Origin of the sequence: Mesorhizobium ventifaucium, assembly GCF_935822925.1 — a bacterium.
GTDB classification, from domain to species: domain Bacteria; phylum Pseudomonadota; class Alphaproteobacteria; order Rhizobiales; family Rhizobiaceae; genus Mesorhizobium; species Mesorhizobium ventifaucium.
The window spans coordinates 56,728-167,827 of the sequence record NZ_CAKXZS010000008.1 but is presented as its reverse complement, the minus strand read 5'-3'; the positions used below and the strand labels follow the sequence as shown (position 1 = coordinate 167,827).

Here is a 111,100-nt window from a genome sequence, read left to right as displayed (position 1 = left end):
CAATGTTGCGATCATCTACGCCACTGCGCCCTTCATCACCGCGCTGCTTGCCTTCATTCTGGTTCGTGAGCGCTTCCGGCTGCAGACGCTTGCCGCCGCCGCCGTGTCGCTTAGCGGCGTGGCGATCATGGTCTGGTCCGGCTTCGGCACCGGCCATCTGTTCGGCGACGGGCTGGCGCTGCTGATGACAATCGGCAGCGCTCTCTACATGATCATGGTGCGCGCTTTCCGCGACACGCCTGTGGTGTGGGCCGGAGCGGTGTCGGCATTCCTTTTGTTCGTGCTCGGTTGGTTCGTCACCGATCCATTGGCGGTCTCGGCCAGAGACGCAATGCTGCTCGTCGCCTTCGGCATGTCGTTCGCGCTGGCCTCTATTCTGTGGACTGAGGGCGCGCGGCTCATTCCGGCTGCCGAATCCGGACTGCTGGGCTCGGCTGAAGTACCGTTCGCGATCCTGTTCGCCTTCCTGTTCCTGGCCGAGGTCCCGCCAGCCGCCAGCATGATCGGCGGCGCCATCGTGCTGTGCGCGGTGTTCGCGCATGCCGGGCGCGACTGGCAAGCGGCCAGGCAGCACTCTGCCTGAGAAAAAATCTGCCCCCGAAAAAAATTTTGCAAGGTCATGGAACCATCAACAGGTTCAGGCATTGTTGGCTTGACGGGTCATCCAAGTCCCCCAAACCCCTCGGCCCGTCTAACCTATAGCCGATCGCAAGGTCGGCTTTTTCTTTTGCGAAATCAGCTTGGTGCGCCTGCCAAGGCAAGGTTGCCGCTGAACAGCGCAGCCAGATCCTGTGCCGGGGGCTCGGCATCCTGGCGCAGCCGGATGGCGAACTCGGCGATGGGAACCTGCGGCAGGCCAAGGTCACGCGGTGCCTCGACGATGCCGGAATGGGCAAAGCGCGCCGTCCGCAGCGTCAGAGCAATGCCGGCGTTCACCGCCGTGCGGAGACCGGCCAGGCTGGCGCTGCCGGCGGCGATGCGGTAGCGGCGGCCTACCCTGTCGAGTGCCGCGATCGCCGCTTCGCGAAAGCCGCAATGCGGATCGAGCAACGCCAGCGGCAGTTCGTCCTGGCGTGTGGCCAAGCCTCTTTGCGAACAGAGCCACATCATCGGCTCGCGGAGCACACTGATCTCGTCCGGCGCCGGAGCCTGTCGCATAGCGACCATCAGATCGAGGATGCCGGTTTGCAGTGCCTCGGCCAATTCGGCGGAGCGGCCGACGCGCAGTTCGATCCTGACGCGCGGATAGCTCGCGGCAAAGGCCCTGAGCAGCTCCGGGAGGCCGCTGTCGGCGAAATCTTGTGTCGTGCCTATGGCCACGCGCCCATCGGCTCGCACGCCCTTGAGGGCCAGCCACGCTTCGCGATGCACAGCAAGGATGCGCCGCGCATGACCGGCCAGATCTTCGCCCGCCGGCGTCAGGACGCGCCCTCTTCCCTGCGGCACCAGAAGTGGTTCGCCGACAATATCCTCAAGCCGCTGCATCTGCGTGGTCACCGCCGACGCCGAGCGCCCGACAAATGACGCCGCCTGCGCCAGCGAGCCGCCATCGACGAAGGCGAGAAAGGTTTTGAGGAGGTCGGGGTCGAGCATTGACATAATTCGACAGTATCAAAGTTTTCCCTGAAAACAATTCGATTTTTATAAGGCAAGAGCGATGGCAAGATTTCTGACGGCGAAGAGATGCCGCGTTACCCGAGGAGAGAAATTATGCCGATCATCAATGTCAGCGTCACAGGCAAGCCCGATGCCGCTTTGTCCGCCGCCATCGCCAAACAGGTGACCGAACTGACCGTTACGCATCTGCGCAAGGATGCGACGATCACAGCGGTGGCCATTTCCTATCATGACCCCGAGCACTGGTTCGCCGGCGGCAAGTCGCTGGCCGAGCATGGCGCCAACAGTTTCTGGCTCGACATCAAGGTGGTCGACGGCACCAACACCAAGCTTGAACTGGAGGCCTATCTTAAGGCGATCTTCCTTGGCTTTGGCAGCCTGCTGGGCAAGGTGCATGAGGAGAGCTATGCCTTCGTGCATGAAGTCCCGGCAGCCGCCTATGGCTATGGGGGCAAGACACAGGAATTCCGCTTCATCAGCGGGAGATCGAAGGCGGCGTGAGCCGCCCCCATCGATCCAGGCTCATGCCGCAGGCGCTTTCTCTGCCACAAGGAAACATAGGCACCGCACTTTTTCATTGCCGGCTAGCCAGGCAAGGCGAAGATACCGCACCTCATTGACGTTGAGCGCACTTCGTCTAGGTTCTCATCGAAGCGGTCAGGAAGAGCCGCGAGGTGAAAATCTGTTGGGAGAGACGCGGCATGATCCTGACACTGGCGCTGCTTGCGGGGCTCGTCGCGGCCTGGCTGCTGATCGGCGTGGTGGAAAAGTTCCGCCTCGGCCTGGGTTTCACGCAGGCGCTGCTCTATGTGCCGTTCAAGCTCGCCTACCGGATTGCCGACGGCCGCATCAAGATCGCCCGCAACGCAGCCGCCCCGGTTATCTACGTCGTTTCGCACCAGTCGCGGCTCGAACCGGCGCTGATGCTGTCGTTGCTGCCGGAAGACACGCTGCACATTCTCGACCAGGCCTCTGCCAGGTCGCCTTGGCTCGAACCATGGCGCGAGCTTGGCCGCACCATCGCCTTCAACGCCGAGCATATCTTCGTCAGCCGCCGGCTGGTGCGGGTGCTGAAGGGCAAGGGCCGCCTTGCCGTCTATCTGCCGGATGCGGTCGAGCCTGATATCAAGACATTTCGCCTGTTTCGCGCCGTCACCCGCATCGCCATGCAGGCCGATGCCCGCATCGTGCCGATCTTCGTTGCCGGCGCGCGCGCACTGCCGGTATCGCTGACGCCGGCGGACATGGCGCCGCGGCGCGGGTTTCCGCGCCTGTCGATCAGCGTGCTGGAGCCGATGACCATCGCCGAGCTGGTAGCGCGAAACCCGGATCAGGCCTCAAACACCAATGCGCTGTTCGACCGTTTCGCCGAAGCCCGGCTTTTCGGCAGCGATCTTAATCGCGGCCTGTTCCTCGCCATGCGCGACGCCGCCGACCGAGTCGGCGCCTCGCATCCAATCCTCGAAGACGTGGTCAGCGGCACGTTGAATTATAGAAAGCTGTTCATCGGCGCGCGGGTGCTGGGCCGCCGCTTCGAGGCGGTGACGGCGCCGGATGAAGCGGTTGGAGTGCTGCTGCCCAACGCTAACGGTGTCGTGCTGTCGCTCGTTGGCCTGTTGTCAGCGAGCCGGGTGGCGGCGATGATCAACTACACCGCTGGCCCGGCCAGCGTCACCGCCGCCGTGCGCACGGCTGAGGTCCGCACCGTGGTTTCGTCGCGAGCCTTTATCGACAAGGCCAACCTCGCTGACATCGTCGCGGCGGTGGAAGAGGGCGGCGCCAAGCTGCTATGGCTGGAGGATGTGCGGGCCAGCGTAACCGTGCTGAACAAGCTCGCTGCCGCCTTGCTGTGGCGCTGGCCGCTGCAGCCGCAGAATGCGGCCAAGCCGGCAGTGATCCTGTTCACCTCAGGCTCGGAAGGCACGCCGAAGGCGGTGGTCCTGTCGCACAGAAATCTTCTCGCCAACGCCATGCAGGCTGAGGCCCGCATCACCATTTCGCCGGCCGACATCCTGCTCAACGTGCTGCCGGTGTTCCACTCGTTCGGGCTCACCGGCGGCACCATCCTGCCACTGGTCACCGGCGTGAAACTGTTCCTCTACCCCTCGCCGCTGCACTACAAGCTGATCCCCGAGGTCGCACGCAAGGCAAGGCCGACGGTCATGTTCGGCACCGACACGTTCCTCGCCAACTATGCGCGCACCGCCAAGGACGGCGATTTCTCCAGCCTGCGCTTCATCGTCGCCGGCGCCGAGGCGGTGAAACCGGAGACACGCCGCGTCTACCGGGAGCGCTTCCAGGCCGAGATCATCGAGGGTTTCGGGCTGACCGAGGCAGCGCCCGTCGTTGCCGTCAACACCGCCATCCACGGCCGCGACGGCACGGTCGGGCGACTGTTGCCGGCCATGCGCATGAAGCTCGAGCCGGTCGAGGGCATTAGCGGCGCCGGACGGTTATTGCTCAAGGGGCCGAATTTGATGATGGGCTACATGACCTCAGATCGACCCGGGAAATTGCAGCCGCTCGACGGCTGGCACGACAGCGGCGACATCGTTTCTGTCGACCGCGAGGGCTTCATTACCATTCGCGGCCGGGCCAAGCGCTTCGCCAAGATCGCCGGCGAGATGGTGTCGCTGGGCGCGGTCGAGATGCTGGTGCAGTCGCTGTGGCCGGAGGAACACCACGCTGTGGTGGCGGTACCGGACAAGCGCCGCGGCGAGCGTATCGTGCTGGTCACCACCGCCGATGACGCCGACCCCGATGAATTGCGCAAATTTGGCAGACGAGCCGGCGCCGCCGATCTGATGGTGCCGAACGACATCGTCAAGGTCGAGGAAATCCCGGTGCTGGGCTCTGGCAAAACCGACTATGTCTCGACCCGCAAACTGGCGATTGACCGACTGGGGCTTAGCGCAGCAGCCTAGCGCCTCAAGCGCGTCGCGTCGCGCTTTAGGTTCTTGTTTTATGCAATGTCGTTGCCCGAAACCGCTGCGGCATGCTTTTGAGGGGCATGCATTAGAGGACCACCACCGACAACAGCAGGATGAACCCTGCCGCCATCATCAGCAGGCCCGGCCAGTTCTGCGACAGGCCGAGGAAACCGAGGCCGCGCCGCCGCGGCTCAAGTGTCGGACCTGGCGTCGCGAGATTTGGCGTTGCGAGATTTGGCGTCGAGCGATCCGGCGCCGCGCGAGCAGGCGCCGGATCGCTGAGCCGCCCGCGCCATAGGGCTGCGCCAGCCATGTACACAACGCCAGCGACAATGAGCAACGCGCCAATGAGGACGACAGCCATTTCTCCTCACTCTTCTTAAGCTCCTGCGCCTGAGACAGCAGCTTTAAGGGCTGATAGCGAGGCGTTCGCGACGTCGCTCGCCTCGCCCGCTGAGACAGAACGGTCAAGATGCCGGCAGGTTCCCGCGAGAGCGGGATGCGTCCGAATTGAACAAATTGAACTGGGCATCTCGCTCTATCTTTGTTTAGCCGCATTTCTGCGACGCCAAGTGATTCCACTTGGCTGCAAAATGCTCGGCATGACCATCAGGGAATAGGCGACAGGTCTGTCAGCCGAAGTCCGAAGGCGGCACCTTCTCGCCTTCGCGCTTGGCGCGCTTTGAATAGGCGCGGATGCTAAGCGGCAGGAAGAGCAGATAGCCGGCAACCGACGCCGTCAGCGTGTACCAGGGATAGGTCATCAACAGCAGGATGTAGAGAACGACGCCGAGGATGATCGGCAGCACCTTGTCGCCCGGGACTTTCAGGCTTTTTCCGGAATAGACCGGCAGCCGGCTGACCAGCAGGAAGGCTATCAGAACGGTGAAACCGGCGGCGATGAAGGCGGCAGGGCGGGACGGCTCCACGCCAAGCCGCAGGAAGTAGAGGTAAAGCGGCAGCATCACCAGCACGGCGCCCGCCGGCGCCGGCACGCCGACGAAATACTCGGTCTGCCACTGCGGGCGATCAGTCTCTTCGTCGAGCACGTTGTAGCGAGCGAGTCTCAGCCCGCAGGCGATGGTGAACAGGAGCGCGGCAATCCAGCCCGGCGAGCCGGCCTGGTCGAGCAGGAAGGCATAGAGCACCAGTGCGGGTGCTACGCCGAAATTGACGATGTCGGCCAGCGAATCCATCTGCGCGCCGAATTTGGACGTCGCCTTCAGCATACGTGCCAGGCGGCCATCGATGCCGTCGAGGAAGGCGGCCAGCAGCACCATCACCACTGCCGGCTCGAAACGGCCTTCGAAGCCGAAGCGGATGCCCGAGAGGCCGGCGCAGATGGCGAGCACTGTGACCAGATTGGGCAGCACCATGCGCAACGGAATTTCACGGATGCGCGGGCCGCCGCTGCCATGCGCCTCGAATTTTTTGAACGGCGCGCCCACGGCTCAGGACACCCGCACGAGCGGCGTTGCGGCAATGCCGCCGAATTCGGCCAGTATGGTTTCACCACCAACCGCGGTCTGGCCGACGGCGACACGCGGTGTTGCGGTCGACGGCAGGAACACATCGACGCGCGAGCCGAAGCGGATCAGCCCGAAGCGCTCGCCGATACCGATCGTGCCGCCGGTCTCGGCCCAGCAGACGATGCGCCGCGCCACGAGGCCGGCGATTTGCACCGCAGCCACCGTGCCGTTGGGACTGTCGATGACCAGCCCGTTGCGCTCGTTGTCGGCGCTCGCCTTGTCGAGTGCGGCGTTGAGGAACTGGCCAGGCCGATGCTCTATCCTTGTGATGCGGCCGCGCACCGGAGCCCGGTTCACATGGCAGGAGAAGACGTCCATGAACACCGAGATGCGGGTCATCTCGCCGCCGCCGAGGCCAAGTTCGCGCGGTGGCACTGCCGGACCGACCGCCGTGATGATGCCGTCGGCCGGGCTCACCACCAGCCGGTCGTCGACCGGCGTGACGCGCTCGGGATCGCGGAAGAAATAGACGCACCAGGCCGTCAGGATGAGGCAGACCCAGAACAGGATCGAAGAGAAATAGCCGAGGAAAAGCGTCACCGCTGCGAAGGCGGCGATAAACGGATAGCCTTCGCGATGGATCGGAACAAACGTTTTCTTGATCGTGTCGACGAGGTCCATGGAATGGAAACAGCCTAGTTTCAGGTCCGGCCTCCATAGCGGAAACACCCTGTGGTCGCAACGCAACAATGAGGGAACGCCGGATCGGGGCGTTCTCGTCCGTATTAGTCGATCGCGGGCGTTGGAAGGGTCCAATGAGCCTGTCCACAAAGGCATGACAGTTGTCGGGGCGAGCCGGTCTCATGCGTCCTTGGAGATACGGGCCTTATCAAAGCGCCCGCCGAACGAAAGCTGGAGGCAACAAATGCTGTCACAGAAATCAGCAGCAAAGGAAGCGCGGGTCGTGATGAACGGTCTGGCGTTCGGCGAATCGCCGCGCTGGCATGATGGCAGGCTTTGGTTCTGCAACTGGGGAACCGGCCAGATCATCGCCGTCGATGCCGACGGCAACAGTGAGATCATGCTCACCGTGCCGGCCACCCTGCCCTATTCGGTCGATTGGCTGCCGGACGGTCGCCTGGTCGTCGTCTGCGGGCGTGAGGGGTTGGTGCTGCGCCAGGAAGCAGACGGGACGCTGGTCACCCACGCCGATCTGCGACACCTCTCAGGGAACGCCTGGAACGAGATCGTCGTCGACGGGCGCGGCAACATCTACGTCAATGGCGGTGGGCCAGCGCCGCTTCCCGGCCAGCATTTCGGCCCCGGCACCATCGTGCTGATTGCCCCGGACGGGTCCGTGCGGCAGGTGGCAGACAAGATCGCCTTCGCCAATGGGATGGCGGTGTCGCCTGACAACAAGACGTTGATCGTCGCCGAGTCCCACGCCAACAGGCTGACCGCCTTCGACATCGCCGCCGATGGCAGCCTTGCCAACCGGCGGCGATGGGCCGACCTCGGCAACGGCTTTCCCGATGGCATCTGCCTCGATGCCGACGGCGCCATCTGGTATGCCGACGTCCCCAACCGGCACTGCGTGCGGGTGCGCGAGGGCGGGGCGATGCTCGACAGCGTCGATGCCGATCGCGGCTGCTTTGCCTGCATGCTCGGCGGCGCCGAGGGCAAGACGCTGTTCATCGTCGCCGCCGAATGGCGCGGCTTCGAACACATGATCAGCGACGCCCGCACCGGCCTGGTGCTCAGCATCGAGGCTTCCGCGCCGGGCGCTGGCTGGCCGTAAGGGCTACGACACCTCGGAGGGGCGGCGGCGGACGACGACGCCGAACTCGTCGCGCTCGCGAGCAATGCGCAACCGCTCCTCGGCCTCGGTTGCCTCACGCTGGCGGTCCCACATCGACGCGTACAGGCCGGCCTTGCGCATCAAGGCGGCATGCGTGCCGCGCTCGGCGATCTGGCCGTCCTGCAGCACGATGATCTCGTCGGCCGCAATCACCGTCGACAGCCGGTGGGCGATGACGATGGTGGTGCGGCCCTTGCTCACGAGGTCGAGCGCCGCCTGGATCTCCTGTTCGGTATGGCTGTCGAGAGCCGAGGTCGCCTCGTCGAGCATCAGGATCGGCGGCGCCTTCAAAATGGTGCGGGCGATTGCCACGCGCTGCTTCTCACCGCCGGACAGTTTCAGTCCGCGCTCTCCGACCATCGAACGGTAGCCGTCGGGCAGCCGCTCGATGAACGGCCCGATCTGGGCGAGTTCTGCCGCCTTGCGCACATCCTCCTCGCCGGCATCGACGCGGCCGTAGCGGATGTTGTATGCGATGGTGTCGTTGAACAGCACGGTGTCCTGCGGCACCATGCCGATCGCCGCGCGCAAGCTCTCCTGAGTCACGTCGCGAATGTCCTGGCCGTCGATCAGAATCTTGCCGCCCTGGATGTCGTAAAAGCGGAACAGCAGCCGCGAAATGGTCGACTTGCCGGCGCCCGATGGCCCGACAATGGCAACCGTCTTGCCGGCCGGCACTTCGAAGCTGATGCCTTTCAGGATCTTGCGGTTGGGATCGTAGGAAAACTGCACGTCGCAGAACTCGACCTTGCCGGAGCCGACGACCAGCGGCTTGACACCCGGCTTGTCGACGATCTCCTGCGGCACATCGAGCAGATCGAACATCTGCTCGATGTCGGTCAGGCCCTGGCGGATTTCGCGATAGATGAAGCCGATGAAGTTGAGTGGCACCGAAAGCTGGATCAGCATTGCGTTGATGAAGACGAAGTCGCCAACCGTCTGCGTCCCAGCCTGCACCTCAAGCGCCGAAAGGCACATGACGATAACCGTGCCGAGACCGAAGATGACGCCCTGGCCGAAGTTCAGCCAGCCGAGCGAGGTCCATATCCTGGTGGCGGCAGTCTCGTAGCGCGCCATCGAACGGTCGAAGCGCTCGGCTTCCATGCCCTCGTTGTTGAAATACTTGACCGTCTCGAAATTGAGCAGCGAGTCGATCGCCTTGGTGCTGGCATCGGTGTCGCTGTCGTTCATGTCGCGGCGAATGACGATGCGCCAGTCGCTCGCCCTGATGGTGAACCAGATATAGAGCCAGACCGTCACCGCCACCACAGCCACGTACTTCCAGCCATAGGTGACCGCGAAGATGCCGGCTGTCAGCGCGAATTCGAGGATGGTCGGCAAGGTGTTGAGCACGGTGAAGCGGACGATCGTCTCGATGCCCTTGGTGCCGCGCTCGATGATGCGCGACAGGCCGCCGGTGCGGCGCTCGAGATGGAAGCGCAGCGACAATTGATGCATGTGGACGAAAGTGCGGAAGGCGAGCTGGCGCACCGCATACTGCCCGACGCGGGCAAACAGCGCGTCGCGCAGCTGGTTGAAACCGAGCTGCACCAGCCGCACGACATTGTAGGCGATGACCAGCATGACTGGCGCCAGCATGAAGGCCGGCAGCGGCGGCACCGACTTGGCGTCACCAGCCAGCGCATCGGTCGCCCATTTGAAGAAGTAGGGACCGGCAACCAGTGTCAGCTTGGCGACGACCAGAAGCACGGTCGCCCACGCCACCCGCGCCCGCAGGTCGGCACGGTCGGCCGGCCACATATAGGGCCACAGATTGCGCAATGTCTTGAAGGTCGAGCCAGAATCGGCGGAGACAGTTTTTTCGGCCATTTTATCGCCTTTTCGTATTTCTTATTGCTTTGACCATGATCTTTTCAGAACACCGGCTTCCACTTTTCGCAGACGCGGTCCTTCGGTTCGGGATGATAGTCTAGCGGCCGGAGCAGCACGAATTGACCAGTGCGGCCAGCGATGCGGAAACATCTTCGAGCGCATCGCTGTCGACTTCATAGCGCGAGCGTTGCCGATCCGGCTCGTAGCGGACGAGCCCGGCATCGACCAATATCTTTAGGTGCTGCGAAACGGTGGACTGCGCCAGGTCGAGATGGTCGACGATCTCGCGGCAGCAGCAGGAGCGGCTGGCCGAAAGGTGCCGGAGAATTTCGATCCGGGTCGGATGCGAAAGCGCGGCGAGCTTCGCGGCGACGGTCTGGCTGTCGGCGAAGCCGCAGGTCTTCTCGATCAAGGGAGCGTTCATCGTCTATCGGCGATAGACGATGAATGAACTTTCCGCAAGAGCCCGCCAGAGAAGAAAAGGATTTCTAGTTGGCCTTTGTCGGGGCCGTCGTCATCTGGTCACCCATCGCCTTGAGGTTGGCGGCTTCGCCTTCCTGCGATTTTCCGGGGACCTTGAACACCTGCCCCGGCCAGATGCGGTCGGGATTCCTGATCTGATCCTGATTGGCGAGGTAGATGGTCGAGTAGCGAACGCCTTGGCCGTAGACGCGCCGCGAAATCCGCCACAGCGTATCGTGGCGGCGGATGATAACGGCGCTGTCGGCGTGTTCGAGCTTCGGCGCCGCGGTCTCGGGCACTTCAGCCTGGGGCGTCGCAGCCGCCACATCGGCTGGCGCCTCGGCCGCGGGCGCCGCAGGCGTGGTTGCCGGCGCGGCCGGCTTTGCCTCGGCAGGCGCCACGGCGGCGATCGACTCGCCCGGCTCGCGCTCGAACGGCACGGCGGCACGGGCCACCACCTTGACCCCGTCGGCATCGAGCGCATCGACGTGGATCGTGTAGGTGCCGACCGGAATGTTGCGTGTCGCCTCGACCAGGAAATGGCCGTCGGGCGAAGTCTTCGCGTCGCCGAGCAAGATATCGTTGGCATAGGCGCGCACCTTGCGGCCGGGGTCGGCGAGCCCGGCGACGAAGATCTTGTTGCCGTCGATCTCGATCGCTTCGACGACGACCTTTGGCCCTGCAGCTGGTGTCGCCGGTGGGGCCGGCCCGCCCGGAGCGGGCGCGGCTTCGACAGTGGCCGACGTGGCAGCCGGTGCGGCTGGGGTTGGTGCTGCGGCAGCGGGGTCCCCGACAGCGGAGTCCTCGGCAGCCGGGGCGGCCGCCTTGTCGCCGGCAGGCGGCGATCCAGGCTTTGTTTCGGGTGTAGGAACGGTGAGCAATTCGGAGGCCTTGCCTGGCTCCTCGATCATCGCCAGCACCTGGCCAGCAGGACTCTTGGGAATCGAGACGATAGCCGTCTGCGCCGAGGGCGTCACGACATTGCCGGTCATCGAGCGCAGCGCGATCGTGTAATCGCCGGGTTTCAGCGGATCGTCGAGGACGATGGCAAAAGCGCCATCGGCACCGGCGACCGTCGAGCCGAGAACCGTAGAACCGTTGAGAATCTCGACCTTGGCGTTGGGTGCGGCATTGCCGGCGACGACGATAGAGCCCTTGATTTCGACCCTAACGACATCGAAGGTCGGCGCGATCGCATCGGCCGTGGCCGGCGCTGCTGGTGCCATCGCAGCTGTGGCCGGCGCCGGCGGAGGCGGTGCATCGGTCGCCGGCTCGGCCGGCTTCTCCACCGGCGGCGTCAGCGATGCCACTTCCGCCGGCGGCGCACGATTGAGATACGGGTCGAGCGCGCCTGACACATAGGCGGTCCCCGCCGCGGCGATGGAGCCGCCGACGGCGAACAAAAGCGCCTTTACTGGATTAATTGTCATATTTCCCTGCCCTTAGCCACCTAATGCCGGTCTAGCCTGTTTTGCCCAAGCCGACAAGAAAAAGGGGTCGACGAGAAAAGTGGGCCGACAAGAAAAACCCCGTCCGGGCTTGACCGCGAATAAAGACCCAATCACCAATCATCTCATGAACACGATTCGATCCATCTGCGTCTATTGCGGCTCGTCTCCGGGCCGCGATGTAACCTATGCCAAGGCCGGACACCTGCTTGGGCGTTCGATCGCCAAGTCCGGCCTGCGTCTGATCTATGGCGGCGGCACCAGGGGCATCATGGGAGCCGTCGCCGAGGGCGCAATGCGGGCCGGCGGCAAGGTGACGGGGATCATTCCGCGCTTCCTGATCAACAGGGAGGCCACCGAAACCGCGCTTGACCGGCTTGACGAGCTCGTCATCACCGAAAACATGCACGAGCGCAAGCATACGATGTTCGAGAAATCCGACGCGTTTGTGGCGCTTCCGGGCGGCATCGGCACGGTCGAGGAAATCATCGAGATCATGACCTGGGGCCAGCTCGGCCATCATCGCAAGCCGATCGTCTTCGGCAACGTTGGAGGATTCTGGGACCCGATGCTGGCGCTGCTCGACCATATGATGGCCGAAGGCTTCATCCACACCGCGCAGCGGGTCCGGCCGCTGGTGGTCGACGATCCGGAAGCGATCGTCGCTGCCATCATGGTCGCGGGATCGTCGGTCGACGCACCGACCGAAGGTGTGCAGTCGGTGATCGACAAGCTTTAGGGGAGTATGTAGTGCATGCCGCGCCTGCCCTACTGCCCTACTGCCCTACTGACCCGCCAGATGACATTGCCGACATCGTCGGCGACGAGCAGTGCGCCGGTCTCATCGATAGCAACGCCGACCGGACGGCCCATCGCCTTGCCGTCACGCCCAACGAAGCCAGCGAGCACATCTTTCGGGGGACCGCTCGGTTTACCACCTCGGAACGGCACGAAGATCACCTTGTAACCGCTGAGCACACTTCTGTTCCACGAGCCGTGCTGGCCAACGAACGCGCCGTTGCCGTAGGCTGGGCCGAGCGACGCGCCTTTGGAGAAGGTCAGTCCCAGCGAGGCGGTATGGGAACCCAGCGCATAGTCGGGCTTGACCGCGCTAGCCACGAGATCGGGGCGCTGCGGCTTGACGCGTTCGTCGACGTTCTGTCCGAAATAGCTGTAGGGCCAGCCGTAAAAAGCGCCGTCACGAACCGAGGTCATGTAGTCCGGCACGAGATCGTCGCCGATCTCGTCACGCTCGTTCACGGCGACCCAAAGCTTGCCGGTTTCAGGGTTCCGGGAGAGCCCGTTCGGGTTGCGCAGCCCTGACGCGAAGACCCGGGTACGGCGGGTCGACCGGTCCACTTCAAGGACGGCGGCGCGGTTCTTCTCCGCGGTCATGCCGTTTTCTCCCACGTTACTGTTGGAGCCGACGCTGACATAGAGCTTGCCTCCGTCCGGACTTGCGATCACATCCTTGGTCCAATGATGGTTGAGATCTCCGGCCGGTAAGTCGACAATCTTTTCCGGCGGCGTTGTGGCTCGGGTCTGGCCATTGGAGTAGGGGAAAGCGACAAGCGCGTCGGTATTCGCTACATAGAGAATGCCTTTGGACAGCGTCATACCGAAGGGAGAATTGAGGCCTTCTGCGAACGTCCTGCGCACATCCGCAATGCCGTCGCCATTGGTGTCGCGCAGGAGCGTGATGCGGTTGGCGCTTTTGGTCGCGGCCCCGGCGCGCTTCATAGCCAGGTCCATAAAGACCTTTCTAAGGCTGAAGCCCTCGTCATGCTTGGCAGGGGCATTGGTTTCGGCAACCAGCACGTCCCCGTTCGGAAGCACGTGCAGCCAGCGCGGATGGTCGAGGCCGGTGGCGAAGGCGTTCACCTTCAGCCCGTTCGCCGGGGTCGGCGTACCACCTTTCTGCCAGCCTTTCGCGTCGGCGATGTTGACGGTCGGGATCAGCGTCGGTCTTGGTTTCGGTAAGGTTGGGTTGGGGCCATAGCCGATTATTGCCCCCGTTTTCTGCGCCGAAAAGCCAGCGCAGCCCGCCATGACGGCTCCCAATATCGCTATGAGTAGGCTTCGTGGGAAGCCGGCGTGCATCGGACGTCCTCCGCATGGATTGCGTCGTGCTCTTTACGCAAACGCGAGTCAACGACGTATTATTCCAAACTGTCTCCGAACAACGGCGTTGGTACGCCGCCTCGGATGACCGTCAAAACAGTCACACGAAAACGGTTCGCCCGTGCTAATAATCACAGTCTGGGTCGCCGCCACGCGGCGTATTCGAGACACTGGCGACGCGATAATGAACATCCCTCTCAATCCAGACGGCAGCGATCTGTCGCCTTACCTGCCAGACGAGCACGGGCTGTTCTTCGTCTATCACTTCACCGCCGAAGGCGTGCGGACCAAAGACCCGGCCGCCACACACTGGACATGGCGCAGCTACCAGCTTTCCGACATGCGCGCCCGCCACGAGATCGCCACCGAGCCGGCTTTGCCGCCGCCGGTGCGCGATGCCTTCTTGTCGGCCGGCCATGGCTGCCATATCGACCTCGAGGGCGACTGGCTGTACGGCGATTTGCCGGACCTGCGCCACGACTATTCGGCGGAGGCGCGCGGGCTTGGCCATTTCCGCTTCGCCTTCAACGACATGATGCTGATCGGCGGCCGCAAGCAACCGCTGCAATCGGTCGACAAGATCCGCAAGGCGATCGACAACGGATCGCGAAAGTTCCGCTCTCCGGCCGAACTGATCGAGGCTGTCATGGGCCAGTCGCTCGACGGCATGACGACGGAACTCGCTGGCCTTGGCGACACGCTCGATGGCATCGAGGACCGCATCGTCTGCGATGCATGGCACAATGAGCGGCAGGCGCTGGTCGATGCGCGCCGGCAACTGGTGGTGATCCATCGGCAGATGGCGACGCTGACCAGCCTGTTCCGCCATCTTGACCATTCGCATCGCAATGACCTGCCGGACGCGATCAACGACATGGCGGCACGGCTTTCGCACCGCGCCCATACGTTGCATCATGACGGCGAGCAATTGCAGGCGCGCGCCCGGCTCTTGCAGGACGAGCTGATGGCCAAGCTGACGACGCAGTCGAACCAGTTGCTTTACATGCTGTCGGTGATGACCGCGGTGCTGTTGCCAATGACGATCATCTCAGGCCTGTTCGGCATGAATGTCGGCGGGCTGCCGCTGGTCGATACGCCGGTGGGCTTTTGGGTGGCGTCGGCGATATCGCTCGCGGTCGCGGTGGTCGTCTATCTGTTCGTCAGGCGCCTGGGGCGCGGGATGTAGCGGCACCGTTACAAGGTTGCGCGAAAATCCTCGATGACAGTGCCGGCAGTGCGCACCTCCGCTTCGTGGTTCGGCTCGCGCCACACCTCTGCAAGGGCTGCCGCGTACCATTCGCGCATCGCCGGCAGAGCCAGCAATCGCGCCGGATAGCTGGCAGCTGCGCCCTCGAAGGACAGCCCGTAGGACTGAACCCTAAAAGCCACCGGGGCAAAGAAGGCGTCAACGGCAGTGAAGCGATCGCCAGCCAGGAACGGTCCGCCAAAGCGGCGCAGCCCATCGTCCCAGAGATCGCCGAGACGGAAGAGGTCGTGCTTCAGCGCATCCGACATCGTCACCGGCGCGACGCGGACACCGCAGTTCATCGGACAGGAGCCGCGCAAGGCGGTGAAGCTCGAATGCATTTCGGCCGCTGCCGACCGCGCCCAGGCTCGCGCCTTCGCGTCGGCAGGCCAGACGCCAGTGTGGCGCTCGGCCAGATGTTCAGTGATGGCGAGCGAATCCCAGACTGCCCAGCCGTCGTCAATCAGGCACGGTACGAGGCCGCTGGGCGAGAACGGCCGGTAGAGGCTCCAACTCGATCCGGTCGGAAACGGTGTCAGCCGCTCCTCGAAGGGGACGTCCAATGTCCGCATCAGCACCCATGGCCGCAGCGACCATGAGGAGTAATTCTTGTTTGCTATGTGCAGCACGTACATCGAAAATCCTCGCTCTAACGCATTGCCGGCCGGATCTCGCGGCCGCGGAACATCGACCAGGAATAGATCGCCAGCGCCGCCCAGATCAGGCCGAAGGCGATGGCCTGGGTGCTGCCGAAGGGTTCGCCGAAAATCAGCACGGCGATCACGAACACAATGGTCGGCGCGATATACTGCATGATGCCGATGGTGGAGAGACGCAGCAGCTTGGCCCCGAAGCCAAACAGCAGTAGCGGTATGGCGGTGACCGGGCCGCAGCCGATCAGCAGTGCGGTATCGTTCAGGGAACTGGAGACGAAATGGTCCTGCCCGGTGACGATGAGGAAGATGATGTAGCCGAGCGCCGGCACCGACAGCAACAGCACTTCGAGCAAGAAACCCTGGCTGGGACCGATCGGCAGGGTCTTGCGGAAGAAGGCGTAGGCGGCGAAGGAAAACGCCAGCACCAGCGATACCCACGGCAGCTTGCCGGCGTCGATCGTCAGCACCGCGACCGCGATGGCCGCCAGCACCACCGCCGCGATTTGCAGCCGGTCGAGCCGTTCGCTGAGCAGCAGCGCGCCGACAACGACGCTGACAAGCGGGTTGATGTAGTAGCCAAGCGCGGTCTCGATGGTACGGTCGACCGCGATGGCCCAGACATAGATGCCCCAGTTGACCGAAATCAGCGCCGCCGTCAGCGCCGCCATAGAAATGATGCGCGGCGGACGCAACGCCGCTTTAAAATCCGCCGTGCGGCCGGCCCAAATCAAAACGGCCGCCGCGATCGGCACCGACCAGACGATGCGGTGCGCGATGACTTCGGCCAGCGGCAGATATGCGACGGCCTTCATATAGAAGGGCAGCAACCCCCACAGGAGATAGGCGCCCAGCGCCAGCAGGAATCCACGCCGGGCCTTTGAGTCTGCTTCGAGCTGAATTGCTTGCGTGGCCATGGCCCAACGCTATGCGCCAGCCGCCGGGCCAAGACCATCGCAAAGTTCTGATGGATCAATGGACTTTCGCTGATGGTTCAATCCTACTCCGCCGCGACCAGCCCGGCCATCTCGCGGTTCTTCATCAGCTTGTAGACGATCGAATCCATCAGCGCCTGGAACGAGGCGTCGATGATGTTTTCTGAGACACCGACCGTCCACCAGCGGGCGCCGGTGCTGTCATGCGATTCAATCAGCACGCGCGTGATCGCCTCAGTGCCGCCATTGAGGATACGCACCTTGAAGTCGGCAAGCTCGAGGTCGGCGATCTCGTTCTGGAATTTTCCGAGATCTTTGCGCAGCGCGATGTCGAGCGCGTTGACCGGACCGTGCCCTTCCGCCACCGACATCTTCTCCTCGCCGTCGACCAGCACCTTGACGATCGCCTCTGAGACCGTCTTCAGCTGGCCATTGGCGTCGAAGCGGCGCTCGACCATGCAGCGGAACGAGGTGACGCTGAAGAATTCCGGCAGGCCGTGCAGCATCTTGCGCGCCAGCAGCTCGAAGCTGGCGTCGGCGCCTTCATAGGCATAGCCCTCGGCCTCGCGCTCCTTGACCACTGATATCAGCGCGTCAAGCCGGTGGTCGTCTTTCGGCATTTCGATGCCGCGCCGTTTCAATTCGGCGAGGAAATTGGCCTTGCCGCCCTGGTCCGAGACCATGACCCGGCGGCGGTTGCCGACCGCTTCCGGCGGCACGTGCTCGTAGGTGGCCGGCTCCTTGGCCAGCGCCGAGGCATGGATGCCGGCCTTGGTGGCGAAGGCGGAAGCGCCGACATAGGGCGCCTGCGCTTCCGGCGCGCGGTTCAGCAATTCGTCGAAGGCGCGGGAAAGGCGCGATATGCCGGCCAATGCTTCGGCCGAGATGCCCGTCATAAAACGGTTGGAGAAGGCCGGCTTCAGCGCCAGCGTCGGCACGATCGAGATCAGATTGGCGTTGCCACAGCGCTCGCCGATGCCGTTCAGCGTGCCCTGGATCTGGCGCACGCCGGCCTCGACGGCGGCCAGCGAATTCGCCACCGCCTGGCCGGTGTCGTCATGGGCATGGATGCCGAGATGGTCTCCGGGAATGCCGGAGGCGATGACCTTCTCGACGATGGCGCGCACTTCCGACGGCTGTGTGCCGCCATTGGTATCGCACAGCACCACCCAGCGCGCGCCGGCGTCGTAAGCGGTCCTGGCGCAAGCCAGCGCATAATCGGGATTGGCCTTGAAGCCGTCGAAGAAATGCTCGCAGTCCACCAGTGCTTCCTTCCCGGCAGCAACCGCCGCCTCGACCGAGGCCTTGATCGCCTCGAGGTTTTCTTCGTTGGTGCAACCCAGCGCGACGCGGACATGGTAGTCCCAGCTCTTGGCGACAAAGCAGATGGCGTCCGACTTCGACTGGACCAGTGCGGCAAGGCCTGGATCGTTCGAAGCCGACGCCCCTGCCCTTTTGGTCATGCCGAAGGCGACGAATTTGGCGGTTGCCGTGCGGTGCTTGGCAAAGAAGGCGGTGTCGGTCGGGTTGGCACCGGGATAGCCGCCTTCGATATAGTCGACGCCGAACTCGTCGAGCAGCCCGGCGATGGCGATCTTGTCCTCGATCGAAAAGTCGATGCCCGGCGTCTGCTGGCCATCACGCAGTGTGGTGTCGAAGAGATAGAGGCGCTCGCGGCCCATGATCATTTCCCCGCAAACTTGTCCGTCGCCCGGATCAGCCGGTCGAGGATGCCCGGCTCCGAATAGGCATGCCCTGCGCCCTCGACCAGATGGAAGTCCGCCTTCGGCCACGCCTTGTGCAGCGCCCAGGCATAGCGCGCCGGGCACGGCATGTCGTAGCGGCCTTGGACGATGGTGCCGGGGATGTCCTTCAACTTGAAGGCATCACGCAGCAGCTGCCCGTCCTCAAGCCAGCCAGCATGGACGAAATAATGGTTCTCGATGCGGGCGAAGGCCACGGCGTAATCGTCTTCGCCAAACGTGCTGCTGGTTTCCGGATCGGGCAACAGCGTGATCGTCTCGCCTTCCCACAGGCTCCAGGCGCGGGCGGCCTCGACCTGTGCCTTGCGGTCGCTGCCGACCAGCCGCTTGCGATAGGCGGCCATCATGTCGCCGCGCTCGGCCTCGGGGATCGGCGCCAGGAAGCGCTCCCATTTGTCGGGAAACATTTCCGAGACGCCGAACTGATAGTACCATTCGAGCTCCGCACGCGTCAGTGTGTAAATGCCGCGCACGACCAGTTCGCTGACCCGCTCGGGGTGCGTCTCGGCATAAGCCAGCGCCAGGGTCGAGCCCCACGAGCCGCCGAACACCAGCCATTTTTCGAAGTCGCACGTGTCGCGCAGGCGCTCGATGTCGGCGATCAGATGCCAGGTGGTGTTGGCCTCGAGCGAGGCGTTGGGCGTCGACTTTCCGCAGCCGCGCTGGTCGAACAGGATGACGTCGTAAAGCTTCGGATCGAACAGCCGTCGGTGCTTTGGCGAAATCGTGCCGCCTGGTCCGCCATGCAGGAACACGGCCGGCTTGGCGCCCCTGGTGCCGGAACGCTCCCAATAGATCTGATGGCCATCGCCGACATCGAGCATGCCGGACTCGTAAGCCTCTATCTCCGGATAGAGGGTGCGCAGTTCACTGCTCATAATTTCAGGCCCTGCTGCGGCCAGTTGGCCGTCTCGTGATCCGGATGCTGGAAGGAGATGATCAATTCCTGCCTTGTGTAGTAGTCGGGATCGTCATGGACCGGCGCGTCGAAGATCTTCTCCACCCAGGGCAGCCGGGCGGCGTAGTTGATCTGGATCTGCGGTGCGAGGTCGGAGCGATCGTCAAATGCGCCGATGGCGATCTCAAGCCCGCCAGGCTGCCTGTAGGTCAACGGCGTGCCGCAGCGGCTGCAAAAACCGCGATCGATGTTGACCGACGACTGGAAATAGCTCGGCTCCTCGCGCACCCATTCGACACCGTCCTTCGGCACCGTCACCAGCGCGCCGAAGAAGGAACCGAACTGTTTCTGGCACATGCGGCAATGGCAGATGGAAGGGCGTCCAAGCGCCCCACGAATGCGGAAACGCACGGCGCCGCACTGGCAGCCGCCGGTTCGAACGGTTTCGGTCATGATCTTTCCTCCGGCGGCCATTGTTCGGTGTCGTGGTCGGGGTGCTGGTAAGAGACGAGATCGGCGAGATAGGAGGACGACGAAATATCGGCCATCGTATCCTCGCCAGGCAATTCGTGGATGTGATCGACATAGGGGAGTTTTGCTTCGGTGCCCCACTGGACGGTCGGCGCGATCTCCTCCGCATGGTCGAAGGCCGCGATGGCGAGTGCGATGCCGTCGGGCGCGTCGAAAGTGAGCGGCGTGCCGCAATCGGCGCAAAAACCGCGCCAGGCGGCGCTGGAGGAACGAAAGCGTTTGGGCGCGCCGCGCGTCCAGTCGAGTTTTGCGCCACGCACCGACACCAGCGGCAGGTAGAAATTGCCGCTTGCCTTCTGGCACATGCGGCAATGACAGACGGAGGCGTCGCCCAGCGCGCCTTCGACACGGAAACGCACGGCGCCGCACTGGCAGCCGCCTGTGTAGACCGGTCTGTTATCCAGGCTCATCGCTTCACTCCGGGGCATGGCAGACGGCTTCGATATTATTGCCGTCGGGGTCGAAGACAAAGGCGCCATAGTAGCTCGCGTGATAGTGCGGACGAAGGCCCGGCCCACCATTATCCTTACCGCCGGCGGCAATGGCGGCGGCGTGGAAGGCATCGACTTCGGCGCGGCTGCGCGCGGTGAAGGCGACATGCTGGCGGTCCTTCGGCTTGTCCTTGCCTTGATGCAGCCAAAACACCGGCCGGTCGCGGCCATAGCCGCCGACCTTGGCGCCGCCGGTATATTCCTGCGGCACCATGTAGAGCAGTGAGGCACCGAGCGGCGCCATCGCCTTGTCATAAAACGCCTCCGACGCGTCGAAATCGGAAACGGTGATGCCAAGATGATCGATCATCTTTTTACCTCCCAGGTGGTGATGCGGGCGCTGGTGACGGGGTCCTTGCCGTCCTTCAGCTGGATACCTTGCGCCAGCAATTCGGCACGGATGCGGTCGGCCTCGGCCCAATTTCCTGCAGCGATGAGGGTCAGGCGTTTGGCGATCGCCCTGGCGATGGCGTCTTCATCAACCTTGGCCGGCGTAACGTCGAAGCCAAGGAACAGCAACGCCGCCTTCAGCGAAGCGGCAGCATCGTTGCACGCGGTTGCGTTGCCATCACCGGCAGCATTGAAATCCACGGCCTCACCAGCAAGCCGGGTCAGCACCTGGAACGCAGGATAGGTTGCGAGATCGTCCGACAGGGCTTCCACCACTTCTACCGGCAATTGCTTTGCCGCCGCTGGCACAAGGTCCGCCGCCCGCTTCCATTTGCGCAGCGTATTTTCCGCCTCTTCCAGCTTGCGCACGGAAAAGTCGATCGGCTCGCGATAATGCGTCATCAGCATCGCCAGCCTGAGCACCTCGCCCGGCCATCTGCGGCCGCCAAAGGTCTCCGTCTCCAGCAACTCGTTGATCGAGTAGAAGTTGCCCAGGCTCTTGGACATCTTCTGCCCCTCGACCTGCAGGAAGCCGTTGTGCATCCACACCTTGGCCATCACATCGGTGCCGTGGGCGCAGCGCGACTGGGCGATCTCGTTCTCGTGGTGCGGGAAGATCAGGTCGAGCCCGCCGCCATGGATGTCGAAGACCTCGCCGAGATAGGCGGCCGACATCGCCGAGCACTCGATGTGCCAGCCTGGCCGGCCCCTGCCCCACGGGCTGTCCCAGCCCGGCTCTTCCGGCGATGACAGCTTCCACAGCACGAAATCGCCAGGATTCTTCTTGTGTGGATCGACGGCGACGCGAGCGCCGGCCTGCTGTTCGTCGAGATTGCGCTTCGACAATTGGCCGTAGTCCGGCATCGAGGCCGTGTCGAACAGTACTTCGCCTGCCGCAACATAGGCATGGCCGCGTTCAATCAACCGTTGAATCAAGGAGATCATGTCGACTTTGCCATCGGCGCGCGGCTCGACGAATTCGGTGGCGCGCGGCTCGACCGTCGGTTCCAGGCAGCCGAGCGTCGCCACATCCTTGTGGAACTGGTCAGCGGTCTTTTCGGTGACCCGCCGGATCGCTTCGTTCAGCGACAGCTTTCCGGAGGCAATCTCGGCGCCGAAATCGCGCAGTGCGCGATCATTAATCTTGTCGTCGACATCCGTGATGTTGCGCACATAGGTGACGTGCGCTTGCCCGTAGAGATGGCGCAGCAGACGAAACAGCACGTCGAAGACGATTACTGGCCGCGCGTTGCCGATATGGGCAAAGTCGTAGACCGTCGGGCCGCAGACATACATGCGCACATGGCGCGGATCGATCGGGAAGAAATCCTCCTTGGTCCGCGTCAGCGTGTTGTAGAGGCGCAGGCCCTTCGATGCGTCAGACATTCGTGCCTTCCCGGTGCGTTACTTTTTGGTTGGGGCCACTTGCGCCGAGACGCAATCAGGCACCAGCCTGCTGGCCGGGGCGTTTGTCCACTCTAGAAGGAAGATAGGCGAAAACGTCCGGACCAGCGTGAAGCTAGCCAATAATGCAGATGCCACAAATGGCGAAAGACGTTCTCATGAGCGGCTTTATCGCCTCACCCAGTGTTGCCGTCAAGTCGCAACTTTCGGCAAAAGAGTGGCTTGATCACAGGTAATGACGCAATGAAACATTTTATTAAACATCTCGGCACAGTCATGAAACATTCGCCGGCTAGACCACCAGACGTCACGATTTCGTCGGATTCGACCAGCAAACGCGGACACGAAGACGTTACCAGGGAAGAGAAAAATGCCTCGAGCCAAGCAGGACTCCAGCAGCGCCAAGCAACCGGCGCTTGCCAGCCAATACCGGGCGATCGGCCCAGCCGCGATTGTCGCCGCCCTTCTCCACACAGCGAAGAAGAAGAAGCCGGTGCAGAAGATCACCTCGCCGCGCGCTGCCTGATGTGACGCGCGCCCGGCCGTTCGCCAGTAAATGGGAGCGCCGGCAATGAAGGCGCTGAAGCGTCCCCGGAAATAGCAGCTACTGCTGAAACAAGCTCATCTGGACTGTCGTCCGCGCCCGGCTTCCGGCGCCTGGCCTTCTCGGGCTCCGGCCCGCCATGCCCCTTTCCTGAATCTCCGGTCCGGTGTTGGCGACCTTGTTGACGAGGTCGGAAACCGGGACGGCCTCGAAGAAATCGAGTTGTGCCGGTCTGAGCAGGTCGGCCACGTCGCGCGGCTCGCGCGTGCGGCAATCCAGCCAGCGGGCGAAATCCTGCGGATCTATCACAACCGGCATGCGGTCGTGGATATGAACAATGTCGGCATTGGCGTTGACGGTCAGGATGGCGCCGGTGTCCATCTCCGAGCCGCCCGGCTCGGCATAGGTCTCGATCAGTCCGGCGAAGGCGACAAGCCCGCCATGCTTCGGCCGCACCCAATAGGGCTGTCCCCTCTTGCCGCCTGATTGACGCATTCGTAGAAGCCGGAAGCCGGCACCAAAGCGCGGCGATGGCGCATGGCGGCGCGAAACGAGGCCTTTTCCGCTGCTCCCTCCGAGCGCGCGTTGAACAGCAGCGGAAACTCACGCGTGTCCTTCACCCACGCCGGGATCAGCCCCCAGCGCACCAGCATCGGCTGCCGGTCTGGCAGGTTCGAACCTGGCGCCCGCGGCAAGCCTGCAATCGCCATCAGCACCGGCTGCGTCGGTGCGATATTGTAGCGGGCCGGGAAATCCTCCAGTTCTGGCAGACCAAGAAAAGCGGCGGCCCGGTCCGGCGTGGCGGTCAAGGCGAAGCGTCCGCACATAAGCTAAAAACTCGTTGGATTGGTCAGATGTGAAGGTGGCGATGGAACCGGCGTCGCGCAACCGCTAATGCTTCCTCACGCCGACCGGTCCACAACCGGCTGCAGCAAATGACGATCGGAGACCCATGGACGAGATGCGTAAAATACTGCCGGCTGTATCGGTCGCCATTGTCCGCGGCGACACGGTGCTGCTGGTCAAGCGGGCGCGGCAGCCTTCGCAAGGATTTTACGCGTTTCCAGGCGGCAAGGTCGAGGCCGGCGAAACGCTGGAACAAGCCGCGCAACGCGAATTGCTGGAGGAAACCGGGTTGCAGGCGCGCAACTACCGCCCGCTTCGGGAAATCCACATCGACGGCGGCAGCGACGGGCACCCGGTCGACTACCTGCTGACGGTATTCGGCGCCACCTATGCCAGCGGCGAGCCCGTGGCCAGCGACGACGCCGAGACCGCCGCCTTCTATACACTCAGCGAAATGACGGCGCTGCCGCTTGCCGCTTCGGTGTTTGCCGTTGCCGAAGAATTGCTCAGGAATACAGGGGCGTAACGTCCAAAATCGCCTTGCAGGCGACAAATTGTTTGGCCACATAGATTTATGATCCGCGCATCGCTTTTCCTTGCAGCTTGCCTCGCCGCCAGTACGGCGATCGGGACGCGGCCGGCCATGGCCGCCGAGTCGCCGTTCGAGCCGGGGCTGATGCGGCTGGCGGAGGTGCTTGGGTCGCTGCATTTCCTGCGTAATCTCTGCGGCGAGAAGGGCGACCAGTGGCGGGTGGAGATGGAGAAGCTGATTGCTTCGGAAAACCCGAACCCGGAGCGGCGCGCCCGCTTTATCGCCAGCTTCAACCGCGGCTACCGCTCCTTCGGCGGCACCTACAAGCAGTGTACCGCCTCGGCGACCGAAGCCATCAGCCGCTACATGAAGGAAGGCGAGACGCTGTCGCGCGACATCGCCTCGCGCTACGGCAACTGACCCTGGCTCCCTTTGCTTGTGTCCGGCCCGCTTGTGTCCGGCTCGCTCGTGTTCGGCCCGCTTGTGTTTCGGTTGCGTCTTGGTGCAATCGTTGTGTTGCATTTCTGCAACGATGTTAACGAAACGTTACGGCGCGGATGTGGAATTAACTCAAACTGAAGGTTTTCATCCCGCTCGCCGGCCTAATCGGCTAAGTTTGAATCGGATCGAACGCAGGTTTGCAAAACGTGACGAACCCTTGTCGAAACGACCCCAGAAATGTCGTATTTACAAGTACTTACTTAACCTGCGTGTAAAAGGGACAGCCCAAGCCTGATCCGCATCCGCCGGATCGCCGCTTGAAAAGGGTGGACATCGCAATGGAACATGGCGTCAACGACATCGACGCGCTGGTCAGGGAAGAAAAGCGCCTGACTGCAGTGGAAAGCCACAGCGAGGCCTGGGCGGAAGGGCTTTCGGCCGGAATTGAGCCGGAAATCATCGCCGAGGCGGCCCTCGAAACCGCGTTCGGCGAGATGCTGCGCGCCAATGGCGAGACCTCGGCCCTTGCCCTGCTCGACCGCATGCGTGAAAAGGTGATAGCCGGGGCCTTCGAACCAGGACGGCTGCGGCACTGACCGGCATCAGGCTCGTTGACCAACGCGTGCCGCCTGGGCGTTATGCCCCGGGTACCTGGGCGGGTCTGGGCACCTGTAAGGGCCTGGGCATCTGGACGGAATCATGGAGAGGCAGGCGGTGAATTTTTCGACGTCAGGCCAGCCGCGTGGCTTGGCCCTCAGCATCCAGCTCGCCGCTTTTTGCGCCGCGTTTCCGCTGGCGCTTTCCCTCGCAATCAGCCCCGCCTATGCTTTGAGTGAAATCAAGCGCGAGGAGCTGCCCTCGCCAGTCACGCCGCCCGCCGACGACGACATGTCGCCGCCCGGAACCGCGGTGCCGACGCCCGGCCCGCTCGGCGCGACGCCGCCTGCGGCCAGCCAACCGACGCCGCCCGACGAACGGGAACAGATCGAACCGGGCGGGCCAACAGACGATGGTGGCATAGCCAATCCGCAAGCCGACCCGGATGAACCCTTGCCCGAGGTCGTCTACGATCTCGGCAAGCTGCCGGAGCCGGTCAGGCGCATGCACGATTTGATCATCGAGGCCTGCAAGAGCGGCGACATCGAAAAACTCCGGCCGCTGATCGGCCAGGGCGATGCGATGACCCAATTGTCGCTGAGCGAGATCGAAGGCGACCCGATCACCTTCCTGAAAGGGCTTTCGGGTGACACGGAAGGCCAGGAAATCCTCGCCATCCTGGAAGAGGTGCTCAGTGCCGGCTATGTCCATGTCGATGTCGGCACGCCGCAGGAGCTCTATGTCTGGCCATATTTCTTCGCGCTGCCGCTGGACAAGCTCGACGCCAGGCAGCGGGTCGAACTGTTCAAGATCGTCACTGCCGGCGACTATGACAGCATGAAGCAGTTCGGCGCCTACATCTTCTACCGCGTCGGCATCACCCCGGATGGACAGTGGACGTTCTTCGTCGCAGGGGATTGAGCGGCATTGCCTCTCCTACCCTCAAGCCCGCCCAGAGCATCGGAGTGGATACCGGTTTTTGGGAAAATCCGATGCTCAAACAGAAGATAAGCGGCGGTACGATGCGATTTGAAAGTCCGCCGATCTAAACCGCTAGCGCCTCGGAAAACTCCACCGCCCGGCCCTGTCCGAGGGTGACGATCTCGCCTTCCCACATCACACGCCGGCCGCGCACGACGGTTCCGACCGGCCACCCGGTCACTTCTCTGCCGTCATAGGGTGTCCAGCCGGCCTTCGAGCCTGCCTGCGCATTGGTGATGGTCTCGCGGCGCTTCAGATCGACAATCGTGAAGTCGGCGTCGTAGCCGGCGGCGATGCGGCCTTTCCTGGCCATGCCGAAGATGCGCTGCGGACCGTGGCTGGACAGGTCGACGAAACGCTGCAACGTCAGCCGGCCGGCATTGACGTGGTCGAGCATGATCGGCACCAGCGTCTGCACGCCGGTCATGCCCGACGGCGAGGCCGGATAGGGCTTTGCCTTTTCGGCCGGCGTGTGCGGGGCGTGGTCGGAACCCAGCACATCGATAATGCCTTGCGCAATGCCGTGCCAGATGCCGTCGCGGTGGCGCGATGCGCGTACCGGCGGGTTCATCTGGATCAGCGTGCCAAGCTGCGCATAATCATTCGCGCTCAGCGTCAGATGATGCGGCGTCGCCTCGCAGGTCGCGACATCCTTATGCTGCTCGAGGAAGGCGATCTCCTCGGAGGTTGAGATGTGCAGCACGTGGATGCGGGCACGAACCTGGCGCGCGATACGCACCAGGCGCTCGGTGCAGCGAAGTGCCGCGATCTCGTCGCGCCACACCGGATGCGAGGCCGGATCGCCCTCGATGCGTTCGCCGAGCCGCTCGCGCAGCCGGAATTCGTCCTCGGAATGGAAGGCCGCACGGCGGCGCGTATTCCTCAGGATCGAGGCAACGCTTTCATCATCCTCGACCAATAGATCGCCGGTGGACGAGCCCATGAACACTTTTATGCCGGCCGCGCCGGGCAGCCGCTCCAGTTCGCCGGCGTCCTTTGCGTTCTCGCGGGTGCCACCGACCCAGAAGGCAAAGTCGCAATGCATGCGGCCGGTGGCGCGCCGAATCTTGTCGGCAAGCGCTGCTTCGCTGGTGGTCAGCGGGTTGGTGTTGGGCATCTCGAAGACGGTGGTGACGCCGCCCAGCACCGCTGCCCGCGAGCCTGTCTCCAAATCTTCCTTGTGCTCCAGCCCTGGCTCGCGGAAATGCACCTGACTGTCGACGACGCCCGGCAGGATGTGCAGGCCGCGACAGTCGACTGTCTCGCCAGCGGAAGCCTGGCCAACATCGCCGATAGCGGCGATGCGCCCGCCGTTGATGCCGATGTCGCGCCGGCCTTCGCCATCGTGGTTGACCACCGTGCCGCCTGTCAGGATGAGGTCGTAGGTCGTGGCCATGCTGATCCGGTCTCTTGCGGGGGGAGTGTCAGCGGCTTACGTAATGGCCGACTGTTTTGCAAGATCAGGTTTCCGCCCATGCCCTTTGCCCAGTTGAAAGACCGCGCGCTCGTTTCCGTGTCAGGCCCGGATGCCGAGACCTTTTTGCAGAACATTCTGACCACCGACCTCGACGCACTGGCTGCCGGCGAAGCAAAGCCGGGCGCTTTGCTGACGCCGCAAGGCAAGATCCTGTTCGATTTCCTGATCTCCCGCGCTGGCGAGAATTTGTTCCGACTCGAATGCCGATCCGATATATCAGACGATTTCATGCGCCGGCTGATGCTCTACAAGTTGCGCGCCAAGGTCGAGATCGCCAAGGTCGATCAGGGGCTTGTCGCTGTTGCGTGGGGAGATGATTCAACCACTTCGCAATTTGATTCAACACCGGTTGCCGATGCACGGTTCCTCGACGCAGTCGTCAATCGCTTTTATGGCGCCGCTGCCGCGGGCGGCGACCCGGCCGCATGGCAAGCTCTGCGCATCGCCCATGGGATTGCCGAAAGTGGCAGCGACTATCAGCTCGGTGAAGCCTTCCCGCATGATGTGCTGCTCGATGAAACCGGCGGCGTCGGCTTCAGGAAGGGGTGCTATGTCGGCCAGGAGGTGGTTTCGCGGATGCAGCATCGCGGCACCGCCAGACGGCGGGTGCTGATCGTTTCGGCCGAACAGCCCCTGCCCGCCCCCGGCACAGAGTTGACAGTTGCCTGGCGACCGGTCGGCACGCTTGGCACGGCCGCCGGCACGGCGGGCCTCGCCATAGCCCGCATCGACCGTGTCAAGGCAGCGCTCGACGCCGGCCAGCCGATCATGGCGGATGACGTCCCGGTGTCGCTCACCATCCCAGCCTGGGCGAAATTCATCTTCCCGCAGGAACCCGTCGGCGCGGAGGAGGCCTGATGGCGGCCGACCGTCCCGGCGCGCCACCGCGCGCCTGGCAGCGCATGCTGTCGGGCCGGCGCCTCGATCTGCTCGACCCCTCGCCGCTCGACATCGAGATCTCGGACATCGCCCATGGGCTCGCCCGCGTCGCCCGCTGGAATGGCCAGACCATCGGCGATCACGCCTTTTCCGTCGCCCAGCATTCGCTGCTGGTCGAGGCGCTTTTCGGCGAGCTGGTGCCGGACGCCCCAGCCGACGCTCGGCTGGCGGCTTTGCTGCACGACGCGCCGGAATATGTCATCGGCGACATGATCTCACCGTTCAAATCGGTGATGGGCGGCAGCTACAAGGAGTGCGAGCTGAGGCTGCAGCGTGCCATCCATCTGCGCTTTTCGCTGGCGGTCGAACCGATTGCGGGCCTGCGCAAGGAGATCAAGCGCGCCGACCAGATCGCCGCCTATTTCGAGGCGACGCTGCTTGCCGGCTTTTCGACCGCCGAGGCGACCGAATTCTTCGGCCGGCCGCGCGGCTTCAATGCCGACCGCTTCGATTTCACCCCGCGTTCGGTGACCTGGGCGCAAGACGCGTTCCTCGAACGGTACGCGGCAATCGAGAAATCGCGGCGCCAAACGCTGCAGCCGGCCGACTGAAAAACGGCAAATTAACCGAAACGGATCCAAGCGAAACTTCGACCTACGAGGAAACGATTTCGGCATCGGTTATTCGTCCCTCGGCTATATCCGCCGCTTCTCTGTCGACAAGATCAAGATCGACCCCTCCTTCATTCGCGACATCGACAACCGCGACACGGCATGCTGTCATGGCGAAACCCGGACGTTCCCGCCGGGTCACAGGTGGCCGCTCAATGCCTCGGCCATGTCCTTGTTCGTCGCCACGGGAACGATCTCGAATTCGACCAGATCCGCCCATTCGACGACCCAGCGCTGCAGCAGCGTCACGTCATCGGCCTCCACCAGCAGGAAACAGCGGCTCATATCCGCCCCGATCCAGCTGTGGTGCACGAGAAGCGCGTCCGGCTTCAGGCGGCCCTGGTCGCGAAAGCGACGGTAGATCTCCTTCCGGTCACAGCCGCGAAAATCCTCGGTCACAAAAAACAGCACCTCTGTCCCCCACTCGGATGATTATCGTCCCGGTCGGTCCAGCCGCTCCAGGAACCACTGCGTCAGCCGCACCCAGACCTCGTCTTTTTCGCCAGAGTCCTCCCAGCCGTGGTCGAGATTGGGATTGTCGTTGACCTCGATGACGAAGACACCGTCCTTGGTCTCCTTGAGGTCGACGCCGTAGAGGCCATCGCCGATGCAGCGCGCCGCCCTCACCGCGGTCTCGACGACATGGGCCGGCGCCTCCTTCAAGGTGAAAGTCTTGATGCCGCCCTGGTCGGGCTTACCGTTGGCCTTGTGGTTGACGATCTGCCAGTGCTTCTTGGCCATCAGGTAGTGCACGGCAAACAGAGGCTGGCCGCCGAGCACGCCGACGCGCCAGTCATATTGGGTCGGAATGAATTTCTGTGCGATCAAGAGATCGGAATCCTCCAGCCATTCGGTGGCAAGCGTCTTCAGCTCCTCAAAGGTGGCGCATTTCTTGACGCCGCGTGAAAACGACGAGTCCGGGATTTTCAGCACCAGCGGAAAGCCCAGCGTCTGCGCCGCCACTTCAAGGTCCGAGATGCCGGCGATCATCACCGTCGGCGGCACCGGCACCTTGTTGTAGGTCATCAGCTCGTTGAGATAGACCTTGTTGGTGCAGCGGATCATCGACAGCGGATCATCGATGACCGGCATGCCTTCCTGCTGGGCGCGGCGTGCGAAGCGGTAGGTGTGATTGGAGATCGAAGTCGTCTCGCGGATGAACAGCGCGTCGTAGTTGGCGAGCTTGGCCAGATCCTTTTTGGTGATCGGCTCGATTTCGACGCCCATCTTTTCGGCGATCTTGGCCCAATAGCGCAGCGACGAGATCTCCGATGGCGGCAACTCCTCATGAGGATCGACCAGCGTGGCGAAGGTGTAGCGCGCCGGCGTGCGGCCCTTGGTGTCACGCCACTCGCGGCTGGTGTAGGTCTCGAGGCACTGAAGGAAGCGCTTTTCTTCCTCCTCGGTCATCCTGGCCAGCGGATGGAAGCCGATCTTGCGGATCGAGGCCCATTCGGCGCTGTCCGTGATGTGGACTTCCAATGCCGGCGCTCGGAACCAGTCGAACAAAAGCTTGGCGAAGCGATCCCATATCCTCGACGAGCCGATGCCGAAGAAGATGCAGACTTTTTGCGGAAAGGCTCCGCCCAGATCCTTGCGACATTTGTTGAGCGCGAGTTCCAGCTCCGGCAGCGCATGATCGTAGAGCTTGCGCTCGGACAGGTCGATCATCGTCTCGACCGTCGGAATGACCTTGTGACCGCGCGAACCGGCGAGCAGCGAGGCATAGTAGCCGCGGCTTTGGTAGCCGTAATTGTTCGACAGGTTGATGACTTTCGGCCGCTGGCCGCGAAACAGCGCCGGATGCGCAAGATAGTCGCGATTGGTGATGATCTTGTGCGGTGTCGCCACCTGGTCGAGATCGTTCTGCCGGCCGGTAAGGATGACCCAGGTCATTGTCTGTCGCGCTTTCCGAGGATTATAGCGGCACGCAATCCATCGCGGCCGAATTGCGCCATGTTCATGAAGATGCCGTAAGGCACCGGAATGTTGGCGGCATCAAGGATGGTCTCCTGTCTCTCGTCTTCGACCCAGGGATCGTGGATCAGGATATGGTCGCCATCGTCGCCGATGGCCAGCACCCAGTGCGGAACCTTCTTGCCAAACATTAGGAAGCCGCTGATCAGGACCAACACCAGTTTTCCTTCTGCGATCGCGGTGCGAACATCGTCGAGGGCGAATGGACGGTAATTCAGCGGGATGCCGTAATGTTCCGCGCGCCGGCGAAAGTCGACCTGCGCCAGTTCCATCACCCGCCGCTTGTCTTGGCTGCGCACCGACTGCAGGAACAGCGCACCATGGAAGGAGACATATATCTCGGCAGACAGCCCGCTTTCGTGGCCGGCAACAGCGAGGCCGAACGGCTCGCAGCCGCCCGGCCCCGACATCATGAAAACGGTGGTCGACTCGCGCCACAAGCGGATTTCCATCACCGGGTCGGGCACGAAGCCGGCATCGAAATTGGCCATCGCCATCATCAGGCAGCACGGGCCGCAAGTGAAATCGCAGGTCTGCTGGTAGAACGGCACCCTGGTGGCGACCGGAATGTCGCCGCGCAAGGTCTTTTCGTAGCGCAGCGCCGTGGCACCGTCCTCGTAATAATCCGGTTCGCGGCCGATCTTGCGGTAGCCGCTCTGCTCGTAAATGCGGATGGCTCGGCTGTTGTCCTCGCGCACCTCGAGACGCAGCATCATCCGGTTGTGCTCGAAGGCGGCTTCCTCGGCCCGTTCAAGCAGCATGCGGCCAATGCCAAGCCCGCCGGAAAGCGGACCGGTGGCGATGGAATAGAGCCGCGCGACTCCGCTGCCCTTGCGAAACAGCACGACCGCATAGCCGGCGACGCGGCCGTCGTTTTCGGCAACCAGCATCTCGGCGGTCTCGCGTTCGATCAACTGACGAAAGGAACGCCGGGAAATGCGGTCGCCAGAGAAAACAGCCTTCTCGATCGCCGCGAGGTCATCGACGTCGGACGCGCGGGCCGTGCGAATCTCGGCAGGCATGCGGGCTTGGAAAACCTCGATTGGATTGTGGAAGGGCCTGGTCGGAAGTGTCGACAACACAGCCGAAGCGCCAGCATCCGTCAAGCGCTATCGCACCTCGATTCGGGCTGAATTGTGACAGTTTCGGCGGCGCATGACCCCTTAAAATCGAAATCGATTTTCGGAAAGGAACATGCGCAAATTGATGCATGTCGCGCAAACGTGCGCAGCGGTTTCGCGATAACGACATGCATAAAATAAAAAGTTAAAGCGCGTCGCATGAATCCGTTCAAATGCGACGCGCTTTAGGTGCTACAGCGTCCTTTGCGCGTCCAAAAACGCGGGGCGCGCCCGTAGACGCAACCTTTGTAAAACAGGCGCAGCTCAGCTGGCCAGCCCGGCAATAAGCTGGCTGTAGGCGCTCTTCGCCACTGCGGTCAGCTGCGCGCGCGGCAGCGAGCCGACGACGGCGCAGCCATAGCCCTTATCCAACCAGTAGATCGCCTCGGGGCCGTCCTCTCCCGATCCATAAGTGCCCTTGGTCTTCTCGGCCGATTCCGCTGTGACGAACAGCGAGATGCGCTCGCCCTTGGCGTCCTCATAAAGCAACATCGCGGCCTTGCTCTCGCCAGCGGGCAGCAGCCGACCGCCGACGAGCTGGAATCCTTGCGCCGCCAGATCCGGTGCGACCAGCTTCAGGCCGACCCTATTGGACAGCCAGGTCTGCAGATGATCCTTGTCGCTGGCGGGTACTTCCACCGCATGCCGCTGCTCGGCGGCATAGATGAGATGGGCTGCGATCGCCTGCTCGGCGAGTTGGTCCTCGGCCGGGTCTTCCAGACCGAGATTGTCGATGCCGGCGACATAACCGCCAACACCGCCAATGGCCAGCATCGCCGCTGCGGCAGCCGCCCGCCACCAGCGCGAGCTCGACGCCGCCGTCTCGACCGGCGCCTCGTCGAACACGATTTTTTTTAACCGTGCCGGCACCGGCTCGTCGAGCACGCCGGCGAAGGCCGCACGCAGCGCTGCGCGGTCGGCGACATAGCGGACGCTCCTCGCCTTCATTTCAGGATTGGCCTCGAGCCAGGCGTCATAAGCCGCGCGCTCGTCAACCGGCAACTCGCCATCGAGAGCCATATGGATGTCGCGTTCGGAAAAATCGCGCCGGGTCATTTCTCGACGATCCTTATCGCCCGGCGACGCGCGGCATCATCCAGCAACCCGCGCAACTCGTCACGCCCGCGCGCGATGCGCGACATCAGCGTGCCGGCCGGAACGCCGAGGATGTTGGCGGCCTCGGCATAGGAGAAGCCTTCGATGGCGACCATGACCAGTGCTGCGCGCCGATCGGGGCTGATCGCCTGCAACGCGTCGATGATCTCGCGCGAGGCGATGCTCTCCACCTGCTCAGCGGGTGCTGCCTGCGCCTCGCGCGCTTCCAGCGGCAGCATCGCTGCTTCGCCGCGCCGGTTCACCTTGCGCATCTGATCGATGAACAAATGATGCATGATCGTAAACAGCCACCTCCTGGGGCTATCTCCAGTCTGCCAATTGTCGAGCCGCACAAGCGCCCGTTCGAGACAGTCCTGAACGAGATCGTCGGCGGAATCGCGATCGCGCAGCAGCGAGCGCGCATAACGGCGCAGGCGTGGTATCTCGCCCAGGATTGCTGCCTTCTTTTCGTCCATGACCGCTGGTTCTGAGGTCGCCCTTGTTCATCCGATTGAACGCGCCTTCACGGCGCGGCGCAAGCGGCCAGCGCGAAGCGGTCCGCCGCCCGGCCACCCAAGCAACAGGATAACGCTGGCGCGGACCGGTTTATTCCCGGTGGGATTGAGAGGCAAAGCAGAGTCGTCCCATCGCGGGCGACGCGACGAAGGCCCCCGATACACCCGCCGTGGCATGTGCCGGAAGGCGCATCGCTGCGGAATATCCCGCGCTGTATTGGGACTCACAGTAGAACCGCCGGGACCGGGGTCGCCAACGTCATTCTTCCCATGCCTCGTCGGTGAATGCCTTCATGTCGAAGTGGGGATCGGATGGCCCCAACGCGGCACACTTCTCCTGCAACACCGCAATCCGGTCACGCAAAGGCTTGCGGGCGTGGTTACGCTCAAGTCATGCAAAAGTGCAATCCGCACTGCTTCCGTTTTGCTGGCGACGTTGATCTCGCGCTGCAATTTTGTGGCTAGCGCATCCACTACTTTGTCGCGAATATCGAGAGGCACTTTTGAATATCTCCTGCTGAACCTTCAACTATCCCATTTATTGGACATTCAAACAGATGATCCCTTAGGTTCCTCTCGCCGCTCTTGTCAGCAGCCGCTGGTAGAACAGGCCGATGCCGATCAGCACCGCGCCGAGGCCGATGAAGGACAGCGCCCTCAGCACGCCTTCCAGTTCCGACATGTCGAAGAGGAAGACCTTCAACACGGCGACCGAGATCAGCGCGGCCGACGCAACGCGCAGTACCTGCGACTTCAGCCACACGCCGGCGGTGAGCAGCGCCACGCCAATGATCAGCCACAGGGCGGAATAGGTGTAGGTCTCGAGCTGGCCGAGGCCGCTCCACAGGCCGATGAACTCGCCCTTGAACAGCCGCCGCACCGACAGCGTCGCATAGACGAAGGCGAGCAGCGCTGCCATCAGCGCCAGCATCGCGGCATACCATTTCGGCCGCTTGTCACGTGCGTAAAGCGCGAGCCCCCCGGCAGCGAGGGCCGGCAAGAGATAGGCGAGGAACAGCAGGTTGAACACCGGGATCCGGCCGGTCGATTCGTCGGTAAACAGCGGGTTCAGCGCCCCAAAATGCTGGATGACGATGAAGGCGACCGAGACCACGCCCGCAGCAAGCGAACCATAGCGCAGCACCGAGCTTGGCGAGCGCATGTCGATGGCGACCAGGATGGCGCCGGTGCCGATGGCGATCAGCGTATAGATCGCCTGCTCGGCGAGCGTCGCAGCACCCGTGTCGACGACGCCGCCATGCATGGCGTGGCGCACCAATATGGCAACCGTGAGCACTGCAAACAGTGCTGCGCCCGCTTCCATGGCGAGGCGTGGCCGGCCATTTGTGGTGCGGGCGAGTTGCCAGGCGGCAAAGCCGAAGGCAAGCGCCGGCACGCCGCAGCCCGGCAGCAGCCAGTTGAACACCGGCGTCCTTGACAGGAATTCAGCGCCGACGATTGTCGGATCGAAGGCGATGCGGCCGAGCACCGCGATGACCGCGCCGACCGAAATCCAGCCGAGCACCGGGTAGGCGCGCCAGCGGGTGGCCAGCGCCGGCACGATGGCTGCAGCACCCAGCAGGATGGTCGTCCAGCCGGACCCAAAAGCCATGTAGAGCATCAGCAAGGCACCGACTGCTGCCCCGCCAAGCGCGAACGAGACGGCAGCGCCGCCCTGTAGCGGCGGCTGTTCACCGCGCGCAATCCACTCGCCGCCGGCGGCGAAGACCACCACCAGAAGGGCTGCAACCGCTGCGTAGACAAGATCGCGGTCGAGATTGCCGAAGGTGAACCAGAGCGCCAACAGAATGACCAGCGGTGCGACAACGCCCCATGCCGCCCATGAGGCGGCGCGGATGTGAGCCGATGCAGCAAATTTGCGCGCTGCCCAGAAGCCGGCTCCGATGAACACAAGTCCGAGAAAGATGCCGATCCTGAGCATCAGCGTATCGGCAACTGCCGCCGGCAGGCCATCGACGCCGAGAGCGCCACCTGAAAAGTCTGAAGCGACGGAGGTTGGCGGAATGATGCCGAGATAGACCAGCACCGTCGCCAGCCCTGCGGCGTGCAGAAGCGCCAGCGCCAGCGACCGGTAGAGCGCCACCCCGACCAGGGCTGCGATAAGGGCCGCTCCCGGCAGAGCATCGCCGGCAGCGTATGCGGGGTCGACGAACAGCGCCATCGCCGAAAGGCCGACGAAGAAGCCGGGCGCGATCGATGGCCAGTCGAAGCCCCTGGCGTGGCCTGCTTCGCCACCGCGACGGCCGAGCCAGACGAGGGCGAGCACGGCCAGGGTCACCGCGTTGATAAAGAGGATGACAGGCAGGTTGGTGCCCGGCGCATCGGTCATGTAAAGAATGGTCCACAGGCCGGTGCCGAGGAACGCTGCCGCCATCAGCAATTTCCAGTCGCGCAGGCGGGCGATCACGCCGGTAGCGGCGAGCACAATCGCCAAATAGCCGAACAGCGCCCAAGGATTCGGTGCCTGCGAGGCGACCAACATGGGCGTCACCACCGCGCCGAGCAGGCCGACGCCGGCCAGTGCCTGGCCATGGACGAGGGCTGCTGCGATCGTCGCCACGCCGATGGCGCCGAGCAGCGTGAAGGCGAGCGCCGGCCCGATGAAGCCGTAGACGCCATGCGCGGCATAAACCGTGCCGAACAGGATGAAAGCACCGGCCGCCGTCAGGATCGCCGGAATATAGGCGCCGGCAACGCCCTGCACCGGCACCTTGAAGCCGGTACGGCGGATGAACTCGCCGACGCCGACCAGCACCAGCCCGAGCATTGCTGCCATGCTCAGCCGCACGCCGGGACCGAAAATGCCGGCCTCGATGGTGTAGCGGATCAGAAACAGCCCGCCCAGCGCCAGCGCGATGCCACCGACCCAGACCGCCCAGCGGGTGCCGAGCGCCGTTTCAATGTCGGGTTTTTGGGCCGCTTTCACCGTCGCGGCGGCCAGTTGCGCAGGTGCAGGCCCAGCCGGCGCCGCTTCGCCCGCAGCCCACGGTCCGGACGCAGCCTCCGCGGCTTCAGCCTCTGTGGACGACTTTTCCTCAGCAGCAGCTTCGCCCGCCGATGGCGGGGCAATGTCGGTCGCGGCCGCAATTGCCGCGTCTGCCGGCATGCTGTCGTTTGCGGCCTGTTCTACCGGCTTGGCCTGCGGCGGGGCCACATGGACACCCGAAAGCACCAGGCTGCGCAGCGCACCGAGTTCGCGCTCGATCAGGCCGATGCGGCTCTGCTGGCGCGAGATAATGACGAACAGCGCGATGATGGCGACTAGGCCGGTCAGGCTTTCCAACATGGCGGTTCCCCCAAACCAGGCCAGTAGTTACCGACAAATACGGCGGCCAGACGGCCACCGAGTCAGTGCGCCGCCAGATCGGCGACCGGAAAGATCGAGCATATTTCGGTGCCGAAAGCCAGCGGAGGCGCCTTGTATTTGTTGTCGATGATGCGCTGGAGCAATTCCAGGCCGGTATATTCAGCGATGTTGCGGTGCGGAATGGTGCCGAGGTCGAGCCGCGAGACCCGGCCGGGCTAGAGTTCCACTTCGCTCATGTAGTGATTTCTCCGGCGGCGGTCTCGGCGCCAATCTCCTTGCCCGCCGCGTGATGCTTGCGCAGGGCGGCGAGGAAGCCGGCGCGGGCACCGGGCGCCTCGATCCCGCGCGGCTCGTAGACATGGCGGGTAAAAAAGAAGCCGGTCAGCCGGAAGGCGTCCTCGATCGCCGCCGGATCGGCGCGCAGCCCGGAGCGGCGCTGCAGGAATGCGGGGAGCACCAGCATCTTGTCGCGCCACGGCGCGCCGGCCTGGCGCGACACGGCGCGCCCAGACTTCGGCGAGACATAGGCGAGGTCCTGCCTGGCGCCGGTCGCGGCACACTGGCTGAGATCGAGGCCGAAGCCGAGTTCGTCGAGAATCAGCAATTCGAAGCGCGCCACCAGCTCGCCGGCGGCGTCCGCATCGTCGAGATGGGCGATCATCACGGCCAGCGTCTCGTAGAGGCCGTCATGCGCGTCGCGCTCGGGCAGCAGGCGCAGATGCGCAGCCATCGTCTGCAGCCCATAGATGGCGACGGCGCTGTCCATCAGCCGGGCGGCGTTCATCTCGATCGCCTCGGCCTGAAAGGTGCCAAGATGTTCGTCGAGCCGCGCCCGCCAAAACAGGTCGACGCGGTTGCCGGGCTGCAGAACCGGCTGCTGCTTGCGCGAGCGGCCGCCGCGCACAAGGCCGAGATGGCGGCCATGCGCACGCGTCATGACCTCAAGAATGGCGCTGGTTTCGCCATGCTTGCGGGTGCCGAGAATAATTCCCTCATCGCGCCATTCCATGAACGGAGCTTGTCACCGCTTCGGTGGCAAAATCAAGTTTTTCAGGCGCTGTGTGGGTGCCGTCCGCGGCGGTCCGCGCGGAGGTGATCGGCGAGCACGTCATCGATCAATTGCGTGGCCACCAACCGGCTCACGAGAGCTGTGTCGATAGTGACTTCTTGTTTGAGCATGATCTTTTCCGAAAACCGGCTCCCACTTTTCGGGAACATGCTCTAATGCGGAAATTCCAGCCCCATCTCGCGATAGCGCTCCGGGTCGTCGCCCCAGTTCTCGCGCACCTTGACGAACAGGAAAAGATGCACCTTCTGTTCGAGGATGCCGGATATCTCCATGCGCGCCGCCTGGCCGATGGCACGGATCGTCTCGCCCTTGTGGCCGAGCACGATCTTCTTTTGGCTGTCACGCTCGACATAGATGGTCTGGTCGATGCGCACCGAGCCGTCCTTCTTCTCTTCCCATTTCTCGGTCTCGATATGGGAGGAATAGGGCAGTTCCTGATGCAGCCTGAGATAGAGCTTTTCGCGAGTGATTTCGGCCGCCAGCTGACGCATCGGTAGGTCGGAGATCTGGTCCTCCGGGTAATACCAGGGGCCGGCAGGCAGGGTTTCCGAGAGATAGTCGAGCAGGTCCTTGCAGCCCGACCCGGTTAGCGCGGAGACCATGAAGGTGCGCTTGAAAGGCACTCTTTCATTCGCTGCCGCGGACAGGGCCAGCAGCGCCTCGGGCTTGACCCGGTCGACCTTGTTGAGGATCAGCACCATCGGCTGGCGGACATCCTTCAGCCGTTCGAGGATCGCGTCGGCGTCGCCCCTGATGCCGCGCTCGGCGTCGATCAGCAGCAGCACGATGTCGGCGTCCTTGGCGCCGCCCCAGGCGGTCGTCACCATCGCAGTGTCCAACCGCCGCTTCGGCTTGAAGATGCCCGGCGTGTCGACGAAGACGATCTGTGCGTTATTGTGGATTGCGATGCCGCGCACGATGGCGCGCGTCGTCTGCACCTTGTGGGTGACGATCGACACCTTGGCGCCGACCAATTGGTTGACCAGCGTCGATTTTCCCGCATTGGGCGCGCCGATCAGCGCAACGAAGCCAGAGTGTGTGGTGACGGCTTCTGTTGCCGGCGGGACGTCTTCGGTGGCGGTCATGCCGCGCTCCCCTTGTTCAGCCAGACGCCTTCGCGCAACAGCAGTGCAGTCGCGGCGGTTTGCTCGGCCTCGCGCTTCGAGCGCCCGCTGCCGGTCGCTGGCGGATAGGCGCCGACCTTGACGGTGACAGTGAACAACGGATCGTGGTCCGGTCCTTCGCGACTGTCGATTATATAGACCGGCACGGCGCCCGCCGCCTGATGCGCCCACTCCTGCAACTCGGTCTTGGCATCGCGGCGGGCGGCACCGGTGGCCTGCGAGCGCGGCCGCCAGTATTTGTGGATGAAGGCGCGGGCCGCCTCCAGCCCGCCATCGAGATAGAGCACGGCGATCAGCGATTCCAGCGCATCAGCCCGCAGATTGACGCGCTTGCGCCCGTCCAGGCCGCGTACGTCCGAGCCGGCACGGATCAACTCCGGCAGGCCGATCTCCTCGGCGATCTCGGCCAGCACCTCGGCATTGACCAGCGCGTTGAGCCGGAGCGACAGCTCACCTTCGGCAGCATCCGGATACGCGGCCAGCAGCATGTCGGCGACGACCAGACCGAGGACGCGGTCGCCCAGGAATTCGAAACGCTCATAGTCGATGCCGGCATGGCTGCTGCGGGCGCTGGCATGGGTCAGTGCGCGCTGCAAGCGCTGTCGGTCGGCAAAGGCGTGGCCGGTGGGCTCCATGAGCGCTTCGGCGAGCGCGTCGACGGTCAGCCGTTTTGTCGCCACCATGACCTATTTGACGAAATGGAGCAGGCGCGACGCGCGCATCTGCGACGGCCATTTCCAGATTTCGAGCGGGCTGGCGCTGCCACCGATCGAGAAGAAGATGAGATTGGCGCGACCGACCAGGTTCTCGTCGGGCACGAAACCGACGGTGAAGCGGCTGTCCGAGGAATTGTCCCTGTTATCGCCCATCATGAAATAGTGGCCGGGCGGCACATCGAATTCCTGGGTGTTGTCACCGATCGAGTTGGGTACCAGGTCGAGCGTGTCATAGCTGACGCCATTCGGCAATGTCTCGCGATAGACGTCGACCGGCCCGCTCTCCTCGGTGATGTCGCGATTGTCGATCTGCCCGACCTTCTGGCGCGGCACGCCGACGCCGTTGATGAAGAGCTGGCCATCCTTGACCTGGATCTTGTCGCCCGGCAGGCCGACGACGCGCTTGATGTAGTCGACAGAGGGGTCCGGCGGGAACTTGAACACAGCCACGTCGCCGCGTTTCGGCTCGGCGCCCCAGATGCGGCCCGAAAAGAGGTCCGGCCCGAACGGCAGCGAATAGCGCGAGAAGCCATAGGACCATTTGGTGACGAAGAGATAGTCGCCTTCGAGCAAGGTCGGCCGCATCGACCCGGACGGGATAGAGAATGGTTGGAAAAGAAGCGTGCGGATGACCAGAGCGAGCAACAGCGCCTGGACGATGACGCTGACGGTTTCGCCAAGCCCGCCGGATTTCTTCTGGGATTTTTCAGCCACGCTCATGTCGTCCTCGATTATGCGTTGGTTGGTATAGAGTCTCGGCGCGCGCTGGGCAACGTCATGCCGGTGGTCAGATGCAATCAATACGGCGCTTCTTGGACGGGAAACGCCTCGATGATCACAAAGGCTTGAGCAAGCGGAAAATCATCGGTGATGGTGAGGTGGATCGCCGCTCTGTGCCCATCAGGCAGGATTTTGTCCAACTGCGCCGCCGCCCCGCCGGTCAACGCCATGGTGGGCTTGCCGCTGGCCAGATTGACGACGCCCATGTCGCGCCAGAACACCCCTTGCGCCATACCGGTGCCCAGCGCTTTGGCGCATGCCTCCTTGGCAGCAAAACGCTTGGCATACGAGGCGGCGCGAGCGCCGCGGCTTTCGGACCGGGCCTGTTCGACCTCGGTGTAGATACGCTGGATGAAGCGCTGGCCATGGCGCGCCAGCGATTTTTCGATGCGTCTGATATCGATCAGGTCGCTGCCGATCCCAATGATCATTGGGCGGGAACTTCCCGTCCGGCTATTCCAGCTCTGTTCGTCAGGCGCATGGAGCGCGAGAAAGAGCGGCGTGGCCACACATGGAGACGCACCCGCTCGAGAAGACCATCAGGCTTGCGGCGTCGAAAAAGCACTCTGTCCCTGTCCTGATCCACTACGCCAGCCCGGCCACCCGGTAGCGGGTCGTGGCTTCACATCTTGCGCTTCAAGCACGCCGGAAGACAATCAAGGCTTCGATATAGCGACACCCAAGCCCCAAGACAACGAATCGCTGCCGCGATGGTCTCCACAGGAGGTAACCAAATGTGACGGGTTCGCCTTGCCCGCAGCAGCAAGTTGCATGGATGTCAGCTTGCGAGCAGCCAAGCTTCAGCCGCAATCCTATAGTGAACGGCCGGCGTTGCCGGTCTCGAAAACCCAGCCGTCGGGGTAATCTTGAGCAAAGCCAGCCTCGGGAATGAGCAGCGTAGCGCAGTAAGGCACTGTGGGAGCCTCGTAGATGTACTCGGTCTCACTCACACGATGGTAGGTTTGCGGCAGAACAACCAAACTCGACGCGCCGGCAACCAGCCAGGCCACCGGAAAATCCGCCTTGTCGCCGACCTTCAGGTTCATTCTGCGAATTTGTTGCAGGTTCGTCGCCGGCGTAAAGCTGTAGTCCAGATCCACCATCGACTGAACCGCCGGCTGCCGCTGCCCATTAATAGTCCAGCCGGTCTCGCTGCGGATGCCGGTCTCGTTGCGGATGCCGGTCTCGTTGCGGATGCCGGTCTCGTTGCGGATGATTGTGAGATCAACTGACTGGGAACCGATGAACCCGCGAACGCTGCCGGATCTGGTCGTCCAATCTTCGGCCAGTTGCACAGTGTAGTCCAAACGTGCCGGGCCCGCATCCGATAGGTATACAGCGGCTCCATTCAAGAGCCAGCCGAGATCTGTCTGATTTAGCTGCACGACATCGTGCCCTGGTTCGTCCGTCCTGCGCCAGATAGCGAGTAGAGACATACTCTCACCTCTCGATTCGTTGTTGATCACTGCGATCATTTTTTCGGTCGAGTTGCTGAAGGCTGCCCCCCAATATAACCAGACTCACTCCGAGCAAGGCGACATCCTTGATCAGAAAGGCACCTAACCCATTGAGGAAAGGAAACCCTCCGGAACCCGTTTCCCAGATCGGCAGGGTGAGCATTTGCGAGGATGTCAGCGCGAAGATGACTGATCCGATGGCACCCCCTATGAGGCCGGCCCAAACGCTGCGGACAGATGCTATCAGCAGAAACGCTGTGGCCAGTTCGACCACGCCCAAGAAGTAGGAGGCCCCCGCAGATCCGAATGCGGGATAGAGCCATGCCAGCCAAGGCGTATTCTCGACGAATGGCCTAAGCGCCTCGATCTCGATTGCGGTGAATTTCAAGATGCCGATCAACAGCAGAGGGAGAACCACTCCCAAAAGGGTTACCGCGCGACCGACGGCAGCAAGTTGGTAGCCAGCTTGATTGATGCGCGCCACGAACGGAGCGTTGGCGGTTGCAGAGGTAGACATGGCCTTCTCCTTTCGAGTTGTATGCTCCAAGCATATAATAATTCGACCTTGATGTATATGCTCCGAGCATATATTTTTTCTCGATGACCGATTCCAGGATTGAGAATGTGATTGGCGCTCTAGCGCTCGCCTTTGCGGACATTTTGCAGCGGGACGCTCAGGCAAAAGCACCGGAGCCCGGCCCAGCGGCTTCCGCGATCACCCTCATTGGCCACGTACCGGGCCTGTCCATCGAGAGGCTGCGTCGCGCATTGTCACTGTCTCATTCGGGCACCGTTAGACTGGTCGATCGACTGGTTGCGGATGGATTGGCGGCTCGGTTCTCGGCGCCTGACGACCATCGCGCGGTAGCGCTAAGGCTCACTCCTTTGGGCGAGACGACCAGCAGTGCTATTCTTTCCGCTCGCCAGAAAGGGCTCGCGTCAGCGCTCGCTGTTCTAAATCAGGAGGAGTTGCAGGAATTCGGTAACCTTGCCGCTAAGCTGTTGCGTGGGCTCGTCAGCACCGAGGACCATGCATACCGTATTTGCCGGCTCTGCAACTATACCGCTTGCCTCGACTGCCCTGTGGAAGCGGAACTGGCCTGAGCTGTGGCTTTGGCAAACTAAAGCGCGTCGCACCTGGATGATGGCTGCGGCAGGCGTGAACACGGTTGCCCGCAAGCCGACCTTGCCGACGCACTTCGTTCTCGCCAAAAATACCGGTTACCTGTTGTAATCGCTGATCTCGACGAGATTGCCGTCCGGATCGCGGAAATAGACTGATATCATCGGGCCACGGGCTCCGATCCGCTCGACTGGCCCGACTTCTATCGCCACGCCGTTGGCAGCCAGGCTGGCGCATATCTCTGCGAGCGGGCGGGCGGCGATCAGACAGAAATCAGCGGAGCCTGGAGTCGGCGCCTTGGCCTTTGGCTCGAAAGTGTGGCCTGCCTCATGCACATTGATCTTCTGCGATCCGAAAAGCAGCGCCGTCGGCAGGTTCGGTGTGTCGACGCGCTTGAAGCCAAGCACGCGCTGATAGAAGGCGCAGGTGCCTTCGACGGAGCTAACCGTCAGCACGAGATGATCGATACCGGCAATCAAGGTAGCGCCTCGTTTAATGTTTGTTTGCCATGTCCTTGTCCCAAAACCGCTGCGCACCCTCGGTCAAGCTCAAGGGCATGCCTTTGGCGACATGCATTCCTTGTTTATGCATGTCGTCACCCCAAAACCGCTGCGCACTTTTGGGCGACATGCATTCCTTGTTTATGCATGTCGTTACCCCAAAACCGCTGCGCACTTTTGAGCGACATGCATTAGATGTTGCGGCTGCCCGGCTTGACTGGCGGTATGGCGGCAAGCTCGGGCGGCAGCCTGTCGGCCGGGTAGGCCGGAACCTCATATTCGGCGAGCGCGATCAGCGGCACGCCGACATCGGTCTTGCCGGCCGAGCGGTCGATGATGCAGGCAGCGGCAACGACCTCGGCGCCAAGCGCGCGCAGGCAGTCGATGGTCTCGCGGATCGACAGGCCGGTGGTGACGATGTCCTCGACGATGACGACGCGCGAACCCCTGGCGATCTCGAAGCGGCGGAGCCGGAACTCGCCCCCTTCCCGCTCGACCCAGATCGCAGGTGCGCCAAGATGGCGCGAGGTCTCGTAGGCAGGGATCAGCCCGCCGATCGCCGGGCCGACGACATAATCGATCCCGCCGGACACAGCAGCGCGGATCTTTTCGGCCAGCGCCTTGCACAGGCGCTCGGTCTTGTCGGCATGCATGAAGACCCGCGCCTTCTGCAGGAAGACCGGGCTTCGCAAGCCCGATGTCAGGATGAAATGCCCTTCGAGAATGGCACCGGCTTCACGGAAAACGCCCAGCACTTCGTCGGTGTTCATTGTTCGCTCCATGTGAATGGTGAATAGTGAAAGAGGGTGCTCTCACTATTCACTACTCTCTATTCAATTCACCCATTCACGCGCCGTGCATCGCTGACGCTCGAATTATCCTTGAGCTGCGACAGCAGCCGGTTCAGGTGCTTCAGGTCCCAGACTTCGAGATCGATCAGCATCTCGGTGAAATCAGGCGCGGTGCGCACCATCGACAATGTATGGATGTTGGCGTCGTTGGATGCGACGACCTGCGCGATGTCGGCCAGCGAGCCCGGCGCGTTGATGGCGGTGACCGAGACGCGCGCTGGAAACCGCTCCTTGGTGCGCTCGTCTATGTCCCAGCGCACGTCGATCCAGCGTTCTGGCTGGTCGTCGAAGGCCTGCAGCGCCGGCGATTGGATCGGATAGATGGTGATACCGGTCCCCGGCTGCACGATACCGACGATGCGGTCGCCGGGCACAGCACCTTCCGGCGCGAAGCGCACCGGCAGGTCCCCGCGCACGCCGCGGATCGGCACGGCGCCGTCCCTTGGCTGGTCCTTGTCCTTGCGCGCCGCGCGGCCCGGAATCTGGAACAGCATGCCGGCGGCGTTGCGGATCTTCGACCAGCCCTCCTCGCGCTGCTTGGGCGCCGCCAGCGTGATGCGCTCGTCCTTGTAGTCGGGAAACACCGCCTTCATGACATCGGTGGAGGCAAGCTCGCCGCGGCCGACAGAGGCCAGCACATCCTCGATGTCCTTGCGTGCCAGCCGATGCAGCACCGATTTCAAGCTTTCCTTGGTAAAAATCTTGCCTGACCGCTCGAAAGCGCGTTCCAGTATGCGGATGCCGAGACCCGAATACTGCTTGCGGATGGCATTCTTGGTGGCGCGGCGGATCGCCGAGCGCGCCTTGCCGGTGACGACGACCGATTCCCATGCCGCCGGCGGCACCTGCGCCTTGGAGCGGATGATCTCGACCTCGTCGCCATTCTTCAGCTCGGTCATCAGCGGCATGATGCGGCCATTGACCTTGGCCCCGACGCAGGTATCACCGACATCGGTGTGCACCGCATAGGCGAAGTCGATCGGCGTGGCGCCGCGCGGCAGCGCGATCAGCATTCCCTTGGGCGTGAAGCAGAACACCTGGTCCTGGAACAGCTCCAGCTTGGTGTTTTCGAGGAAGTCCTCGGGATTGTCGCCTTCGGCTAGCTGCTCGATGGTGCGCCGCAGCCAGGCATAGGCGTTGGTCTCCTTCGAGATCGCGTGGGCGGTGCCGTTCACCTTGCCGCCGCTGTCCTTGTAGATCGAATGCGCGGCAACGCCATATTCGGCGATCTTGTTCATCTGATAGGTGCGGATCTGCAGCTCGACGCGCTGCCGCGACGGTCCGACGATGGTGGTGTGGATCGAACGGTAGTCGTTCTGCTTCGGGGTCGAGATGTAGTCCTTGAAGCGGCCGGGCACCATCGACCATGTCGTGTGGATGGCGCCGAGCGCCCGGTAGCAGTCCTCGACGGTATCGACGACGACGCGAAAGCCGAAAATGTCGGACAGCTGCTCGAAGGACAGCGCCTTGGCCTCCATCTTGCGGAACACCGACCACGGCTTCTTCTGACGGCTCTTGACCTCGGCCTTGATCGCATATTTGTCGAAAAGCTTGGATAGCGCCTTCTCGATCTCGGACAGCACATCCTTGTTGCGCTCGAAGATTTCGGCGAGCCGCGCGGTGACGGCGCGGTAGGCTTCGGGATTGATGAAGCGGAAGGCGATCTCCTCGAGCTCCTCGCGCATGCCTTGCATGCCCATGCGCCCGGCCAACGGCGCATAGATATCCATCGTTTCCTCGGCGATGCGCAGGCGCTTGGCTTCGGGCACATGGTCGAGCGTGCGCATGTTGTGCAAGCGGTCGGCAAGCTTGACCAGAAGCACGCGAACGTCTTCCGATATCGCCAGCAAGAGCTTGCGCAGGTTTTCCGCCTGCTCGGCCTTCTTGGAGACGAGGTCGAGTTTCTTCAGCTTGGTCAGGCCTTCGACCAGCTTGCCCATTTCCGGACCGAACAGCTCGTCGATCTCGGCCCTGGTCGCCGTGGTGTCCTCGATCGTGTCGTGCAGCAGGGCAACCGCGATGGTCGCCTCGTCCATGTGCATTTCGGTGAGGATGGCGGCGACTTCGAGCGGATGCGAGAAATAAGGATCGCCGGAGGCGCGCTTCTGGTGACCATGCTTCTGCATGGCGTAGACATAGGCCTTGTTGAGCAGCGCCTCGTTGACGTCAGGCTTGTAGCGCTGGACGCGCTCGACAAGCTCATACTGACGCATCATGGGCGGGATCTCGCAGTGCTGAAATGAATCATGCGCCGCACTGGCGTACGGCGCATGTCATAGATAACCACGAAACCACCGGCGCGAAAGTGTCGGCGGCCGATGGGAAGATTAATAATCGTCGCTTTTTTCCGGCGGCACCAGACCTTCGATGCCGGCCAGGAGGTCTTCCTCGGTCATGCGGTCGAAGGTGATGTTGTCCTCGGTGTCGTCGGCGTCGGTTGCCGCAGCGGCGGTACCGGTCTGGTCGGCGATCGCCTCGCCATCGGCTTCCGGCTCGTCGACCTCGACATGCTTCTGCAGCGAGTGGATGAGATCTTCCTTGAGGTCGTCGGGCGACAATGTCTCCTCGGCAATCTCGCGCAGCGCGATGACCGGATTCTTGTCGTTGTCACGAGGAACGGTGATCTGCGCGCCCTGGCTGATCTGACGGGCGCGGTGGCCGGCCAGAAGCACGAGCTCGAAGCGGTTGTTGACCTTGTCGATGCAATCTTCAACGGTTACGCGGGCCATGAGCTGCCCCTTTCATGCCTGGATTTGATGGAAAACAGGCGCGGTCCTTAACCCGAACGCCGCCAAAATACAAGCTTTTTGGCAATACCAGGTCGGGGCCGGGCCCGGGGCCCGGCCACGGCCAATCTGGGCGCGCGCCGCCTGCGACTATACGGCACCGATCACAATTGCTTGCTATGCAGCATCATACCCTTGGTTTGCCGTAAAACCGGCGTTATCTCGAATGACGAAGGTCAGCCGGTTATTTCAGACCGACCGATAGTCACGCGCATTTAGACGACCGCTTATTTTCGAAAAGGAATATTTGCCATGTTCGATCCTCGTGAAAAAATCGCGCTTTTCATCGACGGCGCCAATCTTTACGCCACGTCGCGCGCGCTCGGCTTCGACATCGACTACCGCAGGCTTTTGTCGAGCTTCCAGAAGCGCGGCTACCTGCTGCGTGCCTACTACTACACCGCGCTGGTCGAGGATCAGGAATATTCCTCGATCCGGCCGCTGATCGATTGGCTCGACTATAACGGCTTCAAGGTGGTGACCAAGCCGGCCAAAGAGTTCACCGACTCGACCGGCCGCCGCAAGATCAAGGGCAATATGGATATCGAGCTGACCGTCGATGCGCTGGAACTCGCCGATGTCGTCGACCACTATGTCATCTTTTCCGGCGACGGCGATTTCCGCACGCTAGTCGAGGCGCTGCAGCGGCGCGGGCGCAAGGTCTCGATCGTCTCGACCATGGCTTCGCAGCCGCCGATGATTTCCGACGATCTGCGCCGCCAGGCCGATCATTTCATCGACCTGATGACGCTGAAGAGCGATGTCGGCCGCGATCCATCCGAGCGGTCGGTGCGCCGACCCGAACCGGCCGAAGTCGACGAGGACGAGTATTGACGGCGGCGGTCTTGACCGCTCCGCTGGTCGCGTCCCCAGAGCCCGATCGCGATTGCCCGCTCTGCCCGCGGCTGCATGATTTCATCGCGCAATGGCGGCAGCGCGAGCCGTCCTGGTTCAATGCACCGGTGCCGACTTTCTTGCCGCCGGAGGGCGAGGATGCCGTTAAACTGTTAATTGTCGGGCTGGCGCCGGGCCTGCGTGGTGCAAACCGCACAGGACGCCCCTTCACCGGCGATTTTGCCGGCGACCTGCTCTACAACACGCTGATCGCACACGACTTTGCGCGCGGCCAATTCAAGGCGAGGCCCGATGACGGGCTGGAGCTTGTCGGCACGGCGATCACCAATGCAGTGCGCTGCGTGCCGCCTGACAACAAGCCGGTCGGCGCCGAGATTGCCACCTGCCGAACATTCCTGATGCCGACGATTGCACGGTTTAAAAACCTGCGCGCCGTGCTGGCGCTGGGCTCGATCGCGCACCAGTCGACCGTGCGGGCGCTCGGCCAGCGTGTCGCCGCTTTTCCCTTCCGCCACGGCGGGCAGCAGCAAACCAATGGCGTCACGCTGTTCTCCAGCTACCATTGCTCGCGCTACAACACCAATACCGGCGTCCTGACCGAAGCGATGTTCGTCAACGTCTTCAGCGAGATAGAAGAGTTTTTGCAGAAATAAGAGCCGGATGCGCCGCCGTCAGTTGGCTAGAAGCCCTCCAGGACGATCTTTCCCTTGGCCTTGCCGCTCTCGATCAGCGCATGGGCGTGCTTCAAATTGGCGGCATTGATGAGGCCGCCAGTCTCGCCAAGCGTCGTCCGGATCGCGCCAGTGTCAACGAGCCTCGCCAATTCGTTCAGATGTTCGCCTTGCGATGCCATGTCCGCCGTCTCGAACATCGAGCGGGTGAACATGAACTCCCAATGCACCGAGACGCTCTTGCGCTTGAACGGATTGATGTCGAGCGATTTCGGATCGTCGATAACCGCGAAACGTCCTTGCGGCGCGATCAACGCGGCGATCTCGGCCAGATGCTCGTCAGTGTTCGTCGTCGAGAACACGAAGCTAGGGGCACCGATGTCCAGTGCTGCGACTTCGGCCGCCAGCGGCTTGGAATGATCGACGACATGGTGGGCGCCGAGCCCAAGCGCCCAGGCCCGTGTTTCGAGCCTCGACGCGGTGGCAATCACCGTCAGACCGGTCAGTTGTCTCGCAAGCTGCACTGCGATCGATCCGACGCCGCCGGCGCCGCCGATGATCAGGATGGCGGGTGCCGCACCCGCAACGGGCTTTCTGACGTCGAGACGATCGAACAGGGTCTCCCAGGCAGTGACCGCCGTCAACGGCAGCGCTGCTGCTTCCGCATAGCCGAGTGAGGTCGGCTTGCGGCCGACGAGCCGCTCGTCGACACAATGGAATTCGGCATTGGTGCCTTGCGGCGCAAGGGCGCCTGAATAGAAGACATCGTCGCCGGCCCTGAAGAGCTCAGCGCCGGGGCCGGTCGCGACAACCCGGCCGGCGGCATCCCCACCGAGCACCCGCCATTGGCCGGCTTCGGGAGCGATGTTGCGCCGCACCTTGGTGTCGACCGGGTTGACCGAGATCGCCTTCACCTCGACCAGCAGGTCGCGTCCCTTGGGGTCCGGCTTCGGCAGTTCGATGTCGACGAGGGAGGCCTCGTCCGTGATGGGGGCTGGAATTTGATAACCGACGGCGCGCATCTTCATCTCCGTGATCGCTGTTGTAAGGGATAGACATGCTGTCTACGATCACCATGCGCAAGAATGCACATATAAAGCACATAGTGTAGAAAAGGATACCGTTATGCCGCGCATTCGCCACGAGCGATTTGATTGCAGCCCCGGCTGCACCGTGGAGGGTACGCTCCGCTACATCGACGGAAAGTGGAAAGGCGTCGTGCTCTACCATCTGTTCGAGGGAACATTGCGCTTCAACGAGATTCGCCGGCGGATACCGAATTGCACGCAACGCATGCTGACCAATCAGCTCCGCGAGTTGGAGGCGGATGGGCTAATCGCCCGCAAGATCTATCCGCAGGTGCCGCCGAAAGTGGAATACAGCCTGACGCCGCGCGGCAGGAGCCTGGAACCGGTGATCACCGCCCTAAAGGCCTGCGGCGATGCAAATGTTGCCCTCAGCCCGCAGACATCGCAAGCTGCGGCGTAAGAGCGACCGAAAAGCGCCTCACCAGCGGCGATATCCCTCTCTGAACCCGTTCAGGGTGTTCGCGGGATTTCTGAAGGCATGGATTCAGGTGGCGCTGCGAACAGTGTAGTCAGCGTTTCCTGCCCACCCTGAAGCACATTCAGATCGACATCGCCACTGATGCCGTCGACGCGACCTTTGTCGTGGTACTGCCAATAGATCCAGTCGTCATAACCTGGCTGCAGCGCCAGCGAACGAACCCAGCGCGGGCGGCCGACAATCTGGCCGGCATAGGCCCGTGCCGCGTCGTCGGTGACATAGAGGATCGCCGTCTTGCCGAAAGCTGCCTCGACAGGGCCGAGGAAAGCCGAGAGTTCAACACTCAATTCTTCGGGCAATGGCCGCCGCGGGCAATTGCCGACGAATTCGATATCCACCACCGGCGGCAGCAGCGTTTGATCGCGCGGCACGACGGAGATGAAATTCTTCGCCTGATCGGCGCCAGGCCTGCAGAAGGTGAAGAAATGATAGGCACCGACCGCCAGACCGGCCGCGCGCGCCTCACGCAGATTGGCCGCGAAGGCATCGTCGACATGGTCGCCGCCTTCAGTTGCCTTGATTATGGCGAAGGCGACGTCATCGGCGGCAACACGCCCCCAGTCGATCTGTCGTTGGTGATGCGAAACGTCGATGCCCCTGAGCGGATATTTGCCGCGGTCCGGAGAAAACGCTTGGAAGTAGAGATAGCCGCCGGCCGCGACTAGGCACGCCAGGATCAGGCCACCCGCACCCCAAAGGACGATCCGGTTCTTCAAAAGAGGCCTATCCCTGTTGAGCCGCCCTGCCCTGCGCCATGGGCTGCGGGCGTTCGTCGCTCGAAAAGCCAAATCGTTGGCTTTTCGACCGCTTTGCGGACCGCTTCTCATCCACGCTCCTTCAGCAGCCGCCCCTTCTCGCGCGACCAGTCGCGCTGCTTTTCGGTCTCGCGCTTGTCGTGCAGTTTCTTGCCGCGGCCGACGGCGAGCAAAAGCTTCGCCCGGCCCTGGTCGTTGAAATAGATTTTTAGCGGCACCAGCGTCATGCCTTCGCGATCGACGCTCTGCGACAGCTTGGCCATCTCGCGCTTGTTGAGCAGGAGCTTGCGGCGCCGGCGTGGCTCATGGTTGAAGCGGTTGGCCTGCAGATATTCCGGCAGATAGGAGTTGATCAGCCAGATCTCGCCGCCCTCGACCGAGGCGTAGCTGTCCTGGATGTTGGCCTGGCCCTGGCGCAGCGACTTCACCTCGGTGCCGGTCAGCACCAGGCCGGCCTCGATCGTGTCGAGCACCTCGTAGGAAAACCGCGCCTTGCGGTTTTCCGCAACGGTCTTGTTGTTGGGATCGGCTTTTCTGACCTGGTTCATGATGCGGAGAGGTGGCGCCTCATTCCTAGTTAATCAAGCCGGCGTGCTTCATCGCCGCATCGATCTTTTCGGCGGTCGACTGCTCGACGGTGACCAGCGGCGAACGCAGCACGTTCTCGACCTTGCCGAGCTTCGACAGCGCATATTTCGCGCCGGACACGCCGGGTTCCAGGAAAATCGCCTTGTGCAGCGGCAGCAGGCGGTCCTGCAAGTCCAGCGCCTTGGCATTCTCGCCGGAAAGCGTCGCCTCCTGGAACTCGGCGCACAGCCGCGGCGCGACATTCGCCGTCACCGAGATGCAGCCGACGCCGCCATGGGCGTTGAAACCGAGCGCCGAGGCGTCCTCGCCGGAAAGCTGGATGAAATCCTTGCCGCAGGTGGCGCGCTGCTCGGAAACCCGCTCGACCTTGCCGGTGGCGTCCTTGACGCCGACGATGTTCTTGAAGTCACGCACCAGTTCGCCCATCGTCTCGGGGCTCATGTCGATCACCGAGCGCGGCGGAATGTTGTAGATGATGATCGGCAGGCTGGTCGCCTTGGCGACGGCGGCGAAATGCGCATAGAGGCCGCGCTGCGTCGGCTTGTTGTAGTAAGGCGTGACGACGAGTGCCGCGTCGGCGCCCGCCCTCTCGGCATATTGCACCAGGCCCACCGCCTCCTCGGTGTTGTTGGAGCCGGCGCCGGCGACGACCGGAGCGCGGCCCTTGGCCACCTCGATGCACACCTTGACGACGTGGCGGTGCTCGTCATGCGACAGCGTTGGCGACTCGCCGGTGGTGCCGACCGGAACCAGGCCGGTCGTGCCTTCGGCGATCTGCCAGGCAACAAGGGCGCGAAAGGCTTTCTCGTCGAAACGGCCGCTCGTTTCGAACGGTGTCACGAGCGCGGTAAGCGAGCCTCTCAGCATGTCGTCCAACTCCTTGGGACTGGCGCGCGACCGCGAAAATCGGAGCCGATTTACGGAAAGGTCATGCGCCAAATTTAAAGTGCTACAGCGTCCTTTGCGCGTCCGAGGCGACGCGCGGCGCTGCAGGTGTTTTGTCGTGCGCGCCTTCTAGCCGAAAGCGAAGCGGCGCACCATAGTCTCGACACCGTTGCGCGGCAAGCATGGCAGCAGTGCCAGCAGGCGCAATTTGAATGACCTCGATAGCCCTTTGTTTACGGGCTCTTCATCACAGCCAACTAGGCTTCAGTTGATCTGTGCCTGTTGGTCATGTGCAAGGCAGGAATGATGAAGACCATGCCGACCAGGCAGCCTCATTTTTTCGCGCTGCTTGGCGCAATTGTTCTGTTGACGCCGACCCTTCTGGCCGCCGGCAAAATCGATGTGCGGGTCACTTCGGCCATTCCGATGCCAATTCTGCAGGATACCGGATCTCCAGCCGCCAGCCTCGCCAGGCTGAAGAGCGGCCTCGACGCGCTGGCGGCAAACGACGTTGCCGGCGCGCGTCAACTGCGCGAAACCCTGCCGGTCAACTCGCTCGACCGGCACGTCCTTGCCTGGGCGATCGCGCTCTATGGCGGCGACAGGGTGCCAAGCGGCGACATCGCCGATGCTGCGAAAATGCTGCCGAACTGGCCGGGCATGATCGCCTTGCGCAAGAACAGCGAGCGCGCACTCTACCGCGAGAACCCCGCGCCGGAGATCGTGGTGCAGGCTTTTGGCGGGAGCCAGCCGCAAACAGCCGAGGGCGTCGTCATCCTCGCCCGCTCCTATGTCTCGCAGGGCAACGTCCAGGCGGCGCGCTCGGTGCTGTCGCCTTTCTGGCGCACCGAGAAATTGGAAGCCAGGGACGAAGCGGCGATCATCCAGGAATTCGGCACGCTGATCCCCGCCGCCGACCACCGCTTTCGCATGGAGCGCATGTTTTATGCCGATCGGGTCAATTCGGCGCTGCGCGTCGCCGGTCTTGCCGGCGCCCAGCAACTGGCCGACGCCTGGGCCGCGGCGGACAAGGGCGACAAGAGTACGGGCGACAAGAAGGCGGGCGACAAGAACGCGGCCAGACTGCTGAAGGCGGTGCCCGCCGCGCAGCGTTCGGCCGGCTATCTCTTCGCCCAAGCCCAATATCTGCGCAAGCAGCAGAAGTTTTCCGACGCCGCCGCAATGGTGATGAAGGCGCCGAGCGACCGCAACGCTCTGATCGATCCGGATGCCTGGTGGGCCGAGCGCCGGGTGCTGTCGCGCGAACTGGTCGACCAGGGCGACATGAAGACCGCCTACAGGATAGTCGCAGCACACGCCGCCGAAGCTGCTGCCAACGCGGCGGATGCGGAGTTTCATGCCGGCTGGTACGCGCTGCGCGGCCTCAACGATCCCACCACCGCTGCCAGGCATTTTGAGCGGATCGCCGGTCTCGCCCAAGGGCCGATATCGCTGTCGCGCGCCTATTACTGGCTCGGCCGTGCGGCCGAAGCCGGCGGTCCCGGCAGCGCCAAGGATTATTTTAGCCGTGCCGCTGCTTACAGCACGACGTTCTACGGCCAACTCGCCGGCGAACGCGTCGGCCGGCAGGTCCTCAACATCGCCCATCCGCAGCCGAGCGCCGCCGATCATCGCAATTTCGCCAGCCGCGAGGCGGTCAGCGCCATAAAGCGACTGCAGCAGGCGGGCTATCAGCGCTACGCCGACACACTTTACCGCGACCTCGCCGGACAATTGACCAGCCCCGGAGAGCTGGCGCTGCTGGCGGCTATGGCGGAAAAGCAGGGCAATCACTTCCTGGCGCTGAAAGTCGGCAAGATCGCCGGCGCGCGCGGCATCGATGTCGGGGCGCTGTCGCATCCGCTCGGCGTCATTCCCGAGACCGCCAACATTTCCGGCTCCGGCAAGGCGCTGGCCTATGCGATTGCCCGCCAGGAAAGCGAGTTCAACATCGGCGCCGTCTCCAGCGCCGGCGCGCGCGGGCTGCTGCAGCTGATGCCGGGAACCGCCAGGCAATTGGCGAAGAAGGCCGGGATGACCTTCTCGCAGGCGCGGCTGACCACCGACGCCGGCTACAACGCGACCTTGGGCGCCGCCTTCCTCGGCGAGCAGCTCGGCCGCTTCGACGGCTCCTATGTGCTGACCTTCGCCGGTTACAATGCCGGCCCCAGCCGCGCCGCCCAGTGGGTGGCCAGATATGGCGACCCGCGCGGCAAGGACATCGACGCCGTCGTCGACTGGATCGAGCGGATTCCCTACACCGAAACAAGAAGTTACGTGCAGCGCGTGATGGAGAATTACGAAGTCTACAAGATGCGCATTTCCGGCAAGTACGACATTGTGGGGGATTTGGTGAACGGGCGGAGTTGAGGGCGTCGACGGCGTTCGAGATTGGCGAAAGCGTCGATGACGGCCGATCTCCCCCACGAGGGGGGAGATTGGCAGCTTGGCCGTTCCGCCCTCGATTGACCACCCCCGCCCTCGCCTGTAGCAGTCTCGACCATCCGGCAACGGCGAGGAATCGAGTTCAAATGTCGAGCGGTTTTTCCGATTTTTTCTACGCCTCGCCGGACGGGCTGCAACTCCACGCCCGTATCTACGGCGAAGCGAACTCCGGCCACTGGCCGGTCGTCTGCCTGCCCGGCCTGACCCGCAACAGCCGCGATTTTCATGAACTGGCGCTGCACCTGTCGCGACGGCCCGAACGCCCGCGAAAAATCGTGGCCTTCGACTATCGCGGGCGCGGGCAATCCGCCTACGACCCCGATGTTAGCCACTACAATGTCGGCGTCGAAGCCGGTGACATCCTCGCTGGGTTGGCGGCGCTCGGCATCGACGGGGCATGTTTCATCGGCACGTCACGCGGCGGGCTGATCATCCATGTGCTCGGCGCGCTGCGGCCGGGCGTCCTGAGGGCTATCGTGCTCAACGATATCGGCCCGGTGGTCGAGGCTGGCGGTCTAGCCCATATCCGCTCCTATCTCGAGCGCACGCCGAAGCCGAAAACCCATGCTGAGGCGATCAGCGCCCTGCGCGGCGCGCACGGCAGCGACTTTCCAGCTCTGACCGAGGCGGATTGGGAGCGGATGGGAGCGGCCCTCTACCGAGAGACGGATGAAGGATTATTGCCGGATTTCGACCCGAAGCTGGTCGACACGCTGGCGGGCCTCGATCTGACCCGGCCACTGCCAGACATGTGGCCGCAGTTCGAGGCACTGGCGGCAATACCCTTGCTCGCCATCCGCGGCGGCAATTCGAAGCTGCTGTCCGCCGAGACCTTCGAATGGATGCGAAAACGTCACCCTTGCATCGAGACGATCACGGTCGAGGACCAGGGACATGCGCCTTTCCTCGAGACAGGCGGCCTGCCCGGCGCCATCGCCGCTTTTCTGGACAGGGTCGAGCAAACGGTTTGACTTGAAGTAAACTCCAGGGTCGATTTCGATCCTGTCAACGGGTTCTGGCTCGGCGACGACGACGGCGGCGCGCACCGGAAACTGAGATCAAGGTCGCAGCTGAGCCGAGAAGAAGGCTCTTGGTGTTCATTTCTGACCTCCAGTCAGAATCGAAGGCGGAGGTCGGCCAAAAGCAACTCGTTGTGCTGTTTTTCTTTTATTTCAAATAGATAATCTTTAAGCCATCAGTGGGACCAAAAACGCTTGCCCGCAAAGGCCTTGCCCGAGCCGGTCTTGAAATATCGCTCGAGTTGCCGTGCGTTGACCTCGGTTTCAACCGCAATGTAGGACTTCAAAGTGGCAGGCAGATAAGCCTTGGTCGAAGTCACATACCCTGATCGATGCGATTCGAAACGGCGCCGAAGGTCGTTGGTCGATCCGACATAGACATCGCCGTTACGGAGTTGCAGGAAATAGACGTACCACATGGTCCCCCTACGCTACTTCGTAGCTTCGGGCGACACTCCTACGCCCAAAATGCGGTTCCGGGTGGCCTGCCACCCGAAGCCCGCAGGGCGTAGGGTGGCGGAGAGGATGGGATTCGAACCCACGAGAAGCTTTTGACCTCTACTCCCTTAGCAGGGGAGCGCCTTCGACCACTCGGCCACCTCTCCGTTGCGCCGGTGGATAAAGAAAAGCGTCGGCACAATCAACAAGCCTGACCCATTATCGTTGAAAAAACCGGCTTCCGCCGAAACCGCGCTGCTTTTGCCATGCGGCGATTCTGCGGCAATGCCTTGGCTGACGACTCACAAACATCGCCGCAATTGCGGCAGGCAATTGCCAGATTCGGCCGGATTGCAAGGGCTCGCCCAAGGGCCTCCGACAGCTCAATGGTTAACGGGAGCTTTCCGAGTGAGGCCAAATCGTGTCATTTGTGCAACAAGGCAGGGTGATAGCGCCTGCACAGACCTTTCGCCGATGCGATGGTTGTTGAACGCCGCCGCCTCATGGGTAATGTCGGGTTCGAAGGAGCGGCGCGGTGCGCATCTTTTTCGGTAGTGGGGATGGGGCAGGGAACGCTGTCCTTCAGCAAAGAATACCCAGACCCGTTTTTTAACTTTTGACTGGAGGTCAGAAAATGAACATCAAGAGCCTTCTTCTCGGCTCCGCTGCGGCTCTGGTCGCAGTTTCCGGTGCGCGCGCCGCCGACGCCGTCGTCGTCGCCGAGCCGGAACCCGCTGAATACGTCCGCATCTGCGACGTCTACGGCGCTGGCTACTTCTACATCCCCGGCACCGAAATCTGCCTGCGCATCGGCGGCTATGTCCGCTACGACATCGGCGTCGGCGACGTCGGCGCTTTCACTGGCGCCGAGTCGAACGACTACTTGGACGATGAAGAGCAAAGCACTTATTACAAGAACGCCCGCTTTACGGTGAGGACCTACACCGGCCAGGAAACCGAGCTCGGCACCTTGAGGACCTACACCGAGACCCGCTTTAATTGGGGCAATGATAATGCCTACGGTGATGGCTTGGAAAGAAACGACCAGGGGTTTAAGGGAACTAGCCTGAACTTCGCCTGGATGCAGCTCGGCGGTCTTCGCGTCGGCAAGGACGAATCGGCCTTCCTCACGTTTCACGGTTACCTCGGCAACGTCATCAACGATACGCTGGTTCCCTATGGCGGCTTCGACACCAACGTGGTTCAGTACTACTTCGACTTCGGCAATGGCTTTTCGGCCGTGGCCTCGCTCGAAACCGGTGCAGGCAACCCTTTCAGCGGTCCTGGTGGCCAATTCCAAGACGTCAATCCGGAGACTGGTGGCGTCACAGGCCAAGACTCGATCGACAGCTACGTCCCATACGTCGTTGGCGGCGTGAAATGGACGCAGGGCTGGGGTGCGATCACCGCGCTCGGTGCCTATAACAGCTCCTGGGAAGAGTGGGCCGGCAAGGTCAAGCTCGACGTGACCCCGATGGAGAACCTGTCGCTGTTCCTCATGGTCGGCTACGGCACGGATGACAACATTGACCGCAACTTCTACAAGCAGTGGGGCGGCAATTGGGCAATCTTCGGTGGTGGCACCTACACTATCAACGAGAAGACCTCGTTCAACACGCAGTTGTCGTATGACGAGGACGAGAACTATGGCATCGCAGCCAACATCGCCTACGAGGCGGTTCCCGGCTTCGTAATCACGGCCGAAGTTGACTATGCACACGACGGTCAGTTCGATGAAGGCTATGACAGGAACTGGACCAACGCTGATGATGAGGACAGCATCGGCGGCATGCTTCGCTTCCAGCGCTCGTTCTAACAGGCTTTCCTGACTGAAGACGAACCCGGCGGGCAACCGCCGGGTTTTTTGTTTTTGAAGCATGCGCAAGCCCGCCGACAGTTCCGGCAGCCCGGGAGCTTGCGCGGCCACCTGTGCCGCGCTAGCAAGAAGGCCCTTTTCGAGCGAGCCTTTGCCATGCGCCAGCGCCCTCCCCTCACGCCGATCATCAGCGCGCTTCCATCGACGGTGCCGTTTGTCGGCCCGGAGGCGCAGGAGCGGGATCGCGGTCGCGCGTTTCGCGCCCGCATCGGCGCCAATGAGAGCAGTTTTGGCCCCTCGCCGCGCGTCATCGCCCGCATGGCCGGCGTCGCCCGCGACATGTGGATGTATTGTGATCCCGACAATCACGATCTGAAGCTGGCTGTCGCCGCGCATCTTGGCGTTCGCGTCGAAAACGTGGTGGTCGGCGAAGGCATAGACGGGTTGCTCAGTCTGGTGGCGCGCATGTATGTGGCATCAGGCGACGCGGTGGTCACCTCGCTCGGCGCCTATCCGACCTTCAATTTCCATATTGCCGGCGTCGGCGGCCGGCTGGTCGCGGTCCCCTACGAGAACGACCGGGAAAACCTCGACGGCCTGTTGGCTGCGATCGCCAAGGATAAAGCGCCGCTGGTCTACCTATCCAACCCGGACAATCCGATGGGAAGCTGGTGGGAGGCGGCCGAACTCATCCGCTTCATCGAAGCCCTGCCGGAGACCACCATGCTGGTGCTCGACGAGGCCTATGGCGAATTGGGCCCGGCCTCGGCGCTGCCGCCGATCGACGTGTCGCGGCCGAACGTCATCCGCATGCGCACCTTCTCAAAAGCCTACGGGCTGGCCGGCATACGCTGCGGCTATGCAGTGGCCGACGCCCAGCTGATCCGCGATTTCGAGAAGATCCGCAACCATTACGGCGTCAGCCGCATGGCGCAGATCGCCGGCGTCGAGGCGCTGGCCGATCAGGACTATCTGCAAAGCGTGGTGGTCCGGGTCGCTTCCGGCCGCCGGCGCATCGCTGAGATCGCCGAGGCCAATGGGCTGAAGCCGCTGCCCTCGGCTACCAATTTCGTCACCCTGGACTGCAACGGCGACGGCGCCTTCGCGCTTAAAGTGCTGCAGGCGCTTTTGTCGCGCGATGTGTTCATCCGCAAGCCGATGGTGCCGGTGCTCGACCGCTGCATCAGGGTCAGCGTCGGCCTCGACCACGAGCTCGACATTTTTGCCGAGGAATTGCCGGGTGCGCTGGCGGCGGCACGGGGGAGCTGAAAGGCTGAACAGACGCGCGCTCTTCCTTCTGCCCTTGTGGGAGAAGGTGGCCTCGCGAAGCGAGGTCGGATGAGGGGTGTTCCAGCCTGGCACCGACAGCACTCCGTCCAACACCCCTCATCCGGCTCGGCGCTACGCGCCGATCCACCTTCTCCCACAAGGGGAGAAGGGAAGAGCGCTGTCGCTCCCTTGAATTAATTAAACGTTCGTTTTATTCTCGCCTCTCTCGACGAGGCTTGCATGGCGCGCACGACCGGTTCCGACGGCGAAAAGACCGAAGCAGCGGTTCGCGAGGCGGCGGTCAGCCTGATCGCGCGTCTTGGCTATGAGGCAATGTCGATGCGCCAGCTGGCCGCCGAGGTCGGCGTCCAGGCGGCGGCGCTCTACCATTATTTTCCGACCAAGGAAGACCTTTTGTTCACGCTGATGCGCGAGCACATGGAAGGGCTGATCGAGGCGTGGGACGCGGCGCGCCCGGCCGCGGCCGATCCGGCGACCCGGCTCGCCGCCTATGTCGAAAACCACATCGCCTTCCACATCGAACGCCGCCATTCCACCCATGTCTCGAACATGGAATTGCGCAGCCTGTCGCATAATCGCCTGACGCAGATCCTCAAGCTGCGCACGACCTATGAAAAGGAGCTGCGCGCCATTCTGCGCGATGGCGCAGAAGCCGGCGTCTTCGACATCGAAGACACGGGGCTGACTGCCATGGCGCTGATCCAGATGATGACCGGCGTCATCGTCTGGTTCCGGCCGGGCGAGCGGCTATCGATCTCGGAGGTAACCGCCACATATCTTTCAATGACGATGCGCCTGGTTGGAGCAAAGGCCCGCAGCGCGACAACGACCGACAGCGCCGAGCGAACAAACGACGCTGTAGCACTTTGATTTTGCGCATGATCCACCGCGAAAATCGAATTCGATTTCGGGGTCATGCGCCGGGAGGAACGGCATGTACACGCACACACTTAACTTCGGGCTTGACGAAGACATCGAGGCGCTACGCGACCTGGTGCGGCGCTTCGCCCAGGACAAGATCGCCCCGATCGCCGCCGAGATCGACCGCTCGAATGAATTCCCGGCGCATCTGTGGGCCGAGCTCGGTGGGCTCGGCCTGCTCGGCATCACCGCCGATCCGGATTTCGGCGGCACCGGCATGGGCTATCTCGCTCATGTCGTCGCGATGGAGGAGATTTCGCGAGCCTCGGCCTCGGTCGGCCTCTCCTACGGCGCCCATTCCAACCTCTGCGTCAACCAGATCAATCGCTGGGCGACGCCGGCGCAGAAGAAAAAATATCTGCCCGCGCTGTGCAGCGGCGAAAAGGTCGGCGCGCTGGCAATGTCGGAATCCGGCGCCGGCTCCGACGTCGTGTCGCTCAAACTGCGCGCCGAAAAGCGCAACGATTGCTATGTGCTCAACGGCACCAAGATGTGGATCACCAACGGCCCGGACGCCGAGACGCTGGTCGTCTATGCCAAGACCGATCCGGAGCTCCAGTCGCGCGGCATCACCGCCTTCATCGTCGAAAAATCGATGGCCGGATTTTCCGTCGCGCAAAAGCTCGACAAGCTCGGCATGCGAGGCTCCAACACCGGCGAACTGGTTTTTTCGGATGTCGAAGTGCCGTTCGACAATATGCTGCATGAGGAAGGGCGCGGCGTCGAGGTGCTGATGTCGGGTCTCGACTACGAGCGCACGGTGCTCGCCGGCGGCCCGCTCGGACTGATGGCGGCGTGCCTCGATGTGGCGGTACCCTATGTGCACGAACGCAATCAATTCGGCCAGCCGATCGGCGAGTTCCAGCTGGTGCAGGGCAAGCTCGCCGACATGTATACGACGATGAATGCCGCGCGCGCCTATGTCTATACCGTCGCCGCCGCCTGCGACCGCGGCCAGACGAGCCGCAAGGACGCCGCCGCTTGCGTGCTGTTCGCCGCCGAGAAGGCGACGCAGATGGCGCTCGACGCCATCCAGCTGCTGGGCGGCAATGGCTACATCAATGACTATCCGACCGGCCGGCTTCTGCGCGACGCCAAGCTCTACGAGATCGGCGCCGGCACCAGCGAGATCCGTCGCTGGTTGATCGGGCGCGAAATCATGGCAGATGGGGGGTGATTACATGGCATTTGACACTTTTGTGGCCATTCAGGTGGCAGGAACGGCGGGGACACTCGCGGCGGCAATCGCAGCGTTATTAACAGCCCGTGAAATGCAGAGGCAAAGCAGGAACTCGGTTAGACCTTACGCGGTTCTGACAGGCACGAGATTCGAGCGAACTGTGGACGACGACGACGACTTGAAAGAAGCCACTCTTTCCATTGAGAATGTCGGACAAGGGCCAATGCTCGATGTTTCGATTACGTGGGACTTTGCTAGGCTTTACGAAAACCTTTCTGACAGATTTGTTCTAAACAAGGAATCTGGCTACCTGAAGTTTGAAGCGGGTAAAAAACATATCCTATTTAATTTAGGAAGTGCCCTTGATTTTCGAAACTCGTCAATAAAACGAAACGAAAAAAACGATTTCTCCGTCCCACAGGTCGTAATGGCAATCGTCGATGAAACGCTCGTAAATTATTTTTCTTCCTATGCGGCGTTCGATGAAATTGAGCCATACTTTCACGCAAAACTAGAATACAGTGATATGTACGAAAACAAATTCAATACATACGATATATACATGTACAAGAAATCAACGCCTTATCCCTCTTATGCGGCTCAATGGAAGGCGTTGAAATCTACTGCTTTGGAATTATGACTTATGGCCACGCTGCAAACCCAGATCTCGCCCGCCTCCGACACCTTCCGCGCCAATGCCGAGCGCATGCGGGCGCTGGTCGCCGACATTGCGCAAAAGGCAGCAACCGTCGAGCGTGGCGGCTCGGAGGAAGCGCGTGAGCGCCACCAGAGCCGCGGCAAGCTTTTGCCGCGCGAGCGCCTCGCCCAATTGCTCGACACCGGCTCGCCATTCCTCGAGATCGGCCAGTTCGCGGCGTGGTCGATGTATGGCGAAGACATCGCATCGGCCGGCATCATTACCGGCATCGGCCGCGTCGAAGGCACCGAAGTCATGGTCGTCGTCAACGACGCCACGGTGAAGGGCGGCACCTATTATCCGCTGACGGTGAAGAAGCATCTGCGCGCCCAGGAGATCGCGCTGCAGAACAGATTGCCTTGCGTCTATCTGGTCGACAGCGGCGGCGCCAATCTGCCCAACCAGGACGAGGTGTTTCCCGACCGCGACCATTTCGGCCGCATCTTCTACAACCAGGCCAACATGTCGGCTGCGGGCATACCGCAGATCGCCTGCGTCATGGGTTCGTGCACGGCGGGCGGCGCCTATGTGCCGGCGATGTCGGACGAGACGATCATGGTGCGCAACCAGGCGACCATCTTCCTCGGCGGCCCGCCGCTGGTGAAGGCCGCCACCGGCGAGGACGTCAGCGCGGAGGAGCTGGGCGGCGCCGATGTCCACACGCGGCTTTCCGGTGTTGCCGATCATTATGCGCTGGACGACGAGCATGCGCTGGCGATCGCGCGCCGCATCGTCAAGAACCTCAATCGAAACAAGCAGATCGGGCTGGCGCTACGCGATCCGATTGCGCCGCTCCATGCAGCGGAAGAACTCTACGGCATCGTGCCGACCGATCTGCGCCAGCCCTATGACGTGCGCGAAGTGATGGCCCGCATTGTCGACGGCTCCGAATTCGAGGAGTTCAAGCAGAACTATGGCACCACGCTGGTCACCGGCTTTGCCCATCTTCAGGGCATGCCGGTCGGCATCATCGCCAACAACGGCGTGCTGTTTTCCGAAAGCGCGCTGAAGGGCGCGCATTTCATCGAGCTGTGCTGCCAGCGCAAGATCCCGCTGATCTTCCTGCAAAACATCACCGGCTTCATGGTCGGGCGAAAATACGAGGCCGGCGGCATCGCCAGGGATGGCGCCAAGCTGGTGATGGCGGTCGCCACGGCCCGCGTGCCGAAGGTCACCATGATCATCGGCGGCTCGTTCGGCGCCGGCAATTACGGCATGTGCGGACGCGCCTATTCGCCACGCTTCCTGTGGATGTGGCCGAATGCCCGCATCTCGGTGATGGGCGGCGAGCAGGCGGCCACCGTGCTGGCCGTCGTCAAGCGCGAGGGGATCGAGCGCAAGGGCGGGCAATGGAGCGCGGAGGAGGAGGCAAAATTCAAGAAGCCGATCCTGATGAAATACGAGCATGAAGGCCACCCGCTCTATTCCTCCGCCCGGCTCTGGGACGACGGCATCATCGATCCGGCCAAGACGCGTGAGGTGCTGGCGCTCAGCCTGTCAGCCGCGCTGAACGCCGGGATCGAGGAGACAAGCTTCGGCGTGTTCAGGATGTGACGATGAGCAAGATCGACCCCAGAATTCGCGTTCATGTCGGCGACATCACCAAACTGGCGGTCGATGCCATCGTCAACGCCGCCAACACCTCACTTCTGGGCGGCGGAGGCGTCGACGGCGCCATCCACCGTGCGGCCGGCCCCGAACTCCTGGCCGAATGCCGGACACTCAATGGCTGCAAAGTCGGCGACGCGAAACTCACCAAAGGTTACAGGCTGCCGGCACGCTATGTCATCCACACGGTCGGACCGGTTTGGCAAGGCGGCGGCAAGGGCGAAGCTGAGCTGTTGGCCTCCTGCTATCGCCGGTCGCTCGAACTTGCCGCCGCCAAGGGTTGCCGGACGGTGCATTTCCGGCGATCTCGACCGGTGTATACCGGTATCCAAAGGACCAGGCGACGCAGATCGCCGTTGGCGCCGTGAGCGCCTTCATCACCCACAACGCGGTTCCGGAGACCGTCATCTTCTGCTGCTTCGACCAGCGAACGGCGGACCTGTACCGGCAGGCCATTGCTGCGCCTGGCGGAGCGTGATGTGATATGGTGATGAGAACGCTCGCTCCGTTGCGCTGGCGGGACAGCGCCCCCCTCTGTCCTGCCGGACATCTCCCCCACTTGGGGGGAGATTGGCTGGCTCCCCTGCTTTCGCCAATCTCCAACATTGAAAGAAGGACTGCGAGGCAGCAGCTGCCAATCTCCCGCATTGTGGGGGAGATGCCAAGTGGTGGCAAAGAGGGCAGGACAGAGGGGGGCGCGAAGGAACACCCACGCCGTTGGCGGCAAGCACTGGCTTTGGAGGTTCCATGTTCGCCAAAATCCTGATCGCCAACCGCGGCGAGATCGCTTGCCGGGTGATCCGCACCGCGCGCAGGATGGGCATGCGCACGGTCGCCGTCTATTCCGACGCCGACGCCGGCGCCTTGCATGTCGAGATGGCCGACGAAGCTGTGCATATCGGTCCCTCGCCGGTCGGCGAAAGTTATCTGCGCGGCGACAAGATTGTCGCGGCGGCTTTGGCCACCGGCGCCGAAGCCATCCATCCCGGCTACGGCTTTCTGTCGGAAAACCCTGACTTCGTCGATCAGGTGACCGCGGCCGGGCTCGTCTTCATCGGCCCGTCGGCCGCCTCGATCCGCGCCATGGGGCTGAAGGACGCGGCCAAGCGGCTGATGGAGAAGGCCGGCGTGCCGGTTGTGCCAGGCTATCACGGCGAGGCGCAGGAGATCGTGCTGCTCGCCTCCAAGGCACGCGAGATCGGCTATCCCGTGCTGATCAAGGCGCGCGCCGGTGGCGGCGGCAAGGGCATGCGGCGCGTCGAACATCCCGACGACTTTTCCGAGGCGCTGTCGGGTGCGCGGCGCGAGGCTAAGGCCGCTTTCGGCGACGACCGCGTGCTGGTCGAGAAATATGTCGAGAAGCCGCGCCACATCGAGGTTCAGGTATTCGGCGATATGTTTGGCAATGTCGTGCATCTCTACGAGCGCGACTGCTCGGCGCAGCGCCGCCACCAGAAGGTGATCGAGGAGGCACCCGCCCCCGGAATGACACCGGCATTGCGCAAGGCGATGACGGAGGCGGCGGTGAAGGCCGCCAAGGCGATCGACTATTCCGGCGCCGGCACCATCGAGTTCATCGTCGATGCCTCGCAAGGGCTGAAGGCCGACCGCTTCTGGTTCATGGAAATGAACACCCGCCTGCAGGTCGAGCACCCCGTCACCGAAATGGTCACCGGCACCGACCTGGTCGAATGGCAGTTGCGGGTGGCGTCCGGCGAAAAGCTGCCGAAGACGCAGAGCGAGATCACGCTCTCCGGACACGCCTTCGAGGCGCGCATCTATGCCGAGGACGCTGCAAAGGGCTTTTTGCCGGCGACGGGCACGCTGCATCACCTGAAATTTCCGGATACAGCGCCCGAGGGCGCCAGCATGCGGATCGAGACTGGCGTGCAGGCCGGCAATGCCATCTCGCCGTTCTACGACCCGATGATCGCCAAGCTCGTCGTCCACGGCAAGAACAGGCAGGCGGCGCTCGAAGCCCTGGGCATAGCCCTTTCGCAGACCGAGATCGCCGGCTCGACCGTCAACACCGCCTTTCTCGCGGCCCTAGCCGCTGACGCGGATTTTTCGGCAGGTGACGTCGACACCGGGCTGATCGGCAGGCACCAGCAAGCGCTGACCGCAGTGCCGCCGCCGAGCAGCGAGATCGTCGCCGCGGCCGCACTTGCGGCGTCCCGCGCCGGGGCTCAGGCGCAGACCCGAGACCCGTGGTCGTCGCTTGCCGGTTATGCGCATTTCCACACTGTTCCGCGGCGCACGCGGCTGCGCTACGGCGAGGATGATATCCTCGCGCTTGTTTCGGTGCGGCCGGACGGGCGCTTCCAAGTGGCACTGGACGCACCTTATGACAGCGCGCTTGATCTTCGCGCTGCCCCTCGCCTCGCCCGCTGGCCAAGTCATGTCACTGTCTTTTCGGGCGCCGTCGGCTACAGCTTCGCGGTGCCGGACCCGTTGGCAAGGGCTGACGAAATCGCGGCCGGTGCCGACAGCCTGCGCGCGCCGATGCCGGGCCTGGTCAAGCTGGTGCGCGCGGCAAAAGGCGAAGCCGTCATCAAGGGCCAGCCGCTGTTGATCCTGGAAGCGATGAAGATGGAGCACACGATTTCCGCCACGCACGACGGGACGATCGCCGAGATCGCAACAGAGGGCGCGCAGGTCACTGATGGCACGGTGCTGGTGCGTTTTGCCGAGGAAGCCCACGGCTGACCGCTGTTCATCCACGAGGCGACGTCGGAACACACGCTCCACAAACGCATGCCAACATGGATAATGGCCGGATCTGACCGGCCATCTCCGATAATCGCCAGGCGACGCCAGCCATCACGGCTTGATCGGCGCGTATTTGCCGTCGTGCCACTGGTTGATGTCGTAGCTGACGTTCTTGAGGTCGCCTTTTTCATCGAAAGTGACAGGGCCGACGACGGTGCTGATCGGCTCACCGTTCTTCATCGCTTCGGCAACCTTGGCCGGGTCGTCGCTGCCGGCGCGCTTGATACCCTCGGCAAAGGCCTGGATCACGGCATAGGAGAACAGCGTAAAGCCCTCGGGCACGAAGCCGCCCGCCTTGATCTTTTCGATGGCCTGCTTGGCTTCGGGCTTCGCCTGCGGATCCGACGGGAAGACGAACATGGTGCCTTCGCCGGCCGGGCCGGCAACCTGCCAGAATTCCGGCGTGGCGATCGAGTCCGGCATGATCAGCTGGAACTTGAAGTCCTGTTCCGCCGACTGGCGCAGGATGAGGCCGGCCTCCGGGTGGTAGCCGCCGAAATAGACCGCATCAGCCTTCAGCTCCTTGAGTTTGGTGACAAGCGCCGAGTAGTCCTTTTCGCCGGCGTTGATGCCCTCATAGAGGATCTCGTTGAGGCCATTCTGGTTCATCGTCGCCTTGACGGCATCGGCCACGCCCTGCCCGTAGGCGCTCTTGTCATGCATGATGACGACTTTCTTGCCGGCGTATTTCTTGGCGATCCATGGACCGATGAAGGCGCCTTGGGCATCGTCGCGCGTGTAAAGGCGCATGATCGTCGGCCAGTCGGCTTTCGCCGCCGCGTCCGTCAGCTCCGGGTTCGACGAGGCCGGACTCATCATCAGCGCACCGGCTTCGGCATAGACGGCCGAGGCCGGGATGCTCGAGCCCGAGCAGGCATGGCCATCGATGAACTTGACGCCGTTGGCGACGATGCGGTTGGCGACCGAAACCGCCTGCTTCGGATCGCACTGGTCATCCTGGACGTCGAGCTTGATCTGGCGGCCGTCGACGCCGCCGGCCGCGTTGATCGCATCGGCCGCGGCTTGCGCGCCCTGCTTGAACTGATCGCCGATGGTGGCAAGCTGTCCGGTCATCGGTCCGACCACCGAAAAGGTGATGTCTTCGGCGAAGGCAACCGGCGCACTCATCACCAGGCCGACTATGGCCGCGCTCAAAATAACCAATTTTTTCATGACGATACAACTCCTCCACTCGCGCACGGCCGCTTCGGCCGCGCCTCTTCCAGAATAGGTGGGAGAATTTCACCCCTCGCCAAGCCTGTCTAGGCGCATCGGCGGCTGGGCCTGCCGCCTTTCTGTTGGACCACGATCTTTCCAAAAATCGATTTCCACTTTTTGGGATCAGGGTCCGAAAACCAAAAAGCCGCGCCTGCCTTGTTCCGGCCGGTCGCGGCTTTTGTCGATCGAACAATCCCGAACGCTCCCACGCGCGCCCCGAAAATCGCTCGCCTTCCCTGTCGTCGCGCGGCTTGGCTGTATCCGGCCTGCAGCGTTCTTGTCATTGTTGGTCCGGCCGTCTTGCGCGGCCTTGTTCTTGCCGGTCCGGTCCGTCTTGCGCGGCCTTGAAGCGTCCCTGTCGGTGATCTCAATGCCTCATGAACTGAGGGCCTGATGAACTCAGGTCAAACTTAGTGCATCGTCATCCATTCGCGGGCTTCGCGCAGCGCCCTGGCGATCTCGACCTTCGACATGGCGGCCGACAATTCCGAGCGCAGTTCCGCTGCCCGGGCCGAGCCCTTGATCGCAGCGATGTTGAACCATTTGTGGGCGGCGACGACATCGGTCTCGCAATCGCGGCCGGTCGCATACATCATGCCCAGTTCGAAAAGAATGTCGGCCTGGGCAGTTGCCCCCATGGCGCCGAAGCCGGCTTCAGGCATTTCAAAACGTGCCATTTTCAATCCCCTGTTCTAGCCCCTGTCAGGCTCCCGAGAGCTGCCTCCTTCTGGCCCTTGGAAACCCTTGGGGCGGCCGCTCTTTCGATGCTTTCGAGAATGAACCGAAGGCTTGAATCCGTCGTTAAGTGGCGTGCTTAATTTGAGGAAAACAAAGCTAAAACAATAGGTAAACGCAGAAATTCATTAACGATGCAAAGCCAGCAATTGCGCCGGTTTGGGCTAAAATTGATGAAAATTTGCGAGGCGCAAATCAAGACTCCGCTAACCACGGGAGACAAAGCCAGCATGCAAGGCGTTTCATTTCTCGCTGACCAGACCGCTTCGGGCGGCCTGAAAAATCCCGACGTCTTCCGCGGCGGCACCGCTTTTGTTTTGCCGGGAGGTGGATTAGCTTACGTTTGCGTAAGAGGCAGACTGGCGGGGCGCAACACCCGGTCGGATGCCCCAGGGAGGAGAAACATGTTTCGCAAAATCAGCATGGCCCTTGCGGCCACATTGATCATGGCCGGCACGGCTTGGGCCGACCCGATCGAAGGCAACTGGAAAACGCAAGCCGGTTCGACCGCCGCCATCGCGGGCGGTGGCGGCGCATTTTCCATCACGCTCAAATCTGGCAAGTTTGCCGGCAAGCGCATCGGTTCGTTCAAGGTGTCCGGCGCCAACAAATATACCGGGACGATAACCGACCCGGAGACCGACAAGACCTATTCGGGCAAGGCCTCGGTCTCAGGCGCTTCGCTCAAGATGAGCGGCTGCGTCCTCGGCGGGCTGATCTGCCGGAGCCAGACCTGGCACAAGCTCTGATCGTTGCGACTGCCACGAATTGAAAACGGGGCCGCGAAGGCTCCGTTTTTGTTCGCGCCTCTGTATTTAGGACACCAATCAATCGTGCGGGCTGCGCCTTCTGCGCCCAACAGCAATTTTTGCGCGTCCTTCGACCCCTGCCGGCAAGATTCGGGCCAGCAAGATTTGGGGCAAGCAAGATTTGGGGGCAGCAATGCGGGCCGGCAGCAAGACTGCGGCGACGCTCGTGGCCGGTGACGGCGCGGTTTGACGGCCGCCACCCGGCACTCCGTCTAAATTTGAACCGCAGATGAACGCCGGCATCAGAACCGGTTCAGTTGCATCAGAGTATTCTCATGCGTGTAGAAGGAGAACCGCGCCATGTTCGCCCGCCGCTTCACCATCGTCTGCCTGCTGATGAGCCTGTTCGGCATGTCGTTCGCCATCCTCGTTGCCGAGGCCGGGCGGCCGAACCGGCAGGAATTGGCCCGCTCCTGGGACCAGGCCAATTCCTGCCGGTTCGGTTGCCCGAGCCACTTTCGCCATTGACGCCGACAAAAACCCCCAGAGAGAAGCAACAAGCCATGAACCGCATCGTCGCCAACGCCCTCAAGACCCTTCGGCTTGTGCCGCGGGCGACGCTCATCCTGATGGTTCTTGCAGCGCCGGTTCTGGCCGTGCCGACGATGCGCGCCGATGCCGGCTCGACGATCGAAGCGCCAGCGCTGAAGAAGACCGGCGTCGGCTTTGTGCTGTTGGTTAGCCTGCGGCGTGGTTAGGCAATCGGCCTTCATCGAACCATTCAAAAATAAAAAACGACCCTTTGGCCCCCTCCCAACCGCATGGCCAAGCCTCTATATTGGGTCATGGAAAAGCGAATCTATCCCCAAGCTATAGACTCAATCGTGATGCCGGAGCCGTTTGGCCGGCAGATCTTCAATGATGCAGGAAAGGCTGTCGCGGCCTTGCAGGCCCTCTACGACCGCAACACCAAATTCCTGCGCGATTCGTTTACGGCGCTCGCCGCAGGCGGCGACAACAACAAGCGCTACCGGGCCTTTTATCCGGAGGTCGGTGTCACCACGACTTCGTTCACCCAGATCGACTCGCGGCAGGCTTACGGCCATATGCCGACGCCCGGGCATTTCTCGACCACCATAACCCAGCCCGCCCTTTTCGAACGCTATCTCATCGAACAGCTTCGCCTGATCATGCGCAATCACGGCGTTCCGGTCACGGTTTCGGAATCGACGACGCCCATCCCGCTGCATTTCGCGTTCCTGGAAGGCTCCCATGTCGACGGCGCGGCAGCCGAGCGCATCAGGCGGCCGATCCGTGACCTGTTCGACGTGCCGGATCTCGACGGCACCGACGACCAGATCGCCAACGGCACGTTCGAAGTTGCGTTGGGCGAAGCCAGGCCATTGGCGGCGTTCACGGCGCAACGCATCGACTACTCGCTGCACCGGATGTCGCACTACACGGCGACCAGTCCGCAGCATTTCCAGAATTTCGTGCTGTTCACCAATTACCAGTTCTACATCGACGAATTCGTCGCCCGTGCGCACGATCTGATGGCGAAAGGCGGCGGCGGATACGTCGAATTCGTCGAGCCGGGAAACGTCGTCACCAAGGCTGGACAAAGCGCGCCCAGCCATGGCGTGGCGCCGCCGCGCCTGCCGCAGATGCCGGCCTATCATCTGAAGAAGCCGAATCATGGCGGCATCACCATGGTCAATATCGGCGTCGGCCCCTCCAACGCCAAGACGATCACCGACCACATTGCGGTGCTCAGGCCGCATGCCTGGGTAATGCTCGGCCATTGCGCCGGCCTGCGCAACACCCAGGCGCTGGGCGACTATGTGCTGGCGCATGCCTATGTGCGGGAAGACCATGTACTGGACGATGACCTTCCGGTCTGGGTGCCGATCCCGCCCCTGGCCGAAATCCAGGTGGCGCTGCAGGAGGCGGTCGCCGAAGTCACCGGCCTTTCCGGCTATGACCTCAAGCGTATCATGCGCACCGGCACCGTTGCCACCATCGACAACCGCAACTGGGAGTTGCGCGACCAGCGTGGGCCGGTGCAGCGGCTGTCGCAGTCACGGGCGATCGCGCTCGACATGGAGTCGGCGACGATCGCGGCCAATGGCTTCCGCTTCCGCGTACCCTACGGTACGCTGCTTTGCGTCTCCGACAAGCCCCTGCATGGCGAATTGAAGCTGCCAGGCATGGCGACCGAATTCTACAAGCGGCAGGTGGCACAGCATTTGACGATCGGCATCAGGGCGATGGAAAAGCTGGCCGAGATGCCGATGGAACGGTTGCATTCGCGCAAGCTCAGAAGCTTTTCGGAGACGGCGTTCCAGTAGCACCGCTCGGCCTGCGACCTTGGTAACAGCGCGGCACGGCATTTCGTAATCTTGCTTTGGGCTGCATTTCTGCCGATAAGCAAAGTAGATGGCACCCGTTCGAGACATGATGGCTTCGATGGCGTTCGTAGCAATGCTCGTCTTCTCGGTCGCGCTGGTGGCCGGGTTTTTCGGAACGCTGCATCCGGCCTTCGATTCCTTCGCTCATTTCCGCGTTCATCTTGCCGTGCTGATGACGCTTTGCGCGCTGCCACTGCTGGCGACCTCGTTTCGCCTACAGGCGGCCACAGCGCTGCTCTTTGCAGTGGCTGCGTTTGCCACCACCTCGAACGCCCTGTCGGTGCCCCGCCTGTGGCCGGTCCAGGCAGCCTACGAAGCCGAGGCCGGCGACCAGGCGGTCTACCCCGGTGACCAAGCGGTCTACCGCCTGCTGCAGATGAACTTGCGGTTCAACAATCCAACGCCTGAAAAAGTCCTGTCGCTGATCGGCCGGACCCAGCCTGATGTGATCACCCTCGATGAGGTGTCCGACATGTGGAAGGCGAAGCTTGGCCATCTTGCCAGCGCCTACCCTTACCGGATCCTCTGCCCCTACCCCAATGGCGTTTTCGGCGTTGCGCTGCTGTCCAGACGGCCGTTTGCCGCCGGCACGCAACCGCGCTGCGATGGCCGCGGCGCGATGGCCATCGCGACGGTCGATTTCGGCGGAACCAACGTCGACGTCGCCGCCGTGCACCTCACCTGGCCATGGCCGCGCCACCAGTCACCGCAGATCGGCGAATTGTCGGGGGAGTTCGCCTCGCTTGGCGAGACATCGATCATGGCAGGCGACTGCAATGCAGTGCCGTGGAGCGCCGCCGTGCGGCGCGTCGCAAATCTTGGCAAGCTGACCGTGGCGCCTTCGCCGGGGCCGACCTGGCTCTATATCGAGTTGCCGGATTTCCTGCGCTTCGCCGGACTGCCGATCGACCAGGTTTTCAGCAAGGGCGCGGTTCTCATCCGTTCGGTGTCGCGGCTGGAAGGCACGGGCTCCGACCATCTTCCGCTGATGGTGGAATTCTCGCTCAGGCCGGAACAGAAGAAGCCAGTCGACGAACATGAAACTGCGACGGCATCCGTGCGACAGAACGGCAGGCCCCGAGGCTGAGCTACTGCTTGCGCAACAGCGCCCTGATGAGGTGCTCGACATGGCCGCCTTCGCGATGCTCGCGCGCGTCGAAGGCGTTCTGTTTCGCCTCGTATTCGGCATAGACGGCCTTGATCCGGCGCCTCGCCTCGCGGTGCGTCTTGCTGCAAAACAAGTTGTCGGCGAACTCCAGTCCAGTGATCGATCTTTCGGTCGCCCGCATCATTGTCCTGGCGATGCGGCCATGGTGATGCTCGTGAGCACGAACGCCCGCGAAAAACCGCTTCCAGCGCTTCTGCAGCGCCGGTGTCGCGGCTGAGGCCAAACGCGGCAAGGTGTAGGTGAGATCGAGTGTGCCATTGGCCTGCCGCAGACGGCAGACACCACCCTCCCTTGTGACCTCAAGGTCCCAATCGACGGTATAGGCGGCCAGCGCGATGGCGTGCGTCATGAAGCCGTGCCGCTTCGGACCGTTGCGGTCCATGGCCTCGATCAGGGCGGCGCCCGTGGTTCCAATGATGTCGTAGGTCCGGGTCTTGACCAGCACCTTCGTGTCAGCCAATGCCGACGGTGCGAAGCCGCACAAGCCGCCAATCGCCACAAGGCACGTCAGAACCGCCAGGCGCATGGTCATCTCCCGGGTCAGAAAGAATGGAACCACAAGCGCCGCCCCGCTTCAACTTCTTTTAGACGCCGCACATATAATAGGCCTTCACCGGCTTTCATTTTTGGTCGGCGGTCGAGACGGCCGCCGGGCCGATCTGGCTTGCTGGGGCTACATGTTCTGGTAGACTACATGTTTTGGTAGACTGGTCCCTCTCCACCTTGTGGCGGCACCCAGGTAATGTTTCGGTTCGGGTCCTTGATGTCGCAGGTCTTGCAGTGGACGCAGTTTTGCGCGTTGATGACAAAGCGCACGTCCTTCGCTGCGGAATCGGCGGCGGCGTTGCCATCCTTGTCGACCCATTCGTAGACGCCGGCCGGGCAGTAGCGTGTCGAGGGCCCGGCATAGACATCGTGCTCGGAACGCTGCTGCAGATCCATATCCGCGACCAGCAGGTGGACGGGCTCGTTTTCCTCGTGGTTGGTGTTGGAGAGAAACACCGAGGACAGGCGGTCGAAGGTGAGCACACCATCCGGCTTCGGATAGGCGATCTTCTTATGCCTGGCGGCCGGCTCCAGCGTCGCATAATCGGCATTGCCGTGCTTCAGCGTGCCAAAAGGCGAGAAGCCGAACAGCGAATTCAGCCACATGTCGAGGCCGCCGATGCCGACGCCGACGACGGTGCCGAAGCGCGACCACAATGGCTTGACGTTGCGCACCTTCTTCAAATCCTTGCCGATGTCGGTTGCCCGCCATGCCGCCTCGTAGGAAGCCAGTTCGTCATTGGCGCGGCCGGCGCCGATCGCCTCGGCGACATGCTCGGCCGCCAGCATTCCGGAGAGCACGGCATTGTGCGAACCCTTGATGCGCGGCACGTTGACGAAGCCGGCAGCACAACCGATCAGCGCGCCGCCGGGAAAGGACAGTTTCGGCACCGACTGCCAGCCACCCTCGGTGATGGCACGGGCGCCATAGCCGAGCCGCTTGCCGCCCTCGAATGTGCCCCTGATCGCCGGGTGGGTCTTGAAGCGCTGGAACTCGTCGAACGGCGACAGATAGGGGTTCTTGTAGTTGAGGTGGACGACGAAGCCGACCGCCACCTGGTTGTCTTCCAGATGGTAGAGGAAGGAGCCGCCGCCGGTCTTCATGTCGAGCGGCCAGCCGAAGGAGTGCTGGACAAGGCCTGGCCGGTGGTTCTCCGGCTTGACCTGCCAGAGCTCCTTGAGACCGATGCCGTATTTGCCGGGCTCGCGGCCGTCGGAAAGATGGTATTTGGCGATCAGCTGCTTGGCCAGCGAGCCGCGCGCGCCCTCTCCGATCAGCACATATTTGCCCATCAGCGCCATGCCCGGCGCGAAGCCCGGGCCATGCGTGCCATCCTTCTCGACGCCCATGTCGCCGGTGACAACGCCGGTGACCGCGCCCTCGCCACTGTAAATGAGATCCACGGCGGCAAAGCCCGGATAGATCTCAACGCCCAGCGCCTCGGCCTTGGTCGCCAGCCAGCGACAGACATTGCCGAGCGAAACGATGTAGTTGCCGTGGTTGTTCATCAGCGGCGGCATCAGGATATTGGGCAGGCGGAACGAACCGGCGGGGCCAAGGACCAGGAAATGGTCTGCCGTGACCGGCGTCTTGAACGGATGTCCCTCCTCGTCACGCCAGCCCGGCAGCAGCCGGTCGATGCCGATCGGATCGACGACGGCGCCGGACAGGATGTGGGCGCCGACTTCGCCACCCTTTTCCAGGACGACGACGGAAAGCTCGGGATTGACCTGCTTGAGACGGATCGCGGCAGCAAGGCCGGCCGGACCGGCGCCGACGATGACCACGTCGAATTCCATGCTTTCGCGTTCGATCTCGCTCATCAACCCCTCACTGGCTGCCGCATTTGCGCATCTTGCTGGCTTATCCGCTGCATAGCGCATCAATTCGCGACGCGAAACCGGCGCTGACGTGACAATGCCGATTTCGTCAAAAGTCGCGCGCGTCGTACTACAAAATCGCGATTTGCGGTCACCGGAACATCGATCCGGGTCAAGCCATTGCAAAGTGAGCCGTTGCCCCGACGTTTTTTAATTGTTCGACGGCTTGCTTATCGGCCATACTTCGAACCATGCGCACATACGGGCCATCCGGCTTTTCATCGACGCGCTTTTTTTCGTCGCCCGGACGGATTTGCCGGGCGCTCGTTTTGGCCCTTTTGCCGCTGGCGTCCGTTGGCGCCCACGCCGAGCCGCAAAAGGTCTGGGTGGCCGGAGCCTACTCCTTTTCCGACGAGCTGGGCGGCTTCCGTATCACCAGCGCCTCGGGCATCGGGACAAAGGAGGACCCGCTTGTCATCACCGAAGAGCTGAATTCGGCGACACCAGTGACACTGACGATCCGCACGACGAAGCCGATCCAGCCCTTCGGCACTGCGGGCCAATTTGCCAACGGCCTCATGTATATGCGCATCGATGTGCTCAACAACAGCGGCCAGGCCTGGGTCGAGTTCCAGTTCGAGCTCCAGGAGATACTCCACCGGCCGAGCGTGTTCGGCGACGGGCTGTCGTTCGACCAGCGCAACAAAACGCCTGACAACATCGGGTCGAGCAGCTTTGCCGATTTCGATCGCGACTTCGAACCCTATGACCGGTTGCTGTTCAAGAGCGGCAAGATCGACCCGTTGAAGACAGCAAAATTCGATTACCTGATCACCGACTACACACCGCGCTGGACGTTCTATCTGGTGCAGGATCCGCGGATACCGTCGAGCTGAACTACTTCGTCATTCCAGGGTCTTCGCAGCGTCGCTTCGCTCCAGCTCCGCCCCAGGGTGACGAAATCATGAAGCATCGCGCCAATCACGATGTTGCAAATTCCTGCCGCGCGGCTGAATGTGAAAGCATGACTGCCGTTTCCCGAGACAACCGACCTGATATTGCCGACCTGCTGGCCTTCTACGCCAGCGCCGGGGTCGATGACGCGCTCGAAGAGGAGCCGCTGAACAGGTTTGCCGAGACTGCGTCAAAGCCGCCTGAGCGGGCGCCAGCGACAGTTACGCCGCCAACCGGTGAAAACGCAGCGCTGCCACGCTCGACAAGCCTGTCACGCGCCCAAATGGGCGAATGGCAAGCTGCGGCACCGGCGGTGCGCGCGCCGTCCGGTACGGTGACAGTGCCCGACGAGCAGCAAGCGGCATTGGCTCGCCAATTGGCGACGACGGCGGCGACCCTGGACGAGCTTCGCCAGTACATGGCGGCTTTCGACGGCTGCAACCTCAAATTCACCGCCAAGAACCTGGTGTTCGCCGACGGAAATCCGAATGCCGCGGTGATGCTGGTCGGCGAGGCGCCCGGGCGCGACGAGGACATCGAGGGATTGCCGTTCGTCGGCCGCTCGGGCCGGCTGCTCGACCGGATGCTGGCCGCGATCGGCCTCGACCGGACCTCGGCCTACATCGCCAATGTCATCCCCTGGCGGCCGCCGGGCAACCGCACGCCGACGCTGCACGAGACCGAGATTTGCCGGCCGTTCATCGAACGGCAGATCGAGCTGGTCAATCCGAAGGTGCTGGTCAATTTGGGCGGCCCCTCGGCAAACACCCTTCTCAACACCACAGAGGGCATCCTGCGGCTGCGCGGCAACTGGCGCGTCCACACGACCGCCGCCGGCATTGCCATTCCAGCCATGCCGACGCTTCATCCGGCCTATCTCTTGAGAACCCCCGCGCACAAGAAGCTGGCGTGGCGGGATTTCCTTGAAGTGAAGGCGAAACTGCGGACGCTGGGCTGAAGGTTCAAGGTTGGCCAATCTCCGCCCTCGTGGGGGGAGATTGCCGGCAGGCCAGAGGGGGCGCGAAGGATCGCCCACTTTCGTGGTCTCCCGATAGGTCGGTGGGACAGCGCCCCCCTCTGCCTTGCCAGGCATCTCCCCCACAAAGGGGGAGATTGGCTGTCATCACCGCTTTCGCCAATCTCCGAAGTGGATGCTGTACCAATAACCTCCCCGGTAATTGAAATGCATCTGCGGCCGGCCTAGTCATGCGCTCATGACAGCAACCCAGACTTCCGCCGGCAGCCTCATTCGCGAATGGCGCATGCGTCGGCGTATGAGCCAGCTTGATCTCGCCATGGAAGCCGAAATCTCGCAGCGGCATCTGAGCTTCGTGGAAAGCGGCCGCGCGGCACCCTCGCGCCACATGGTGCTGCACCTGGCCGAGCAGCTGTCGATCCCGCTGAGGCAGCGCAACCAGCTCCTGCTGGCCGCAGGCTTTGCCCCGAGCTTCAGCGAGCGTCCGCTCACCGATGCCTCGCTGGCGCCGGCGATGGCGGCGGTCGAGATCGTGCTCAAGGGCCACGAACCCTTCCCAGCGCTGGCTGTCGACCGGCACTGGGACCTGGTATCGGCGAACGCCGCCATCGGCCCTTTCCTGGCCAACGTCGCCGAGCCCTCCTTGCTGAAGCCGCCGGTCAACGTGCTGCGGCTCAGCCTGCACCCGGATGGCGTCGCGCCGCGCATCGTCAACCTCGCCGAATGGCGCGCGCATCTTCTTGACCGGCTGAAACACCAGAATGACGCCTCAGGCGACCCGGTTCTGGTCGAACTGGAACGCGAGCTTCGGACCTATCCGTCCGGCATGAACGGCACAAGGCCGGTGCCGGTCGAGCCGAACGCGATCGTGCATCCGCTGCGGCTTGCCCATGGCGATGCCGTGCTGTCGTTCATCAGCACCATCACCGTGTTCGGCACGCCGCTCGACGTGACGCTGTCGGAACTGGCGATCGAATCCTTTTTCCCCGCCGATGAGCAGACAAGGACGGTGCTGGTGCGATTGGCGAACGAGCGGACCGAGCCGTCCTGATCATCCTTGCGGCGGGGTCGCCTGGCGGGTGCGGGCACGTTCAAGGCCCAGTTGCCGCTCGCGCCAGATGATGAAGATGCCCGCGGCAACGACGATCACGCCGCCGATGAGCATATGAACCGTCGGGACGTCGCCGAAGGCGAGATAGCCGACAACGATGCCAAGCAGCATCGACGTGTATTCGAAAGGCGCTACGACCGAGGCCTCGGCATGGCGATAAGCTGCCGTCATCAGAATCTGAGCGAGCCCGCCGCAAAAGCCTGCAGCAATGAGCAGGCCCGCCTGCGCCGGTGTCAGCGCCTGCCAGCCGAACGGCAGCGACAGCAACGCCAGGAGGCTCGCCGTCACCGAAAACCACAGCACGATGGTTGCCGTCGGTTCGCTCTGGACGAGGTTGCGCACCAGCAGCATGGCGGCGGCCGAGATCGCTGCCGCGACCAGTGCGGCGATGACGCCGAGCACCTCTTGATCGCCAAGTGCTGCGCCCGAACCCAGCAGCGTCAGTTCCGGCCATGAGATGACCAGCACCCCGATCAGTCCGACCGCAACCGCGCTCCAGCGATAGACGCGGATCGCTTCGCCGAGGAAGATCGAACTGAACACCACCACCAGCAGCGGCTGTGCGTAGTTCAGCGCGATCGCTTCCGGCAGCGGCAGCCGTATCAGCGCGAAGAAGCCGAGCCCCATGGCGCAGACGCCGACAACGCCGCGCGCAATGTGGTTGAGCGGGCGCTTGGTCGAAAACGCGGTGCCAAGTTTTCCCTGGAAGGCCAGGAAGATGACGATCGGAAAGATGGCAAAGAACGAGCGGAAGAAGACGATCTGGCCCGCCGGCACCGTGCCCGCCGCCTTGATGCAGGACGACATGGCGACAAAGACCGCCACTGAGACGACCTTGAGCATGATCCCGGTCAGCGTGTTGTGCCCGCCGGGATGGTCCGTCGGGTTCACTTGGCAGCTGCTTCCTGCTCCTCGCGACGCAGCACAGAGGCGCCCATGCCGAATTTCGGTGTGACGACGGTCATGGATACCTCGCGACGATGATTGGAAAACGAGTGCCTGAATAGGCGCTGCGGCAGTTTTGTCGAGTGACGGTTTCGTGTAAAGAGCGCGTGCTTCAAATTTCTTCGACCAGCGGATCCACCTGCCGCTGCGGGAATCGACAGGAAACCTCACGGAATGCGCACGGACACCGGCCAGGTCTTCAAGCTCGAAGACTATCGCCCCACCGACTATCTCATTCCGGAAACCGGCCTGACTTTCCGCCTGTCGCCAGAAGCCACGCGCGTCACCGCCGTGCTGACGGTCGAGCGCCGCGACGGCATCGCGGCGTCAGTGCCGCTGGTGCTGGACGGCGATGGCCTGACGCTCGGCCGCGTCGCAATCGACGGCCAGACACTTGCGCCGACCGATTTTTTTGCCACGCCCGATCAGTTGACGATCACCACGCCGCCCGCGGCAGCCCGCTTCCAGCTCCTGATCGAAACCGAGCTGGCGCCGGCGCACAACGAGGCCCTGATGGGCCTCTATCGCTCCAGCAACGTCTATTGCACGCAATGCGAGGCCGAGGGCTTTCGGCGCATCACCTATTTTCTCGATCGCCCGGATATCCTGTCCATCTATACGGTGCGCATCGAGGCGCCGCACCACGAGGCGCCACTGCTTCTTTCCAACGGCAACCCGGCTGGCAGCGGCGAACTTGCCGACGGCTGGCACTATGCAGTCTGGCACGACCCCTTCCCCAAGCCGTCCTATCTGTTCGCCCTGGTCGCGGGCGCTCTCGGCAAGGTCGCGGACAGCTTCGTCACGTTGTCCGGCCGCGAGGTCGAGCTCGGCATCTTTGTCGAGCCGGGCAAGGAGCGGCTCGCTGGCTACGCCATGGACGCCTTGAAACGGTCGATGAAATGGGACGAGGAGGCGTTCGGCCGCGAATACGACCTCGACGTCTTCAACATCGTAGCCGTGTCCGACTTCAACATGGGCGCAATGGAGAACAAAGGCCTCAACATCTTCAACGACAAATATGTGCTGGCCGACCACGAGACCGCAACGGACGCCGATTTCGCCAATATCGAGGCGATCATCGCGCACGAGTATTTCCACAATTGGACTGGCAACAGAATCACTTGCCGCGACTGGTTCCAGCTTTGCCTGAAGGAAGGGCTGACGGTTTTCCGCGATCACGAATTCTCCGCCGACCAGCGATCGCGAGCGGTGAAACGCATTGCCGAAGTGCGCACGCTCAAGGCACATCAGTTTCCCGAAGACCAGGGACCGCTGGCGCATCCGGTGCGACCGCGCCGCTACCGCGAGATCAACAATTTCTACACGGCGACAGTCTACGAAAAGGGCTCGGAAGTGGTGCGCATGATCCGCACCATTCTCGGCGCGGAGACGTTCCGGGCTGGCATGGATCTCTATTTCGAGCGCCATGATGGCGAGGCTGCGACGATCGAGGACTTCATCAAGGTGTTCGAGGATGTGTCCGGGCGCGACCTCTCGCAATTTTCGCTCTGGTACCATCAGGCCGGCACGCCCAATCTGACCATCAGTTCGACGCATAATGCGGCGGCCCAGGAATTCACGCTCGAGATCGAGCAGTCGGTACCGCCAACGCCGTCCGAAAGCCGCAAGCGGCTGATGCATATTCCGCTGGCCTTCAGCCTGGTCGGCGCCGACGGCAAAGCAATAGAATATAGCGGCGTCGAGGGCGCCAGCGTCGAGGACGGCGTCATCCATATCCGCAAGCGCCGGCACGTGGTGCGCTTCTCGGGCGTCGCCGAGCGCCCGGCGATGTCGCTCAACCGCGGCTTCTCGGCGCCGGTGACGCTTTCCGTCGAGCAGAAGGCCGACGATCAGTTCTTCCTTGCCGGCCATGACAACGATACCTTCTCACGCTGGCAGGCGTTCAACACGCTTTTGACCGAGGTGCTGATCTCAGCCTTCCGCCAGGTCCTTGACAGCAGGCAGCCAGGTTTCGCATCGCGGTTGATCGAGCTTGCCGGCAAAATAGCCGGCGACGAGACACTCGAACCGGCCTATCGGGCGCTGGCTCTGGCGCTTCCGAGCGAAGCAGATATCGCCCGTGACATAGGCAAGAACATCGACCCCGATGCCATTTTCTCGGCCCGCGAGGCGCTGACGGTCGCGATCGCCGAGGCGAACCGCGAGATATTCTCCGACCTCTACCATCGACTGACCGACAAGGACGCGTTCAGGCCGGATGCGGCAAGCGCCGGTCGCCGGGCGCTGCGCAACACCTTGCTCGACTATCTTTCGCTGTTGCAGGGAGGTGCGGCGCTTGCGGCTCGGCATTTCCAGTCCGCGACCAACATGACCGACCGCGCCGCCGCATTGAGCGTGCTTGCGCTCCGCCATAGCGGTTCGCCGGAGACGGTCAAGGCGGTGGCGGACTTCGAAGCGAAATATGCGACCGATCCGCTGGTGATGGACAAATGGTTCCAGATCCAGGCGAGCGTGCCGGGCCCGCAAACCATTCATGCGGTGCGCGCCCTGACCGGCCACCCGGCCTTCTCGATGGCCAACCCGAACCGGGTGCGCTCGCTCGTCGGCACGTTTTCCAGCGCCAACCAGACCGGCTTCCATCGCGCCGACGGCGAAGGCTACCGGTTTTTCGTCGAAACGGTCCTCCAGGTCGAAAAGCGCAACCCGCAATTGGCCGCCAGGCTGGCGACAGCACTCAGATCATGGCGCTCGCTCGAACCTGCCCGGCAGGGCATGGCAAGGGAAGCGCTGCTTTCGATTGCCAATACCGAGAACCTGTCGGCCGATTTGCGCGACATCATTGAGCGCACGCTGGCGTAAGGTATGTTGATATTCAGGTGATGCCGGCCTGCGAACGGCGGTTTCCTGCGCTTCCGGTGCTCACGTACCAAAAGTACGCTCCGCTCCGGTTCTCGGAATCCACCGTTCTCGGCGCGGCCTGACCTGAATCTCAACACACCTTAGAAGGTTGCCGCCCGGCATCATCGGGCGGAAAAGTCATTATTTTAGTCGATTTTTAATCTTTTTTCGCCGCGCCTCTGGACAAGGCGAATCACCTTTGATTCTTTAGCTAAAGATTCGGAAGTGCGGCGTCGCCGGATCGTCAAGCAGTTTTAAGTATCGGGGAGAGCCATTTATGGCCAAGGCGGACGCGTGGGGCGCGCCCGGAGGGACGGGTTTTGAGCGTGAGGCGAGAAGCGACGGCCTCGCCGGCAACGCGCGGCTCATCGCTGAACCCGCCTACCGACGGCTCCTGGCAGCCGAGCCATTGCTGCGCCGATCGATACCGGCCCTCATCATCATTTTCCTGGTCGTCATCGCGGCGCTACGGTTCCTGTCGCTGATGCACGAGCGCGACGACGTGGAACGCGACGCCAAGGCGATCCTCTCGCTCGCCGCGGGCCAACTGGCCAGTTCAATTAGCGGCGATGCGAGCATGGCCTCGACGCCGGGCGCGACGCAGGACCTGTTGGAGGGCATCAGCCGTCAGGGCGCAATGGGTCGAAGCCACGTGCTTGCGGTCACCGACAGCGCGTTCAAGATCGTTGCCGTGACACCGCAATCGACGGGCTGGGAGGGGCGGTCGCTCGACGGCATCGCCCAGGGCGGTCAACCGCTGTTCATGTTCGGCGACCGTGCCGGGGTGATGGAGGTCAGCATCGGCGGCCAGGACTGGTTTGCCGCGGTGAGCCTGGCAAATGGCAGGAATGGTGCTGCCGCAGCACTCGTTCCGCAGGATGCGGTCTTCGACACGTGGCGCAAAACCGTTTCGCTCAACGTCACGCTGTTCGTGCTGACGGCCGGCGTGCTGATCATCATCCTCTACGCCTATTTCGGTCAGGCGGCGCGCGCCCAGGCTGCCGACCGGATCTATCTAGAAGCGCACCAACGCATCGACATGGCGCTGGTGCGCGGCCGTTGCGGCCTGTGGGATTGGGATATGGTGCGCGGCAAGATGTACTGGTCGCGCTCGATGTACGACATGCTGGGCTATGAGCCCTGCGACACGATGCTGTCGTTTGGCGAGGTCGACGGGATCATCCATCCCGACGACGGCGACCTGTTCCAACTCGCCAACAGGATCGTCGCACGCGAGATCGACCACATCGACCAGGTGTTCCGGATGCGCCACGCCGACGGACAATGGGTGTGGATGCGCGCAAGGGCGCAGGTGATCGACCCGGAAGCGCCGGAGATCCAGCTGATCGGCATCGCCGTCGACGTCACCGAGCAGCGGCACCTGGCGCTACGCTCCGAGGCCGCGGATCTTCGCCTGCGAACGGCCATCGAAAACATCAACGAATCCTTCGTGCTCTGGGATTCGGCCCAGCGCCTGATCATGTGCAATTCCAAGTACCAGCAGGACAACGGCCTGTCGGATCGCGACGTGATGCCGGGCGCCTCGCGCGCCGTTCTCGAAGATCGCATGCTTGCCTTCGCCTCGGAGCGCCGGCTTGCCAACACCAACGGGCAGCAAGGCGGCGTGACCTTCGAGCGGCAGCTTGCCGATGGCCGCTGGTTGCAGGTGAACGAGTTGCGAACCAGGGACGGCGGCACCGTCTCGGTCGGGTCCGACATCACCCAGATCAAGCTGCACCAGGAGAAGCTGGTCGACAGCGAGCGCCGGCTGATGGCGACGATCCATGACCTCAGCCTTGCCCGCCGGGCAGAGGAAGAACGGTCGCGCGAACTGGTCGAGCTCAATCACAAATACATGAAGGAAACCGAGCGCGCCGAGGCCGCGAACCGGGCCAAATCCGAGTTCCTGGCCAACATGTCGCATGAATTGCGCACGCCGCTCAACGCGATCATCGGCTTCTCCGAGCTGATGGAACAGTCGCTGTTCGGGCCCTTGGGTTCGCCGCGCTACGAGGAATATGCCACCGACATCAACGGCAGCGGCAAATATCTTCTGGGCGTCATCAACGACATCCTCGACATGTCGAAGATCGAGGCCGGCCAGTTCTCGATGGATCAGGAGGAAATCGACCTCTGCCCGCTGATGCGGGAAACGGTGCGCGTCATCTCGCTGCAGGCGGCGGAAAAGTCGATCACCGTCGAAACACGCATCCCTGACTCCCTGACGCTGTTCGCCGACCGCCGGGCGATCAAGCAGATCATCATCAACCTGCTGTCGAATGCGGTGAAATTCACCGGCCAGGGCGGCCGCATTGCGGTAAGGGCCCGCAACACGTCCAGTGCTCTGGTCCTGACGATCGAAGACAATGGCTGCGGCATCCCGAAGGAGGCGCTGAGCAAGCTCGGCCGCCCGTTCGAGCAGGTGCAGAACCAGTTTTCCAAGAGCCATGCCGGTTCCGGCCTTGGCCTTGCCATCTCACGCTCGTTGGCCGAGCTTCAGGGCGGCGCCTTGAAAATCCGCTCCACCGAAGGCACCGGCACGATCGTGTCGGTGCGCATTCCGACCAGCAAGCCGACGCAGCTGGTCAGAGCCGCCGCCTGACCCTCTGTTGTCGTGAAGCGGTTGCAACTTTCGGAAACGCCGGAGGGACAGCACCCCGATGCTGTTCGAAACAGTCGATTGGCGTTGCGCCGTCACGGTCGTTTCGCACGAAGCAAAAGGTCGAAATCCTTCCTGACCTTTTGCGAAGTCTCCTTGAGGTGTGCTTCCAGCACGCCGAAATCCGGCAGGTCGGTGACCGCCAGAAGCAGATCCGAAAGCCCCGGCGGAACGTCGTCCCGTTCGAATACGCCGGTGAGGCAGAGCCGCGTCATCTGGGTGAGCGCCAGATAGAGCGCATAGGCATCGCAAAGCTCCTGCCTGACCTGGGCCTCAGCGAAAGCCGGCGCCAGCCTCGACAGCACGTCCGCCGTCCCGGTGACCCGGCGGCCGGCTTCGATCTTTCCCGTGATTACCGCCACCTGCGCGATGAATTCGAGATCGATGAGACCACCGGGGATCAGCTTGATGTCCCAGAGATCGCGCGGCGGCTTCTCCTTCTCGATCATCGCGCGCATCTCGGATGCTTCGGCCATCACCTTGGCGCTGTCGCGCGGCAGGGCAAGCACCTGTGCCACTTCGGCCTCAACCTCGGCGCATAGCGCTTGATCGCCGCCGATCGCGCGGCCCCTTGACAGCGCCATATGCTCCCAGGTCCACGCGTCCCGGCGCTGGTACTTCTTGAAAGCATCGACATGGGTCGCCACCGGCCCCTTGTTGCCGGACGGCCGCAAGCGAAGGTCGAGCTCGTAGAGAACGCCCTCGGCGGTCGGCGCGGACACTGCAGCGATCAGCCGCTGCGTCATCCTGGCGTAATAGTGAGACGGGGCGAGCGGCTTGTCGCCATCGGATTCTTCGGCATCGGCGTCGTGATCATAAAGCAGGATGAGGTCGACATCTGAGCCGGCCGTCAGTTCGCGGCTGCCGAGCTTGCCCATGCCGAGCAGCGCAACGGTGCCGCCGGCGATGCGACCGTGGCGTAGCGCGAACTCGGCGATGACCGCCTGCAGCGCCGCGTCGATGGTGAGATCGGCCAGATCGGAAAAGGCACGGCCGGCGCGGGCCGGATCGATCGAGCCGGCAAGCAGCCTGACGCCGATCAGGAATTTTTGCTCGGACGCAAAGATGCGCAAGCGATCGAGCACGTCCTCATAGGCCCTGTCGCCTTCGAGGAACGCCGCAAGACGGCCGGACAGATAGGCGCGGTCCGGCAGTTCGGTCAAAAGGGCCGGATCAAGCAGGCCGTCAAACACGTGCGGCCGGCGTGTGATGATGGCGGCCAGCCGGGGCGCCGCGCCCATGATGGTCGCAAGCAGCTTCAGCAGAGCTGGATTGGAGTTGAGCAGCGAGAAGAGCTGAATGCCGGCGGGCAGACCGGCAAGGAATTCGTCGAAGCGTATCAACGCCTCGTCCGCCCGGCGCGTCTGGCCGAAGGATTGCAGGAGCGCCGGCGTCAGTTCGGTCAACCGCTCGCGCGCCTCGGCCGACTGAGTGACGCGATAGCGGCCGAAATGCCAGCCGCGGATGACGCGGCAGATGTCGCTCGCCCGCTGGAATCCCAATCTCTGCAGGGTCTGCAATGTATCGGGGTCGTCGACATCGCCGGTAAAGACCAGATTGCCGATGCCCGCCGAAAGCTCGGGCGCGGTCTCGAAAAGCGCTGCGTAGTGGCGTTCGACCTGATGGAGTGCGGCGCGGAACGCCTCGGCAAAGGTCGCCGCATCGGTAAAACCGAGCATGCGGGCAATGCGTTCGAGCCCTTCGTCATCTTCCGGCAGTATATGGATCTGCTCGTCGGCGACCATCTGGACGGCGTGCTCGACGCGGCGCAGGAGCCAGTACTGCCTTGTGAGCGTATCGCGCGCATCGGCCGTGATCCAGCCGCGTGCCGCAAGCTGGCCAAGCATCGGCACCGTCTCGCGGCCGCGCAGTTCGGAGAAGCGGCCGCCGGCGATGAGCTGCTGGGTCTGGACGAAGAACTCGATCTCGCGGATGCCGCCGCGTCCGAGCTTGACGTTGTGGCCCTTCACCGTGATCTCGCCCAGACCCTTGTGTGCGTGGATCTGGCGCTTGATCGAATGGACGTCGGCGATCGCCGCATAGTCCATGTATTTGCGCCAGATGTAGGGTTGGAGGTCCTTCAGGAACGCAGTGCCGGCGGCGACATCGCCGGCCACCGGACGCGCCTTGATCATTGCGGCCCTCTCCCAGTTCTGGCCCCGCGCCTCGTAGTAGCGCAGCGCCGCCTCGACCGGGATCGCCAGCGGCGTCGAACCGGGGTCGGGACGAAGCCTGAGGTCGGTGCGGAAAACATAGCCGTGTTCGGTGCGGTCCTGGAGAATGCGGACCAGCCAGCGGGTCAGGCGCGAAAACAGCTCCGTCGCATCGAGCGGATCGACGACTGCTGGCGCTTGCGGGTCGAAGAAAACGACGAGGTCGATGTCGGAAGAGAAGTTCAATTCATGCGCGCCAAGCTTGCCCATGCCGAGCAGGATCCAGCCCGACCGGCGCGCCGGATCCTCGAGGTCCGGCAGTTTGAGCTTGCCCTGTCGGTGCGCGTCGCGAAGCAGGAAATCGACAGCAGCGCGGGTGCAGGCGTCGGCAAGATCGCTCAGCCGCCGTACTGTGATTGCGGTTTCGGCCTCGCCTGCAAGATCGGCCAGCGCGATCAGAACATGCGCTTCCGCTTTCCATTGCCGCAGCTCCATCATCAGGCTGCTTTCGGACATGGCTTCCGCCCGCGCGGCCTTGTCGATCGCGGCGCCGATCGACGCCAGCCGGACCTCGACGGTCTCATCGAAAAGCGCATCCAGGATCTGCGGGCGGCGGCGCACCGTGTCGCGCAGGAACGGCGACAGGTCGAACACTGCCGCGAGGAAATCCTGGACGGCACCCTTGCCGGCCAGGAATTTCGCCAGCCGGGCAAGCCCCTCTTCCTGCGCTGCGGAAGCGATCTCCGACAATTCCCGCCGGGCTCGGTTCTGATCCAGAGGCACGAGCTTTGCCGCCGGCTTTAGAAGCCAGTTGGTGTGTTCCGCAGCCGCCTTCACCGCCATCAGCGATCCTCCCGTTCGGGAAAACTCATGACGACTGACAATCCAGGATTGCCGGGCAGGAGATCAAGCCGCCCGTTGTGGAATGTCATGATCGCCTTGGCGAGGCTGAGGCCGAGACCGGAACCCGGCTGCGAGCGGCTCTTCTCCAGCCGCACGAATCGCTCGGTCGCCCTGGCGCGATCGGCATCGTCGGGAATGCCCTGGCCGTTGTCTGTGACGGAAAGCCTGATTTCGCTGCCGACGCGATCGAGCGTCACGCGGACCGTCGGCTTGGCTGTCGAGTCGATTGAATATTTGATCGCGTTGTCGACGATGTTCGATAGCGCCTGGCCGATCAGCTCGCGATTGCCTTCGACGGCGAAGCCATCCTGCACCGAGGTCTCGAGTGTCACACCCGCCGCCTCAGCCACCGGCTCGTAAAGCTCAACGACATCGCGCACGGAAGCAGCCAGATCGACCCGGCTGGTGCTTTCGGAGGAATAGCCCGCCTCCAGCCTTGAGATCATCAGGATGGCGTTGAAGGTCTTTATCAGCTGGTCGGACTCGGCGATGGTCGCTTCCAGCGCCTGCCGGTAGTTGGCCGGGGTGCGCTTGCCGGATAGCGTCGCCTCGGCGCGGTTGCGCAGCCGGGTCAGCGGCGTCTTCAGATCGTGGGCGATATTGTCGGAGACCTGCTTCAGCCCTTCATTCAGCATGGCGATCCTGGCCAGCATGGAATTGAGATTTTCGGAGAGCCGATCGAACTCGTCGCCGGCCCCGGTGACCGGCAGCCGGCCGGAAAGGTCGCCGCCCAAGATGCGGCGACTGGCCTGCGACACCGAGTCGATGCGCTTCAGCGCCGCGCGGCCGACGAAGAACCAGATCAAAATTCCGCCAAGCGCCATCATGCCGAGCGCCAGCATCAAGGCGCGGCGGATGACGGCGCGGAACCGCTCAGGCTCGCCGAGATCGCGACCGACCAGCATGATCATCTGGTTCGGCAGGCGCAGCACCAAGGCAATGGCGTTGTGGCCCTTCTCACCTTCGACCTGGACTTCGCCCTGGCTGGATTCGTTGGGGTCGGCGATCGGATTGCGATGCCGCTCGAGCTCGCCCTCGCCGAAGCGCCGGTAGGAAAACGGCTCCGTCGTCCAGCCCTCGGCCTCGAGGACGCCGAGTTCCAGGCTCTGCACGTTGCCGGTCAGGATCTGGCCGTTGGCGTCGGCGATCAAATAGAGATTGGCGCCGGGCTGGCGGGAGCGCTGCTCGACCACGCGGACCAGCAGCGGCAAGCCGCCGCGCTGATAAACCCGGGCGAGGCCGAGCACCTCGTCGTTGATGGTCTCCTGCGTCTGGCCGGTCAGCATGCGCGCCGACAGCGAGGTCATGTAGAAGACGAGCAGCACCGCACAGATGGCGAACAGCAGGAGATAGAGCGCCGAAAGCCGCGCTGCCGTCGTCTTCATGATGGCCGGCATGGAAAGGGCCATGCTAGCCGCTCTTGAGCATATAGCCGGCGCCACGAACCGTGTGCAGGATCGGCTTGTCGAAGCCCTTCTCGATCTTGCCGCGCAGCCGCGAGACGTGAACGTCGATGACGTTGGTCTGCGGATCGAAATGATAGTCCCAGACATTTTCCAGCAGCATGGTGCGCGTCACCACCTGGCCGGCATGGCGCATCAGATATTCCAGCAGGCGGAATTCGCGCGGCTGCAGCGTAATCTCGCGGGCCGCGCGCCGCACCGAATGCGACAGCCTGTCGAGTTCGAGATCGCCGACCCGGTAGACGGTTTCGGCCTCCCTGGCGCTGGCGCGGCGGTTCAGCACCTCAACCCGGGCCAGAAGCTCGGAAAAGGCATAGGGCTTGGTCAGATAGTCGTCGCCGCCGGCGCGCAAGCCGGTAACCCGGTCGTCGACTTCGCCGAGCGCCGACAGGATCAGCACCGGCGTAGTCTTGCCTCGGGATCTCAGACCGGCGATGACCGACAGGCCGTCGCGGCGCGGCAACATGCGGTCGACGACCATCACGTCATAGTCGCCAGAGTCAGCGAGCGCGAAGCCGGTTTCGCCGTCGCCGGCGACATGGGCGGTATGTCCGGCCTCGGTAAAGGCTTTCTGGAGGTAATCGGCCGCTTCGCGATCGTCTTCTATGACGAGAATCTTCATCGGACCGTTATACGCGATTTCGCTGGAAGATTGAGTGGCCGGCATAGGCATCATGGCCTCGAGGTGTATCGCGAACAAAGTGATTCAAGGACGAGCCGTAAGTCTTTGTTTTGGAATTTTGTTGACCACCCGAGCCGCGGCATTCTCGGATTAAGCTCGGTGCAGGCTTTTGGGCGAGATGCTCTGCTGTTTGAGCATGTCGTCATCCCAAAACCGCTTCACACTTTTGGGCGACATGCTTTGTGTTGATTGAGCATTTCGTCATCCCAAAACCGCTTCACACTTTGGGCGACATGCTTTGTTGCTTGAGCATATCACGCTCTGTCCGAGCGGCAGCGAGCGATGGGAGCCCGCTGCCGCTGGGGCGGAACACGATGACTGACTAACGTGTTCAAGCCCTGTGCTTTCCCATGCGACGGCTCGGGGTATTTGAAACCGCCGCATTGGAATAGTCTGGGACGTCAGCCCTTGGCGACAGGCAGCGCGACGAAGCGGTTGCTGTCGTCGCGGGTGATCTGCATCAGCACCGCCTTGCGGCCCGACTTCACCGCGTCAGCCATGGCCTTGGCGACGTCGTCGGTGCCATTGACCTCCGTCGAATTGACCGAGGTGATGAGGTCGCCGGGCTGGATGTCGCGATCGGCGGCATCGCTGTCGGGATCGACATCGGTTACCACAAGCCCTTTGCCATCGTCGGACCTGGTAACAGTGAGACCGAGGTCGGCCAGCGTATCGGCCGTTGGCGGAGCGGAAGGCTGCTGGTCGGCGGAAGCCTGCTTGTCACTCGAAGGCAGCGTGCCGAGGTCGACCTTGACCGTTTCACTCTTGCCGTCACGCCACAGGGTGACGTCGACCGGCTTGCCGGGCGGGTAGGCGCCGATCAGACGGGCGAGTTCCTTCGGCGAAGCGACATCCTTGCCGTCCACCTGAGTGATGACGTCACCAGCTGATATGCCGGCCTTCCTGCCGGGACCATCGTCCTGGGCGCTGGAAACGAGCGCACCCTTATCGGACTTCAACCCGAGCGATTCGGCGATTTCGGAGGTGACCGGCTGGATCTCGACGCCAAGCCAGCCGCGCTGGACGGTGCCGTCCTTCATCAGATCGTGCACGACCTGTTTGGCGGTCGAGGCGGGAATGTCGAAGGCAATGCCGACGCTGCCGCCGGACGGCGAGAAAATCGCGGTGTTGATGCCGACGACCTGGCCGTTGAGGTTGAAGGTCGGGCCGCCCGAATTGCCGCGGTTCACCGACGCATCGATCTGGATGAAGTCATCATAAGGACCGGCGCCGATGTCGCGACCACGGGCGGAGACAATGCCGGCGGTGACCGTGCCGCCGAGGCCGAACGGATTGCCGACGGCCACGACCCAGTCGCCGACGCGAACCTTTGAATCATCGGCGAAGTCGACATAGGTGAACTTGCCGTCGCCTTCGACCTTGAGCACTGCGAGATCGGTGCGCGGATCTGTGCCGACCAATTTGGCGTCGAGTTCCTTGCCGTCATGCATCACCACCGTGAAGGACGAGCCCTCTCCGACGACATGGTTGTTGGTGACGAGGTAGCCATCCTCGGAGATGAAGAAACCGGAACCCTGGGCGACCGGCCGCGGCTGGCGGTCACGGGGTCCGAAACGTCGCATTCCATCCGGGCGATCCTGATCGCCAAAGCCACGGAACTCCCTGAAGAAGCGGCGCAATTGCGGATCGTCGGGGAGATTGCCGAAGGCGTCGGGCAGGTCGGAGCCGTCGTCGGCGGTCGATTCTATCTTGGCTTTGACGCGGACACTGACGACCGCCGGCGAAACGCGCTCGACCACGTCGGCGAAGCTCGGGACCTGAGGCGCCTCGACACGCACGGCCTCGGCCAGGACGGGGGCTGTCCCGGTGGCAACCGCGCCGAAGCCGATCGCGCCGGCAATGGCCACTGATGCGGCGGCAGCCATCAGGCGTTTGCGGGTGCGGGAATGTGAATTGGGGGCATTATTCATGGGTTTCGTATCCTCTTTCAAGGGATGCGCTTCGGTCGGCATCCTCGGCCAAGAGAAATAGAGGCGCGCACATTACGGCGCCATTTCCAGTGCATGAAACTTTGGTAATGTTTGCGGGCACAAACGCCCTTGGTTGCGACCCGCCCGTTGCCCGATGTTGTACACAGTTCAGCACAAGGCCTTCACCATGACCGCAAGCGCCACCATGACGATTCGGGTTTCGTCCGAAACCAAGCTGAAGCTGGAGCGGATCGCCGCCGACACTCAGCGCAGCAAATCCTTCCTCGCGGCCGAGGCAATATCGGCCTATGTCGATCGCGAGTTTGGGATCATCGAAGGCATCAAACGCGGCATGGCCGACGCGGCAGCTGGCCGTGTCGTGCCGCACGACGAAGCCATGGCTGAAATCGACGCCATCATCGAAACGTCGAAAGGCAAGCGCGCGGACAAGGCGTGAAGCGGTTCGTCACCTGGTCGCGAGAAGCGCTGGACGACATAAAACAGCAAATCGCGCTCATCGCGCGGGACAATCCAGCCGCCGCCAGACGCCTTGCGGATCGCATTCGTGACACGGGCCGTGGTCTTGGCGACATGGCGACGGGGCGGCCTGGCCGGGTTAGTTACCCAGCACCTTGTCCAACGCTGCCTTCTCCTCGGCGGTGAGCATGGCCGCAGGCGTCGAACGGCGCGACCGGGCGGTCAGCACGATGAAAATCCCGCCGGCAAGGAGCAGAAGGGCCGGCGTGCCCCAGAGCAACGCGTTGCGCAGGTTGAATCGCGGCTTCAACAGCACGAACTCGCCGTAGCGGGAAACGATGTAGTCTATCACCTGCCGGTCGGTGTCGCCGGCGACGAGGCGCTGGCGCACCAGCACGCGCAGGTCGCGAGCAAGGTCGGCATCGGATTCGTCGATCGACTGGTTCTGGCAAACCATGCAGCGCAGCTCTTCCGAAAGCGTCCGCGCCCGCGCCTCGAGCGCCGGGTCGGCCAGAACCTCGTCCGGCCTCACCGCAAGTGCGGCGCCGGCAAACAACAGCGTCAGCAGCAGGATCAGGGAGGCCAGTGAAAATCTTACGGTCATGGCAGGCTCGCGGAAGGCACGGCGCCCGTCGACTTGCGGCGGCGGGACGGTGCGCCGACGCGCAGCCGGCGGTCCATCAGCGACATCGCAGCACCTGCCATCATGACAAGGCCGCCGCCCCAGATCAGAGTCACCAGCGGCTTCCACCACAGCCGCACCACGACGGAGCCGTCGGTCGCCTCGTCGCCAAGCGAGAGGTAGAGCTGGCTGAAACCGATCGTCTTGATACCGGACTCGGTCGTCGTCATCTGTCGGACCGGATAGGAGCGCTTGGACGACGTGATCACGGAGGTGGTGCTTCCATCAGCGCCGAGCAGGGCGAAGCGGCCGCGATCCTCGCTGTAGTTAGGCCCCTGAGCCGGATAGAGCCCTTCGAAACGCAGCGTGTGGCCGGACAGTTGCACGGTCTCGCCTGCATGCATCGAGAGTATCTTCTCGGTGCCGAAGCAAAGCGTGCCGACAATGCCCAGCGTCGTCAGCCCAAGACCGAGATGGGCGAGCGCGGTACCGAAGACCGAACGCGGCAGGCCGGCGCAGCGCCTGAGCATGATGCCGGGCGCGACACTGCCAAGGCCGGACTTGACGGCAATATCGGTGAGCGCGCCGCAGATCAGCCAGAAGGCCAGGCCGACGCCAAGTGCTGCGAACACCGACGCGCCGTCGATGAACAAGGCCGTCACCAGCACGGCCAGAAGCGCTGCCGCGAAGGCAGCCATCAGCCGCTGGGCGACGGCGAAAATGTCGCCGCGCTTCCAGGCCAGAAGCGGCCCGAACGGAACCGCGACCAGGAGCGGCACCATCAGCGGGCCGAACGTCAGGTTGAAGAATGGCGCGCCGACCGAAATCTTGTCGGCTGAAACGGCCTCGACGACCAGCGGGTACAGCGTGCCGATCAGCACGGTGGCGGTGGCCGTGGTCAGGAACAGGTTGTTGAGGACCAGCGCTCCTTCGCGCGAGATCGGATGAAACAGGCCGCCGGCCGTCAACCTCGAGGCGCGAAAGGCGAACAACGCCAGGGATCCACCGATGAACAGTGTCAGGATGCAGAGAATGAACACGCCGCGCGTCGGATCGGTGGCGAAGGCGTGGACGGAGGTGAGCACGCCGGAGCGCACCAGGAAGGTGCCGAGCAGCGACAGCGAGAAGGTCAGGATCGCCAGCAACAGCGTCCAGATCTTCAGGGCCGAGCGCTTTTCCATGACGATCGCCGAATGGAGCAGCGCCGTGCCGGCCAGCCAAGGCATGAACGAGGCGTTCTCGACCGGATCCCAGAACCAGAAACCGCCCCAGCCAAGTTCGTAATAGGCCCAGTAGGAACCCATTGCGATGCCGCCGGTCAGGAACATCCAGGCGACCAGCGTCCATGGCCGCACCCAGCGCGCCCAGGACGCGTCGATGCGGCCTTCGATGAGGGCGGCGACCGAGAAGGAAAAGCAGATCGAGAAGCCGACATAGCCGAGATAGAGCAGCGGCGGATGGATGGCGAGGCCGAGATCCTGCAGGATCGGGTTGAGATCGCGGCCCTCGATCGGCGCCGGATTGAGCCTGGCGAACGGGTTGGACGTCGCCAGGATGAACAGCAAGAAGGTGGCGCCGATCGCGCCTTGCACAGCCAGCACGTTGGCTCGAAGGGGCGCTGGAAGATTGCTGCCGAAAGCAGCGACGAGCGCCCCGAAGAAGGTCAGGATTAGCACCCAGAGCAGCATCGAGCCCTCGTGATTGCCCCAAGTGCCGGTGATCTTGTAGATCAGCGGCTGCAGCGAATGCGAGTTGTCCCAGACGTTGGCCACCGAAAAGTCGGACGTCGCATAGGCCGTCGCCAGCGCCGCAAAGGAGAGAGAGGTCAAGGCAAAGCCGGTCACCGCGACCGGACCGCCGACGGCCATCATCTTCTGGCTGTTGATGCGCGCGCCGAACAGCGGCACCAGCGCCTGTACCAAAGACAGCGCGAACGCCAGGACCAGCGCGAAATGTCCGGTTTCAACCATCGTGCACAAGCCCGCCAGGTTTTTGTTTTGCGGCAGGGTCTTGCCGCAAAACCGTGGGACACTTTTGCGGAACCTGCTTAGTCACTTTTGCTCTCCTGCCACACGCCCTTGGACTTGAGGCCGTCGGCCACCTCCTTGGGCATGTAGTTCTCGTCGTGCTTGGCCAGCACGCTGTCGGCGACGAAGACGCCGTCCGGGCGAAACGTGCCTTCAGTGATGACGCCCTGCTCCTCGCGGAAAAGGTCGGGAAGAATGCCGGTGTAGGTGACCTTGACCTGCTTCTGGTTGTCGGTCACCGAAAAAGCGACGGTGGTCCCCTGACCGCGCTCGATCGTGCCTTTTTCGACGAGGCCGCCGAGCCTGATACGCTGCCCAGGCTGCAGGCTGGCGATGGTCAGATCGGCGGGCATGTAGAAGTAGGAGGCCTTCTGCCCAAGCGCGTAGAAGGTCAGGCCGGTGGCGGCACCGAGGAAGGCCAACCCTCCAGCGATCACCGACAGTCTTTTCTGCTTGCGCGTCATTTCTTACTCCGTCGCCGTCAGGCCAAGCGAGGCGGCAAGGGCGGTGAATTTCTTCGCTTCGTCACTATCGGAGCCAAAAACGGCGATACCGCGATTGAGCGCGTCGCGCGCCTGATCGGCCTTGCCCAGCACGACATAGGAACGAATAAGCTGCATCCATCCTTCCGCATCGCGCGGGTTCTGCCGCAGTTTTTCATCAAGCCCCACAACCATGGTGTTGATCATCGCTTCCCTATCCTGCGGCGACATCGACGAGGCGGCCTCGACATCCCCGGCGTTCGGGCCTTTTGCAGGCACTCCCGAAGCGACGCTGCGCCTGGCGGATTCGGCCAGTGCCTGCTCGACGGCGCCGCGCCAGGGCGAGTCCTGCGGCAAGGCCGCGAGCATTTTCTGCCAGCCGGCCGTCGCCTCCTCAATGCGGCCTTCCTGCGCCATGCCCATCGCGAGATAAAAGCTGGCCTTCGGATTTGCCGGATCGAGCTTCAGCGCCGCCTCGAAGGCGGCCTGAGCGTCGGCCGAGACAACGCCGCCCGCTTCGCTGGCGATGGCCTCGCCTAGGCCGGCCTGGCGGGCTGCGCTGTCGCCGTCGAGGCGAATGGCGTTGCGGTACGCCGTCACCGCGTCGGAGAACCGCTGCATGCGCAGATAGATTGGCGCCAGGACGTCCCAACCCCTGCCATCGGACGGGTTGGCGGCAAGGTGGGCCTCGGCGCGTGCCACCAGTTCGTCCACCGAACTGTCGGCGGGATTCTTGGCCAGCCGCTCGCTGAGCGGCTGCGACGGCAGATCGGGCGAGCCGAGTTGGCTGTACAAGCCCCAGCTGACCAGCGGAACCGCCAGGACCGCAGCCGTCGCAACCAGCCTGGTCGCCATCGACGGCTGCCGCGCCGCTGCTTTGTCGGCGGCATTGTCCAGGCGAAGGATGCGGCGGGCGATCTCCGCACGCGCCTCTTCGGCCTCCGCCGGCTGGATCAGGCCACGCGCCACGTCGCGGTCAAGCTCGGACAACTGGTCGCGATAGACTTCAAGGTCATGATCGCTGCTCGCCGAACCACCCTTCGGGCCACCGGCCAGCGGCAGCAGAACCGCCAGGCTTGCACCCAGCGTGAGAATGGCGGCTATGACCCAGAACAGCATGCTTCTTCCAATAACGGCAGAGCCCTGCCCTGCCAACACAGGCGTCCTGCGACGCTTTGACGGCAGATGCGTCGCATGTCCTTGATTGATGTCAACCGGACCTAAAGCGCGTCGCGTTCGACCGGCCGAAGCGACGCGCTTTAGATAGTTGTTTTCATGCATGTCGTCATCGCAAGACCGCTGCACATTTTGCGCGACTTCTTGTTTTTATGCATGTCGTTATCGCAAAACCGCCGCACACCCTCGGTCAGGCCCGAGGGCATACTTTTGCGCGACATGCACTATCCGGCCGGTCGTTACGTCAGCGGCGTCCAGCTGCCATCGGCGTTGCGGCAAGCGGTTCCGCGTGCGGTGGCGCCGGCAGCGCCGGTAAAGACCGTATGCGTGTATTGTCGGCAGTCCTGCGAGCCGACACGATAGGGCTGGGCGGGCACGACTTCACCGTAATACGCCGACCGATCGCTCTTCCACGTCACCTTTTGGCCGCTCGCCGTGTACTCGAGCGCCCTGTACTCCGACTCCAGCGCCTTGCGCTTCTCGGGATCGCTCAAGCCGGTGCCGATCGATCCGCTGACGAGGCCGCCGCCCATGGCGGAAATGACCGTCGTCGCGATCTTGCCGTCACTTGGCGGCGTTGCGGCCGGCTGCAGCGCCACCGTGGCGCCAGGGCTCCTGCCCAGCGTCGTGCAGCCGGAAACGGCCAGCAGTGCGGAAACGAGTGCGACGCGAATCTTCATGCCAACAACCGGTCTCTTGAGTTAAGCTGGGGGCCGCGCCATCGAGGAAGTCGGCGTGGCATAGTGTCGATGTTTGTCGGAAATTTGGCCGCGGCCGACGGCTCCGGGACCAGTCGACATGCCGCAATATCACGCACCGTCGATCAATGTCGACTGGCCCAGCAAAAAGCATAGGCCTAGTGAAGGCTCCGCAATCGAACCACCGCCTTCAACCCGCCCATGCTGGACCGTTCCAGAGCCAGAACGCCTCCGTATTCGTGGACGAGGTCGGCGACAATGGCAAGTCCAAGCCCGGTCCCCGGCTTTGTCTCGTCGAGACGCCGTCCGCGCTTCAGCGCCTCGCGTGCCTTGTCTTCTGGAATGCCCGGGCCGTCATCCTCGATGCTGATCTCGAACAGATTGACAGCACCCTCCTTGCCGGCGCCACTCTTCTTGCCGGAGCCAGTCTTCTTGCCGGAGATTGGCGCCACCGACACGGCGACCGAGCTCTTTGCCCATTTCATGGCGTTGTCGAGCAAATTGCCAAGCAATTCTTCCAGATCCTCGCGTTCGCCGGCAAAGACGATATCGACTGCCGGCAGCGAAAGTGAGAGAGCGGTCTGCGGGTTGAGTTTTTGCAGCACGCGCACCATGCGCTGGACCAGCGGCGCCACCGGCGTGCGGTAGACGACGCTGTCGCGTTGCGCCGCAACGCGGGCGCGCTGCAGGTAATGGTCAACCTGCTTCTGCATCGAGGCGGCCTGTTCGGCTATGAGCTGGCCCTTGGCGCCGCCGAGCGCCCGCCCCTCGTTGATCAGCACCGCCAGCGGCGTCTTCAGCGAATGGGCGAGGTTGCCGACCTGCGTCCGCGAGCGCTCGACGATACGCTTGTTGTTTTCGATCAACGCGTTGGTCTCGTCGGCGAGCGGCTCGATCTCGGCAGGGAAGCGACCGTCGAGCTTTTGCGCGGTTCCTTCGCGCACCATGGCAAGAGCGTCCCTGACCCGGCGCAACGGCTGCAGGCCCAGCAGGATCGCGATGGCGTTGATAGCGATCATGCCGACGCCGAACAGGGAAAGATAGGTCAGCAGGCGACGCTGAAAGGCGCTTATCTCCTGCTCGAGCTCGGTCTTGTTGCCCATGACGCGGAAGCGCGCTGCGCGATTTTTCGCGTCGAGAACGAATTCGCTCTCGAACACTTCCAATTCCTCGCCATCGATTCCTTCTGTCGCATAGCTGCGCTGGAAGCTGGCATTGAAAGGAACCTCGGCGACGCTTGGCGACAGGACCGCCTTGGTCATCGAGGAGGAGTGCAGCTCACCGCTCACGCCTTCCGACGCAGGCTCGACCGACCAGTACCAGCCGGAATTCGGCTCCGAGAACCGAAGGTCGCCCAGGTCGGGAGCGCCGGTCAGCGAACCGCCTTCGGACACGCCGACCGAGCCGATCAAATTGAACAGATGCGCCGACAGCAGGCTGTCGAAACCGCGCTCGCTCGCCTGGCGATAAAGGGTCGTGATCAGCGTGAAGATGACAATCAGGGTGAGTATCGCCCAGACCGTGGAAAAGGCGATCACCCGGAACGCCAGCGAACGCGGCCCGAACCGCAGTGAAAGCGGCGTCCTTGCAGTCTGTTTGAGCGGTTCCGCCTTACGCCTCCGGCTCACGCATTCGATAGCCCATGCCGCGAACGGTTTCTATCATGTCGATGCCCATCTTCTTGCGAAGCCGCCCGACAAAGACCTCGATTGTGTTGGAATCGCGGTCGAAATCCTGATCGTAAAGGTGCTCGACCAACTCGGTTCGGGACACGACCTCGCCCATATGGTGCATCAAATAGGCAAGCAGGCGAAATTCGTGCGACGTCAGCTTCAACGGCACGCCGTCGACATCGGCCTTGGAGGCTTTGGTGTCGAGCCGCAGCGGCCCGCAGGTCAACTCGGACGACGCATGGCCGGCCGCGCGCCGGATGAGCGCTCGGACCCTGGCCAGCACCTCTTCGATGTGGAACGGCTTGGTGACATAATCGTCGGCGCCGGCGTCGATGCCGGATACCTTGTCGCTCCAGCGATCGCGCGCCGTCAGAATCAGGACCGGCATCTTGCGGCCGCCGCGCCGCCAGCGTTCGACCACGCTGATGCCGTCCATCTGCGGCAAGCCGATGTCGAGAACCACGGCGTCATAGGGTTCGGTGTCGCCGAGGAAATGACCTTCCTCACCGTCGAAAGCCCGGTCGACAACATAGCCGGCATCGACCAGCGCGTCTGATATCTGCCGGTTCAGATCCTTATCATCTTCGACAACGAGTACGCGCATGCGGGGATCATACCTGTTGAAGAATCGGCCTGTTGAGGAGCTGGACGTCAGATATAGGCCGATTCCAGCGCCTGGGATACGCCAGGCATCAGTTCAGCGGAACGACGATCTCCGTGCGGCGTGGACGCTGCCCATCCTTGCCCGGAACCAGCACGACGATGACGCAGACCGGCTGGCCACCGCGCGTCGACTGCGACGCCTTGGCCAGCGTGCCGCCATTCTGCTCGGCGACCTGCTGACCGATCGCGTAGCAGTCGGAGGCAGCCAGGACGATCAGCCGGTTGTGCTCGGGCACGACGACCGGCAGCGCCGTCGCCTGCGACGCAAATAGACCGGCAGCGCAGAGCGCAAGTGTCGCGGTTGGGAAGTGGGAGCGAAGCGTTTTCATGATCAGCGTCCTAACGCATCGGTGCTGAACGTGATATGAACATCGAACGCCTGCAACACATGCCCTATCTCTCCCCCTGAAATGCGACACAACAAGCTTATGATTTCGCCGCCCCAACCCGGCAAATCCAAGCGCCAGTCTAGACTGTGTTGCAGCCATATTGAAAGCGCGTCAGGCGTTTTCTTCCGTCACGGCACGAAAGCGCAGCAGCCCGTGACAGGCTGAAAGATCCTCGTCGTAACGGACCTCGGTGAATTCGAGCCTGAGCTTGACGCGGTGATGCTCGTCGAGCGCGAGCGCCGCATCCTGGAGGCGGGCGCTGACCATGTCCATCACGTCGAGCATTTCTTTCTTGGCCTCGGATTTCGACCAGAAATGCAGAGTGAAAAGCTGCTCGGCGTCGTTCTCCCTGCCTGTTACCCAGTCATAGACGCTGGTCCGGCCGAACGTCACATAGGGAAACGGGATGTTTTCCGGAGCATCGTCGAATAGTTTTGCGCCGCCCAATGCCGCTGACAGGGAACCGTCAGCGTCCAGCGCTTGGAACAAGGCCTTCTGCAACGCGGCAGCCGGCGCGGTCATCGTCTTCTCCCTCGCCCGTCACGGCTAAACAGGCCTTTACGCCGTCAGCGATTCCTGCTTGCAGCGTAGCCGCATTGAAATTCTGGCGCCAGATCAGGGGACCCCAATGACGCGGCCTTTCGAGTCAGGGATGTCTTTACGGTTTGGTGACCAACCGTGCCTTTCTCATTTGGCATGCAAGGCGTTTAAAAACGGTGCTATGAAGAGGCTCGGTTTTCTCCGGACATTCGAGGTTATTTTCGTGCGCGAGCCATCGCTGCTGCCTGTCTTTGGAAAGCTTGGGATCAAGCCGCCAGCGGCCATTGCTGCGGCGCCGACCGTGTCGAAGAACATGGTGATCCGCATTCGGAAGCTTTTATCTTCACACGGGGCCCTGGCCTTGAAGCTGTCCGTCGTTGTGTGGACGGTCCTTGTACTGGCGGCAGTGTTCTTCATTACGCAGGCCTGACCAATCGACATCCATCGATCGGGGCAGAAACGAAAAAGGATGCCGGGATGGCAAACCGCTATGCACTGCGCATGGAGCATCCGCACAGCTGGACCGTCTTCGATGTCTTCACCGGCCAGCCCGTCGAGCTCAAGCGCCAGGTCATGGTTGGCATGAACACACGCGATGTGGACGCGATGGTCGATCGGCTGAACAGCCGAGACGTCAAGCGGCGGGCAAAGGCGGACGGCAAATCCTGAGCCTGCCTCAGGCGGCATTTGCGCCTAGGTTGGAATCTGGCGTATTGGCCCCGATAGCGCAGCCGCTCGGGATTTAGCGAAAATCGGCCGCGGTCAGCACATATATGCTCTTGCGAGTGCGGGCATAGGCATTTCTGGCGATTTCATGGATGGAACTGGAGGCGGTGTCGAACGCCGCCAGATAGGTGGCTTCAGCAGTTGGTGCCTCTGATGGTGCCTTCGAGATGGCATCAGTGGCGACAGAGAAGGAAATCTGGAACATGCCGTCATGGCCGACGAAGCGGATGCGTTTGCCCGCCTCGTCGTAGCTGCGGCTTCGATTGGGAAATGTCAGGCTCATGACTGGACCTCCGTTGATGCAACGTCTGCTTTCTTGACCGCCCGCGACGCCCGCTTTTTCTTGGGGGCGACGGGATTGAGGGCCTCCGCGGCGCGGTCGGCCTCTTCCTTGGCCAGCCGCAACGCCCGCAATCTTGCCGTCTTAATGGTCCTGGCCTTGGCCTCGGAAACATATTCGGCCGTTGCCTGGTTGCGTTCCGCGGTTTTCTTCTGCTTCTCCATGAAGCGCGCTTCAGCTTTTTCCATGATGTTCTGGCTAAATTCCGCCATCGATAAAATCTCCTTTTGACTGAGATTATGAAAGTGAATTTCCCATCTAAAATAGGAACTCGGAACAAAAAATTCAACTTCCGGATTATTTTGGATTGGTCGAAATTCTGAAAACGAAACAGCAAAATAATACTATTCAATAGTTTCCGACAGAGCATGAATATTTTTTGGCACTCCTATCAATCGAGTGCCAACGGGCCTATAGAAGGGTGCGGCCGCCTAAGCCGGCCCCAGAAAGAGTTCCCATGAAATTCCGGCCCCTCCACGATCGCGTCGTTATTCGGCGCGCCGAAAGCGACACCAAATCCAAGGGCGGCATCATCATTCCCGACAATGCCAAGGAAAAGCCGCAGGAAGGCGAAGTGATCGCCGTCGGGCCGGGCGCGCGTGACGAAAGCGGCGCGCTGATCGCGCTCGACGTCAAGGCCGGCGACCTCATCCTGTTTGGCAAATGGTCGGGAACCGAGGTCAAGATAGATGGCGAGGACCTTCTGATCATGAAGGAGGCCGACATCATGGGCATCATCGAGAAGACCATGGCTGCCAAGAAGGCCGCCTGATTGGAGCGCCGCGTGTCCTCTTGGACGCGCAAAGGACGCTCCAAGTTTTTGAATCTACGCATCGTGCTTTTCCGAAAATCGATTCCGATTTTCGAGCCGATGCTTCAGGCGGAACGCCGAAGTCTTTCTGGTTCCAAAGCGAACGGGCCTACTCCACACACAAACGGGATGAAAAATCATGTCTGCCAAGGAAATCAAATTCTCCACCGATGCGCGTGACCGCATGCTGCGCGGTGTCGAAATCCTCAACAACGCCGTCAAGGTGACGCTCGGCCCCAAGGGCCGCAACGTCGTCATCGACAAGGCCTATGGCGCACCGCGCATCACCAAGGACGGGGTGGCGGTAGCCAAGGAAATCGAGCTTTCCGACAAGTTCGAGAACATGGGCGCGCAGATGGTGCGCGAAGTGGCGTCGAAGACCAACGACCTTGCCGGCGACGGTACCACCACCGCCACGGTGCTTGCCGCTTCCATCTTGCGCGAGGGCGCCAAATTCGTTGCCGCCGGCATGAACCCGATGGACCTCAAGCGCGGCATCGACCTTGCCGTTACCGCTGTCGTCAAGGAAATCCAGGCACGCGCCAAGAAGGTCAAATCTTCCGGTGAAATCGCGCAAGTCGGCACCATTGCCGCCAATGGCGACACCACCGTCGGCGCCATGATCGCCAGGGCGATGGACAAGGTCGGCAATGACGGCGTCATCACCGTCGAGGAAGCCAAGACCGCCGACACCGAACTCGACGTCGTCGAGGGCATGCAGTTCGACCGTGGCTATCTCAGCCCCTATTTCGTCACCAATGCCGAGAAGATGCGCGCCGAGTTGGAGGACCCTTACGTCCTCATCCATGAAAAGAAGCTCGGCAATCTGCAGGCGATGCTGCCGATCCTCGAAGCCGTGGTGCAAAGCGGCAAGCCGCTGCTGATCATCTCCGAGGACGTCGAAGGCGAAGCGCTGGCGACGCTGGTCGTCAACAAATTGCGCGGCGGCCTCAAGGTTGCGGCCGTCAAGGCGCCGGGCTTCGGTGACCGCCGCAAGGCGATGCTGGAAGACATCGCGGTGCTCACCGCCGGCCAGATGATTTCGGAGGACCTCGGCATCAAGCTCGAAAACATTACCATCGACATGCTAGGCCGCGCCAAGCGCGTGCTGATCGAAAAGGACACAACGACGATCATCGACGGTGCAGGCGAGAAAGCCACCATCCAGGCGCGTGTCCAGCAGATCAAGGGGCAGATCGAGGAAACCACTTCCGACTACGACAAGGAGAAGCTGCAGGAGCGGCTGGCCAAGCTCGCCGGCGGCGTCGCGGTCATTCGCGTCGGTGGTGCGACCGAGTCCGAGGTCAAGGAAAAGAAGGACCGTATCGACGATGCGCTGAACGCCACGCGCGCGGCGGTGGAAGAAGGTATCGTTCCCGGCGGCGGTGTCGCGCTGCTGCGCGCCAAGGCCGTGCTGAACGGGCTGACCGGGGCCAATGCCGATGTTACGGCGGGCATTTCGATCGTGTCGAGAGCGCTCGAAGCGCCGATCCGCCAGATCGCCGAGAACTCCGGCGTCGAAGGTTCGATCGTTGTCGGCAGGCTCATGGACAGCAAGGATCACAACCAGGGCTTCGATGCCCAGAACGAGATCTATGTCGACATGATCAAGGCCGGCATCGTCGATCCCGCAAAGGTGGTGCGGACCGCGTTGCAGGATGCCGGGTCGATCGCGGCGCTGCTGATCACCGCGGAAGCCATGATCACCGACATTCCAGCAAAAGACGCTGCGCCTTCGGCCGGCATGGGCGGCTACTGACCACCCCCTCCCGTAAATAGGCCCTGCAAGGCCTGGCCCAGCAAGGCCGGGCGACCGATCCCAACATCAACCAGGAAGGAACTGTCCGTGGCCACACAAAGCAGCAAGCCATCTCTCGCGCGTCGATGGGAAGATTACCAGCCGGTCAAATCCACGCTCTTGTGGGCATGCGCTGGAACCTTCGTCGCCACGCTGATCATCGGTTTCAACTGGGGCGGCTGGGTGACCGGCGGCACCTCGCGCGCGCTGGCGGCCACCGCCGGCGATACGGCGCGCAGCGAACTGGCCTCGGCGGTCTGCGTCGATCGCTTCAATACGGCGCCCGACGCGGCCGCCAAACTTGTCGAGTTCAAGGCCATAACCGACAGCTACAAGAAGCGGCAGTTCATCGAGACGGGCGGCTGGGCGACCATGCCCGGAAAAACCTCGCCCGACAGGCTGGGTGCGCAAAGCTGCGCGGTCGCTCTCGCCACCTAACATCTTCGACCTCTCGGAGAGAACGTGCTCTTGACGAGAGCCTGAAAGACAGCCGCCGGGGCATCCCCCGGCGCGCAGCCGTCGGCAAGGAGATCGATCCATGATTACATTCGTCCCGAAGCCAAATGCTGTAGTAAAGACCAAAGTGGCCGAGGAAAGCCGCTTCGATCGCATTCGCAGACTCGCCGCCGACAAGCACAGGAAAGCCGATGCCGGCACGATCCGCCGCAACCCGCAGAAGGCAGGCGACAAGCGCCCCGTGTAACGCGCGCTCGCTGAACTACATCACGAGACCGGTGCTGCGCCACCCTCTTCCGTGCGCCGCGCAATGAATTCGTCGAGAACACCTGATGTGGCAGCGGCGCAAGCCGGCGGCCGAAAATCGGCCAGCAGCCGTTTCCAGATGCCGGTGGCGCGCTCCGTGGCGGTTCTTGACCCGGCCTGCGTCCAGTTGCCGAAATTCGACCAATCGGCGACCAGCGGTTCGTAGAAAGCGGTGCGGTAGCGCGCCATTGTGTGCCCGGCCGAAAAGAAATGCCCGCCCGGCTGCACTTCGGCGATAGCCTCGAAGCCGATCGCGGCCTCGTCGCCGGGCGTCGCCACGCAGAGTTCCGCGATGGTCTGCAGCGCCTCGATATCGGTGATCAGCTTCTCGAACGAGACGCTCAACCCGCCTTCGAGCCAGCCCGCAGCATGGATGCAGACCGTCGCGCCGGCGAGCACCGAGCCCCACAGCGCGAACTGCGTTTCGTGGGCTGCCTGCGCGTCCGAAATGTTGGCGGCACTGCCGCCGCCGGACCGCCAGGGAAGGCCGGTGAAGCGTGCAAGCTGACCGGCGCCGAGCGTCGCCTTGACGTGCTCCGGCGTGCCGAAGGCCGGCGCCCCGGACTTCATGTCGACATTTGAGGAAAAGGAGCCATAGACGACCGGCGCGCCCGGCCGCACGATCTGGGCCAGCGTCAGCCCGGCCAGCGCTTCGGCGTGCTGCAGCGTCAGCGCGCCGGCCACGGTGATCGGCGCCATGGCGCCGGCCAGGCAGAAGGGCGTGATGATCAGCACTTGCCCCGCCCTGGCAAAATCGATGATGCCTTGTGCCATCGGAACATCGAGCTGACGCGGCGAATTGGTGTTGATGACGGTGTAGCAATGAGCGCCCGAACGGAATTCGACCTCGGACAAGCCGCGCGCCAGCCGCAGCATCTCGAAGCCGTCCTCGACCTGCGGCGTGCCGCGCGCGAAGACGAACGGCAGCTTGTCCGACAGCGTCAGCTGCGCGCGGTTGACGGCATAATGGCGGAAGCGGTTGTCGACGTCCTGCGGCTCGATGCAAGGTCCCAGCATGTGCAGCACGTCGAAATGCTGCACCAGCCGGATGAGATCCTCGAAGGCGGCAAGCGTTCCCGGCCGCCGGCCGTGCTCTAGATCGGTGACGTTCGGCGCCCCGGATCCTGCCAGGAACGCCATCGAGCCGAGTTCGAGCGTCAGGTCGCGGGCACGGTCACCGGCATGGACGCGGATCGATTTCGGCGCCGAGGCCAGCGCGGCCGAGACGATGTCGCGGCCGATGCGCACCATCTGGCTGTCCTTGTCAACCAGCGCGCCGGCACGAGCAAGAATGGCGCGCGCCTCCGGCAGCAGCACCTTGGCGCCGAGTTGCTCGAGCACGCGCAGCGCCGTGTCGTGGATCGCGGCGACCTGGTCGGCCGAAAAGATCGGCTGCGGCAGGAACGGGTTCTTCAGCGAACGATAGTCCGGCCGGCGGCTGGTCTCGCTGCCGGCCTCGCCGGTTCGTCGCCGCCTGCGTTCGCGCCTGAGATTGCGTGCAGCGTCATCGACCATGGCGGATGCTCCTCATTGCCGTATTGCCCTGCCTTGCCGATCGTAGGGAGAAGCCGCGATGACGCGCGTCGGCCGCTCGGCCCAGTTCGCTGAGGCAGACAGGATACTTGCACTGTACATATGTGTCTAGTACGGTTGTATGCAGCTTGCCCTCATGCCTATTGTGCGGCCATGACCATGATTGCTCCGCAGGACGAGCCGGCGTCCGGCAACACCAAGGTGACGCGCCGGGACTGGATCGGTCTTGCACTCCAGACACTGATTTCAGACGGCGTCGCAAGCGTGCGCGTGCTGCCGCTCGGCCAGAAGCTCGGCGTTTCGCGCTCAAGCTTCTACTGGTATTTCGAGAGCCGTCAGGACCTGCTCGACCAGTTGCTTGCCCATTGGCGGGACACCAACACCAGGGCGATCGTCGAACGCGCGCAGCGGCCGGCCGAAAGCATCATCATGGGGGTCATGAACGTGTTCGAATGCTGGGCGGACGAGCGCCTGTTCGATCCCAGGCTCGACTTCGCCATCCGGGAATGGGCGCGGCGCTCCGACGACGTGCGCCGGGCCATCGACTTGGCCGACAATGACCGACTGGGCGCGATCCGTGACATGTATCGCCGGCATGGCTACGGCGAAGAGGATGCCTTCATCCGCGCCCGTGTGCTGTACTATATGCAGATCGGCTATTACGTGCTCGACCTCAAGGAACCGGTCGAGGCGAGGGTCAGTCATCTCGCCGCCTATCTGCGCAGTTTCACCGGCCAGGAGCCAAGCGATGCCGACGTGGCGCATTTCGTGCGCTTTATCGCCGCGCGGTAGGTGGATGCGAGGTGGCAGGCCCGACCCTGGTATCAACAAACTGTACCGCGAAAGCCCCCTCGCCCTTGTGAGTGAGGCCAAAATGGACAAATAGTCTGGTAGAGTGCCGACCTGAAATTGCCCGCAAGCAGTTTCTCAGTGGAAGGCGCAGTCGCAGCCGGATCTTGGAATGGCCAGTCCTTTGAAATCACGCAGGAGAAGGGGTCCGATTGCCGCAAGACTGCTGGCGGCGGATGCGTGGTTCGATTCCTCGCTCTACGAGATCGGCTTCAAGGCGCGCCGGTTCTGGGAAGCGGCCACCATTTTTTTCCGGCGCTTCGGCGTCTCCGGCTGGCGCCGCGGCATCATCGAACTCTTGAGCGAAGGTTTCACCCTCGGCGCCGGCGGCATCGTCGTCATGCTGGCGCTCGCGTTGCCGGCCTTCCAGGAAACCGCCGGCGACTGGCGCGCCCAGGGCGATTTCGCCATCACCTTCCTCGACCGCTACGGCAATGAGATCGGCCAGCGCGGCATCATCCAGCGCGATTCGGTGCCGGTCGACGAGATGCCCGACCAGGTCATCAAGGCGGTGCTGGCCACCGAGGATCGGCGTTTCTTCGATCACTACGGCATCGACGCGCTCGGCCTTTCGCGCGCGATCTTCGCGAATGTGCGGGCGAATTCCGTGGTGCAGGGCGGCTCGAGCATCACCCAGCAGTTGGCCAAGAACCTGTTCCTGACCAATGAACGGACGTTGGAGCGCAAGGTCAAGGAAGCCTTCCTGGCGCTGTGGCTCGAGGCCAATCTGTCGAAGAAGGAGATCCTGCAGCTCTATCTCGACCGCGTCTATATGGGCGGCGGCACGTTCGGCATCGAAGCGGCCGCCGATTTCTATTTCGGCAAAAGCGTCAAGGATGTGAACCTCGCCGAAGCGGCGATGCTGGCCGGCCTGTTCAAGGCACCGACCAAATACGCGCCGCACATCAACCTGCCTGCTGCCAGGGCGCGGGCCAATGTGGTGCTGTCAAATCTCGTCGAAGGCGGCTTCATGAGCGAGGGTCAGGTGCTGCAGGCGCGGCTGCATCCGGCTGAAATCGTCGACCGCGGCGAGCAGAAGAGCCCGGATTACTACCTCGACTGGGCATTCGAAGAGGTCAAGAAGATCGCGGCGAAGTCCGGCCAGCATTCGCTGGTCGCCCACACCACTTTCGACGCCAACATCCAGAAGGCGGCGGAAGAATCGATGGAGTTCCATCTTCGCCAGTTCGGCAAGGAATACAACGTCACCGAAGGCGCCATGGTCGTCATCGAAACCAATGGCGCAGTCAGGGCGATCGTCGGCGGCCGCGACTACGGCGCCAGCCAGTTCAACCGCGCCACCAAGGCGCTGCGCCAGAGCGGCTCATCGTTTAAACCCTACGTATACGCAACGGCGATGGAGCACGGCTTCACGTCGGACTCCGTCGTTTCCGGCGCGCCGATCTCCTGGGGTGCCTGGTCGCCGCACAATTACAATGACGGACGGGCCGGCAAGGTCACGCTGATCACGGCGATGGCGAAATCGGTCAACACCGTGCCGGTGCGGCTTGCCAAGAATCATCTCGGCATCAAGCCGATCAAGGCGATGGCGGAAGCCATGGGCGTCGAATCGCCGCTCGAATCGCACAAGACGATGGTGCTCGGCACATCGGGCATGACCGTGATGGACCAGGCGACAGGCTATAGCGTGTTCGCCCAGAACGGCTTTGTCGGCTCCCGGCATGGCGTCACCCAGCTCGTCACCCGTACCGGCGAGGTGGTTTACGATTTCGCCAAGGATGCGCCGCCGCCGCGCCGTGTGCTCTCGGAGCAGGCGCTGAAATCTATGAACACCATGCTGGCGGCGGTGCCGGTGATGGGCACGGCGCGGCGCGCTGCCCTTCCCAATATCGTTTCGGCCGGCAAGACCGGCACTACGCAGTCTTACCGCGACGCCTGGTATGTCGGCTTTACAGGCAACTACACGGCTGCCGTGTGGCTCGGCAATGACGACTTCACCCCAACCAACAACATGACCGGCGGCTCGCTGCCGGCGATGGTTTGGCAGCGGCTGATGGTCTATGCACACCAGAATATCGACCTCAAGCCGATCCCCGGCCTCGATCATCCCTTCGTCGACGAAGAGATCGCCGCCAAGGCCGAGGAAGCGGAAAAGAAGAATGCCGAGCAGGCAGCGGCCGACTCCGCCGCCGAGCGGCCGCCGGTGCTGTCCAGCCAGACGACGCGGGCGCTCAGAGACATCACAAGGCTGTTCCAGTCGGCGCCCGTCCTCCAGGCGCCTGCGACACCGGAGACCCTGTCGGCGCTTTGATGCCGGCACGACGGGCCAGGCCATCCCTCGCGCCGCAATTCCACCGCTTGCCATGGCCCCCTGCCCCGCGATATCCCCGAGCGGCACTCCTCTTGCCCGCGGCTCTTCATGCTCAAGAACGCATTCCTGACGCTCCTCGCGCTTGCCATAGCCATCGGCGGCGGCGGCGGCAGCGTCTGGTACGCTCTCAAGACGCAGGATGGCATTGGCGCGATCAGGATCGGCCAATGGACGGCGTTTCCCGATATCGGCACGCAGGCGGCGGATCCTTATTCGAAAGCCCGCGTGGCGCGCGAGGGTGTCCTTGCACTCGGGCAGGCAGAAGGCCTGTCGTTTGTCGCCGAACGTGATTCCGGTGGCGAACAATTGAAACGCCAATGCGCCTATGAAATCGAAGGCGGATTTCCCACAGCCCGGTTCTGGACCCTCTATGCCGCCGATCGGTCGCTCGGCGTGGTCGATACCGGCAAGCCAAGGCTTGCGGCACTTCAGTCCTACCAGGTGCTGCGCCAGCCCGACAATTCCGTGCTTATTTCCGTCAGCAACCGCCCCGCGCCGGGCAACTGGCTGCTTTCCGACGGCTTCGGCCGAATGTATCTCGTGCTGACATTCTACGACACGCCGATCGCCAGCAGCACGGGCCTTTCGGATGTCACGCTGCCGCAGATCGTGAAGGTCGGCTGCAATGCGTAGGCTGCCGCACGCGATCTTGCTCGGCCTGCTTGGCGCCGGCATCGTACACATCATCGTGCTGCTGCTCGTCCCGGAATTTTCCGAACGTAATGCCTGGTCGCGGCTGGCCATGGCCTCCAACCTTTATCGGATGACCAGGCTGGACGCTGAGGCCGGCGGTACGCCAGTGGTGAAATCCGTCGATCCGCTGTTTTATGCTGCGGCTTGCCGCTTCGATCTGTCCGATGGGATGGTTCGGGTGAAGGCACCGGGAAACGTCCCGTTCTGGTCCGTATCGGTCTATGACCGCAGCGGCCATAATATTTACTCCTTCAACGACCACAGCG

General features: G+C 62.8%; 110 protein-coding genes, 1 tRNA gene and 3 pseudogenes (2 of these 114 running past the window's edge). 50 read left to right on the top strand and 64 right to left on the bottom strand.

What is annotated here, in order from left to right; all coding sequences use genetic code 11:
- Nucleotides 1–583 carry the 3' portion of a DMT family transporter gene (locus NMG70_RS06520; protein ID WP_254023764.1) on the top strand. Its footprint begins 293 nt before the window's first position, so the window shows 583 of its 876 coding nt (coding positions 294–876); its start codon lies beyond the left edge, outside the window; the stop codon is at nt 581–583.
- Nucleotides 584–735: 152 nt separating this feature from the next.
- On the opposite strand, the gene NMG70_RS06515 is transcribed toward NMG70_RS06520, so the two are convergent.
- Nucleotides 736–1,599 (bottom strand): LysR substrate-binding domain-containing protein, encoded by an 864-nt coding sequence (locus NMG70_RS06515; RefSeq protein WP_254023763.1) that lies wholly within the window; start codon nt 1,597–1,599, stop codon nt 736–738.
- 111 nt (nt 1,600–1,710) lie between these two features.
- On the opposite strand from NMG70_RS06515, the gene NMG70_RS06510 reads away from it, so the two are divergent.
- The gene (locus NMG70_RS06510) at nt 1,711–2,118 is read left to right on the top strand and encodes a tautomerase family protein (protein ID WP_254023762.1); all 408 of its coding nucleotides are present in this window, start codon (nt 1,711–1,713) and stop codon (nt 2,116–2,118) included.
- 200 nt (nt 2,119–2,318) lie between these two features.
- The gene (locus NMG70_RS06505) at nt 2,319–4,541 is read left to right on the top strand and encodes an AMP-binding protein (RefSeq protein ID WP_254023761.1); all 2,223 of its coding nucleotides are present in this window, start codon (nt 2,319–2,321) and stop codon (nt 4,539–4,541) included.
- 91 nt (nt 4,542–4,632) lie between these two features.
- Here NMG70_RS06505 and NMG70_RS06500 read toward each other — a convergent pair whose 3' ends face one another.
- From NMG70_RS06500 to NMG70_RS06490, 3 genes are all read right to left on the bottom strand, one after another.
- Nucleotides 4,633–4,911 (bottom strand): hypothetical protein, encoded by a 279-nt coding sequence (locus NMG70_RS06500; RefSeq protein ID WP_254023760.1) that lies wholly within the window; start codon nt 4,909–4,911, stop codon nt 4,633–4,635.
- 268 nt (nt 4,912–5,179) lie between these two features.
- Nucleotides 5,180–5,995 carry a CDP-alcohol phosphatidyltransferase family protein gene (locus tag NMG70_RS06495; RefSeq protein WP_254023759.1) on the bottom strand — a complete coding sequence of 272 codons (816 nt, stop codon included), beginning with the start codon at nt 5,993–5,995 and terminating at the stop codon, nt 5,180–5,182.
- A 3-nt stretch (nt 5,996–5,998) separates the two neighbouring features.
- Nucleotides 5,999–6,697 (bottom strand): phosphatidylserine decarboxylase, encoded by a 699-nt coding sequence (locus tag NMG70_RS06490; protein ID WP_095483175.1) that lies wholly within the window; start codon nt 6,695–6,697, stop codon nt 5,999–6,001.
- Nucleotides 6,698–6,941: 244 nt separating this feature from the next.
- Here NMG70_RS06490 and NMG70_RS06485 point away from each other — a divergent pair, with 244 nt between their 5' ends.
- Entirely contained in the window at nt 6,942–7,814 is an 873-nt protein-coding gene (locus NMG70_RS06485; protein ID WP_254023758.1) for an SMP-30/gluconolactonase/LRE family protein, read from the top strand.
- Nucleotides 7,815–7,817: 3 nt separating this feature from the next.
- On the opposite strand, the gene NMG70_RS06480 is transcribed toward NMG70_RS06485, so the two are convergent.
- From NMG70_RS06480 to NMG70_RS06470, 3 genes are all read right to left on the bottom strand, one after another.
- Nucleotides 7,818–9,704, bottom strand: coding sequence for an ABCB family ABC transporter ATP-binding protein/permease (locus tag NMG70_RS06480; protein WP_254023757.1), 1,887 nt, complete (start codon nt 9,702–9,704; stop codon nt 7,818–7,820).
- A 100-nt stretch (nt 9,705–9,804) separates the two neighbouring features.
- The gene (locus NMG70_RS06475; protein ID WP_254023756.1) at nt 9,805–10,131 is read right to left on the bottom strand and encodes an ArsR/SmtB family transcription factor; all 327 of its coding nucleotides are present in this window, start codon (nt 10,129–10,131) and stop codon (nt 9,805–9,807) included.
- A 64-nt stretch (nt 10,132–10,195) separates the two neighbouring features.
- Entirely contained in the window at nt 10,196–11,599 is a 1,404-nt protein-coding gene (locus NMG70_RS06470; protein WP_254023755.1) for a LysM peptidoglycan-binding domain-containing protein, read from the bottom strand.
- 145 nt (nt 11,600–11,744) lie between these two features.
- Between NMG70_RS06470 and NMG70_RS06465 the strand changes: the two genes are divergently transcribed.
- Nucleotides 11,745–12,356 carry an LOG family protein gene (locus NMG70_RS06465; protein WP_027152697.1) on the top strand — a complete coding sequence of 204 codons (612 nt, stop codon included), beginning with the start codon at nt 11,745–11,747 and terminating at the stop codon, nt 12,354–12,356.
- Nucleotides 12,357–12,385: 29 nt separating this feature from the next.
- Here the strand turns inward: NMG70_RS06465 and NMG70_RS06460 are convergent, their stop codons facing one another.
- Complete coding sequence (locus NMG70_RS06460) at nt 12,386–13,717, bottom strand: PQQ-dependent sugar dehydrogenase (RefSeq protein WP_254023754.1); 1,332 nt, start codon at nt 13,715–13,717, stop codon at nt 12,386–12,388.
- Between the two features lie 205 nt (nt 13,718–13,922).
- On the opposite strand from NMG70_RS06460, the gene NMG70_RS06455 reads away from it, so the two are divergent.
- On the top strand, nt 13,923–14,924 hold the full coding sequence (locus NMG70_RS06455) for a transporter (protein WP_254023753.1): 1,002 nt from the start codon (nt 13,923–13,925) through the stop codon (nt 14,922–14,924).
- Nucleotides 14,925–14,932: 8 nt separating this feature from the next.
- Here NMG70_RS06455 and NMG70_RS06450 read toward each other — a convergent pair whose 3' ends face one another.
- From NMG70_RS06450 to cysS, 8 genes are all read right to left on the bottom strand, one after another.
- On the bottom strand, nt 14,933–15,619 hold the full coding sequence (locus NMG70_RS06450) for a glutathione S-transferase family protein (protein WP_254023752.1): 687 nt from the start codon (nt 15,617–15,619) through the stop codon (nt 14,933–14,935).
- A gap of 14 nt (nt 15,620–15,633) precedes the next feature.
- Nucleotides 15,634–16,554, bottom strand: coding sequence for an EamA family transporter RarD (rarD, locus tag NMG70_RS06445; protein ID WP_254023751.1), 921 nt, complete (start codon nt 16,552–16,554; stop codon nt 15,634–15,636).
- An 83-nt stretch (nt 16,555–16,637) separates the two neighbouring features.
- Nucleotides 16,638–18,254: a citramalate synthase gene (cimA, locus tag NMG70_RS06440; protein WP_254023750.1), complete on the bottom strand. Its 1,617-nt coding sequence runs from the start codon at nt 18,252–18,254 to the stop codon at nt 16,638–16,640.
- Between the two features lie 2 nt (nt 18,255–18,256).
- Nucleotides 18,257–19,213, bottom strand: a complete 957-nt coding sequence (pip, locus tag NMG70_RS06435; protein ID WP_254023749.1) for a prolyl aminopeptidase — start codon at nt 19,211–19,213, stop codon at nt 18,257–18,259.
- A complete protein-coding gene (locus NMG70_RS06430; RefSeq protein WP_254023748.1) occupies nt 19,210–19,686 on the bottom strand; it encodes a GFA family protein in 477 nt (158 codons plus the stop codon). The genes pip and NMG70_RS06430 overlap by 4 nt, the downstream gene beginning before the upstream one ends.
- Nucleotides 19,683–20,174 (bottom strand): GFA family protein, encoded by a 492-nt coding sequence (locus NMG70_RS06425; protein ID WP_254023747.1) that lies wholly within the window; start codon nt 20,172–20,174, stop codon nt 19,683–19,685. The genes NMG70_RS06430 and NMG70_RS06425 overlap by 4 nt, the downstream gene beginning before the upstream one ends.
- A 4-nt stretch (nt 20,175–20,178) precedes the next feature.
- On the bottom strand, nt 20,179–20,565 hold the full coding sequence (locus tag NMG70_RS06420; RefSeq protein ID WP_254023746.1) for a VOC family protein: 387 nt from the start codon (nt 20,563–20,565) through the stop codon (nt 20,179–20,181).
- Complete coding sequence (cysS, locus tag NMG70_RS06415) at nt 20,562–22,031, bottom strand: cysteine--tRNA ligase (RefSeq protein ID WP_254023745.1); 1,470 nt, start codon at nt 22,029–22,031, stop codon at nt 20,562–20,564. Before cysS ends, NMG70_RS06420 begins: the two co-directional genes overlap by 4 nt.
- A gap of 388 nt (nt 22,032–22,419) precedes the next feature.
- On the opposite strand from cysS, the gene NMG70_RS06410 reads away from it, so the two are divergent.
- Nucleotides 22,420–22,575: a hypothetical protein gene (locus tag NMG70_RS06410; protein ID WP_023800743.1), complete on the top strand. Its 156-nt coding sequence runs from the start codon at nt 22,420–22,422 to the stop codon at nt 22,573–22,575.
- Nucleotides 22,576–22,653: 78 nt separating this feature from the next.
- Here the strand turns inward: NMG70_RS06410 and NMG70_RS06405 are convergent.
- Nucleotides 22,654–23,420 (bottom strand): annotated as a pseudogene (locus NMG70_RS06405) (SOS response-associated peptidase).
- A gap of 125 nt (nt 23,421–23,545) precedes the next feature.
- Here NMG70_RS06405 and NMG70_RS06400 point away from each other — a divergent pair.
- The 4 genes from NMG70_RS06400 (at nt 23,546) to NMG70_RS06385 (ending at nt 25,930) form a co-directional block, all read left to right on the top strand.
- Nucleotides 23,546–23,965, top strand: a complete 420-nt coding sequence (locus NMG70_RS06400) for an NUDIX hydrolase (protein WP_254023744.1) — start codon at nt 23,546–23,548, stop codon at nt 23,963–23,965.
- A 48-nt stretch (nt 23,966–24,013) separates the two neighbouring features.
- A complete protein-coding gene (locus NMG70_RS06395; RefSeq protein ID WP_254023743.1) occupies nt 24,014–24,391 on the top strand; it encodes a TIGR02301 family protein in 378 nt (125 codons plus the stop codon).
- 359 nt (nt 24,392–24,750) lie between these two features.
- The gene (locus tag NMG70_RS06390; protein WP_077381793.1) at nt 24,751–25,008 is read left to right on the top strand and encodes a hypothetical protein; all 258 of its coding nucleotides are present in this window, start codon (nt 24,751–24,753) and stop codon (nt 25,006–25,008) included.
- 118 nt (nt 25,009–25,126) lie between these two features.
- Entirely contained in the window at nt 25,127–25,930 is an 804-nt protein-coding gene (locus tag NMG70_RS06385) for an alanine and proline-rich secreted protein Apa (protein ID WP_254023742.1), read from the top strand.
- Nucleotides 25,931–26,054: 124 nt separating this feature from the next.
- Here NMG70_RS06385 and NMG70_RS06380 read toward each other — a convergent pair whose 3' ends face one another.
- Nucleotides 26,055–27,386 (bottom strand): dihydroorotase, encoded by a 1,332-nt coding sequence (locus NMG70_RS06380; RefSeq protein ID WP_254023741.1) that lies wholly within the window; start codon nt 27,384–27,386, stop codon nt 26,055–26,057.
- Between the two features lie 78 nt (nt 27,387–27,464).
- On the opposite strand from NMG70_RS06380, the gene ygfZ reads away from it, so the two are divergent.
- The 3 genes and pseudogenes from ygfZ to NMG70_RS32855 all read left to right on the top strand — a co-directional run.
- A complete protein-coding gene (gene ygfZ / locus NMG70_RS06375) occupies nt 27,465–28,325 on the top strand; it encodes a CAF17-like 4Fe-4S cluster assembly/insertion protein YgfZ (protein WP_254023740.1) in 861 nt (286 codons plus the stop codon).
- A complete protein-coding gene (locus NMG70_RS06370; protein WP_254023739.1) occupies nt 28,325–28,957 on the top strand; it encodes an HD domain-containing protein in 633 nt (210 codons plus the stop codon). Before ygfZ ends, NMG70_RS06370 begins: the two co-directional genes overlap by 1 nt.
- Before the next feature lie 52 nt (nt 28,958–29,009).
- Nucleotides 29,010–29,120, top strand: a pseudogene (locus NMG70_RS32855) (EAL domain-containing protein); the annotation flags it as partial.
- Between the two features lie 35 nt (nt 29,121–29,155).
- Here NMG70_RS32855 and NMG70_RS06365 read toward each other — a convergent pair.
- The 15 genes and pseudogenes from NMG70_RS06365 to NMG70_RS06295 all read right to left on the bottom strand — a co-directional run bounded on the left by NMG70_RS06365 (nt 29,156) and on the right by NMG70_RS06295 (nt 42,716).
- On the bottom strand, nt 29,156–29,416 hold the full coding sequence (locus NMG70_RS06365) for a DUF3303 domain-containing protein (protein WP_254023738.1): 261 nt from the start codon (nt 29,414–29,416) through the stop codon (nt 29,156–29,158).
- Between the two features lie 33 nt (nt 29,417–29,449).
- Nucleotides 29,450–30,913 (bottom strand): RimK family ATP-grasp domain-containing protein, encoded by a 1,464-nt coding sequence (locus tag NMG70_RS06360; protein ID WP_254022575.1) that lies wholly within the window; start codon nt 30,911–30,913, stop codon nt 29,450–29,452.
- Complete coding sequence (locus tag NMG70_RS06355; protein WP_254023737.1) at nt 30,910–32,016, bottom strand: peptidase C39 family protein; 1,107 nt, start codon at nt 32,014–32,016, stop codon at nt 30,910–30,912. The genes NMG70_RS06360 and NMG70_RS06355 overlap by 4 nt, the downstream gene beginning before the upstream one ends.
- 363 nt (nt 32,017–32,379) lie before the next feature.
- On the bottom strand, nt 32,380–33,171 hold the full coding sequence (locus NMG70_RS06350) for an anti-sigma factor family protein (protein ID WP_254023736.1): 792 nt from the start codon (nt 33,169–33,171) through the stop codon (nt 32,380–32,382).
- Entirely contained in the window at nt 33,168–33,686 is a 519-nt protein-coding gene (locus NMG70_RS06345; protein WP_254023735.1) for a sigma-70 family RNA polymerase sigma factor, read from the bottom strand. The genes NMG70_RS06350 and NMG70_RS06345 overlap by 4 nt, the downstream gene beginning before the upstream one ends.
- A 604-nt stretch (nt 33,687–34,290) precedes the next feature.
- A complete protein-coding gene (locus NMG70_RS06335) occupies nt 34,291–37,032 on the bottom strand; it encodes a DUF2339 domain-containing protein (RefSeq protein ID WP_254023734.1) in 2,742 nt (913 codons plus the stop codon).
- Nucleotides 37,033–37,285: 253 nt separating this feature from the next.
- Complete coding sequence (gene recO / locus NMG70_RS06330) at nt 37,286–38,062, bottom strand: DNA repair protein RecO (RefSeq protein ID WP_254023733.1); 777 nt, start codon at nt 38,060–38,062, stop codon at nt 37,286–37,288.
- Between the two features lie 41 nt (nt 38,063–38,103).
- Nucleotides 38,104–38,232, bottom strand: a complete 129-nt coding sequence (locus tag NMG70_RS32630; protein WP_301555130.1) for a hypothetical protein — start codon at nt 38,230–38,232, stop codon at nt 38,104–38,106.
- 42 nt (nt 38,233–38,274) lie between these two features.
- The gene (gene era, locus NMG70_RS06325) at nt 38,275–39,207 is read right to left on the bottom strand and encodes a GTPase Era (protein ID WP_254023732.1); all 933 of its coding nucleotides are present in this window, start codon (nt 39,205–39,207) and stop codon (nt 38,275–38,277) included.
- Nucleotides 39,204–39,929 carry a ribonuclease III gene (gene rnc / locus NMG70_RS06320; protein ID WP_254023731.1) on the bottom strand — a complete coding sequence of 242 codons (726 nt, stop codon included), beginning with the start codon at nt 39,927–39,929 and terminating at the stop codon, nt 39,204–39,206. The genes era and rnc overlap by 4 nt, the downstream gene beginning before the upstream one ends.
- Nucleotides 39,930–39,932: 3 nt before the next feature.
- On the bottom strand, nt 39,933–40,682 hold the full coding sequence (gene lepB, locus NMG70_RS06315; protein ID WP_254022567.1) for a signal peptidase I: 750 nt from the start codon (nt 40,680–40,682) through the stop codon (nt 39,933–39,935).
- A 77-nt stretch (nt 40,683–40,759) separates the two neighbouring features.
- Complete coding sequence (gene acpS / locus NMG70_RS06310) at nt 40,760–41,173, bottom strand: holo-ACP synthase (RefSeq protein ID WP_254023730.1); 414 nt, start codon at nt 41,171–41,173, stop codon at nt 40,760–40,762.
- Between the two features lie 44 nt (nt 41,174–41,217).
- Nucleotides 41,218–41,307 (bottom strand): annotated as a pseudogene (locus tag NMG70_RS06305) (DUF2062 domain-containing protein); the annotation flags it as partial.
- A gap of 247 nt (nt 41,308–41,554) precedes the next feature.
- Nucleotides 41,555–42,217, bottom strand: a complete 663-nt coding sequence (locus NMG70_RS06300; protein ID WP_254023729.1) for a putative glycolipid-binding domain-containing protein — start codon at nt 42,215–42,217, stop codon at nt 41,555–41,557.
- Nucleotides 42,183–42,716: a DUF417 family protein gene (locus NMG70_RS06295; protein ID WP_254023728.1), complete on the bottom strand. Its 534-nt coding sequence runs from the start codon at nt 42,714–42,716 to the stop codon at nt 42,183–42,185. Before NMG70_RS06295 ends, NMG70_RS06300 begins: the two co-directional genes overlap by 35 nt.
- Before the next feature lie 83 nt (nt 42,717–42,799).
- Here NMG70_RS06295 and NMG70_RS06290 point away from each other — a divergent pair, with 83 nt between their 5' ends.
- Nucleotides 42,800–43,303, top strand: coding sequence for a MarR family winged helix-turn-helix transcriptional regulator (locus NMG70_RS06290; RefSeq protein WP_254023727.1), 504 nt, complete (start codon nt 42,800–42,802; stop codon nt 43,301–43,303).
- Between the two features lie 117 nt (nt 43,304–43,420).
- Here NMG70_RS06290 and NMG70_RS06285 read toward each other — a convergent pair whose 3' ends face one another.
- The 4 genes from NMG70_RS06285 to rpoZ form a co-directional block, all read right to left on the bottom strand.
- Nucleotides 43,421–43,801 carry a VOC family protein gene (locus tag NMG70_RS06285; protein WP_254023726.1) on the bottom strand — a complete coding sequence of 127 codons (381 nt, stop codon included), beginning with the start codon at nt 43,799–43,801 and terminating at the stop codon, nt 43,421–43,423.
- Between the two features lie 212 nt (nt 43,802–44,013).
- The gene (gene pyrE, locus NMG70_RS06280) at nt 44,014–44,592 is read right to left on the bottom strand and encodes an orotate phosphoribosyltransferase (RefSeq protein ID WP_254023725.1); all 579 of its coding nucleotides are present in this window, start codon (nt 44,590–44,592) and stop codon (nt 44,014–44,016) included.
- Nucleotides 44,593–44,660: 68 nt separating this feature from the next.
- On the bottom strand, nt 44,661–46,889 hold the full coding sequence (locus tag NMG70_RS06275) for a RelA/SpoT family protein (RefSeq protein WP_254023724.1): 2,229 nt from the start codon (nt 46,887–46,889) through the stop codon (nt 44,661–44,663).
- 111 nt (nt 46,890–47,000) lie between these two features.
- Complete coding sequence (gene rpoZ / locus NMG70_RS06270) at nt 47,001–47,402, bottom strand: DNA-directed RNA polymerase subunit omega (RefSeq protein ID WP_023800772.1); 402 nt, start codon at nt 47,400–47,402, stop codon at nt 47,001–47,003.
- A 309-nt stretch (nt 47,403–47,711) separates the two neighbouring features.
- Between rpoZ and NMG70_RS06265 the strand changes: the two genes are divergently transcribed.
- Both NMG70_RS06265 and NMG70_RS06260 read left to right on the top strand, forming a co-directional pair.
- On the top strand, nt 47,712–48,293 hold the full coding sequence (locus NMG70_RS06265; RefSeq protein WP_254022560.1) for a LabA-like NYN domain-containing protein: 582 nt from the start codon (nt 47,712–47,714) through the stop codon (nt 48,291–48,293).
- Nucleotides 48,290–48,967, top strand: a complete 678-nt coding sequence (locus NMG70_RS06260) for a uracil-DNA glycosylase (protein WP_436798355.1) — start codon at nt 48,290–48,292, stop codon at nt 48,965–48,967. Before NMG70_RS06265 ends, NMG70_RS06260 begins: the two co-directional genes overlap by 4 nt.
- Nucleotides 48,968–48,993: 26 nt before the next feature.
- On the opposite strand, the gene NMG70_RS06255 is transcribed toward NMG70_RS06260, so the two are convergent.
- Nucleotides 48,994–50,007 carry a zinc-binding alcohol dehydrogenase family protein gene (locus tag NMG70_RS06255; RefSeq protein ID WP_254023722.1) on the bottom strand — a complete coding sequence of 338 codons (1,014 nt, stop codon included), beginning with the start codon at nt 50,005–50,007 and terminating at the stop codon, nt 48,994–48,996.
- Between the two features lie 103 nt (nt 50,008–50,110).
- On the opposite strand from NMG70_RS06255, the gene NMG70_RS06250 reads away from it, so the two are divergent.
- Nucleotides 50,111–50,473 carry a winged helix-turn-helix transcriptional regulator gene (locus NMG70_RS06250; RefSeq protein ID WP_254023721.1) on the top strand — a complete coding sequence of 121 codons (363 nt, stop codon included), beginning with the start codon at nt 50,111–50,113 and terminating at the stop codon, nt 50,471–50,473.
- 50 nt (nt 50,474–50,523) lie between these two features.
- Here the strand turns inward: NMG70_RS06250 and NMG70_RS06245 are convergent, their stop codons facing one another.
- The 3 genes from NMG70_RS06245 to dapA all read right to left on the bottom strand — a co-directional run bounded on the left by NMG70_RS06245 (nt 50,524) and on the right by dapA (nt 52,761).
- On the bottom strand, nt 50,524–51,267 hold the full coding sequence (locus tag NMG70_RS06245; protein WP_254023720.1) for a glycoside hydrolase family 25 protein: 744 nt from the start codon (nt 51,265–51,267) through the stop codon (nt 50,524–50,526).
- A 107-nt stretch (nt 51,268–51,374) separates the two neighbouring features.
- Nucleotides 51,375–51,854 carry an SsrA-binding protein SmpB gene (gene smpB / locus NMG70_RS06240; RefSeq protein ID WP_006202221.1) on the bottom strand — a complete coding sequence of 160 codons (480 nt, stop codon included), beginning with the start codon at nt 51,852–51,854 and terminating at the stop codon, nt 51,375–51,377.
- 25 nt (nt 51,855–51,879) lie between these two features.
- On the bottom strand, nt 51,880–52,761 hold the full coding sequence (gene dapA / locus NMG70_RS06235) for a 4-hydroxy-tetrahydrodipicolinate synthase (protein WP_254023719.1): 882 nt from the start codon (nt 52,759–52,761) through the stop codon (nt 51,880–51,882).
- Between the two features lie 333 nt (nt 52,762–53,094).
- Between dapA and NMG70_RS06230 the strand changes: the two genes are divergently transcribed.
- Together NMG70_RS06230 and NMG70_RS06225 are read left to right on the top strand one after the other, a co-directional pair.
- Entirely contained in the window at nt 53,095–55,149 is a 2,055-nt protein-coding gene (locus NMG70_RS06230) for a lytic transglycosylase domain-containing protein (RefSeq protein WP_254023825.1), read from the top strand.
- A gap of 161 nt (nt 55,150–55,310) precedes the next feature.
- On the top strand, nt 55,311–56,195 hold the full coding sequence (locus NMG70_RS06225) for an alpha/beta fold hydrolase (RefSeq protein ID WP_254023718.1): 885 nt from the start codon (nt 55,311–55,313) through the stop codon (nt 56,193–56,195).
- A 224-nt stretch (nt 56,196–56,419) separates the two neighbouring features.
- Here the strand turns inward: NMG70_RS06225 and NMG70_RS06220 are convergent, their stop codons facing one another.
- Nucleotides 56,420–56,662, bottom strand: a complete 243-nt coding sequence (locus NMG70_RS06220) for a GIY-YIG nuclease family protein (protein WP_254023717.1) — start codon at nt 56,660–56,662, stop codon at nt 56,420–56,422.
- A gap of 95 nt (nt 56,663–56,757) precedes the next feature.
- A tRNA-Ser gene (locus NMG70_RS06215) sits at nt 56,758–56,848 on the bottom strand.
- A 467-nt stretch (nt 56,849–57,315) separates the two neighbouring features.
- Between NMG70_RS06215 and NMG70_RS06210 the strand changes: the two genes are divergently transcribed.
- The 8 genes from NMG70_RS06210 to NMG70_RS06175 all read left to right on the top strand — a co-directional run bounded on the left by NMG70_RS06210 (nt 57,316) and on the right by NMG70_RS06175 (nt 66,899).
- Nucleotides 57,316–58,497, top strand: coding sequence for a porin (locus tag NMG70_RS06210; protein WP_254023716.1), 1,182 nt, complete (start codon nt 57,316–57,318; stop codon nt 58,495–58,497).
- Nucleotides 58,498–58,653: 156 nt separating this feature from the next.
- Nucleotides 58,654–59,766: a pyridoxal phosphate-dependent aminotransferase gene (locus NMG70_RS06205; protein ID WP_254023715.1), complete on the top strand. Its 1,113-nt coding sequence runs from the start codon at nt 58,654–58,656 to the stop codon at nt 59,764–59,766.
- Between the two features lie 240 nt (nt 59,767–60,006).
- Nucleotides 60,007–60,657: a TetR/AcrR family transcriptional regulator gene (locus tag NMG70_RS06200; RefSeq protein ID WP_254023714.1), complete on the top strand. Its 651-nt coding sequence runs from the start codon at nt 60,007–60,009 to the stop codon at nt 60,655–60,657.
- A 64-nt stretch (nt 60,658–60,721) separates the two neighbouring features.
- Nucleotides 60,722–61,885: an isovaleryl-CoA dehydrogenase gene (locus tag NMG70_RS06195; protein ID WP_254023713.1), complete on the top strand. Its 1,164-nt coding sequence runs from the start codon at nt 60,722–60,724 to the stop codon at nt 61,883–61,885.
- A 4-nt stretch (nt 61,886–61,889) separates the two neighbouring features.
- On the top strand, nt 61,890–62,528 hold the full coding sequence (locus tag NMG70_RS06190) for a DUF8453 domain-containing protein (protein WP_254023712.1): 639 nt from the start codon (nt 61,890–61,892) through the stop codon (nt 62,526–62,528).
- A gap of 3 nt (nt 62,529–62,531) precedes the next feature.
- Nucleotides 62,532–64,139: a carboxyl transferase domain-containing protein gene (locus NMG70_RS06185; protein ID WP_254023711.1), complete on the top strand. Its 1,608-nt coding sequence runs from the start codon at nt 62,532–62,534 to the stop codon at nt 64,137–64,139.
- A 2-nt stretch (nt 64,140–64,141) separates the two neighbouring features.
- A complete protein-coding gene (locus tag NMG70_RS06180; protein ID WP_367185505.1) occupies nt 64,142–64,561 on the top strand; it encodes a macro domain-containing protein in 420 nt (139 codons plus the stop codon).
- A gap of 379 nt (nt 64,562–64,940) precedes the next feature.
- The gene (locus NMG70_RS06175; protein WP_254023710.1) at nt 64,941–66,899 is read left to right on the top strand and encodes an acetyl/propionyl/methylcrotonyl-CoA carboxylase subunit alpha; all 1,959 of its coding nucleotides are present in this window, start codon (nt 64,941–64,943) and stop codon (nt 66,897–66,899) included.
- A 114-nt stretch (nt 66,900–67,013) separates the two neighbouring features.
- Here NMG70_RS06175 and NMG70_RS06170 read toward each other — a convergent pair whose 3' ends face one another.
- Nucleotides 67,014–68,135, bottom strand: coding sequence for an ABC transporter substrate-binding protein (locus NMG70_RS06170; RefSeq protein ID WP_254023709.1), 1,122 nt, complete (start codon nt 68,133–68,135; stop codon nt 67,014–67,016).
- Nucleotides 68,136–68,590: 455 nt separating this feature from the next.
- Entirely contained in the window at nt 68,591–68,857 is a 267-nt protein-coding gene (locus NMG70_RS06165; protein WP_254023708.1) for an SEL1-like repeat protein, read from the bottom strand.
- A 462-nt stretch (nt 68,858–69,319) separates the two neighbouring features.
- Between NMG70_RS06165 and NMG70_RS06160 the strand changes: the two genes are divergently transcribed.
- The 5 genes from NMG70_RS06160 (at nt 69,320) to NMG70_RS06140 (ending at nt 73,159) form a co-directional block, all read left to right on the top strand.
- A complete protein-coding gene (locus NMG70_RS06160; protein WP_128241943.1) occupies nt 69,320–69,664 on the top strand; it encodes a DUF2147 domain-containing protein in 345 nt (114 codons plus the stop codon).
- A 360-nt stretch (nt 69,665–70,024) separates the two neighbouring features.
- Nucleotides 70,025–70,192 carry a hypothetical protein gene (locus NMG70_RS06155; RefSeq protein WP_254023707.1) on the top strand — a complete coding sequence of 56 codons (168 nt, stop codon included), beginning with the start codon at nt 70,025–70,027 and terminating at the stop codon, nt 70,190–70,192.
- A gap of 35 nt (nt 70,193–70,227) precedes the next feature.
- Nucleotides 70,228–70,422 (top strand): hypothetical protein, encoded by a 195-nt coding sequence (locus NMG70_RS06150; RefSeq protein ID WP_254023706.1) that lies wholly within the window; start codon nt 70,228–70,230, stop codon nt 70,420–70,422.
- 129 nt (nt 70,423–70,551) lie between these two features.
- Nucleotides 70,552–72,012: an AMP nucleosidase gene (locus NMG70_RS06145; RefSeq protein ID WP_254023705.1), complete on the top strand. Its 1,461-nt coding sequence runs from the start codon at nt 70,552–70,554 to the stop codon at nt 72,010–72,012.
- Nucleotides 72,013–72,130: 118 nt separating this feature from the next.
- Nucleotides 72,131–73,159 (top strand): endonuclease/exonuclease/phosphatase family protein, encoded by a 1,029-nt coding sequence (locus NMG70_RS06140; RefSeq protein WP_254023704.1) that lies wholly within the window; start codon nt 72,131–72,133, stop codon nt 73,157–73,159.
- A gap of 1 nt (nt 73,160) precedes the next feature.
- Here the strand turns inward: NMG70_RS06140 and NMG70_RS06135 are convergent, their stop codons facing one another.
- Both NMG70_RS06135 and NMG70_RS06130 read right to left on the bottom strand, forming a co-directional pair.
- Complete coding sequence (locus tag NMG70_RS06135; protein ID WP_254023703.1) at nt 73,161–73,766, bottom strand: DUF922 domain-containing protein; 606 nt, start codon at nt 73,764–73,766, stop codon at nt 73,161–73,163.
- Nucleotides 73,767–73,930: 164 nt separating this feature from the next.
- Nucleotides 73,931–75,610, bottom strand: a complete 1,680-nt coding sequence (locus tag NMG70_RS06130; protein ID WP_254023702.1) for an electron transfer flavoprotein-ubiquinone oxidoreductase — start codon at nt 75,608–75,610, stop codon at nt 73,931–73,933.
- Nucleotides 75,611–75,858: 248 nt separating this feature from the next.
- Between NMG70_RS06130 and NMG70_RS06125 the strand changes: the two genes are divergently transcribed.
- From NMG70_RS06125 to NMG70_RS06115, 3 genes are all read left to right on the top strand, one after another.
- Nucleotides 75,859–76,503, top strand: a complete 645-nt coding sequence (locus tag NMG70_RS06125; protein ID WP_254023701.1) for a hypothetical protein — start codon at nt 75,859–75,861, stop codon at nt 76,501–76,503.
- Between the two features lie 128 nt (nt 76,504–76,631).
- Nucleotides 76,632–77,519, top strand: coding sequence for a uracil-DNA glycosylase (locus NMG70_RS06120; protein ID WP_254023700.1), 888 nt, complete (start codon nt 76,632–76,634; stop codon nt 77,517–77,519).
- Between the two features lie 256 nt (nt 77,520–77,775).
- Nucleotides 77,776–78,588: a helix-turn-helix domain-containing protein gene (locus tag NMG70_RS06115; RefSeq protein WP_254023699.1), complete on the top strand. Its 813-nt coding sequence runs from the start codon at nt 77,776–77,778 to the stop codon at nt 78,586–78,588.
- Here the strand turns inward: NMG70_RS06115 and NMG70_RS06110 are convergent, their stop codons facing one another.
- Nucleotides 78,589–79,491, bottom strand: coding sequence for a DMT family transporter (locus NMG70_RS06110; protein WP_254023824.1), 903 nt, complete (start codon nt 79,489–79,491; stop codon nt 78,589–78,591).
- A gap of 276 nt (nt 79,492–79,767) precedes the next feature.
- Between NMG70_RS06110 and pepN the strand changes: the two genes are divergently transcribed.
- The gene (gene pepN / locus NMG70_RS06105) at nt 79,768–82,413 is read left to right on the top strand and encodes an aminopeptidase N (RefSeq protein WP_254023698.1); all 2,646 of its coding nucleotides are present in this window, start codon (nt 79,768–79,770) and stop codon (nt 82,411–82,413) included.
- Nucleotides 82,414–82,729: 316 nt separating this feature from the next.
- Nucleotides 82,730–85,054: a PAS domain-containing sensor histidine kinase gene (locus NMG70_RS06100; RefSeq protein ID WP_254023697.1), complete on the top strand. Its 2,325-nt coding sequence runs from the start codon at nt 82,730–82,732 to the stop codon at nt 85,052–85,054.
- A gap of 92 nt (nt 85,055–85,146) precedes the next feature.
- Here the strand turns inward: NMG70_RS06100 and NMG70_RS06095 are convergent, their stop codons facing one another.
- The 4 genes from NMG70_RS06095 to NMG70_RS06080 all read right to left on the bottom strand — a co-directional run bounded on the left by NMG70_RS06095 (nt 85,147) and on the right by NMG70_RS06080 (nt 92,243).
- Nucleotides 85,147–88,107: a bifunctional [glutamine synthetase] adenylyltransferase/[glutamine synthetase]-adenylyl-L-tyrosine phosphorylase gene (locus NMG70_RS06095; RefSeq protein ID WP_254023696.1), complete on the bottom strand. Its 2,961-nt coding sequence runs from the start codon at nt 88,105–88,107 to the stop codon at nt 85,147–85,149.
- On the bottom strand, nt 88,107–89,576 hold the full coding sequence (locus tag NMG70_RS06090) for a sensor histidine kinase (protein WP_254023695.1): 1,470 nt from the start codon (nt 89,574–89,576) through the stop codon (nt 88,107–88,109). The genes NMG70_RS06095 and NMG70_RS06090 overlap by 1 nt, the downstream gene beginning before the upstream one ends.
- A gap of 1 nt (nt 89,577) precedes the next feature.
- Nucleotides 89,578–90,252 (bottom strand): response regulator transcription factor, encoded by a 675-nt coding sequence (locus tag NMG70_RS06085; RefSeq protein WP_023800810.1) that lies wholly within the window; start codon nt 90,250–90,252, stop codon nt 89,578–89,580.
- Nucleotides 90,253–90,713: 461 nt separating this feature from the next.
- Nucleotides 90,714–92,243, bottom strand: a complete 1,530-nt coding sequence (locus NMG70_RS06080; protein ID WP_254023694.1) for a Do family serine endopeptidase — start codon at nt 92,241–92,243, stop codon at nt 90,714–90,716.
- A gap of 187 nt (nt 92,244–92,430) precedes the next feature.
- On the opposite strand from NMG70_RS06080, the gene NMG70_RS06075 reads away from it, so the two are divergent.
- A complete protein-coding gene (locus NMG70_RS06075) occupies nt 92,431–92,700 on the top strand; it encodes a CopG family ribbon-helix-helix protein (RefSeq protein ID WP_254023693.1) in 270 nt (89 codons plus the stop codon).
- On the top strand, nt 92,697–92,906 hold the full coding sequence (locus tag NMG70_RS06070) for a type II toxin-antitoxin system RelE/ParE family toxin (RefSeq protein WP_254023692.1): 210 nt from the start codon (nt 92,697–92,699) through the stop codon (nt 92,904–92,906). The genes NMG70_RS06075 and NMG70_RS06070 overlap by 4 nt, the downstream gene beginning before the upstream one ends.
- Here NMG70_RS06070 and NMG70_RS06065 read toward each other — a convergent pair.
- The 9 genes from NMG70_RS06065 to NMG70_RS06025 all read right to left on the bottom strand — a co-directional run bounded on the left by NMG70_RS06065 (nt 92,860) and on the right by NMG70_RS06025 (nt 100,972).
- The gene (locus NMG70_RS06065; protein ID WP_254023691.1) at nt 92,860–93,324 is read right to left on the bottom strand and encodes a cytochrome c-type biogenesis protein; all 465 of its coding nucleotides are present in this window, start codon (nt 93,322–93,324) and stop codon (nt 92,860–92,862) included. The genes NMG70_RS06070 and NMG70_RS06065 overlap by 47 nt on opposite strands.
- Nucleotides 93,321–95,312 (bottom strand): heme lyase CcmF/NrfE family subunit, encoded by a 1,992-nt coding sequence (locus NMG70_RS06060; protein ID WP_254023690.1) that lies wholly within the window; start codon nt 95,310–95,312, stop codon nt 93,321–93,323. Before NMG70_RS06060 ends, NMG70_RS06065 begins: the two co-directional genes overlap by 4 nt.
- Before the next feature lie 77 nt (nt 95,313–95,389).
- Nucleotides 95,390–95,833 carry a cytochrome c maturation protein CcmE gene (gene ccmE, locus NMG70_RS06055; RefSeq protein ID WP_254023689.1) on the bottom strand — a complete coding sequence of 148 codons (444 nt, stop codon included), beginning with the start codon at nt 95,831–95,833 and terminating at the stop codon, nt 95,390–95,392.
- Between the two features lie 3 nt (nt 95,834–95,836).
- A complete protein-coding gene (gene ccmI / locus NMG70_RS06050) occupies nt 95,837–96,970 on the bottom strand; it encodes a c-type cytochrome biogenesis protein CcmI (protein ID WP_254023688.1) in 1,134 nt (377 codons plus the stop codon).
- A gap of 296 nt (nt 96,971–97,266) precedes the next feature.
- On the bottom strand, nt 97,267–97,707 hold the full coding sequence (locus NMG70_RS06045; RefSeq protein ID WP_254023687.1) for an RT0821/Lpp0805 family surface protein: 441 nt from the start codon (nt 97,705–97,707) through the stop codon (nt 97,267–97,269).
- A 176-nt stretch (nt 97,708–97,883) separates the two neighbouring features.
- Complete coding sequence (locus tag NMG70_RS06040) at nt 97,884–99,353, bottom strand: ATP-binding protein (RefSeq protein ID WP_301555129.1); 1,470 nt, start codon at nt 99,351–99,353, stop codon at nt 97,884–97,886.
- Entirely contained in the window at nt 99,337–100,002 is a 666-nt protein-coding gene (locus NMG70_RS06035) for a response regulator transcription factor (RefSeq protein ID WP_023800820.1), read from the bottom strand. The genes NMG70_RS06040 and NMG70_RS06035 overlap by 17 nt, the downstream gene beginning before the upstream one ends.
- An 88-nt stretch (nt 100,003–100,090) precedes the next feature.
- Nucleotides 100,091–100,390, bottom strand: coding sequence for a hypothetical protein (locus NMG70_RS06030; protein WP_254023686.1), 300 nt, complete (start codon nt 100,388–100,390; stop codon nt 100,091–100,093).
- A 171-nt stretch (nt 100,391–100,561) separates the two neighbouring features.
- Nucleotides 100,562–100,972: a DUF3168 domain-containing protein gene (locus NMG70_RS06025; RefSeq protein ID WP_254023685.1), complete on the bottom strand. Its 411-nt coding sequence runs from the start codon at nt 100,970–100,972 to the stop codon at nt 100,562–100,564.
- 106 nt (nt 100,973–101,078) lie between these two features.
- Here NMG70_RS06025 and NMG70_RS06020 point away from each other — a divergent pair, with 106 nt between their 5' ends.
- Together NMG70_RS06020 and NMG70_RS06015 are read left to right on the top strand one after the other, a co-directional pair.
- Complete coding sequence (locus NMG70_RS06020) at nt 101,079–101,420, top strand: hypothetical protein (protein WP_254023684.1); 342 nt, start codon at nt 101,079–101,081, stop codon at nt 101,418–101,420.
- A gap of 47 nt (nt 101,421–101,467) precedes the next feature.
- A complete protein-coding gene (locus NMG70_RS06015) occupies nt 101,468–101,659 on the top strand; it encodes a hypothetical protein (RefSeq protein ID WP_254023683.1) in 192 nt (63 codons plus the stop codon).
- A gap of 73 nt (nt 101,660–101,732) precedes the next feature.
- Here the strand turns inward: NMG70_RS06015 and NMG70_RS06010 are convergent, their stop codons facing one another.
- Together NMG70_RS06010 and NMG70_RS06005 are read right to left on the bottom strand one after the other, a co-directional pair.
- Complete coding sequence (locus tag NMG70_RS06010) at nt 101,733–101,999, bottom strand: DUF1488 family protein (protein WP_077381973.1); 267 nt, start codon at nt 101,997–101,999, stop codon at nt 101,733–101,735.
- Nucleotides 101,996–102,268 carry a hypothetical protein gene (locus tag NMG70_RS06005; RefSeq protein WP_254023682.1) on the bottom strand — a complete coding sequence of 91 codons (273 nt, stop codon included), beginning with the start codon at nt 102,266–102,268 and terminating at the stop codon, nt 101,996–101,998. Before NMG70_RS06005 ends, NMG70_RS06010 begins: the two co-directional genes overlap by 4 nt.
- Nucleotides 102,269–102,513: 245 nt before the next feature.
- Between NMG70_RS06005 and NMG70_RS06000 the strand changes: the two genes are divergently transcribed.
- The 4 genes from NMG70_RS06000 to NMG70_RS05985 all read left to right on the top strand — a co-directional run bounded on the left by NMG70_RS06000 (nt 102,514) and on the right by NMG70_RS05985 (nt 105,368).
- A complete protein-coding gene (locus NMG70_RS06000) occupies nt 102,514–102,828 on the top strand; it encodes a co-chaperone GroES (RefSeq protein ID WP_254023681.1) in 315 nt (104 codons plus the stop codon).
- Nucleotides 102,829–103,006: 178 nt separating this feature from the next.
- Entirely contained in the window at nt 103,007–104,626 is a 1,620-nt protein-coding gene (groL, locus tag NMG70_RS05995) for a chaperonin GroEL (protein WP_254023680.1), read from the top strand.
- A gap of 87 nt (nt 104,627–104,713) precedes the next feature.
- Entirely contained in the window at nt 104,714–105,103 is a 390-nt protein-coding gene (locus NMG70_RS05990; RefSeq protein ID WP_254023679.1) for a hypothetical protein, read from the top strand.
- A gap of 100 nt (nt 105,104–105,203) precedes the next feature.
- Nucleotides 105,204–105,368 carry a hypothetical protein gene (locus NMG70_RS05985; RefSeq protein ID WP_254023678.1) on the top strand — a complete coding sequence of 55 codons (165 nt, stop codon included), beginning with the start codon at nt 105,204–105,206 and terminating at the stop codon, nt 105,366–105,368.
- Between the two features lie 20 nt (nt 105,369–105,388).
- Here the strand turns inward: NMG70_RS05985 and NMG70_RS05980 are convergent, their stop codons facing one another.
- Complete coding sequence (locus NMG70_RS05980) at nt 105,389–106,942, bottom strand: trimethylamine methyltransferase family protein (protein WP_254023677.1); 1,554 nt, start codon at nt 106,940–106,942, stop codon at nt 105,389–105,391.
- A gap of 171 nt (nt 106,943–107,113) precedes the next feature.
- On the opposite strand from NMG70_RS05980, the gene NMG70_RS05975 reads away from it, so the two are divergent.
- From NMG70_RS05975 to NMG70_RS05960, 4 genes are all read left to right on the top strand, one after another.
- Complete coding sequence (locus tag NMG70_RS05975) at nt 107,114–107,752, top strand: TetR/AcrR family transcriptional regulator (RefSeq protein WP_254023676.1); 639 nt, start codon at nt 107,114–107,116, stop codon at nt 107,750–107,752.
- A gap of 169 nt (nt 107,753–107,921) precedes the next feature.
- Nucleotides 107,922–110,081 carry a transglycosylase domain-containing protein gene (locus tag NMG70_RS05970; protein WP_254023675.1) on the top strand — a complete coding sequence of 720 codons (2,160 nt, stop codon included), beginning with the start codon at nt 107,922–107,924 and terminating at the stop codon, nt 110,079–110,081.
- Nucleotides 110,082–110,189: 108 nt separating this feature from the next.
- The gene (locus NMG70_RS05965) at nt 110,190–110,774 is read left to right on the top strand and encodes a DUF1214 domain-containing protein (protein ID WP_254023674.1); all 585 of its coding nucleotides are present in this window, start codon (nt 110,190–110,192) and stop codon (nt 110,772–110,774) included.
- Nucleotides 110,767–111,100: the 5' portion of a DUF1254 domain-containing protein gene (locus tag NMG70_RS05960; protein WP_254023673.1), read on the top strand. The gene runs 215 nt beyond the window's last position; the window shows 334 of its 549 coding nt (coding positions 1–334); its start codon is at nt 110,767–110,769; its stop codon lies beyond the right edge, outside the window. Before NMG70_RS05965 ends, NMG70_RS05960 begins: the two co-directional genes overlap by 8 nt.

Bases quoted from the DNA above. Each gene is read 5' to 3' on its own strand.
- NMG70_RS06100 (WP_254023697.1), top strand. From the start codon at position 82,730: ATGGCCAAGGCGGACGCGTGGGGCGCGCCCGGAGGGACGGGTTTTGAG.
- NMG70_RS06075 (WP_254023693.1), top strand. From the start codon at position 92,431: ATGACCGCAAGCGCCACCATGACGATTCGGGTTTCGTCCGAAACCAAG.
- NMG70_RS06490 (WP_095483175.1), bottom strand. From the start codon at position 6,697: ATGGACCTCGTCGACACGATCAAGAAAACGTTTGTTCCGATCCATCGC.
- cysS (WP_254023745.1), bottom strand. From the start codon at position 22,031: ATGTCTGACGCATCGAAGGGCCTGCGCCTCTACAACACGCTGACGCGG.
- NMG70_RS06185 (WP_254023711.1), top strand. From the start codon at position 62,532: ATGGCCACGCTGCAAACCCAGATCTCGCCCGCCTCCGACACCTTCCGC.
- NMG70_RS06300 (WP_254023729.1), bottom strand. From the start codon at position 42,217: ATGATCGCAGTGATCAACAACGAATCGAGAGGTGAGAGTATGTCTCTA.
- NMG70_RS06110 (WP_254023824.1), bottom strand. From the start codon at position 79,491: ATGCTCAAGGTCGTCTCAGTGGCGGTCTTTGTCGCCATGTCGTCCTGC.
- NMG70_RS06290 (WP_254023727.1), top strand. From the start codon at position 42,800: ATGACCGATTCCAGGATTGAGAATGTGATTGGCGCTCTAGCGCTCGCC.
- recO (WP_254023733.1), bottom strand. From the start codon at position 38,062: ATGGAATGGCGCGATGAGGGAATTATTCTCGGCACCCGCAAGCATGGC.
- NMG70_RS06035 (WP_023800820.1), bottom strand. From the start codon at position 100,002: ATGCGCGTACTCGTTGTCGAAGATGATAAGGATCTGAACCGGCAGATA.
- lepB (WP_254022567.1), bottom strand. From the start codon at position 40,682: ATGAGCGTGGCTGAAAAATCCCAGAAGAAATCCGGCGGGCTTGGCGAA.
- NMG70_RS06515 (WP_254023763.1), bottom strand. From the start codon at position 1,599: ATGTCAATGCTCGACCCCGACCTCCTCAAAACCTTTCTCGCCTTCGTC.
- NMG70_RS06345 (WP_254023735.1), bottom strand. From the start codon at position 33,686: ATGGACGAAAAGAAGGCAGCAATCCTGGGCGAGATACCACGCCTGCGC.
- NMG70_RS06060 (WP_254023690.1), bottom strand. From the start codon at position 95,312: ATGGTTGAAACCGGACATTTCGCGCTGGTCCTGGCGTTCGCGCTGTCT.
- NMG70_RS32630 (WP_301555130.1), bottom strand. From the start codon at position 38,232: ATGCTCAAACAAGAAGTCACTATCGACACAGCTCTCGTGAGCCGGTTG.
- NMG70_RS06510 (WP_254023762.1), top strand. From the start codon at position 1,711: ATGCCGATCATCAATGTCAGCGTCACAGGCAAGCCCGATGCCGCTTTG.
- NMG70_RS06500 (WP_254023760.1), bottom strand. From the start codon at position 4,911: ATGGCTGTCGTCCTCATTGGCGCGTTGCTCATTGTCGCTGGCGTTGTG.
- NMG70_RS06045 (WP_254023687.1), bottom strand. From the start codon at position 97,707: ATGAAGATTCGCGTCGCACTCGTTTCCGCACTGCTGGCCGTTTCCGGC.
- ygfZ (WP_254023740.1), top strand. From the start codon at position 27,465: ATGCCCTTTGCCCAGTTGAAAGACCGCGCGCTCGTTTCCGTGTCAGGC.
- NMG70_RS06025 (WP_254023685.1), bottom strand. From the start codon at position 100,972: ATGACCGCGCCGGCTGCCGCGTTGCAGAAGGCCTTGTTCCAAGCGCTG.
- NMG70_RS06170 (WP_254023709.1), bottom strand. From the start codon at position 68,135: ATGAAAAAATTGGTTATTTTGAGCGCGGCCATAGTCGGCCTGGTGATG.
- NMG70_RS06465 (WP_027152697.1), top strand. From the start codon at position 11,745: ATGAACACGATTCGATCCATCTGCGTCTATTGCGGCTCGTCTCCGGGC.
- NMG70_RS06255 (WP_254023722.1), bottom strand. From the start codon at position 50,007: ATGCGCGCCGTCGGTTATCAAATTCCAGCCCCCATCACGGACGAGGCC.
- NMG70_RS06120 (WP_254023700.1), top strand. From the start codon at position 76,632: ATGACTGCCGTTTCCCGAGACAACCGACCTGATATTGCCGACCTGCTG.
- NMG70_RS06400 (WP_254023744.1), top strand. From the start codon at position 23,546: ATGGACGAGATGCGTAAAATACTGCCGGCTGTATCGGTCGCCATTGTC.
- NMG70_RS06080 (WP_254023694.1), bottom strand. From the start codon at position 92,243: ATGAATAATGCCCCCAATTCACATTCCCGCACCCGCAAACGCCTGATG.
- NMG70_RS06095 (WP_254023696.1), bottom strand. From the start codon at position 88,107: ATGGCGGTGAAGGCGGCTGCGGAACACACCAACTGGCTTCTAAAGCCG.
- NMG70_RS06150 (WP_254023706.1), top strand. From the start codon at position 70,228: ATGAACCGCATCGTCGCCAACGCCCTCAAGACCCTTCGGCTTGTGCCG.
- NMG70_RS06190 (WP_254023712.1), top strand. From the start codon at position 61,890: ATGGCATTTGACACTTTTGTGGCCATTCAGGTGGCAGGAACGGCGGGG.
- NMG70_RS06420 (WP_254023746.1), bottom strand. From the start codon at position 20,565: ATGATCGATCATCTTGGCATCACCGTTTCCGATTTCGACGCGTCGGAG.
- NMG70_RS06480 (WP_254023757.1), bottom strand. From the start codon at position 9,704: ATGGCCGAAAAAACTGTCTCCGCCGATTCTGGCTCGACCTTCAAGACA.
- NMG70_RS06020 (WP_254023684.1), top strand. From the start codon at position 101,079: ATGACGCGGCCTTTCGAGTCAGGGATGTCTTTACGGTTTGGTGACCAA.
- NMG70_RS06085 (WP_023800810.1), bottom strand. From the start codon at position 90,252: ATGAAGATTCTCGTCATAGAAGACGATCGCGAAGCGGCCGATTACCTC.
- NMG70_RS05985 (WP_254023678.1), top strand. From the start codon at position 105,204: ATGATTACATTCGTCCCGAAGCCAAATGCTGTAGTAAAGACCAAAGTG.
- rpoZ (WP_023800772.1), bottom strand. From the start codon at position 47,402: ATGGCCCGCGTAACCGTTGAAGATTGCATCGACAAGGTCAACAACCGC.
- NMG70_RS06295 (WP_254023728.1), bottom strand. From the start codon at position 42,716: ATGTCTACCTCTGCAACCGCCAACGCTCCGTTCGTGGCGCGCATCAAT.
- NMG70_RS06350 (WP_254023736.1), bottom strand. From the start codon at position 33,171: ATGACCCGGCGCGATTTTTCCGAACGCGACATCCATATGGCTCTCGAT.
- NMG70_RS05975 (WP_254023676.1), top strand. From the start codon at position 107,114: ATGACCATGATTGCTCCGCAGGACGAGCCGGCGTCCGGCAACACCAAG.
- NMG70_RS06220 (WP_254023717.1), bottom strand. From the start codon at position 56,662: ATGTGGTACGTCTATTTCCTGCAACTCCGTAACGGCGATGTCTATGTC.
- NMG70_RS06130 (WP_254023702.1), bottom strand. From the start codon at position 75,610: ATGAGCGAGATCGAACGCGAAAGCATGGAATTCGACGTGGTCATCGTC.
- NMG70_RS06335 (WP_254023734.1), bottom strand. From the start codon at position 37,032: ATGTTGGAAAGCCTGACCGGCCTAGTCGCCATCATCGCGCTGTTCGTC.
- NMG70_RS06200 (WP_254023714.1), top strand. From the start codon at position 60,007: ATGGCGCGCACGACCGGTTCCGACGGCGAAAAGACCGAAGCAGCGGTT.
- cimA (WP_254023750.1), bottom strand. From the start codon at position 18,254: ATGGGCCGCGAGCGCCTCTATCTCTTCGACACCACACTGCGTGATGGC.
- NMG70_RS06140 (WP_254023704.1), top strand. From the start codon at position 72,131: ATGGCGTTCGTAGCAATGCTCGTCTTCTCGGTCGCGCTGGTGGCCGGG.
- NMG70_RS06355 (WP_254023737.1), bottom strand. From the start codon at position 32,016: ATGCCTGCCGAGATTCGCACGGCCCGCGCGTCCGACGTCGATGACCTC.
- NMG70_RS06475 (WP_254023756.1), bottom strand. From the start codon at position 10,131: ATGAACGCTCCCTTGATCGAGAAGACCTGCGGCTTCGCCGACAGCCAG.
- NMG70_RS06470 (WP_254023755.1), bottom strand. From the start codon at position 11,599: ATGACAATTAATCCAGTAAAGGCGCTTTTGTTCGCCGTCGGCGGCTCC.
- NMG70_RS06425 (WP_254023747.1), bottom strand. From the start codon at position 20,174: ATGAGCCTGGATAACAGACCGGTCTACACAGGCGGCTGCCAGTGCGGC.
- NMG70_RS06000 (WP_254023681.1), top strand. From the start codon at position 102,514: ATGAAATTCCGGCCCCTCCACGATCGCGTCGTTATTCGGCGCGCCGAA.
- ccmI (WP_254023688.1), bottom strand. From the start codon at position 96,970: ATGCTGTTCTGGGTCATAGCCGCCATTCTCACGCTGGGTGCAAGCCTG.
- era (WP_254023732.1), bottom strand. From the start codon at position 39,207: ATGACCGCCACCGAAGACGTCCCGCCGGCAACAGAAGCCGTCACCACA.
- pepN (WP_254023698.1), top strand. From the start codon at position 79,768: ATGCGCACGGACACCGGCCAGGTCTTCAAGCTCGAAGACTATCGCCCC.
- NMG70_RS05965 (WP_254023674.1), top strand. From the start codon at position 110,190: ATGCTCAAGAACGCATTCCTGACGCTCCTCGCGCTTGCCATAGCCATC.
- NMG70_RS06115 (WP_254023699.1), top strand. From the start codon at position 77,776: ATGACAGCAACCCAGACTTCCGCCGGCAGCCTCATTCGCGAATGGCGC.
- NMG70_RS06505 (WP_254023761.1), top strand. From the start codon at position 2,319: ATGATCCTGACACTGGCGCTGCTTGCGGGGCTCGTCGCGGCCTGGCTG.
- rnc (WP_254023731.1), bottom strand. From the start codon at position 39,929: ATGGTGGCGACAAAACGGCTGACCGTCGACGCGCTCGCCGAAGCGCTC.
- NMG70_RS06225 (WP_254023718.1), top strand. From the start codon at position 55,311: ATGTCGAGCGGTTTTTCCGATTTTTTCTACGCCTCGCCGGACGGGCTG.
- NMG70_RS06210 (WP_254023716.1), top strand. From the start codon at position 57,316: ATGAACATCAAGAGCCTTCTTCTCGGCTCCGCTGCGGCTCTGGTCGCA.
- NMG70_RS06015 (WP_254023683.1), top strand. From the start codon at position 101,468: ATGGCAAACCGCTATGCACTGCGCATGGAGCATCCGCACAGCTGGACC.
- NMG70_RS06485 (WP_254023758.1), top strand. From the start codon at position 6,942: ATGCTGTCACAGAAATCAGCAGCAAAGGAAGCGCGGGTCGTGATGAAC.
- NMG70_RS06460 (WP_254023754.1), bottom strand. From the start codon at position 13,717: ATGCACGCCGGCTTCCCACGAAGCCTACTCATAGCGATATTGGGAGCC.
- NMG70_RS06155 (WP_254023707.1), top strand. From the start codon at position 70,025: ATGTTCGCCCGCCGCTTCACCATCGTCTGCCTGCTGATGAGCCTGTTC.
- NMG70_RS06360 (WP_254022575.1), bottom strand. From the start codon at position 30,913: ATGACCTGGGTCATCCTTACCGGCCGGCAGAACGATCTCGACCAGGTG.
- NMG70_RS06175 (WP_254023710.1), top strand. From the start codon at position 64,941: ATGTTCGCCAAAATCCTGATCGCCAACCGCGGCGAGATCGCTTGCCGG.
- NMG70_RS06370 (WP_254023739.1), top strand. From the start codon at position 28,325: ATGGCGGCCGACCGTCCCGGCGCGCCACCGCGCGCCTGGCAGCGCATG.
- NMG70_RS06165 (WP_254023708.1), bottom strand. From the start codon at position 68,857: ATGGCACGTTTTGAAATGCCTGAAGCCGGCTTCGGCGCCATGGGGGCA.
- groL (WP_254023680.1), top strand. From the start codon at position 103,007: ATGTCTGCCAAGGAAATCAAATTCTCCACCGATGCGCGTGACCGCATG.
- NMG70_RS06230 (WP_254023825.1), top strand. From the start codon at position 53,095: ATGCCGACCAGGCAGCCTCATTTTTTCGCGCTGCTTGGCGCAATTGTT.
- NMG70_RS06250 (WP_254023721.1), top strand. From the start codon at position 50,111: ATGCCGCGCATTCGCCACGAGCGATTTGATTGCAGCCCCGGCTGCACC.
- NMG70_RS06005 (WP_254023682.1), bottom strand. From the start codon at position 102,268: ATGGCGGAATTTAGCCAGAACATCATGGAAAAAGCTGAAGCGCGCTTC.
- NMG70_RS06205 (WP_254023715.1), top strand. From the start codon at position 58,654: ATGCGCCAGCGCCCTCCCCTCACGCCGATCATCAGCGCGCTTCCATCG.
- NMG70_RS06180 (WP_367185505.1), top strand. From the start codon at position 64,142: ATGAGCAAGATCGACCCCAGAATTCGCGTTCATGTCGGCGACATCACC.
- acpS (WP_254023730.1), bottom strand. From the start codon at position 41,173: ATGATCATTGGGATCGGCAGCGACCTGATCGATATCAGACGCATCGAA.
- ccmE (WP_254023689.1), bottom strand. From the start codon at position 95,833: ATGACGCGCAAGCAGAAAAGACTGTCGGTGATCGCTGGAGGGTTGGCC.
- NMG70_RS06195 (WP_254023713.1), top strand. From the start codon at position 60,722: ATGTACACGCACACACTTAACTTCGGGCTTGACGAAGACATCGAGGCG.
- rarD (WP_254023751.1), bottom strand. From the start codon at position 16,554: ATGGCCACGCAAGCAATTCAGCTCGAAGCAGACTCAAAGGCCCGGCGT.
- smpB (WP_006202221.1), bottom strand. From the start codon at position 51,854: ATGAACCAGGTCAGAAAAGCCGATCCCAACAACAAGACCGTTGCGGAA.
- NMG70_RS06450 (WP_254023752.1), bottom strand. From the start codon at position 15,619: ATGTACGTGCTGCACATAGCAAACAAGAATTACTCCTCATGGTCGCTG.
- NMG70_RS06275 (WP_254023724.1), bottom strand. From the start codon at position 46,889: ATGATGCGTCAGTATGAGCTTGTCGAGCGCGTCCAGCGCTACAAGCCT.
- NMG70_RS06125 (WP_254023701.1), top strand. From the start codon at position 75,859: ATGCGCACATACGGGCCATCCGGCTTTTCATCGACGCGCTTTTTTTCG.
- NMG70_RS06265 (WP_254022560.1), top strand. From the start codon at position 47,712: ATGTTCGATCCTCGTGAAAAAATCGCGCTTTTCATCGACGGCGCCAAT.
- NMG70_RS06145 (WP_254023705.1), top strand. From the start codon at position 70,552: ATGCCGGAGCCGTTTGGCCGGCAGATCTTCAATGATGCAGGAAAGGCT.
- pyrE (WP_254023725.1), bottom strand. From the start codon at position 44,592: ATGAACACCGACGAAGTGCTGGGCGTTTTCCGTGAAGCCGGTGCCATT.
- NMG70_RS05980 (WP_254023677.1), bottom strand. From the start codon at position 106,942: ATGGTCGATGACGCTGCACGCAATCTCAGGCGCGAACGCAGGCGGCGA.
- NMG70_RS06410 (WP_023800743.1), top strand. From the start codon at position 22,420: ATGCCTCGAGCCAAGCAGGACTCCAGCAGCGCCAAGCAACCGGCGCTT.
- NMG70_RS06395 (WP_254023743.1), top strand. From the start codon at position 24,014: ATGATCCGCGCATCGCTTTTCCTTGCAGCTTGCCTCGCCGCCAGTACG.
- NMG70_RS06390 (WP_077381793.1), top strand. From the start codon at position 24,751: ATGGAACATGGCGTCAACGACATCGACGCGCTGGTCAGGGAAGAAAAG.
- NMG70_RS06010 (WP_077381973.1), bottom strand. From the start codon at position 101,999: ATGAGCCTGACATTTCCCAATCGAAGCCGCAGCTACGACGAGGCGGGC.
- NMG70_RS06455 (WP_254023753.1), top strand. From the start codon at position 13,923: ATGAACATCCCTCTCAATCCAGACGGCAGCGATCTGTCGCCTTACCTG.
- dapA (WP_254023719.1), bottom strand. From the start codon at position 52,761: ATGCTGAGAGGCTCGCTTACCGCGCTCGTGACACCGTTCGAAACGAGC.
- NMG70_RS06030 (WP_254023686.1), bottom strand. From the start codon at position 100,390: ATGAAAACGCTTCGCTCCCACTTCCCAACCGCGACACTTGCGCTCTGC.
- NMG70_RS06160 (WP_128241943.1), top strand. From the start codon at position 69,320: ATGTTTCGCAAAATCAGCATGGCCCTTGCGGCCACATTGATCATGGCC.
- NMG70_RS06430 (WP_254023748.1), bottom strand. From the start codon at position 19,686: ATGACCGAAACCGTTCGAACCGGCGGCTGCCAGTGCGGCGCCGTGCGT.
- pip (WP_254023749.1), bottom strand. From the start codon at position 19,213: ATGAGCAGTGAACTGCGCACCCTCTATCCGGAGATAGAGGCTTACGAG.
- NMG70_RS06090 (WP_254023695.1), bottom strand. From the start codon at position 89,576: ATGGCCCTTTCCATGCCGGCCATCATGAAGACGACGGCAGCGCGGCTT.
- NMG70_RS06065 (WP_254023691.1), bottom strand. From the start codon at position 93,324: ATGACCGTAAGATTTTCACTGGCCTCCCTGATCCTGCTGCTGACGCTG.
- NMG70_RS06380 (WP_254023741.1), bottom strand. From the start codon at position 27,386: ATGGCCACGACCTACGACCTCATCCTGACAGGCGGCACGGTGGTCAAC.
- NMG70_RS06135 (WP_254023703.1), bottom strand. From the start codon at position 73,766: ATGCGCCTGGCGGTTCTGACGTGCCTTGTGGCGATTGGCGGCTTGTGC.
- NMG70_RS05970 (WP_254023675.1), top strand. From the start codon at position 107,922: ATGGCCAGTCCTTTGAAATCACGCAGGAGAAGGGGTCCGATTGCCGCA.